We start from the raw sequence: 110196 nt of genomic DNA on the forward strand, positions 1-110196 counted from the left end.
CCAGCTTCATCGGCCGCCTGCGCGACGGCAAGGCCGGTTTTGTCGAACGGCTCACCGCCGACAAGCGCAGCCTTGCGCTCTACACGGCCGAGGAACTCTTCGCATTGGCCGACCGCGGCAACGTGGTGCTGCGCGGCTGGGGCGCAACATGCCTGCTGCGGCCGGTGCCGCACGTGGTGTGCGTGCGCATCACGCGCTCGATGAAGAAGCGTGTCGAATGGCTGATGGCGCACCTCGAAACCGACGATGCAGAGTTTGCAGAAGCCGAGATCCGGCGCAGCGATGACGCGCATGCGGCGCGCATGCATGCGCAGTTCGGCGTGACATGGGGCGACCCGGTGCTCTACGACCTGGTGCTCAACACCGATCGCCTCTCGGTGGACAGCTGCGTGGCACAGATCCGCGCGCTGGTCGAGCGCCCGGAGTTTGCCGAGACGCCGGCCTCGCGCGCGCTCTTGGCCAACATGGCGCTCGCTGCGCGGGTGAAGTCGGCATTGAAGGACAACGACGCCACCGGCGACATCCGCGTGACCGTGGAGGCCGACCAGGGCAAGGTAAAGCTGAGCGGCATCGTGCTCAATGCACAGGAACGCGCGCTCACGCAGGAAGTGGCCTCCAAGGTCGACGGCGTGAGCGACGTCGACAACGCGCTGCGCCTGATGACGGTTCCACGCCGCTTCGCGTCGGCGAAGCAGACCTGAGTTCGGCGCCCGCCTAGATTTTTCCGCGCTTGCGGAGGCGGCTCAGGGTTTCCGCGGAGAGATTGAGGTACGAGGCCAGCTCCTTGCTCGGAATGCGGTCCTCGAGCTCCGGGTGCTTGCGCATGAACCGGTGCACGCGGCCGGGTGCATCGAGCAAATGCAGCGTGATGGTGTGCGCCATGATTTCGCTCATGCCGCGCATCACGCAATATTCGAACAGCTCCTTGGTCTCGGGGTGGCGGTCCAGGAACGCGATCCACTCCTTCAGCGGCAGGCTGGCCACGCGCGCCTTTGTGACGCACACGATGCCATAGGGCGTGGGCGTGCCCAGCCGCAGCGCCGCATAGCTGGTTTCCATGTCGTGCGCATCGGCAAAGCGCAGGATCATTTCCTTGCCCTCGGGGTTGCTCACCACCCGCTTGAGGATGCCGTCGAGGATGAAGTACTGCTCCATCTCGCGCACGCCCTGGTGCAGCAGAAAGTCGCCCTTGTTGCCGTCCACGATGACGAGATGGGTTTCCAGCTCGGCACGCTCACTCTCGCTCAGGTCCTTGAGAAGGATGTTCTGCCGGAGCTGCGCACGAATGATGTTTTTCTCCGGGTGGTTTTCCAACAACGTCATGGGTCCCGTCTTGCTCGAATTCGCAACAACAACATCTGGTTCATCTGGCCGGTGCCGTTTTCCGGAAAGTTGACCGAGGTCAACGCCCGAAAGCATGCCCCCGAATCATAGTCCCGGCTCGGGCCTCGGCCATTCACCCAAGCAAGAAGGAGAGACATGTCTTCAGTAAGAACGGACAAAGAGGCATCCACGACCCTGGACGACGCCCTCAAGCCCAAGAACCGGGCCGCAGACGGCGACGCAGTCGTGGTCGCCCTCAAACACCCCACGGAGGAGGCAACGGCCGCGCACGACGCGACGATCGACGGCTTCCACCTGGTCATCGATGCGCTGAAGCTGAACGACATCGACACCATCTTCGGCCTGCCGGGCATCCCGATCACCGACCTCACGCGCATGGCACAGGCCGAAGGCCTGCGGGTCATCTCGTTCCGCCACGAGCAGCATGCGGGCAACGCGGCTGCGGCCGCCGGCTTCCTGACGCAGAAGCCCGGCATCTGCCTGACCGTGTCGGCACCCGGCTTCCTGAACGGCCTCACCGCGCTGGCCAACGCCACCACCAATTGCTTCCCGATGATTCTCATCAGCGGCTCAAGCGAGCGCGAGATCGTCGACCTGCAGCAGGGCGACTACGAAGAGATGGACCAGCTCGCCATTGCCAAGCCGCTGTGCAAAGCCGCCTTCCGCGTGCTGCATGCCGAGGACATCGGCGTGGGCATCGCCCGCGCAATCCGCTCGGCGCTGTCGGGCCGCCCCGGCGGCGTGTACCTCGACCTGCCGGCCAAGCTGTTCGCTCAGACCATGAACGCCGAAGCCGGTCGCCGCTCGCTCATCAAAGTGATCGACCCGGCACCGCGCCAGATTCCGGCGCCTGACGCCGTGAACCGCGCGCTCGACCTGCTCAAGGGCGCGAAGAAGCCACTCATCCTGCTGGGCAAGGGCGCCGCCTACGCACAGGCCGACGCCGACATCCGCGCATTCATCGAGAAGACCGGCATTCCCTACCTGCCGATGTCGATGGCCAAGGGGCTCTTGCCCGACACGCATGTGCAATCGGCCGCGGCCGCGCGCTCCTACGTGCTGCAGGAAGCCGACGTGGTCATGCTGGTCGGCGCGCGCCTCAACTGGCTGCTGTCGCACGGCAAGGGCAAGACCTGGGGCCAGGAGAAGGGCGCCAAGCAGTTCATCCAGATCGACATCGCACCGACCGAGATCGACAGCAACGTGGCCATTGCGGCGCCGGTGATCGGCGACATTGGCTCCTGCGTGGCGGCACTGCTCGCGGGCGTCGATGCCAAGTGGGCCAAGCCCCCGGCCGAATGGACCGGTGCCATTGCCGAGCGCAAGGACAAGAACCTGTCGAAGATGGCCGTGACGCTGGCCGCGCGGCCCTCGCCGATGAACTTCCACAGCGCGCTGAGCGTGATCCGCGACCAGGTGAAGGCACGGCCCGACGCCATCGTGGTGAACGAAGGCGCCAACACGCTCGACTTCGCGCGCAGCATCGTCGACATGTACGAGCCGCGCAAGCGCCTCGACGTGGGCACCTGGGGAATCATGGGCATCGGCATGGGCTTCGCCGTGGCGGCCGCGGTGGTCACCGACAAGCCGGTGATCGCCATCGAGGGCGACAGCGCCTTCGGCTTCAGCGGCATGGAGGTGGAGACCATCTGCCGCTACAACCTGCCGATCTGCATCGTCGTGTTCAACAACAACGGCGTCTACCGCGGCACCGACGTCAACCCGAGCGGCACGCCCGACGTGGCGCCCACCGTGTTCGTGAAGAACGCGCGCTACGACAAGCTGATGGAAGCGTTCGGTGGCGTGGGCGTCAACGCCACCACCGCGGATGAATTGCAGAAGGCGCTGGCCGAAGCCGTCGCCTCGCGCCGTCCGACCCTGATCAATGCCGTCATCGACGAGACGGCCGGAACGGAAAGCGGCCGGATCACCAGCCTCAATCCGAGCACGGCAAAGAAAAAGCAGCAGCAGTAATCCAAGGCAACCCAGGAGTTAATTCAATGAGCAACAAACCCCTCAACGGCATCAAGATCATCGACTTCACGCACGTGCAAGCCGGCCCGGCCTGTACCCAGATGCTGGCCTGGTTCGGCGCCGACGTGATCAAGGTCGAGCGCCCCGGCGCCGGCGACGTCACTCGCAGCCAGCTGCGCGACATCCCGAACGTCGACGCGCTGTACTTCACCATGCTCAACAGCAACAAGCGCTCGATCACGCTGGACACGAAGAAGCCCGAAGGCAAGGCCGTGCTGGAGAAGATGATTCGCGAATCCGACGTGCTGGTCGAAAACTTCGGCCCTGGCGCGCTGGACCGCATGGGCTTTACCTGGGAACGCATCCAGGAGCTCAACCCCAAGATGATCGTTGCCTCGGTCAAGGGCTTCAGCGACGGCCACCACTATGAAGACCTGAAGGTGTACGAGAACGTAGCGCAGTGCGCCGGCGGCGCCGCCTCCACCACCGGCTGGTGGAAGGGCGAAAACTCCGCCCCGACGATCTCGGCCGCGGCGCTGGGCGACTCGAACACCGGCATGCACCTGGCGATCGGCATCCTGACGGCCATCATCGGCCGCCAGCAAACCGGCAAGGGTCAGAAGGTGGCCTGCTCGATGCAGGACGCCGTGCTCAACCTGTGCCGCGTGAAGATGCGCGACCAGCAGCGCCTGGACAGCGTGGGCTACCTGGAGGAATACCCGCAGTACCCGCACGAGATGGACGCCTTCAAGGACGGCGTGGTGCCGCGCGGCGGCAATGCCGGCGGCGGCGGCCAGCCGGGCTGGATCCTGAAGTGCAAGGGCTGGCAGACCGACCCCAACGCCTACATCTACTTCACCGTGCAGGGCCACGCCTGGGACCCGATCTGCGATGCGCTCGGCAAGCCCGAGTGGAAGACCGATCCGGACTACATGACCCCCAAGGCCCGTCAGCCGCACATCGACCAGATCTTCGCCACCATCGAAGACTTCATCAAGGACAAGACCAAGTTCGAGGCGGTCGACATCTTCCGCAAGCACGACATTCCTTGCGCCCCGGTGCTGTCGATGAAAGAGCTGCTGCATGACGAGTCGCTGCGCAAGAGCGGCTCCATCGTCGAAGTGCCGCACAAGGAGCGCGGCAGTTATTGGACCATCGGCAGCCCGATCAAGTTCTCGGACCTCAAGCCCGAGGTCACTGCCTCGCCGCTCTTGGGCGAGCACACTGAACAGGTGCTGGCCGAACTGGGCTACACCCAGGCACAGATCGACAACCTGAAAGAATCGAAGGCCGTCTAGCGGACCCACCCCAGCTCGCCCGCTTGATCACAGGCGGGCGAGCTGCGAAATGACATGAAGCGCCAGAGGTAAACATGCAAGCGAACGTTGATTTCAAGCAGATCGTCGAAGGCGCCGGCGACGCGATCATGGTGTGCAATGCGGGAGGAGCGATCACGCTCTGGAACCGCGCGGCCGAGCGCATCTTCGGTTTCACCGAGGCGGAGGCCCTGGGCCAGTCGCTTGACATGATCATTCCCCAGCGGCAGCGCCAGCGGCACTGGGACGGTTACAACAAGACCATGGAAACCGGCATCACCAAATACGGTGCCGATCTGCTGCGCGTGCCGGCGCTGCACAAGGACGGGCACACGCTGTCGATTGCCTTCACGGTGTCGATGCTGTTCTCGGAAAATCGTGAAGTCACGGGCATCGTTGCCTTCGTGCGAGACGAAACAGCCCGCTTTGCGGAGGAGCGTAAATTGCGCGCTCGTCTGCAAGAAGCAGAGACCACGATCAAAGGAGACAGCTGATGAGCAAGGCACTAGAGGGCGTTCGCATCCTCGATTTCACCCATGTGCAGTCCGGTCCCACGTGCACCCAGTTGCTGGCATGGTTCGGCGCGGACGTGATCAAGGTGGAGCGCGCCGGTGAGGGCGACGCCACGCGCGGCCAGCTGCGCGACATTCCCGGTGTGGACAGCCTCTACTTCACGATGCTGAACCACAACAAGCGCTCGATCACGCTCGACACCAAGAAGCCCAAGGGCAAGAAGGTGCTCGACACGCTGATCAAGACCTGCGACGTGCTGGTCGAGAACTTCGCGCCCGGGGCACTCGACCGCATGGGCATCACCTGGGCCCACATCCAGGAACTCAACCCGCGCATGATCGTGGCCTCGGTCAAGGGCTTTGGCCCCGGCAAGTACGAGCATTGCAAGGTGTACGAGAACGTGGCCCAGTGCGCGGGCGGCGCGGCCTCGACCACGGGCTTCGAAGACGGCCCTCCGGTCGTCACGGGCGCGCAGATCGGCGACAGCGGAACCGGGCTGCACCTGGCGCTGGGCATCGTGGCGGCGCTCTACCAGCGCAACAACACGGGCCGCGGCCAGCAGGTGCTCGCGCCCATGCAGGACGCGGTGCTGAACCTCTGCCGCGTGAAGATGCGCGACCAGCAGCGACTGGAGCGCACCGGCACCATGCATGAATATCCGCAGTACCCGGACGGCAAGTTCGGCGACGCGGTGCCGCGCGCGGGCAACGCGTCAGGCGGCGGCCAGCCCGGCTCGATCCTCAAGTGCAAGGGCTGGGAGACCGACCCCAACGCCTACATCTACTTCATCACGCAGGGCGCGGTGTGGCCGGCGGTGTGCAAGGTCATCGGCGAAGAAGGCTGGATCACCGACGAGGCCTACGCCACGCCGGCGGCGCGCCTGCTGCACCTGAAGCCGATCTTCGCGCGCATCGAGCAATGGACCATGACCAAGACCAAGTTCGAGGCCATGGACATCCTCAACCAGTACGACATTCCGTGCGGGCCGATTCTTTCGATGAAGGAAATTGCCGCTGACGAGTCGCTGCGCGAGACCGGCACCATCGTCGAGGTGGACCACCCGACACGGGGCAAATACCTGACGGTGGGCAACCCGATCAAGATGTCCGACAGCCCGACCGAGGTCACGCGCTCGCCGCTGCTCGGCGAGCACACCGAAGAAGTGTTGATGCAACTGGGCTACACCGCGAGCGATGTCGAGGCGCTGCGCGCCGAGGGTGTGATCTGAGCCGCGGCGCTGCTTTTTTAACAGCGCAATAAAGACACCGGCGGCCGATGCGCTGGCGATGGAAATTCGTCGCCTCGAATGTATAACTTATCGTGAATGCATTCAATAAAATAGTTTAACTATTATTTATCGATCAACGAACCTACATTTTGATCATGCCGATCCACAAAACATTTGTCGCTCGGCGTTCAATTTCTAGGAGAAATTTCATGATCGATGAATTGCCAATTCAATACTGGAACAGCGAAACCGAGCGCAACGCCTACAACGCTGCCTTCTACGAACTCGGATTCCGCTGGCACTGGGACCGCGAAATCTATTGCCAGCTGCTGCGCGAGAGCCACGACGGCATCGAGCGGGTCAGTCATTACCTGAATACCCACCAGCCGCATCTGCTGCGCGCCTACGACGCCAAATTCCTGGCCGAGGTGATCGAACAAAAGAAGGAAGAGCATCAAAAGCGCGAGTTGAATACGGGCGCCATGAAAAAGCGCTATTTCAACTGGGCCGAAACCCGCGGCGCGGAACTCGGCGCCTGAATTGCCCGCCATGAATATCCACGAATACCAGGGCAAGGACGTACTGCGCAAGTACGGCGTGCCCACGCCGCGTGGATATGCGTGCTTTTCACCCGACGAAGCGGCCGACGCGGCCGCGCGGCTTGGGGGTAGGGCGTGGGTGGTCAAGGCGCAGATCCATGCCGGCGGCCGAGGCAAGGGCGGTGGCGTCCGGCTCGCGTGGTCGGCCGCCGAAGTGCGGCGCCACGCCGACGAGCTGCTGGGCATGACGCTCAGAACGCACCAGACGGGCCCCGAAGGCCGGCTGGTGAAGCGGCTGCTGGTCGAGGAGAGCGTCGAGATTGAAAAGGAGTTCTACCTCGGCATGGCGGTCGACCGCGATTCGCGGCGCGTAGCCTTGATGGCTTCGAGCGAAGGCGGCATGGACATCGAAGACGTTGCGGCCCGCACGCCGGAAAAAATCCGCAAGCTGTTCATCGACCCGGTCACCGGCGTGAAGTCGGCCGAGGCCGATGGCATTGCGCGCGACATCGGCTTTTCGGGCAAGTCGCTGCTGCAGGTGCGCACGCTGGTGCAGAACCTCTACCAAGCCTTCGACGCATGCGACGCGTCACTGGCCGAGATCAACCCGCTGGCGCTGACGCGCGACGGCCGCGTCATCGCGCTGGACGCGAAGTTCAACTTCGATCCGAACGCGCTGTTCCGTCAGCCCGAGATCGCCGCGATGCGTGACTTCGACGAGGAAGACCCGGCGGAAGTCGAGGCCTCGAAGTTCGATCTCTCGTACATCCCGCTCGACGGCGACATCGGCTGCCTGGTGAACGGCGCGGGCCTCGCGATGGCGACGATGGATGCGATCAAGCTCTACGGCGGATCGCCGGCCAACTTTCTCGACGTGGGCGGTGGTGCCACGGCCGAGAAGGTGACCGAAGCCTTCAAGCTGATGCTGCGCAACCCGAATCTGCGCGCCATCCTGGTCAACATCTTTGGCGGCATCATGAAGTGCGACGTGATCGCACGCGGCATCGTCGCGGCGGCGCGCGAGGTCGAGCTGTCGGTTCCGCTGGTGGTGCGCATGAAGGGCACCAACGAGAGCCTGGGAAAGACCATCCTCGGACAGTCGGGGCTTCCGATCATCTCCGCGAGCGACATGGCCGATGCGGCCCAGACGGTCGTGGCTGCGGCTCGGCGGGGGGCTCGATGAAGGCTCGCTCCTTGATTTGTCGGGTCGTGCATTCAGGGCGGCGCACCCGCCGACGGGGTACCTTGCTCCGCGAATGTCCCCCGGGGCTGCGCCCCTCCTCCTTTATTTCGCTGCGCAAGGCACCCCGCCAGCGGGATCGTTGGGCAGGGCGGACGTTTATCAGCCAGCACAACGACAGCGCTTGGTGTGAACAGGGCGCCGGGTGCTCCCCGCAGCGAAATAAAGGAGGAGGGCGAAGCCCGGGGGACATTCGCGGAGGGGAGTACCCGGTGGCCTGTGCACGCGCCCTGAACAAGAGCCCTGGACAAGAGCGCCAAGAACACAAGCAACGCAAGGTGGAGAGCTGAAGATGTCCATCCTCATCAACAAGCACACCCGCGTCATCACCCAGGGCATCACCGGCAAGACCGGCCAGTTCCACACCGCCATGTGCCGCGACTACGGCAACGGCCAGAAGTGTTTCGTCGCCGGCGTGAACCCGAAGAAGGCAGGCAAGTCGTTCGACGGCATTCCAGTGTTCGGCACAGTCAAAGAAGCCAAGGCCGAAACAGGCGCCACCGTCTCGGTCATCTACGTGCCGCCCCCTTTCGCGGCCGCAGCCATCGACGAGGCCGTGGACGCCGGGCTTGAGCTTGTCGTGTGCATCACCGAAGGCATTCCGGTGCGCGACATGATCCGCACCCGCCATCGCATGGAAGGTAGCAAGACCCTGCTGCTCGGCCCCAACTGCCCCGGCCTCATCACGCCCGACGAAATCAAGATCGGGATCATGCCGGGCCACATCCACCAGAAGGGCCGCATCGGCGTGGTGTCGCGCTCGGGCACGCTCACCTACGAGGCCGCGAGCCAGCTTGCCAACTATGGCATCGGGCAATCGACCGTCGTCGGCATCGGCGGCGATCCGGTCGGCGGGCTGCGGCACATCGACGTGCTGAAGATGTTCAACGACGACCCGCGCACCGACGCCGTGATCATGGTCGGCGAAATCGGCGGCAACGACGAAGAGATCTGCGCACGCTGGATCAAGGACCACATGCACAAGCCCGTCGTTGGCTTCATTGCCGGTGCCAGCGCACCGCCAGGCAAGCGCATGGGCCACGCAGGCGCCATCGTCTCGGGCGGCAAGGGAACGGCAAAGGAAAAGTTGGCGGTGATGAGGGAGTGCGGCATTCACGTGACCGACAACCCGGCCGAGATGGGCAAGCTGCTCGCGTCGCTCGTCATCCCCGACTACCTGCCCTTCGACTGAGCCCTGAAAAAACACACTCCAACAGAACCAAGGAAGGCGCGACATGCAGCAGCAACAGCAACAACAGCAGCAATGGGTCCGTTTCGAACACGGCGGCGAGACAGGTTTCGGCACGCTCGTCGGCGATGCCGTGCACGAGCACCGCGGCAACATGTTCGAACGCCCCGAGCCGACCGGCCGCGTGTTCGTGCTGGCCGGCGTGCGACTGCTCACGCCCACCGAGCCCACCAAGGTCATTGCGCTGTGGAACAACTTCCATGCGCTCGGTGAAAAGCTGAAGCTGCCGGTGCCCGCGGAGCCGCTGTACCTGCTGAAGGCACCCAATTCATACCTCGCCCCCGGCGCGGACATTCGCAAGCCCTTGTGCGACGGCAAAGTGGTGTTCGAGGGCGAGCTCGGCATCGTCATTGGCAAGACATGCACCGCCGTGCCCGAGATGGATGCTCTGGCCCATGTGTTCGGCTACACCTGCGCCAACGACGTGACCGTGGCGGACATACTGAACCGCGACGCGTCGTTCACCCAATGGGTGCGGGCCAAGGGCTTCGACACCTTCTGCCCGATGGGCCCGGTGGTGGCCACCGGCCTCGACCCCGCCACTCTCACCGTAACCACGCTTCTCAATGGCGAGGTGCGGCAGAACTATCCGATCAGCGACATGCGCTTTTCGGTCCAGCAACTCGTGAGCCTGATCTCCCTCGACATGACGCTGAACCCCGGCGACGTGATCCTGTGCGGCACTTCCATCGGAGTTGGTTCGATGAAGCCCGGCAGTCTTGTCGAGGTCGAGATCGGCGGCATCGGCAGGCTTGGCAACCGCTTCGGCTGAGCCCTACGCGCGCAAAAAGAATCTACAACCTTGGGGATCGACATGAAGATAGCAATCATTGGAGCGGGCGCCATCGGCGGCCTGGTGGGCGCCAAGCTCGCGCTGGCCGGCGAGGACGTGACGTTCATCGTGCGCGGGAAAAATCTCGACGCCATTGCCACCAACGGCTTCAAGCTCATCGGGGCCGATGGCGTGGAGCAGGTGGCGCGGAACGTCAAGGCCACCGACCGCTATGACCAGGCGGGGCCGCAGGACATCGTCATCCTCGCGATGAAGGCACACCAGGTCGAAGCCGTGGCGAACGACGTTCCCAGGCTGTTCGGACCCGAGACCGTGGTGGTCACGATGCAGAACGGCATCCCATTCTGGTACTTCCACGACCACGGCGGCGCGCTGGCGGGCACGCCGGTGCGCAGCGTCGATCCCACCGGACTGGTGGCCGCGAAGATTCCCGCCGAGCGGGTCATCGGCTGCGTGGTGTACCCCGCATCGGAGCTCACAGCGCCGGGCGTGGTGAAGCACATCGAGGGCGATCGCTTCCCGGTCGGCGAGCTCGACGGCTCATCGAGCGATCGCGTGAACCGCGTCTCGGCGTGCTTCGGCGCGGCCGGCTTCAAGGCACCGGTGCTCGACAACATCCGTGCCGAGATCTGGCTCAAGCTCTGGGGCAACCTGACCTTCAACCCGATCAGCAGCCTCTCGCATTCGACACTGGTCGACATCTGCCAGTACCCTCCCTCGCGCGAGCTGGCCGCCGCGATGATGCGCGAGGCGCAGGCGGTGGCGCACAAGCTGGGCATCGAGTTTCGCGTGACGCTCGACAAGCGCATTGCCGGCGCCGAGAAGGTCGGCAAGCACAAGACCTCGATGCTGCAGGACGTCGAAGCCGGCCGCGCACCGGAGATCGACGCGCTGGTGGGCGCCGTGGTCGAACTGGCTCGGCTCACCGAGACCCCGACACCGCACATCGACACCGTGTACTCGCTCGTCAAGCTGCTGGCGCGTACGATGGAAGAACAGCGCGGCCGGGTTTGCCTTCACGAGATGGCGGACTAAAGCCTTGTTCAGGCTGCGCATCCTGCGCCGTGTGCGCGTTGTGATCGATCGATGAAATGGAACGGATGATGCGACGTACACGCAGCGCGAAGATCGTGGCCACCCTGGGCCCAGCCACCACCGACGAGCCGGCCATTCGTGCCTTGTTCGAGCGCGGTGTGGATGTGTTCCGGCTCAACTTCAGCCACGGCACGCAGCACGACCATGCACGCCGGCTCGATACGATCCGGCGGCTCGAGAAAGAGTTCGGCCGGCCCATCGGCGTGCTGCTCGACCTGCAGGGGCCCAAGCTGCGGCTCGGCACTTTCGAAGGCGGACGCGCGCAGCTCGACGCAGGGTCGAGCTTCCGCCTCGACATGGACAAGGCGAGCGGCAATGCGCGCCGTGCGCCGCTGTTGCATCCGGAGATTTTTGCGGCGCTGCAGGTCGGCACCGAGCTGTTGCTCGACGACGGCAAGCTGCGGCTGCGCGTGGACAGCTACGGCGCCGACTTTGCCGAGACTACCGTGCTGGTCGGTGGCCCGATCTCCGATCGCAAGGGCGTCAACGTGCCAAGCGTGCTGCTGCCGATCTCGCCGCTGACACCGAAGGACCTGGACGACCTGGCCTGCGGCCTGGCCATGGGCGTCGACTGGGTGGCGCTTTCCTTCGTGCAGCGCCCCGAAGACATCGAGGAGGCGCGCGCCATCATCGGCACGCGCGCATGGATCATGGCCAAGCTCGAGAAGCCTGCGGCCATCGACCACTTGGATGCGATCGTCGACCTGTGCGACGGGGTCATGGTGGCCCGCGGCGACCTCGGCGTGGAGCTGCCGCCCGAGCGCGTGCCCGAACTGCAGCGCCTCATCGTGCGCGCCTGCCGCAAGCGCGGCAAGCCGGTGGTGGTGGCCACGCAGATGCTCGAATCGATGATTGCCGCGCCCGTGCCCACGCGCGCCGAGGTGTCCGACGTCGCAACCGCCATCTACGACGGCGTGGACGCGGTGATGCTCTCCGCCGAATCGGCCTCGGGAAAGTATCCGCTCGAAGCGGTGGCCATGATGGACCGCATCATCTCGCGCGTGGAAGCCGATGCGTCATACCGCATCGGCATCGACGCCACGCACGAGGCGTCGCTGTCGACCACCGCCGATGCCGTGTGCGCTTCGATGCGCCAGGTGGCCGCGCTGCTGGCGCCCGCCGCCACCGTCACCTACACCTCGTCGGGCTTCACCAGCCTGCGCGCCGCGCGCGAGCGGCCGGCCGTGCCCATCCTGAGCCTCACGCCCGACGTGGCCACCGCGCGCCGCATGGCGATGGTGTGGGGCGTGCATGCGGTGCTGGTCGATGACGTGCACGACGTGGCCGAGATGATCGAGTGCGCCTGCCGCATTGCGTGCACCGAAGGCTTCGCGAATGTGGGCAACGACGTGGTGGTGGTGGCTGGCCTGCCGTTCGGTCTCTCGGGAACGACGAACCTGCTGCACGTCGCGCGCGTACCCTAGGCGGCATTCGCGCGGGGCGTGGCGCGCAGTACGATGCCCGCTCGATTGCAGCAACTTTTTTCCGAATGAAGCACGCGACCCTGCGCCAGTTGAAAGTGTTTGAAGCGGTGGCGCGCTTGCTGAGCTTCTCGCGCGCGGCGGAAGAGCTGCACCTCACGCAGCCGGCCGTGTCCACGCAGGTGCGCAAGCTCGAAGAGCACGCGGGCAATGCGCTGTTCGAGCAGTTCGGAAAGAAGATCTACCTGACCCCCGCGGGCACCGAGCTGCTGCAGATCAGCCGCGCCATCATCCAGCAATTCGAGGCGGCCGAGAATGCGATGTTGCAGTTCAACGGCGTCTCGGGCGGCAAGCTCAACGTGGGCGTGATCAGCGCGGGCGACTACTTCTTTCCGCGCCTCTTGGTGGAGTTTGCAAGTCGGCACCGCGGCGTGACGCTGAACTTCACGGTGCACAACCGCGAAGGGCTCATGACGCACATCGCGGAGAACCTCACCGACCTGGCAATCATGGTGCGCCCGCCGACCGACCTGGACACCATCAACCAGCCGTTTGCGCCGCATCCCTACGTGATCGTCGCGGCGCCCAACCATCCGCTGGTAGGCGTGCCGAGAATCCCGTTGAAGCGGCTGATGCGCGAGCCCTTCGTGGTGCGCGAGAAGGCCTCGGACACCTGGCATTCGATGGAAGAGGGCTTCGGCGGCGACCTCAGCGGCATCAACATCGCGATGGAGATCCGCAGCACCGAAACCATCAAGCAGGCGGTGATCGCGGGCATGGGCGTGAGCTTCGTGTCGGCGCACACCATCAGCCAGGAAACCCGCGCCGGCAGCCTCCGCGTGCTCGACGTGGAAGGCTTTCCGTTGATGCTCAACTGGTACGTGGTGCACCGCCGCAACAAGCGGCTGCCGCCGGTGGCGCAGGCCTTCAAGGACTTTCTGCTCACCGACGGGCCGGCGCTCATCTCGCAGATCGTGCCCTTCGACTCGGGGGCTTGAAAAATAAAGGAAGGTGCATGGCGCACCTTCCGAGCGGAGGCGGACCCCCTGGACGATCAGCGGGCGCGTGCGCCGGCGGAACGCTTCAGCGCGGCGCGCGCGGCCTTGGCGAAGATCACGATCGGCATGGCTGCGATGAGCCCGCGCAGGGTCTCGTTGCCGGCCAGCGAAGCGGTGTTCTTGAGTGCGTTGGAATTCACTGCGGTGTTGTTCATTGAGCGCTCCGGAAAGTTGAGAAGACTGAGGGTGATTATAGGGTTTACCCCTAATTCAGGCAAACCCCTCTTGCCCTGCGTGCCACTGCGCCAAACAGTCGGCGGGCACGCAGAAATCCGTTCGCATCCGCACGCGATTCGGCGGCCTTCAAAGACACGAATCGACACATGCCACACATGCATTCCCCGCTCGAAAAATCATGGGTCATCGAGAGGCCGAGGTTGGTGGGAACTTGACTGCGGTCAAGAGCTTTTGAAGCGCGAGGTCCGACAGTCGTTCACGCGCGGAAAGCAGGGTGGTTCGGCTGCCGATGCGCATCGATTGCATGGCGTTCAGCGCGGCATTCTTCGCGCTTCGTCTGATGTGCCAATCACTCGACTGACCGGGCCGCGTACCGACATCGTCGGACCTCCAACACACAACATGAAGACAAAGGACAACCCATGACTCGGCCAACGACCTCGATCGCCGGTTCCACACCGGCGATGTACTCCCCGGCGGGAACCCACGGCGCCACGGCAACCCGATCGGAGACCTACCGATGGGGCCAGTTGCTAATCGGCATCGTGTGCATGGCGATGATTGCCAACCTGCAGTACGGCTGGACGCTCTTCGTCAATCCGATCGCCGAGAAACATGGCTGGAGCCGCGCCGCGATCCAGGTGGCCTTCACGATCTTCGTGCTCACCGAAACATGGCTCGTGCCCATCGAGGGTTATCTTGTCGACCGCTTCGGCCCGCGTCCTGTGGTGCTGGTGGGCGGCATTCTTTGTGGCCTGGGCTGGGTGATCAACTCCTTCGCCAACACGCTGCCGCTGCTCTACATTGCGGCGGCCATCGGCGGCATTGGTGCGGGCGCCGTTTACGGCACCTGCGTGGGCAATGCGCTCAAGTGGTTCCCCGATCGGCGCGGCCTTGCGGCGGGCATGACGGCGGCAGGCTTTGGTGCGGGCTCGGCGCTGACCATCATCCCCATCTCCGCGATGATCAAGTCGAGCGGCTACGAGTCGGCGTTTCTCTACTTTGGCATTGGGCAGGGCCTGATCGTCTTCCTGCTGGCCTGGGCGCTCACCCGCGCACCCGACCATGCCAAGAGCTCGAACAGCCGCAACGTGCAGCAGTCGCAGCGCGACTACGCGCCCTCCGAGGTGCTGCGCTCGCCCGTCTTCTGGGTGATGTATGCAATGTTCGTGATGGTGGCCGCGGGCGGGTTGATGGCCACGGCCCAGCTCGCACCGATCGCGCAGGACTTCAAGATCATGGACGTGCCCGTCAACATCATGGGCCTGGTGCTGCCGGCGCTGACTTTTGCACTCGCGATCGACCGCGTGCTCAACGGGCTCACGCGGCCCTTCTTCGGCTGGGTGTCCGACAAGATCGGGCGCGAGCAGACGATGTTCATCGCATTCGCGCTCGAATCGGTGGGCATCCTGATGCTCTATCACTACGGCCACAACCCGATCCTCTTCGTCGTGCTCACGGGCATCGTGTTCTTTGCCTGGGGCGAGATCTACAGCCTCTTTCCATCGACCTGCGCCGACACCTTCGGCTCCAAGTACGCGGCATCGAACGCCGGCATGCTCTACACCGCCAAGGGCACGGCCTCTTTGCTGGTGCCGCTGTCGAGCGTGCTCGCCGCAGCCACGGGCAGCTGGCAGGCCGTGTTCATTGCAGCGAGCGCGGTCAATGCGGCCGCGGCGCTCATGGCGTGGTTCGTCCTGCGCCCGATGCGCCGCAAGCACATCGAGCAGAGCCGGCTTTCCCAGTAGCAGTTAGCTGCCAACGCCGCGCCGACGCTCAGCGCAGGCCGATGCGCGCGGCGCGCGAGCGCAGCAGTTCGGCCTGCTGCGGATCGATGGCTTCGATGTTGTCGGCCGCGACTTGCAGCGCACGCATCTGCTCCACCTCGTTGATGATCTTGTTCGGGCTCAGCAGGGCATCCACAAGCATCAGCGCCTCGTCGAAAAGTGCCTTGAATGCATCGGCAAGACTTTCGGTGGGGCCGGCATGGAATGGCTCACGAAGGGTAGGCATCGATCAACTCCTGTTGCTTTGATGCCTTCATCTTCGGCGCGCGTTCGCTACAAGTAAAACGATATTAATTGCCAGTTGGGTGCAAAAATAATGCACTCAAAAAAGCGGGATGCGGCATGGACATCAACCTCGCCCGAACCTTTCTCGAGATCGTCGACACACGCAGCTTCCAGCGCGCAGCGCAGCGGCTGCACGTGACGCAAACGTCGGTGAGCGCACGGGTGCGAACGCTCGAAGAGCTGCTGGGGCGGCCCCTCTTCGTGCGCAACAAGGCAGGCGCGGTGCTGACCGCGGCGGGCGAGCAGTTCCTGCCGCACGCCACCATGCTGGTCCAGGTGTGGGAGCGTGCTCGGCATCAGGTCGCGGTGCCGAGCGGGAGCCGCGCCGTGCTCGCCATCGGATGCGAGATCAGCCTTTGGGATCCGCTGCTGCTGCAGTGGCTGCTCTGGATGCGCAGCGCGGCGCCGCAGCTGGCCATTCGCACGGAGGTCGGCTTTCCGCATGACCTGCTCGACAAGGTGGCCGCGGGCGTGCTCGACATTGCCATTGCTTACGCACCGCAGCAGCGGCCCGGGCTGCGCGTGGAACTGCTCATCGAGGAGAAGCTCGTCATGGTCACCACCGCAGAGCACCCGCGCGTGCCGCGGCCGGCGGACTACGTGTATGTGGACTGGGGCCCGGAGTTTGCGGTGCAGCATGGCCTCGCGTATCCGGAGCTCTCGAATGCCGCGGTGAGCGCGGGCCTGGGCCCGCTCGGCCGTGAATACCTGCTGGCGGCTGGCGGCACCGGCTACTTTCGGCATGACGTGGTGCGCAGCCATCTGGAGTCGGGCCGGCTGCGCCGCGTGCCCGACACGCCGGAATTTCTCTACCCTGCCTACGCGGTGTATGCGGTGGGGGCGGACAGCGCCATCGTGGACCCTGCGCTCGAGGGCTTGAGGCAGGTCGTCAGGGCCAAGCCCGAAGAAGCGCGAGAAGGGGCGTGAGAAAGGTGAGAAACGTGAGAAACGTGAGAAGAGGCCGTCAGACGGCCAGCATGTGCCTTGCGCGCTCCACGCGTTGCTGGTGCGACTGGAGCAGCGACTCGTAGTAGAGGCACAGCGGCATGGCGATGAACACCATGCCCGCGACGTAGATGATCAGGCTCATCAGCGGAAAGTCGTCGCCTCCCCAATAGGGTATGGACGCCACCGCGGCGCCGGTTGCGATGATTGCAATGACGCACTGCAATGCAGTGCGCAAGAACGTGGTTCGCGAGTAGCCCGGCGGGTCGTACTTCTGACGGTCCAGTGGGGAACACTCGCCCTTGTCTCCATCATCGTGCATCGTCGTTCCTTGTTAGAAGGGCGCTGACGATTCTTATCCCGTGAACTACCGCGGTCAAGGCGGCAGACCCCACCTCAGTCGTACTTCAAGGTGTAGATCAGGTCGAGCCCGCTGGTCTGCCCGGCCTGCCCACGCAGCGTGAGCCGCTGTGTCAGGTCGTAGAAGATGAAGATCGTGCCGAAGGTGCCGCCCACGCTGCGTTCGTAGGTGAGATAAAAATCCTTCGACAGCCGCTTGCCGAGCGTCACTGCCGACTCGCGCAGGTCGCCGCCGTTGCCAGGCCCCTTGAAGCCGAGTTCATCGAGTCCGAAGCGGCTTGCCAGGCTGCCGCCGCTCCCGCCCTTGCTGACATGGCCGATCAACGCAAGAGCCGCCTGCTGCAGCAGTGCCGATTCGCCGCCGCTGGTGGCCGAGGCGCGGCCCAGCACCACCCACGACAGCGTTTCCGCATCGGACAGCGCGGGCTCGGAGTAGAGCTTGACGCGCGGCGACTGCGCGGTACCCGTGATCTGCACGCCGGCGCGTTGCGAGATGTTGGGCCGGATCGCGAGGATGTCGAGCGAGGGATTGTCGAACGGCCCGTTGAAGCGGGCCACGCCAGTCTGCACGTCGAGCTGCTGGCCGTAAGCGCGGTACTGGCCCTTCACGGTCTTGACTTCGCCAGTGATGCGCGGCGGCGCATTGAGCTTGGTGCTTCGGATTTCGACCTCGCCTTCGAGCCGCGTGGTGATGCCGCGCCCCTGCACCGCAAAGTCGTCGCCAAGATTGAAGTCCACCGCGATGTCGGGCGGCTTCGCGGTCTCCGGCCGGGCAGCGCGCGCTTCGTTGCTCGCGGCGTCGCGCTGCGCCTGCTCGGCCGCTTCGCGGTCCTTGGCGGCCGAGCGCACGACAACGTCGGTGCCCAGGCTCGGCGCGGTTTCATCGGGCAGGATGATCACTGCGCGGTCGGTCTTGAGCTTGCCCCGCACGCTGAACTGGCCGCCCTCGAGCCGGGCCTGCAGGTTGCCCGAGAGCGTGATCTGGCGGTCGGTGCGCACCAGCACGCGCAGTGCGCGCAGGTCGGCTTGCAGCGCCATGCGAATGCCGGTGCCTGATGGGCTCGGGGCACCGGCCGCGCTCCAGCCGATGTTGCCGCGTGCGGACAGAGAGCCGCCATCGGTATTGGCCAGGCTGGCCGCTGTGCTTCGGTTGCCGCTCTGGCCCGCGATGCGCGCGGTGCTGCCGGTGCCGCCCTTGAGCGTGAATTCGGTGATCTCGACACTGGTACCCGTGAGTGTGGCGCGCAGGCGGCCGTCGCGCAGATCCAGCCCTTCGACAGGCGCGCGCAGCGCGAGCTTGTCGGCGCCCAGCGTGCCGTTCCAGCGCGGCGTGGCGCGGTTGCCCGATAGTGCGGCATCGGCGTCCAGCGTACCTGCGACGCGCCAGCCGGGCGGCGCCAGCATCGACCACACGCCCAGGTTCGGCAGCGTAGCCTTGATGTTGCCGGCCAGCGGCGCATCGGCTGCCCACTGCCAGCCCTCGCCGCGCTGCTGCATGCGCGTGTTGAGCTGGGCGTCGATCTTGCCCGCGCGTTCGCTGTCCCAGGCCAGCGTGGCGCGCACCGCATCGGCTTGCGCATCGAGCCGCAGTTCGGCCTGGCGCAAACCGGCGGGCGTGCTGGGTGCGGCTGCTCCGCCGGCCGCGCTCGAGTTCATCGTGCGCTCGCTGGCCGTGCCGGTGCCGCGGCTCGTGATGCGCGTGACCAACGCGGCCTCGCCGGCCTGCACGCGGATGTCGCCGCTCTGGCGCGCGAGCCGCGCATGGGCGCGCAGCGTGTCGCCGGCGTCGATGTCCCAGTCGCCGTCGAACATGAGGTCGCCGCTTACGCCCAGTTCATTGAAGGTGGTGCTGGCGCCGAAAGCCTCGGCCCATGCCATGGGAAGGCCTTGCAGCTTGCCTTTGGACTGCATGCGAAACGCCTGGTTGGGCGCCACGCCGCTGCGAGTGAAGCGCAGCGGCTGCCATTCGATGCGAACGGTACCGGGTGCCGGTCCGCGCAGGCTGGCCGTGGCTGCGGAGGCTTCGACATCCAGGCGGCTCGAGGTGCCGCTTCCGCTGGTCTTGATGGCGGCGGTGACTTCGCGGCCGAGCTCCAGGGTCCAGGGGGCGGCGGCGATGCCAAAACGCGCGCTGTCCTGGGCTTGCAGGCGCAGGCTGGCGAGCGCGGCGCGCCAGTGGTTGGGACCCGCAAGGCCACCGCTCGCGCGTGCATCGACCGTGAGCTTCTGCGTGCCGGTTGTGGCTTCGCCCTGCAGCGCGAGCGTCGCCTCAGCCAGGCTGCCGGCGAGGTCCGCACGCAGGTCCTTCAGCTGCACCGTGGTGGCGGCCGCTGTTTCGCCGTTGCCGTTGACGGCAGGCATGTGCAGTTCGAGCTGCGGCACACCGAGCGACCCCTTCAGACTCGGCTCCGCGATGCCGCGCTGCGCCGGAGCGGCAGGGTTCTCGAGCCGGCGCTGGATGGTCTGCCAGCCGCCCTGCCAACTCGCGTCGAGCCGCGCGGAGCCCTTGGCGCTCTTGCCCGCAAACACCTTCGACAGCTCGGGCAGGCCTTCGATCCAGCGCTGCACGGCGTCGGCATCGTCGATGCGTGCCTTGATGTCGCCGCCCCCTTGCGCCGGTGCGATGCGGCCTTCGAGTTGCGCGCTGCCGCCAGGCAGCGACAGGTCGAGCTTGCCGCTCGCGGCCTGCTCGGCCACGCGCACCTGAAGCTTGCCCTCGATGCTGGCGCCTTCGGCCTGCACGCGCAGCGTACGCAGGTCCAGCACCTGGTTCTTCCACTGTCCCTGGGCCAGTACGCGGTCGAGGCCGAAGCCGGGCATCGCCTTGCTGCCGGCGCCACCCGCGGCGCGGAGCGCCACGTCGAAGCCGATCGTGTCTTCGCGCTGCTGTGCCGTGGCCGTGCCGCTGATCGGCGCACCCGAAAGCTCGCTGTGCAGCAGGCCCGCCCGCACACCGCGCACGTTGGCGCGCACTTGCCATGGCGCGGGGACGGGGCTCCAGCGGCCCTCGGCTTCGATGCGGCCGCCGCCCACACCCAGCAAGGCTTGGGGAATGATCCAGTTGGTGCCGTCGAAACCCACGCGTGCCTGGACGTCTTCGAGCGGCAGCGCGCCCTTGTCCCACGGGCCGGGCACCGCGTTGCGGATGCTCGCCGAGGCCTGCCACGCGGTGGGGCCGGTGGCCGAATCGGGCTGCAGTTCAACCGTTCCGGTGAGACGTGTCTTCGGAGCGCCGGGCCAGAGCGTGGCCGCATCGACGTTGCGAAGGTCGGTCTTGGCATCGATGACTGGCTGCGGCAGCCATGGCGCGACATTGGCTTGCAGCTTGGCTTCCATGGGCGCCTCGGCGTTGGGCTCAGAGGGCTTCAGCTCGGCGGCGATCTGCAGCCGCGCATCGGCGCCCGCGAGCTTGCCCTTGATCGCGGCCTCGGCTAGCACGTCGATGCTGCGGCCTTCGGCCAGCGGCGCCTTCACGCGGCCATTCAGCGTGGCGTCGAGCGCCATCGGCGCGGGACCTTGGAGCTTCACGCGCGCGCTGTAGTGGCCTTCGGCAATATCGACGCCCTTGACCTCCAGGTGATGCTCCGCGGCGGTATAGCGGTAGCTGCCCGTGAGCTGATTCGCCTGCAGTGCCGGCGGACCGGACCAGCGCACTTCGTCGATGCGAAACGGCAGGTCGACTTCGATGGGCAGCGCGAGCTGTTCGAGCGGCTCGGTGGGCGTGTCGCTCGGCGGGCCGCGGCGTTCAATGAGAAGCTGTGCCGCATGCACCTCACCCAATTGCAGCTTGCGCTGGAACAGCGGCCCAAGCTGCCAGCCGATGTCTGCGTCATGCACCTCGACGGCCAGCTTCTCGCTTTGCCAGCGCAGCCGGCCGATGCGCCCGCCCGTGCGCAGCGAACCCGTGACATCGCGGCTTTCAAGCGACTGGCCGGCAGGCAGGTAGAGCGCGACCCTGGCCAGCGCGAAGGCCAGCGACTGGTTGGAGCCGAGCCACCACCATGCGCCCGCGCCCACAACGAGCACCAGCGCCAGCAGGCCCCCGACCGTCCAGCCGAACGCACGCAGCGCGCGCCGCGTACGCGAACGCCGTGCGCGCGGCGCGGCTTCTTGGGGCTGGGGTTCGGCGTCTGTCTGCATCGATGGGGCGCGCGTCAGAAGGTGAACCCGAGGCGGAAGTGAAGGCGGAACTTCTTCGTGTCCACGCCATAGGCAAGGTCGGCCTGCACCGGCCCCACCGGACTGCGCCAGCGCGCGCCCACGCCCACGCCGACCTTCGGCTTGAGTTCGCCGGGCTTGTCGGCCACGACGCCGGCGTCGACGAACACCACGCTTTCCCACTCGGTGAGCTTGTCTTTGTAAACGAAGGGCCGCTGCCACTCGGCGCTCACGACGCCGAGGTAGCGGCCCGCCACGATCTGGCCGTCGCTGCGCACGGTGCCGATCTGGCGATAGCTGTAGCCGCGCACGGTGGTGTCGCCGCCGGTCAAGAACATCAGCGTGGAGGGGATCTGCGCGCTGTCCTTGGCGGACACCGCGCCGGCTTCGGCGCGCAGCTGCAGGCGGCTGCGGCGCGCCAGCGTGGCGGCGTCCCGGTCCTCCGCGAAGCCCAGTGGCAGCACGCCGAGCCAGCGTGCATAGGTGCGCGTGAAAGGCAGCTGCTCGCCGGTCAGCGTATAGCCCGCGGCCAGTTCGAGCGCAAGGGCGAAGCCGCGCGTGGGCACGGCGTTGTCGTCGAAGTAGCGGCCAGTCCAGCCCCAGTTGGCGGTCACCGCGGAAGCCGAGGGCGGGGCGTTGGTGCCGCGGTTCTGCGCGTAGTCGTATTGCAGAAAGTAGCTTCGGTCGATGTGTCCGCTGGACTTGCTGCGGCCGCTGCGCAGACGGCCGCTGTCGACCACGTAGCTGCCCGAGGTTTCGCTCTTGAGGCCAGCGCCCGCGAACCAGCGCCAGCCGTGATCGTCGGGAATGGCGTTCCATTCGGTCGACAGCGACTTGACGTCGGTATCGACCGACAACCGCGACACGGCTCTCCAGCCGAGCAGCGGCAGCTGGTTGTGGATGTGGTCGACGGACAGGCGCGGTCCGCTGTCGGTGGTGAAGCCGGCGCCCAGCACGACCTTCTGCATCGGGGCTTCGCGCAGTTGCGCGATCACGGGCGCCGCCAGCGGGTTGCCGCTCTCGGTGTCCAGCGTGAGAAACACCGAGTCATAGTAGCCGCTGCTGGCCAGGCGCTGCTGCGCATCGAGCAGCTTCTGCTGGTCGTAGTCGGTGCCGGTGGGAAGCTGCGCGATGCGGCGCGCGCCGTCGGCGTCGTAACGTTCGGTGCCGCGCAGCACCAACGGACCGAAGCGGTAGGCGGGGCCCGACTGGTAGGTGGCGCTGAGGCGGGCCTCCTGCCGGTCGGCATCGACCTCGGCGCGGCTTACCTCGATGCTGCCGGTGGGAAAGCGCTTGGCCGTGAGGCTGCGCAAGGCCGTGGCCTTGGCGTTGTCCCAGCCCTGCTGCGTGAAGGGCAGGCCGGGCCGCAGCGCCCAGGCGGTGCGGATCGAATCGCGCTGGGCCTCGGCAGTGGGGTCGTCTGCTATGGCGCCGCCGTAGCTGAGCTGAACGTTGCTCACGCGGGTGAGCTCGCCCGGCTCCACGGTGATGACGATCTCGCGCGGGGCCTTGGTGCTGGCCGGGGTTTCGTTGAGCTCCAGCGTCAGCGTGGGCGTGAAATAACCCAGCGTGCCGAGCAGTTCGCGCGCGTTGGATTCCGCCGCCACCATGAGCCGCGAGATCTCAGTGGCGCCCAGGTCGTCGAGCGCGCGGTAGCGCTGGATTTCAAGATGCAGCGCGAGGTATTCGCGCACAGTGTCGGGCCCGCGCACGTCGACGGTGAATGCGTCCCGCCGTGCGCCCCTGTCGCTGTCCTTGCGGGTTTCATCGGCGGTGGTGTCGCCGCTGCGCACCAGGGGCGGGGCGGCTGTGTCCGCGGCGGCTTCTTTTTTCGGCAGCAGGCTGCAGCCTTGCACAAGCAGGACGCCGAAAAAAAGCAAAGCCGGCAACCACGCCGGCCGAAGGACTGGAACCACCCTGAACATGGGCGGATTTTGACAGCAAGGCGCCCGGGCTCCGTAAGCGTCCGGAAACAGAAGCGGGCGCCGCACGCCGCCTTACTTCGAAAGCATTCGCATCGCGTCTTCGAGGCCCCGCAGCGTGAGCGGGTACATGCGGTTCGACATGAGCTGCTGCATCACCGCAATGCTCTGGCGGTATTGCCACACGCCCTGGGGCTCGGGATTGATCCAGGCGAACTTGGGAAAGGCGTGCGTGAGGCGCTGGACCCACTCGGCGCCGGCTTCCTCGTTGTTGTATTCGACGCTGCCGCCAGGCTGCAGGATCTCGTAGGGGCTCATCGTCGCGTCGCCGACGAAGATGAGCTTGTAGTCCTTGTTGTACTTGCGCAGGATGTCCCAGGTCGCGAACTTCTCGGAGAAGCGGCGCTTGTTGTTCTTCCACATGAAGTCGTACACGCAGTTGTGGAAGTAATAGAACTCCAGGTGCTTGAACTCGGTCTTCACGGCGGAGAACAGTTCTTCCACGCGCTGGATGTGCTCGTCCATGGTGCCGCCCACGTCCATCAGCAGCAGCACCTTGACGTTGTTGTGGCGCTCGGGCCGCATCTTGATGTCGAGATAGCCGGCATTGGCCGCGGTCGAGTGGATGGTGTCGTCCAGGTCCAGCTCTTCTTCATGGCCTTCGCGCGCGAACTTGCGCAGCCGCCGCAGCGCCACCTTGATGTTGCGCGTGCCGAGCTCCTGGCTGTCGTCGTAGTCCTTGTAGGCGCGCTGGTCCCACACCTTGACGGCGCTCTTGTTCTTGCCAGCACCGCCGATGCGCACGCCCTGCGGGTTGTAGCCGCCATGGCCGAAGGGCGAGGTGCCGCCGGTGCCGATCCACTTGTTGCCGCCCTCGTGGCGCTCCTTCTGCTCCTCGAAGCGCTTCTTGAGCGTTTCCATGAGCTCGTCCCAGCCCATCTTCTCGATCTTGGCTTTTTCCTCGGCGGTGAACTCCCGCTCCAGCGTCTTGCGCAGCCAGTCGAGCGGCACTTCCTTGGTGAAGTCTGCCAGCATCTCCACGCCCTTGAAGTAGGCGGCAAAGGCGCGGTCGAACTTGTCGTAGTGCTTCTCGTCCTTGACCAGCGCGGTGCGCGAGAGATAGTAGAAGTCGTCGAGGCCAAAGGCGCCGTCGGAGTTGGGGCCCACCACGTCGGCCTGCAGCGCCTCAAGCAGCGTGAGGTATTCCTTGACCGAGACCGGCAGCTTGGCCGAGCGCAGCGTGTAGAAGAAATCGATCAGCATGGTCGGGCTTTCCTTGGGCTTGTCTTCAGCTTCGCGGCTTGTCGAGCAGGTAGAGCAACTGGGCCTTCACCTCGGGCCACTCGCCCGAGCGCAGGCTGTACATGACGGTGTCGCGGATGGTGCCGTCGCGGCGCATGGCATGGCCGCGAATGACGCCGTCTTTTTTCGCGCCCAGCCGTTCGATGGCTTGCTGCGAAGCGAAGTTGAAATTGTCGGTCCGCCAGCCCACCACGTTGCAGCCGAGGGTATCGAAGGCGTGCGTCAGCATGAGCAGCTTGCAGGTGGTGTTGATGTGCGTGCGTTGGCAGCGCTTGGCATACCAGGTGTAGCCGATCTCCACGCGCTTCACGGCCGGCAGCATGTCGTGGAAGCTGGTGCTGCCGAGCACGGTGCCGGTCTCCGCTTCGGTCACTGCAAACGCAAAGCGGTGGCCGGCCTCGCGGCCGTGCAAGGCGGTCTCGATGTAGGCGCGGGTTTCGTGCGGCTCGGGCACCGAGGTGACGCGCAGGTTCCAGAGTTCGCCATCGGCCGCGGCGGCGCGAAGGCCCTCTTCATGGCCGAGCGACAGCGGCACCAGGGCCAGGTCGCGGGCCTTCAGCGTGACAGGTTCGACGAACGCCATCTTCAAGACACCCCTCTGAAATTTTTCAGCGCTGCGGCTTGCCGTACTTGCGGTCGTACCAGGCCCGGGCCAGCTGCACGCCGCCGCCACCGCCCACACCGATCAGCAGGATGCCGAAGATCTCGCGGTTACCGTAGCCGTTGGGCCCGAAGGCATCCAGCCCCAGCTGGAGCCCGATCCAGCGGCCGAGCAGCGCACCGGCCACGAACAGCACGGCCTGCGCCACGCCCAGCTTGAGCAGCTGCCCGACCGGATGCGGCGCTTGTGGCTGGCTCACAAGGAAACCTCCGTGCTTCGCACTGCGGTGCGAGTCCCCTTCGGAGCGGCCGGGCGGGGACTCATCGGTTGTTCCGCTGCATGAAGACGAGCTTCTCGAACAGCGTCACGTCTTGTTCGTTCTTGAGCAGCGCGCCCACCAGCGGCGGCACGGCAACCTTGTCGTCCTTGCTCTGCAGGGCCTCGATTGGAATGTCTTCGGCCACCAGCAGCTTGAGCCAGTCGAGCAGCTCGGAGGTGGAAGGCTTCTTCTTGAGGCCCGGCAGGTTGCGCACGTCGTAGAAGGTCTTCATCGCGGACGTGAGCAGTTCCTGCTTGAGGCCGGGGAAGTGCACCGCCACGATGCTCTTCATCGTCTCGGCGTCCGGGAACTTGATGTAGTGGAAGAAGCAGCGGCGCAGAAAGGCGTCGGGCAGCTCCTTCTCGTTGTTGGAGGTGATGAACACCACCGGCCGGTGCTTGGCGCGGATGAGCTCGCGCGTCTCGTAGCAATAGAACTCCATGCGGTCGATTTCGCGCAGCAGGTCGTTCGGAAACTCGATGTCGGCCTTGTCGATCTCGTCGATGAGCAGCGCCACCGGCTGGTCGGCCGTGAAGGCTTGCCAGAGCACGCCCTTGACGATGTAGTTCTGGATGTCCTTGACGCGCTCTCCGCCGTCCACGTCCTTGAGCTGCGAGTCGCGCAGGCGGCTCACGGCATCGTATTCATACAGGCCTTGTTGCGCCTTGGTGGTCGACTTGATGTGCCACTGCAAAAGCGGCAGGCCGAGCGATTCGGCCACTTCCTCGGCCAGCATGGTCTTGCCCGTGCCGGGTTCGCCCTTGACGAGCAGCGGGCGTTTGAGCGTGATGGCGGCATTGACTGCCAGCATCAGGTCCTGAGTGGCGACGTAGTTGTCTGAGCCCTTGAATTTCATGAGTGGAACGCAAGCAGGTGGAGGAGGCCGGGTGGAGAAAAGAACACACTCGATTCGCTTTGCGCGGCCTTTGGACGGCCGGCGAGGGTTCCCGGAGGACCCTTGCATATAATCGAATGTTGATTCGAAAAACTGTAGCTCCACGAGATTGTGCGCGCAAAATGAACAAGTTGTTGACCACGATGTTTGCCTTCGCTGTCGCTTGCGTGACGGTCTCGGCGCAAGCCCAGCAAGTCACGGGCAATGCCCAGGACGGCGCCAAGAAGGTTGCGATGTGCGTGGGCTGCCACGGCATCATTGGCTACCAAGCCAGCTTTCCGGAGATCCACAAGGTGCCCATGATTGCCGGCCAGAGCGCCAGCTACATCACCTCGGCCCTCAACGCCTACAAGGGCGGTGACCGCAAGCACCCCACCATGCGCGCCATTGCCGACACCCTGAAGGATCAGGACATTGCCGACGTGGCCGCCTATTACAGCCAGCTGGGCATGAAGGAAGGCGATGCGCCACCCGCCGCGCTGGCCAAGCCCATGCCTGAGAACGTGCAGGCCCTGGTGTCGCGCGACAAGGACAACAGCTGCACCAAGTGCCACGGCGCCAACTTCAACACGCCCAACGACGGCACGGTGCCCAAGCTGGCCGGCCAGCATGCCGACTACCTCTTCGTGGCGCTCAAGTCGTACCGCGTCAAGAACAATCCGCACCTGGGCCGTTCCAATGCGGTGATGGCGCAGCAAGTCGAGCCCAAGAAGTTCACCAACGCCGAACTCAAGACGCTCGCCAGCTACATCAGCTCGCTGCCTGGCGAACTCAAGACGGTGCCGGAATCGCGCATCCACCACGGCGCGCAGTAAGAAGCGGGCAGCACTGCTTCTCCAATGAAAAAGCCCGCATCGAGCGGGCTTTTTTGCGTCTGTAACCGAGGTCAGACGTCGAAGAACACCGTTTCGTCCGCGCCCTGCATGCGGATGTCGAAGCGATAGCTCACCGCGCCGCCTTGCTCCACGCGCTCGGCAATCAGCGTGTGGCGGCGCTCGGCCGGCACGCTGGCCAGCACGGTGTCCTTGGCGTTGGCTTCGGCCTCGTCGCCAAAATACACGCGCGTGAAAGCGTGCAGCAAGAGGCCGCGCATCAGCACGATCACGTTGATGTGCGGGGCTTCGCCCGGCGCCTGCGCGCCCGGCTTCACGGTGTGGAAGACGAAGCGGTTCTGCGAATCGGTGCCCGTGCCCGCGCGACCGAAGGCGCGAAAGCCGATCTCGTGGGCCTCGGCCGGGGTTTGCGGATAGCGGCCTTCGCCGTCGGGCTGGCTGATCTCGACCAGCGCATCGCCGATGGGATTGCCGTCGCCATCGATCACGCGGCCCTCGAGCCGGATGCGCTCGCCCGTGGCGTTGTCCAGCGCCACGACCGCGTCGAACGGCTGGTTGAAATCGTAGCCGTACTGAGTGGCGGTGAGGCCGTAGGCGAAGTAGGGGCCTACGGTCTGGGAGGGGGTCTGGCCGTAGTCGGCTTCCTGGGCTGTCATCAATGGCATGGGAAATCCTTTCAGCGGTTCTCGAACGGCGTTTCGTCGGCGCCGCGCAGCACGATGTCGAACTGGTAGCCCAGTGCGTAGCCTTCCTCGGTGATGTCGAGGCTGAAGTCGGCAATCAGACGGTTGCGGTAGCGCTCGGGCGTGCCGGTGATCATCGGGTCGTACTGCATCAGCGGATCGCCGGGGAAATACATCTGCGTGACCAGGCGACTCGCAAAGCTCTGGCCGAACAGCGACAAGTGGATGTGCTGCGGACGCCAGGCGTTCGGGTGGTTGCCCCAAGGGTAGGCGCCGGGCTTGATGGTGAGGAAGCGGTAGCGGCCTTCGCTGTCGGTCAGGCAGCGGCCCGCGCCCAGAAAGTTGGGATCGAGCGGCGCATCGTGCTGGTCGACCTTGTGCACGTAGCGGCCCGCGGCGTTGGCCTGCCAGATCTCGACCAGCGTGTTGGCGACCGGGCGGCGACGCTCGTCCAGCACTTGGCCGGTGAGGATCATGCGTTCGCCCAGCGGCTCGCCGTTCCTGCGTGCGTTGCGCGTCAGGTCGTGGTCGAGCGCGGCGATGCTGTCGTGGCCGTAGACCGGCTGCTGCAGCTCGCCCAGCGAGGCCTTCAGCGGAATCAGGGGTTTTTGCGGCCCGCGCTTCACGGTCGACTTGTAGCCGGGGTAGACGTAAGAGGGGTGAGCCTCCCAGTCGCGCGGCGTGAGGATGGCGGGGGATGCCTTGGTTGGGGTCGACATGCGTTGTCTCCTGCGGTGGGGCGGATCGAGTTTTGGAGACTGAACTTTAGAAGTCCCGTTCGATGATGTAAATTGAAGATTGATCCGTTTTGAATAACCAAGAGTAATTGAACACTCCTGAGAAGCTTCGCCAGGACTTCGTGCGCAACGTGCAGCTGCGGCACCTGCGCTGCCTGGTTGCGGTGGCGCAGGAGCGCCACCTGGCGCGCGCCGCAGAGCGCCTTTCGCTGAGCCAGCCGGCCGTCTCCAAGACGCTCTCGGAGCTCGAAGCCATCGTCGGCGCGCGCCTGGTCGAACGCAGCAAGGCCGGGCGGCGCGGCGTGCAGGGGCTGTTGCCGGCCGGGGAACAGTTGCTGGCTCACGCGCTGCGCGTGCTCGAGGCGCTCGACGCCAGCGCAGAAGCGGTGGCGCCGGCGTCGGGCGAGCGCATCGAGCGGCTGCGCATCGGTGCGCTGCCGAGCGTGGCACCGGCGCTGCTGCCGACGGCGCTTGCGCGTTTCCGCGAGCACTGGCCTTCGGTGCAGGTGGTGGTGAAGAGTGCGGCCAATCCGGTGCTGCTCGACGAGTTGCGCGCCGGAGAGCTCGACATGGTGGTCGGCCGCATCAGCGATCCGCGGTTGATGGGCGGCCTGAGCTTCGAGCTCCTCTACACAGAGCCGCTGGTGTTTGCCGTGCGCGCAGGCCATCCGCTGGTGGCGCAGGCCGCACGGACGGTGTCGGTGCAGGCGGTGCTCGACTATCCGCTGGTGGTGTACGGCGAAGGCACGATCCCGCGCCACAACACCGAAAGCTTCTTGTCGGCGCGCGGGCTGGTGCTGCCGTCCAGTGCGCTGCAGACGCTCGACGTGGCGGTGGCGCGCGGCCTCGTCGCGGTGTCCGATGCGGTCTGGATCACGCCGCTCGGCGCCGCGCGCGGCGAACTGGCGGACGAACGCCTGGTCCGGCTGCGCATCGAAACCACCGGCACGGACGAGCCCGTGGGCCTGCTGTTGCGCAGCGATGCCGAAGCCTCGACCCTGCGCGGCGCCATGGCCGCGCTGCTGCGCGAAGGCGCGAAGCAGCAGGGCGCGCCGCCTTCGCAGCCCAGGAGAAAGCCGCAGGGGTAGGTAGCGATCCGATCCAGCCCTGCGGATGTGCCTCTAGTCTTTTGTTGCTCGTCGCTGCACACACGCCACGTAGCCGTCGCCATCCGGCGGCCGGCCGGCGCGCTGGCTCTCCCACATCATCTGGCCCAGGCAATCCATGGCCTCGTGATGCGCGTCGAGCAGCGAACCGCGGCGGGCCGCCAGCAGCTCAACGGCCTGACGGATTCCGCGCGGCTGATCGATCGAGCATTGCTCGCTGATCGACAGATGCATCGACAGATGGAGAAACGGATTCTCCCGGCCATTCGAGCCGTCGTACACGCGTGCGACCGCTGCATCGGCATCGGCCAGGTCTTCGTTGTATTCGGGGTGCGCATCGATCCATCCCGCGGCAATCGTCTCGAGCGCTTCCATCGGCAAGCCCTGTCGGTGCTTGGCGTACACATCGCAAAAGAAGCGGCGCACGTCTTCCTGGGAGGGGTTGAACATATCTGTATGAAGAAGAGAAATGGAGGTCGATGTTCCGGTAGCGAGACGTTACATCGTTACGTAACGAAGCGGCAAAAGACCGCTCCGGAGGCCTATTTCAACGCCGGCGCGCACGCCTCGTTTTAAATAAATGTCCATATGAATCAATAGCTTGCGTCATTGGCTGGGCCGATATCGAAGAGCGGTAACGAATCGGCACGCTAGTTGCCCCTGTACATGCATCTTTTGTCACAGAGGCTGTCATGAACGCACCACAAGCACCGACCCCATCGACCGAAGGACTTGCCGCCAGTGGCGTCGCTCCTGTGGTCATCGCTCAAGCCACCAGCACACCGCTGGGCGCACCCACCATGCTCGGCTCGCCGGCACCTGCCGCCGCGGCTGGCACGACGGCACCCGCCGGCGTGGGCACATTGTCCAATGCTACGCCGGGCGTGGCGGTGATGCGGGACGGTGTCCGCATTCCGGTCGACGGCATCCAGACATTGTTGGCGGGCGACCGCGTGATCGTTCCCGAAGGCGGACAGGCCAACGTTCTCTTCCCCGGCTCGGCCAGCAACAAGGCGCCGCTGGCCGGCGTCTTCACCGGTGGCACCGATGCCACCATCGGTTCGACCAAGCTGCCCGGCGGCCTTGAACAAGTCAACGTCGACGTTGCCTCGGGCGACCTGCAAGTGACCCCACCGGACAGCGATGCCGAAGCAGCCGCACTCGCCGTCACCAAGAAGGTCGCGGCCGGCAGCGGCCTCGGGCTGGGCGAATTCGCGCTTGGCGCACTGGGTGCCGCCGCGCTTGGCGCAGCCCTGGGCGGCGGCGTGGTCGGCGACTTGGTCGAAGGCGTGCTCGGCGAGGACAGCCTTGTCAGCACCCTGATGAGCGAAGACGGCCTGGTGGGCGGGCTCCTTGCCGACGACGGCGCCGTTGGCAACCTCATCGGCGAAGACAGCGCCGTCGGCGGCCTGCTTGGCAACGTCCTGAGCGACGAAGGCCTCGTCGGTGGCCTGCTGGGCGATGGCGGCGCCCTGGGCGGCCTGCTCGGCGGACCGTTGGGCGAAGACGGCCTGCTGGGCGGCTTGCTCAGCAGCGACAGTCCATTGGGCGGCCTGCTCGCCGGCGACGGCCTGGTCGGTGGCCTGCTTGGCGGAGAAGGCACGGCCGCCGGCCTGCTGGGCAGCGAAGGCCTCACGGGCAGCTTGCTCGGCCAGGACGGCGTGGTGGACAACCTGCTCGGCGCGAATGGCGTGGGGGGCGGCCTGATCGAAGACGGCCCGCTGGGTGGCTTGCTTGGCGGCGAAGACGGCCTGCTCGGTGGTCTGACCGGCGGTGTGCTGGGCGGCGATGGCCTGCTGGGCGGTGTGCTCGGCGACGAAGGCCTCGCCGGCGGCCTGCTCGGTGAAGACGGCTTGCTGGGTAGCGACGGCGCGGTCGGCAGCCTCCTTGCCAGCGACGGCCTCCTCGGCGGCGTTCTCGGTGACGACGGCCTGGTCGACAACCTGCTGGGTGACGGCGGCGTGTTGGGCGGGCTGCTCGGTGGCGAAGGCTTGCTCGGCGGCCTGGTGGGCGAAGACGGCGTGGTCGGTGGCCTGGTCGGCGGCGATCTCCTGGGTGGCGATCTGCTCGGCGGTGACCTGCTGGGCGGTGACTTGTTGGGTGGCGTGCTGGGTGAAGACGGCCTTGTCGGCAACTTGCTCGGTGGCGATCTCTTGGGCGGCGACTTGCTCGGCGGCGACCTGCTGGGTGGCGTGCTCGGCGAGGACGGCGTCGTCGGCAACCTGATCGGCGGCGATCTCCTGGGTGGCGACTTGCTTGGCGGCGACCTGCTTGGCGGCGACCTGCTGGGTGGCGTGCTCGGTGAAGACGGCCTCGTCGGCAACTTGCTGGGTGGCGATCTGCTCGGCGGCGACCTCCTGGGTGGCGACCTTCTCGGCGGCGTGCTCGGCGAGGACGGCGTGGCGGGTGGCCTGCTCGGCGGCGATCTTCTCGGAGACGATGGCCTGGTCGGTAGCCTGCTTGGCAGCGACGGCTTGCTCGGCGGCACCCTGGGCGGCAGCAACTCGGTTGCCAACATCCTGGATCCGGTGCTCGACACCGCAGGCACCGTCGGCGAGGTCCTGGAACCCGTGGTCTCCGCCGTGTCCGAGGTGGCCGAACCGGTGACCGACATCCTGGCGGGCGCAACCCCGACGCTCACTCCGGCGATTGAAACGGTTCACGGCGTGCTCGACACCGTGGCGGAAGCAGCGCCGATCGTGACCGACGTGGTGACCCCGATCACGAGCCTGGTCGATCAAGCCGCAGGGACCGGCAACGTTCTCACGCCCGTGACGAACGTCCTGCACGGCCTGCTGGGCTAAGCAACAAAAAGGGCAGCAGAGGAGAGAAGAACGGCAGCACCAGGGACAGGCCGGCCGCGGATTTGCCGCCAACCGGTGCCGGGGTGAACAAGGTGCGGATCACCGCCAGCTTGGGTTGCACCGCCGTGTTGTTCTGGTCGAGTTGCAATGCCTTGCTGTAGGCCTGGCTGGCCAGCCGCGCGAATCGGCGTGCGATGAAGGCAATAGTGTGCGGGTGATGAATCGCGTCGCCAGACGTCCCGAATCGACGAGGTCTGCGCCTCATTCAGCGCCCTCAGGTTGTTGCGGACACACGTGTCCCATCATCGCCGTGCGCGGGAGATTAGAGATCCCACTCGTAAAAATCGTGGGCAATGCCTCGTCCGCCGAGCCCTTGCTTCTGGAAGATCAGCCCCTCATTCAAGTGCGTGCCCTCTCGCTCGGTCGAAATGCCGAAGCTGAAATAACGGTGGTGATGAAACACGTTACCTAGGAGATGGTCGAAGAGTAGATCGCCCCCTCCCAGAAGGCGCCCCTTCGCCGATGATGCAATGTACTGGGAGTGCGCCACTTGGCCAAAGTCGTAGACGATGGTTCCTGCCACGAGCTCTGTGTCCTTATAGGCGCAGAACAGGCGGATTTGGGCCGGGAAGCGCGAGTGCAAAAGCGTGAGTTCATCGAGTGAATGAACCGGCTTGACGTTGAACTTCTGCAACACCGTGGTGAGCAGGCTATGAAATCGGTCGAGCGACGATTCTTCCTCGATCCGGATTCCATTTGCCAGCGCTTTTCGAACTTCGGCGCGCCGTCTGAACATCCCGGGCCGGCTTCGCATGTCCATCTGGATCACGGAAGAGAGATCGCGACGAATCAGTCGTGCGCCTGAGCGATGCAGCGCATAGAGATCCTCTTCGGCGGGATAGCTGTGAAAAACGTGGGGGACAGCCTTGTAGAGAACGGTGCGCCCGCCCGTGGCCTTGAAATGACCGGAAATGAGTCCGAAGATCTCCAGCACGGATTCCGCTCTTAACTCCGAGCCATATATCAGGCCCGCGTATGTCAAGCCGCTGTGGCTGACGATTTTTTCGCCGACGGCATTGGCTGGAAAAACTGCTATGGACTTGCTGCCTTTGCGCACAATGAGGGAACGTTCGGCAAACCTGTTCGCGTGATAGTCGAGGTAGGCCCTCGAATGCATAAAGTTGCCGTTCTTGGAATTTCGGATGACCGCATCCCATTCCGCTGTTTCGCGCGGACTGAACGGAGAAATCGAAAAGCTGGTCATGCGGACCTATTTCAACTTCGCCTCTACGTAAATCTCAGAAGCAAGGTCCGGAATGTCCTGCCCGAGCTTGAAGAGCCCATCCAGGATGTCACTGCCGATCACACCCGCTATGGCTTCCATCTGAGCGTGCGTGAAGGGCTTGATCAGATGTCCGCCGCTGTTGCGGATGTCGAAATCATTGGCGGAAAGCTCCTGCTGGAGGTCAGCCATGTCATAGACGTGGCGCTGGAACAACTTGCGGTTTTGCGCACTCAACGCTTTCGCGTCTTCGATAAGACCCATGGCCTGCGCAATGCGCCGGTGCAGCGAATTCGCATTCGGTACGTTGACGTGCAGGATGGACGATGGACCCATGATCGACCGGATGGCTTGAAGCATTGCATCGGCGGAAGGAACCTCGTGAAGCAGTCCTGCGCAGATCACCAGGTCCGGCTTTTCTGGAAGTGTTTTCAGGATTTCATCGCGTGCGTTCTCAAAGTAATCCTGAATCACGCGGACGCCGGGCAGCGTCGATTTTCGTGCAATCGCAGCGAACTCGTCCCCAGGCTCGACGATGAGCCAGTGATTCACCTCGTGCCCAGCGTGCGACCAGGCCTCGCACAACAGCTCCGATCCGCAGCCGATCTCGACGACGATCCGCGGTCGAATGTCGGCCAGTCGCTGCATCAGCAGCTTGCGACGGTAATGCACCATGACGCGTTCGAAGCCGTAGTCTGCCATGTAGGCTTGTTGGTATTCGTCGATGCGGTTGTCGATCATTGGATTGGTGGCAAAGCGATAGTGTTCAGAGTGGTCAGAGCGTTGCTTTGCGCACGGCCCTCGAACCGGAGTGCTCGTGGAGCGCTGCGAGCAGCGCGTCGCAGACACGGTCCACTTGCGTTGCTGTCATGTGGGGACCCAACGGCAGACTCAGCAACTCGTTGCTCAATTCATCGGCGACCGGGCACGGCGGCATATGGCGGGCCAATTCGGCATATGCGCCGCTGCGCAGCGGCGGCACCGGATAGTGAATCTGGGTCCCAATGCCGGCATTCTTCAAGCTTGCCGCGATTGCATCCCGGTTCGGTACTCGCACCACGAACAAATGCCAGACGGCTTCCGCGTGAGGCGCGACCCTTGGCAAGACGACGGCGCCCTCCAGTTGGCGAATGTAGCGCTGCGCAAGCACTTGGCGCCGACCATTCCACTCATCGAGAAGCGGCAATTTGCATCGAAGGAATGCTGCCTGCAATTCGTCCAATCGGGAATTGCAGCCAGCAACATCATGCACATATTTCTCGCGCGAGCCGTAGTTCGCGATGCGGCGGATTTCGGCAGCCAGGCTGAGGTCGTCAGTAACTACTGCGCCGCCATCGCCCAATGCGCCCAGATTTTTGCTCGGATAGAAGCTGAATGCGGCCGCGTCTGCCAGCGCACCGACGCGGCGGCCGGCGTATCGGGCTCCGTGCGCCTGCGCGGCATCTTCGATCAGACGCAGGCCATGGTGCCGCGTGACGGCGCCGAGCGCTTCCATCTGTGCCGGCTGACCGTACAGATGCACCGCGATCACGGCCTTGCTTCGAGGCGTGATCGCGCGTTTTATGGCAGCGGGATCGATGTTGTACGTTGATGGCTCCGGTTCCACCGGCACCGGCGTGGCGCCGACTTGTGTCACCGCCAACCAAGTGGCAATGAAGGTATTGGACGGTACGAGCACCTCATCACCGGGGCCGATGCCAAATGCACGCAGGATAAGGACCAGCGCCTCGAGCCCATTGCCGACGCCGACGCATACCTTGGAGTTGCAGTAACCAGCGAATTCCTGTTCGAACGAGGCGACTTCCCCGTCAAGAATGAACTGCGAGGATTGCATCACGCGCTGGAACGCAGCCTCGAGTGCTCCACTCACTTCCTGGTTGGCTGCTGCGAGATCGAGGAACGGAATCTCGGTCATGTTCAATAGCCTGCAGCGCGCAGGAATTCGTCGTATTCGCGGTAATAGTCGGTCTCGTCGTAGGGCAACGAAGCCAACGCCACGCACACCGAGCGGGGTGTGAAGTTGTCGATGTCGCGCCATATCATCCGTGGGACATAGAGCCCCTGATAGGGCTTGTTCAGCGTGACGGTACGCCGCTCGTGTCCGTCGTCAAGATGCACATCAAAGCTCCCGGACACGGCAATCAGCGCCTGCTGCAATTCCTTGTGCGCATGGCCGGCCCTCGATGCGTCGATCTCGAGCTCGTAGAAATAGTAGACGCGCTGAATTTCGAACGGTACGTCCCGACAGCTTTCAATGGGCGTCAGAACGCCTCTCGGATCGCGGATGCGAGAAAACTCCAGGATGCGGCACTGATGCACGCTTGGGCTTGCAAGACCTGCGTTCATGTGGAGCCCGCCCCGTCGGCAAGGCGTGCACGCTCGTCGAGTTCGACGCGAAAGGCGCGTTCGAGCATCTCGATCTCGGCCGTATGAGCTGCCATCTGCTTTTCACGGGCCGCGACGAGCGGCGCGGTCAGGTGATCCGAGAGTGCCAGATCCACATCGTCAAGAAAAGATTGAAAGGGATCGGCCACACTCGGCCTCAATGCCGGTGCGAGGGGCGCTTGCGCGCCTGCGTCGATCGCATTGGCAAGAGCTTTGACGCAGTGGAAGCGTTCGAACTGACTTCGGGCTCGTGCTGATTCCATTGCCAGACGAGCCGCGCCGAGCGCTGCCACATGGTCCAGCAGCTGGTCTGGACGCTCCCAGGCGAAGGCCTCCGAATACAAGTTGTCTATGTTGCCCAGAAACGGAGAGATGTAACTCTGATGTGCGATCACCGGCACACCGGCACCCATGCTTTCGATGATGGCGCGACCGCCTCCTATGGGAAAGGAATCCAGATAGACATCGATCTGCTGCTCGTGCAAGGCGAGCCAGACGCTGGGCACCCACGAAATGTGGACGAAACGATCCAGCGGTACATCGGCTTTGAGCAGCCCCGAGCGAATGCGATCGAGTGTCTGAACAGGCAACGGCCCGATATGCACATGCGTGCCACCGGTACACGCGAGCAGGCGCGGCACCAAGTCTGCGTAGGGATATTTGTAGGGCGTCTCGAACTTGCCGGGCGAGCCCGAACACCCGGTGCGTAACCGGCCCCGCGTCAGGAATTGCAATGCAGGCCTTGTCCCCTTGTCTTCCGCCGTGAGCGGCCAGTAGAGCGGATGTTCGATCCCTGCCTTGGCGCGACAATGGTGCACGCCCATTGGATGCGGATCGACGTGCATTGCATGATCGAGCGTGACACCCAGGCACAGCAGCAGGTCGGCGTGGTGATAGAACACAGTTTTTTGAGCCAATGAGGGCTGCGCGGCTGCGATGGCGACCGAATCGTTGTGATGGTTCATGAGCACCAGCTGTGTCGGCTTGAGCGCGAGAAGGCGACCGAGTGTCCAGTGCAGCTTGTCGATCAGGTGTCCGGACGGCGAAATCTCGGTTCGCACACCGCTTGCAAAGCTCTCCGCAGCGACTTGCGCATCTGCGGTTCCGAACGCGTCGGTCAGAATCACGACCGTGCGCGGCCCGAAGCGGCCTGTCGAAATCAGGTCATTGATGACCGCTGTGTGGCCGCCGGTCCGATAGACCTCCGTGGCCAGGATTACGCAATCTGCAGGCGGTTCGTGGATATCGACGACCGTCTTGCGCAGGTCGGTCAGGGCCTCGCGCCCGATGTCCTGGCAAAAGTCATCCAGCATGCGATCGGCAATCACCTTGCCGAGGCTGCGCCTGTCCAACATGCACGCACGGACAATGCGCGAGATCTCGCCCAACGCCGTCTCGTCGTCGCCGGACGCTCGCATTGCATGAAGCGCCGCTGCAATGTCCTCTACGCTTCGATAGAAAGCGGCCGTGGGTGCTGCGATATTTTTGCTCATGGATCTGTGGCCGGTGAGGGCAGAGGTACTCGTCGACCTTGGTTCAACGCGACAGTCCCGCGACATGCGAGACCGCAGTTCCATAGCCCGCATGGTGCGTGATGATCGGAAGCATTCGTTCGACAGCGTGCAGCATCGACCCATCAATCGGCACGGGTTCCGGGGGAAAGTCATTCTCTCCAAGGTGCAGGTCGAGCAACGGCTGAAGCGCCTTTGGCCGCGCCCAGAACATCGTTCCCGTTGGAAACGAGAAGAAGTGTTTTGGCAGCGTGTCGATCCCCATGCGCGCCGCAAGTTCTTCGGCGAACGGCAGGTTCTTGTCCCACCCGATGCTGTTGGGATCGTCGGCAAATACCAGGCCTAGCGAAGGCTGCTCGACAAAGGCGGAGAGGATGCTCCTGGCGCGAGGTGTTTCGCCGCCAAGCAGGTTGCCCATCAGAAAGTTGATCCAATCGGGAACCAGGTTCACCTCTGTCACATGCGTGCTCTTCTTCGTGTGAAAGTGACCGATGACGTCGTAGTTGCATAGCGTCTCGCCGAACACGGCGAGCATTGGACCGATATCGCGTCCAAGATTCCGAACCACACGGACGTCGCATGCACCGCCCGAAAAGCCGACCAGTCGTGAGCGAGCCGCTTCTGCGGCTTCATCGGAGCAGACGCTCACGAGCAGATCGCAAGAAAGGGCGTTAGCTTGAACGCGCTCGACGATGTCCGAAAGAAGATCGGTGTAGAACGCGTGTATGTGGATGCCTACCTTGAGCGTGGTCGGCAAGATCGGGAAGCCCTCGAAAGAGCCCAGGACAGGCAGGCGCCATGGACCCACTGGTCGACCCGCTGCAACATAGTGTGCGAGCGCATTGGCCTTGCGATCGATGCCTGCCGCTTTCGCGTATCCCAGCGGGTCGAAGCCGGGGAGCGCCTTGCGCCCATAGATCCCGCTTTGGGTTGCGATAACGTACTCGCGAATGGCATCTTCGCGCGACCGCGGCGAGCGGGGCGGCAGATAGAAATCGGTCAGAAAATCGGGACCCCTCTCAAGCGCTTGGATGTCGAGTTTCAATTGCTCGACCGCATCCGTCAGGGTTTCGCCCAAGGACAGCAGACGATCGACATACCGCTGCATCTCGAACTTTTCTGCCGCGAGTTCCTTCATTCGATTCGAGACGCTCTTATAGCTGTCAGGCTGGCGATACAGAGCGAGAATTTGTCGAGCTGCTTCTTGCACGTTCAGCGAAGGCACGATACAAGTGCGGGCAATCTGATCAGCTTCGAAGTTTTCCACGAGCCCCGACCCGTTCTCGAAGCACATCACCGGTAGCCCCGCCGTCATGGCGTCGAGTGCGACATTTGGAAGCGGATCGAGCCGTGAGGATACGAAGAAGACCTGTGCCCGAGCGTAGATGGCCTCCAGCTCGGAAGTGACGCCCAGCAAATGGAAGCGGTCGCCCAGATTCGATGCCTCCACCTGCTGCGCGACGAATGCTGCGTACTCTCGGTGAATGGCGTGCGCGGCGCCGATCCAAACGAAAAGAATATCTGCATTGCTGTCTTGCCGCAGCATTTCGGCTGCAGTCGCGACGAAGAGGTCGACGCCTTTTCGATACTCGATCGTGCCAACGCCAAGAACCACGAACGGGCGGCTTTTGCGTCTGGCAAGCAGTGTCGATAGTGGATCCTTGCCGGGTTTCGGCGCGAGCAGCTTCGACGATGGCGGAATGATCGACTTGCCCTGCGCGATGATGGGAGCCGCCTCAATTGCAGCGCGCGTGCGTTCCGTGGTCGCGTGGTCGCGGATTATGTTGGCCGAGAACACGGTGCTGGCGGCCCAGCCCATCGCATCCACGAGGTCCATCTCCGAACAGTGGAATCGGAAAAATTCGTGAACGAGTAGGATAGAAGGCACATTCTTTTTTGCCAACCCGGGCAGCGTCGAGCGTGAAACAATGCTGTTGACGAGCGCGAGGCGCGGATTGAAAAGGTCGCACACCTCGTTGAGAATTGCCTGCAGACCCAAGTCCGAGCGGTCGCCCGGTTGATAAGGGCCCACGAGCACGTTGCAAACATCTTCGAATGATTCGAGGATGTCCCCGCTGTCGAGCAACAGCACCACGACGTTGTAGCGCTCTCGCAGTTGATTGCAAATGTTCCAAGCCAACACCGGTGCACCAGTGCGAGTCGCCTCATGGCTTACGATGAGAATGCAATCCCGGTCCGGATGCAAGGCCCGCAATCGCTGCAATTTCAACTTCGGCGGTCGACCCGCTCGCCCCTCTGCTTTGCCGTTCGCGCAGTAATGATGGTATGGGTCCATGCTGGATCGCGCTACGTCCGGATAGCGTTGAAGATAGTAGTTGAGATCAAACTCGCTCGGATCCAGCGTGCTCGATTCTTCTTTGAACGTTTCGTCTCCAGCGCTGGCGGGCGGGCTGCCATCGACGACTTGCTCGGCTTTCATGTGTATGAGCGAGGGCGCGGGTATCGGGAAAATGGGCAAGGGTTTGTTGCCTCGAACTTTGGGCAAGCTAGCGGCCAACCGGGAGATCGAACGCCGCACGAAACGCGCCCCAGCAGTCAGTCGCCAGGAATTCGAACTGTGAATGGCTGCCAGAGCTGATTGCAGCTCCGATTCGGATGCCTCGAAAGTGGCAGAGCGACTCTCGAGTGCCGTGAGCTGCGCCTGAAGCCCAGCGACGGCGCCGGCGTGCTCCGCCCGCACATGCTCGATCAGTGCCACACGGTGAAGCTCTGCTTCCTGCAGCTCGGTAACTCGCTGCAGTTGCTTGAGCAACTGGAAGTGCAGTTGGGTTATCTCCGCGACGGAAGCACCCCTCGCGCATTCCAGCGCGCTGGCATGTGCTTTGGCCTGGTGTTCCAACTCCTCGTGGAGCGCTGCGATTGCAGAGTCGCGCTTGAGGAGTTCCTCGGTACAGCGGGCCAATTCCTCGCCGCAGCGGGCCAGTTCAGCAGCGAGCTGCGCACTCGCTTCGCGTTCGTCGGCAAGCGCGAGCGCACTCGCTTCGCGTTCGTCGGCGAGCGCGAGCGCACTCGCTTCGCGTTCGTCGGCAAGCGCGAGCGCACTCGCTTCGCGTTCACCGGCAAGCGCGAGCGCACCCGCTTCGCGTTCGCCGGCAAGTGCGAGCGCATTCGCTTCGCGTTCGCCGGCAAGTGCGAGCGCGAGCGCGTGCGCTTCGCGCTCGCTGATCAGCGCTAGAGCATGCCCATGTGCTTCATGGGCCAGACTCGCATTGCGAGTCGCGAGCCGCTGCAGGGCAGACTCCTGCCCCTCGATGCGGGATTCAAGATTCAAGCGGTGCGCCTCGTGCGCTTCAATAGTGCGCCGGAGGCGATTGGATTCAGTCTCGGCGACCTGAAGCTTGCGTCCTTCGGCACTCAAACGATCGTTGAGTACTTCAACGTCGACCTGAAAAATTTCTACTTCGCTTGTATTCAAGATAAATCCCTCAAGGAACGCAGGTCCATGACACTCGTTTTGTGAAGTTCGCGCCCTGTTTTGACAGATGTAGAAGACCATCCAGAACAGGTGACAAGAGCATTGCAATTGCGGCGACGGCTCAGGAAAGCGCCGGCTCGCGGGCCCGCTCCATCAACTGGCAGAAACGGGCGCAGCCCTCTTCCAGCGAATAGAAAGGGTTCCAGCCGAGTTTTTCGCGCGCACGTTCAATGTCGAGAAACGTCTGGGAGACGTCGAATTTCCGATGGGGCAGATACCGGACTTCGGTTTCCAGGCCCGTCTGGTTGCGAAGAACGCGAAGCACATCGTTGAGGCTGTGGCCGACACCGCTGCCGATGTTGAAGGTGCCTGACTTCTCGCGGTGCCCCGCAAGAAGCAGCGCCCTGGCGACATCGGCGACGTAGATGTAGTCGCGAACGGCCGAACCATCGCCCCAGATCTCGATAGTCTGGCCATTCACCAGCTTGTTGAGAAAAGTCGCGATCACGCCTTGCGTGCCAATGCGCCGCTGGTGCATTCCGTAGGGATTGGAGATCCGCAAGACGTTGGCCTGGAGGCCGTGGAGTTCGGAATGAAGATGTAGATAGTTCTCGACGGCGACCTTGACCACACCATAGGAACTGATCGGTTGCAGCGTGTGCCATTCCGGAACCGGAAGCACGCAAGGATTTCCGTAAACCGTTCCGCCAGAGGACGCATAGACGAGGCGGTTGACGCCCAAGCGCGACATTGCCTTGAGCAGGCGCAAGGTCCCGGCAAGATTGCTGGTGACGTCTCCGATCGGATCGGCGTTCGAACCGCTGGGGACGGTCGTGCTGATGAGGTGATAGACCAAGTCGACGTTGTCCAACGCGGCTTCCAGACCCTGGCCGTCGATGAAGTTTCCCTCGAATTCCTCGACCTTGCCCTTGAACGCGGGCTGGTCCGTAGAGGAGGAGGAAAGCTGACGATCGAAAGTTCGGACGGACGCGCCGTCGCGCAGAAGCACATCGACGAGATTGCGTCCGAGAAAGCCTCGCCCACCCAGCACCAAGACTTTAGTTCCGGTCAAAGAATTCATGGACGGAGCAATCCTCGTCGTGAGAGTGCGCTGGCATGGTCGGCCGCACTCGGTACACCGTTGTAATTACCCAGACCCACCAGCGATAGTGGTAATCCGGGGCAGTCCACTGAGTACCTTTTGGTTATCCGAATGTCAGTTCCATAAGCCGGAGAGTTCCGGGACGACGGCGCTGATTTAAGTCGGAATCATTAAGTTACACAGTGCAACCGATGCTAAGAATCTGGCGCTCCGATGAACATCACTGCTTTCCGTAGTTCTCGATCGATGCGCATCGTCCCGATCCCGGCTTCGGCGGTGTTGAAAAAAATGAATGTGGACAAAGACTTAGGAGAGTCGATTGAAACACTTACTGGATGGAAAGGGCCTTTAGTGCATGCAGCGTCGCGAACGCCACGTAACGACACAGTTACGATCACGTAACAGAAGGCCCTGCTTTGCAGGACCTTGCCCCGAGGACGAGCACGGTCTTCGGCTTGCGCGATCGCGCATGCTCATGTAACGTTATGTAAATATAAGTAAGCAACGCCTTTCCCCTGGAGCCATCTTGAAGATCACCAAACGCCGCCTGATCGAAGGCGGCGCCGCGGCACTTGCCGCGTCGCTTTTTGCACCCGGTTCATGGGCACAGCGCTCCGGCGCCGGAGCCGTCGGCGGCGACGCCGCATGGCCGACCAAGCCTGTTCGCATCCTGGTGGGCTTTCCCGCCGGGGCTTCGCCCGACCTTGCAGCCCGTGCCATTGCGGAGCCGCTGTCGAAGATCCTGCGCCAGCCGGTCACGGTCGAGAACAAGCCGGGCGCCAGCGGCAACGTCGTGGCCGACCTGGTGGCCAAGGCCACCGACGACCACACCATCGGGGCGCTGATCAACGGCAATCTCACCATTGCAAAGCTGCTCAATCCCAAGCTCAGCTTCGATCCGGAGAAAGACTTCGCACCCGTCGGCCTCATCGGTACTGCGCCGCTGGTGCTGGTGGTCTCGGGCAATGCCACGGGCAAGACCGCGGCGGACCTGCTGCTGTGGACGCGCAACCTCAGCAGCAGCGGCAAGTACGGCACGCCGGGCGTAGGCACCGTCGGGCACCTGGGCATGGAGCTCATCAAGAGCCGCGCCGCCATCACGGCCCAGCACAAGCCCTACACGGGCAATCCGCAAGTGATCGCCGGTCTGCTGGCGGGCGAGATCCAGTTGGCGCTGCTTCCGCCCGGCCTGGCCATGCCCCATGTGAAGTCCGGCAAGATCAAGGCCATCGGCGTGACGTCGCCCGAGCGCAGCCCGCTCGTCAATGAACTGCCCACGATCCGCGATGCAGACGTGCGCGGCGCCGACCTGGAGATCTGGACCGCGCTGGCCGCGCCTGCGGGCATGAAGCCCGCTGCCATTGCCAAGCTCAATGCCGCGCTGGCCGAGGCAACGGGCTCGCCCGAAGTGAGCCAGGCGCTGCTGAAGACCGGGTGGCAGGCGCAGCCGGGCACGCCCGATGCGCTGGCCAAGCGCATGCGCGCCGACACCGCGCGGCTGGGCGGCGTGATCATCATGAAGGGCATCCACTCGGACACTTAGACGCCCCCCGAAGCGCCTGCGGCGCCCGGTGTCCATGCCGGAGGCACGGACCCTTCGTGCCCGTCCAAGCCCGCGCGGGCGGGCCTGGAGCCGCGGGCGCTCAGCCCCCACTGGGGGGCGCACCCAGCGGCCCGGCAAAGCCGGTTCCGCGGGTGCGCTGGGATGGGTTGCCCCGCGCTTTGCCGCTACAGCAGTTGTGAGACTTTCTTTGCGGCATCCACCAGCGCCGGCAGCATCGTCTCCTGCATCACCTTGGCGTTGGTGCGGTTGGCCTGCCCGGTAATATTGAGCGCGGCGACCATGCGGCCCTGGCGGTTCACGATGGGCGCGGCCACCGAGATCAGGCCTTCTTCCAGCTCCTGGTTCACCAGGCACCACTGCTGTTTGCGCGCCTGCGCCACCTTGGCCATCAGCGCGTCGACATCGGTCACCGTGTGCTTGGTGAGCGCCGTGCGCTCCGAGGCTTCGAGCCGCGCGCGCACCTCGTCGTCGTCCAGATCGGCCAGCAGCAGGCGGCCAAGCGACGTGCAGTACGCCGGCAGCCGCGAGCCCACGCCCAGGCTGATGCGCATGATCTTCTGCGTCGGCACGCGCATCACATAGACGATGTCGGTCGCGTCCAGCACGGCGGCCGAGCAAGACTCCTGCACCTGCTGCACCAGCGCTTCCATCACCGGCTCGGCGCGGTTCCATATCGGCATCGACGAGAGGTACGCAAAGCCAAGGTCGAGGATGCGCGGCGTGAGCGTGAAGAGCTTGCCGTCGCTCACCACGTAGCCCAACGTCTGCAGCGTGAGCAGGATGCGCCGCGCGCCCGCCCGCGTGAGGCCGCTGGCGGCCGCCACTTCGCTCAGTGTCTGCCGGGGCGCGCTTGCGCTGAATGAGCGGATCACCTGGAGGCCGCGCGCAAACGACTGCACGTAGCTGTCGCCGGGGGCCGGTGTGCCGGGTGGGTGGTCCTTAGGGGTTGCCATGTCGAGCCTTCGTCTTTAGAATTCATTATACGAACAAATGTTCTTTAGACGAACAAATTTGCGATTCGCAGAATGAGCGGGTCGGCCGATTTGTTTGGCGCTTTGGGGGCGCATTGTTCGCACGGTTCGATTCTTTTCATCACTCCCGGAGACAGGCTTCATGATCAACAAGATCGCGCGAACGGTCGCCGATGCCCTTGCGGGCATCGAGGACGGCGCCACGGTTCTCATCGGCGGCTTTGGCACCGCCGGCATTCCCGGCGAACTCATCGACGGTCTCGTCGAGCAGGGCGCCAGGGACCTCACCGTGGTCAACAACAACGCCGGCAACGGCGAAACCGGCCTTGCCGCGCTGCTCAAGGCCGGGCGCGTGCGCAAGATCATCTGCAGCTTTCCGCGCCAGGCCGACAGCCAGGTGTTCGATGGGCTCTACCGCAGCGGCAAGATCGAACTCGAACTCGTGCCCCAGGGCAACCTGGCCGAACGCATTCGCGCAGCGGGTGCCGGCATCGGCGCCTTCTTCTGCCCCACGGGATACGGCACGCAACTCGCGGGCAACCGCGAAACCCGCGAGATCAATGGCGTCCAGTACGTGCTCGAGTACCCCATCCATGGCGACGTGGCGCTCATCAAGGCCGAGCGCGGCGACCGCTGGGGCAACCTGGTCTACCGCAAGGCCGCACGCAACTTCGGTCCGGTGATGGCCATGGCCTCGAAGAAGACCATTGCCACCGTGCACGACATTGCCGAGCTCGGCACCCTCGACCCAGAGACCATCGTGACTCCGGGCATCTTCGTGCACCAGGTGGTGCGAGTCGAACGCGTGGCGACGCAAGCCGGCGGTTTCAAGAAGGCAGCATGACCATGAGCAGCACTACGTACACACGTCGCACCAAGGACCAGCTCGCCGCCCGCGTGGCGCAAGACATCTTCGACGGCGCCGTCGTCAACCTTGGCATCGGCCAGCCCACGCTGGTGGCCAACCACCTGCCGAAGGGCCGCGAGGTCATTCTGCAGAGCGAGAACGGCATCCTCGGCATGGGCCCTGCGCCTGCGGCCGGCGAAGAAGACTACGACCTCATCAACGCCGGCAAGCAGCCTGTCACGCTGCTGCCGGGCGGCTCGTTCTTTCACCATGCCGACAGCTTCGCGATGATGCGCGGCGGGCACCTCGACATCTGCGTGCTCGGCGCCTTCCAGGTATCGGCCACGGGCGACCTCGCCAACTGGCACACGGGCGAGAAAGACGCCATTCCCGCCGTCGGCGGTGCCATGGACCTGGCCATCGGCGCCAAGCAGACGTGGGTGATGATGGACTTGCTCACCAAGCAGGGCGCGAGCAAACTGGTGAAGGAATGCACCTATCCGCTCACCGGCATCGGCTGCGTCAAGCGCGTGTACTCCGACCTCGCCACGCTCGAATGCACGCCCGAAGGCCTGAAGCTCGTCGATGTGGTCGAAGGGCTCAGCCGCGAGGAGCTCGAGAAGCTCGTGGGACTGCCGATCGCCGCATAAAGGCGGACTCCCGAGTTCGATTCACTTCCAACGAGACACACCATGACCAACCAAGCCTTCATCTGCGACGCAGTCCGCACCCCCTTCGGCCGCTACGGCGGATCGCTCAGCAGCGTGCGTGCCGACGACCTCGGCGCCGTGCCGCTGCGCGCACTCATGGAACGCAACAAGAACGTCGACTGGCAAGCCGTGGGCGACGTGCTCTACGGCTGCGCCAACCAGGCCGGCGAAGACAACCGCAACGTCGCGCGCATGTCGGCGCTGCTCGCGGGCCTGCCGCTCGAACTGGGCGGCGCCACCATCAACCGCCTCTGCGGCTCCGGCCTCGATGCGGTGGGCACGGCCGCCCGCGCCATCCGCGCCGGTGAAGCCGGCCTCATGATCGCCGGCGGCGTCGAAAGCATGAGCCGCGCGCCTTTCGTCATGCCCAAGGCCGAGACCGCCTTCAGCCGCAACAACGCCGTGTACGACACCACCATCGGCTGGCGCTTCGTCAACAAGCTCATGAAGGCGCAGTACGGCGTCGACTCCATGCCCGAGACGGCCGAGAACGTGGCCACCGACTACAAGATCGAGCGCGAGGCGCAAGACCTGATGGCGCTCAACTCGCAGCTGCGTGCTGTGGCATCGCAGAAGTCCGGCTTCTTCGATGCCGAGATCGTGCCTGTGAGCGTGCCGCAGAAAAAGGGCGATGCCATCATCGTCAACAAGGACGAGCACCCGCGCGAGACCAGCTTTGAATCGCTCGCCAAGCTCAAGGGCGTGGTGCGCCCCGACGGCACCGTGACGGCCGGCAATGCCAGCGGCGTGAACGACGGCGCCTGCGCACTGCTGCTGGCCGACGAAGCCAGCGCCGCCAAGCATGGCTTGTCGCCGCGCGCCCGCGTGGTTGGCATGGCCACCGCCGGCGTCGCGCCGCGCGTGATGGGCATCGGCCCCGCACCCGCCACGCAAAAGGTGTTGGCCCTCACCGGTCTCACCATCGACCAGATCGACGTGATCGAACTCAACGAAGCCTTTGCGGCCCAAGGCCTTGCCGTGCTGCGCCTGCTGGGCCTCCAGGACAACGACCCGCGCGTCAACATCAACGGCGGCGCCATCGCACTCGGCCATCCGCTCGGCGCCAGCGGTGCGCGCCTGGCCACCACCGCCGTGAACCAGCTGCACAAGGGCGGCGGCCGCTATGCGCTGTGCACCATGTGCATTGGCGTGGGGCAGGGCATTGCGGTGATCCTGGAACGGGTCTGAGAACCGCGCCGGGCGCGGCCTGCTGCCCGGCCTATTGACTCCATCGAGACAGGGCGCACACACCCGCCTCGTGCAACGTAGTGTGTCGATTTCCAGCCTCGACACAGAGGCATACGCGATGTGCGCCGGGGGCTCGATGGGCGGAAAACAATCCGCTCGTCGTCCACCAGCGCTCATTGCGCATCGCACCGAGGAAATCACCATGAAGCTCTCCCGCCTTGCCATTGGTGCGGCCATTGCCGCGTCGGTGGCTGCATTGACTTTTGCCGCACCGCCGATGGGCGGTGACACGCCCGCGGGCGCTGCGCGCGCTGCGCCGGAGTTCCAGGGCATCGACACCTGGCTCAATTCGCCGCCCCTCAAGCTCGAAGCGTTGCGCGGGCAGGTAGTGCTGGTCGACTTCTGGACCTACACGTGCATCAACTGCCTCAACCATCTGCCGCACGTGAAGGAGTGGCACGAGAAGTACAAGGACAAGGGCCTGACCGTGGTGGGTGTGCACACGCCGGAGTTCGCGTTCGAGAAATCGACCAAGAACGTGAAGGACGCGATTCAGCGCCTGCAGATCAAGCATGCGGTGGCGCAAGACAACAGCTACGGAACCTGGAAGGCCTTCAGCAACCAGTACTGGCCCGCGGTGTACCTGATCGACAAACAGGGGCGCATCGTCTATTCGCACTTCGGCGAAGGCAGCTACGGCACCACCGAGAAGAAGATCCAGGCGCTGCTTGCGGAGCCTTCGACGGCAACCGCAACCACCGCCGCGCCGAGCGGGAACCTCAAATGAAGAAGCTCTGGTTCGCGCTGCTGTTCTTTGCCGGGGGTGTGGCGCACGAGGTGCGCAACCCGACCAGCTGCCAGTGCATCGCGTCGATCAGTCCAGCGCCTCGACGGCCGAAGCGAGCACGTAGCCTTCGCTGCGCACGGTCTTGATGTAGCGGGGCTCGCGCGCATCGTCACGCAGGCGCTGGCGCAGCCGACTCACGAGCAGGTCGATCGAGCGCTCGAAGAGCTCGGCTTCACGGCCCTGGGTCAGGCTTAGCAATTGGTCGCGGCTCAGCACCTTTTGCGGGTGGTCCAGAAACACGCGCAGCAGCCGGTACTCGGCCCCGCTCAGCGCCACCATCACCCCGCTGTCGTCGATCAGGTGGCGCGCCACCGTGTCGACCTGCCATTCGCCGAACCCCAGTTTTTGCGCAGGCTCGGTAGCGCCCATGTTCGGGGGCAGCATGCGCGTGCGGCGCATCACGGCACGAATGCGCGCGAGCAGCTCGCGCGCTGAAAACGGCTTGGCCAGGTAATCGTCGGCACCCATCTCCAGGCCCAGGATGCGATCGGCTTCCTCGCTGCGCGCGGTCAGCATGAGGATGGGTGTTGCCTTGTACTTGCCGGTGCGCAGGTCGCGGCAGAGTGTGAGCCCGTCTTCGCCGGGCAGCATCAGGTCCAGGATGATCAGGTCGAACGGGCCCGATTCCTCCAGCGCCGCACGCATGTGCCGGCCGGTAGGCACCGCGACCACGCGCAAGCCGTTCTTCACCAGGTAAGTCGTGAGCAGTTCGCGAATCTCCCGATCGTCGTCAACGATGAGGATGTGGTCAGAAGTCTTGGGCGTCATGGCAGTGGGCAGCAGGGTGTGGCGCGGGGGGCGTCCGCAGCCGGAATGTAGCGCCCCCGGCGCGAGAGGAACGCGGACCGTGAAACGTAGTGTGTGGATTTCTTTCGCAGATACACAGGCATACGCAATCTGGGTTGGCAAGGCAGGCGCGGCTCAACAATCCGTCCGTTCTCCAATCCACCACTCCCCAAGGAATGACCATGTCTCGCATCGAAAAGGTTCTCTACACCGGCAAGACCCACACCTCGTCGGGCGGCCGCGACGGCGAAGCGCGCAGCTCCGATGGCCGGCTCGACATCAAGCTCTCGTCACCCGGCAGCGCGGGCAGCGGCACCAATCCCGAGCAGCTCTTTGCCGCTGGCTGGTCGGCCTGCTTCATCGGCGCCATGGGCAAGGCGGCCGGCAAGATGAAGGTCACGCTGCCGCCCGACCTGGCCGTGGATGCCGAGGTCGATCTTGGTACTGCGGGCACCGAGTATTTCCTGCAGGCGCGCCTGAACGTGAGCCTGCCCGGCCTGGACCGCGAAGTGGCCAAGGCACTGACCGACGCGGCGCACCAGACCTGCCCATACTCCAAGGCCACCCGCGGCAACATCGACGTTGCCATCCACCTGGTGTGAGCCAGCGGTTTTCATAGACAAAAGGTGCCCATGTCCACTCCCGCGAATGCTTCCGCGAACCCCGCCGGTGCTGGCGATGTGGGCCCGGGCGCCCGAGGCTGGCGCCGGCTGCTTCCAGCCTCGCTGTTCTCCCGCGTGACGCTGATCATCGTGGTGGGGCTGGCGGTCGCGCAGCTTCTTACCTTTGCGGCCATCCGCTACGAGCGGAACATGGCGCTTCGCGAGCTGATGATGATCGGCATCGAGCGCGACATCGCAAGCTCGGTCGCCATCCTCGACCGCCTGCCCGCGGCGGAACGCGCCGGCTGGCTCGACCGGCTGGCGCGGCGCAACTACCGCTTCGTGCTGGGCGGCAGCGCAGAGGGCGCGGAGCCCGGCTCGCAGCCTTCGCGGCAATTTGCCGCGGCCATCGTCGATGCGATGCGCCCGTTCGAAATCGTCAAGGTCGGCGAGGTGGCCTGGCCGCCCGAGGGCCTGCAGATCCAGGTGCGCCTGAGCGACGGGTCTTCGGTAGTAGTTCATGCCATGCGCGTGGGCATGCCGGTGTCGGGCTGGGTCATGTGGGTGCTGGTCGTTCAGCTGCTGGTGCTGGCCGTTTGCGCCTGGTATGCGGTTCGGCTGGTCACGCGGCCGCTCGCGCAGCTGTCCGCCGCGGCCGACGACCTGGGGCCCGATCTCAAGGCGCAGAGCCTCGCTGAAGAAGGCCCGACCGAAGTGGCGCATGCGGCGCGCGCCTTCAACGCCATGCAGCAGCGCATTGCGGGCTACATGGCGGAGCGGGTCGAGATTCTCGCCGCCATTTCGCACGACCTCCAGACGCCGATCACGCGCATGCGGCTGCGTACCGACCTGATGGACAACGAGCACGACCGCGAAAAATTCCGGCAGGACCTCGATGCCATGCACTCGCTGGTGCGCGAGGGCGTGACCTATGCGCGCACGCTGCACGGTGCCACCGAGCCGCCGCTGCGCATCGATGCGGATGCGCTGCTGGAAAGCATGGTGGCCGACTACGAAGACGTGGGCCGGCAAGTGCGGCTCGAAGGCAAGGCAGGCGCGCCCATCGTGAGCCGCCCCAACGCGCTGCGCAGGATCTTGATGAATCTGATCGACAACGCGTTGAAGTTCGGCAGCGACGTGCGCTTGCGCGTGAATGCCGAAGGCGGGCGACTGGTGCTGAGCGTGCTCGACAACGGGCCGGGCATTCCGCCCGATGAGCTGGAGGCGGTGCTCAAGCCCTTCTACCGGGTCGAGAGCTCGCGCAACCGCAGCACCGGCGGCACCGGGCTGGGCCTGGCCATTGCGCACCAGTTGGCGATGGCCATGGGCGCCGAACTCACGCTGCACAACCGCGCTGAAGGCGGGCTGGAGGCGCGGCTCGCGCTGTCCACCGCGCCCACTCGCTGAATTCATCCGTCACGAACGACCGACATCATGCTCATCCTTCTCGTTGCCTACTTGGGCGGGGTGCTCACCATCCTGAGCCCCTGCATCCTGCCGGTGCTGCCTTTCGTGTTTGCGCGCGCCGACCGCCCGTTTCGCTCGCACGGCCTGCCCATGTTGCTGGGCATGGCGCTGGCCTTTGCCGCGGTGGCCACGCTGGCCGCGGTGGGTGGCGGCTGGATCGTCACGCTCAACGAGTACGGGCGCTACGCCGCCCTGGCCGTGCTCGCGCTGTTCGGCGTGACGCTGCTGTTTCCGGCTGTCGCCGATCGCATGACCCGGCCGCTGGTGGCGCTGGGGCTGCGCATGTCCGAGCCGCGCGGCAATGCGGGCGAGGGCGCGGGTACCGCTTCAATCTTCTCGCCGCTGTTGCTGGGCGTGGGCACGGGCCTGCTGTGGGCGCCGTGCGCGGGCCCGATCCTCGGCCTGATCCTGACCGGCGCCGCGCTCAATGGCGCAAGCGTGGGGACCTCGCTGCTGCTGTTCGCCTACGCCGCCGGTGCCTGCACCTCGCTTGCGGCCGCGCTGCTCTTCGGCGGACGGTTGTTCGCGGCCATGAAGCGCTCGCTGCATGCCGGCGAATGGATGCGGCGCGCCGCGGGCGCCGCCGTGCTGGTGGGCGTTGGCGCCATCGCGCTGGGGCTGGACACCGGGCTGCTCGCACGCCTGTCGGTGGGCACCACGTCGCAGCTCGAGCAGGCGTTGGTGGAAAAGATCAAGGAAAGCAACAAGCCGCAGCCGCCGCGCGAAGCGCACGCTGAACCGGTCGCGCTGCGCGAAGACACCGACCTGGTGCGGGTGTCGGAACAAGAAGTCCGCCCGGCCGCAGCGCCTGCGCGCGAGCTCAAGGTCGAAGGCAACTTTCCTTCACTTGCCGGCGCCACCGAATGGATCAACAGCACGCCGCTGACGCCAGAATCATTGCGCGGCAAGGTAGTGCTGATCGACTTCTGGACCTATTCGTGCATCAACTGCCTGCGCACGCTGCCCTATGTTCGCGCCTGGGCCGAGAAGTACCGGGATGCCGGCCTCGTGGTCATCGGCGTGCACACGCCGGAGTTCGCGTTCGAAAAGCGTTCGGCCAACGTGCGCAAGGCCGCGAAGGACCTGGGCATCGACTTTCCCGTCGCCATGGACAACGACTACGCGATCTGGCGCGGCTTCGACAACCGCGCCTGGCCCGCGTTCTACTTCATCGATGCAGAGGGCCGCATCCGCCATCACCAGTTCGGCGAGAACCGCTACGACAAGGCCGAACTGGTCATCCAGCAGCTGTTGGCCGAGGCGGGACAGAAGATCCGCGTCGCCGACGGACTGGTGACGCCGCTGGGGCAGGGGACCCAGGCCGCACCCGGTGCCCAGCCTGCGCTGTCCGGTGAGACCTACCTCGGCCACGAGCGTGCGCACGGCTTTGCATCGCCCGGCGGCATCGTGCGGGACCAGGCGAAGGTCTACCAACCAGCGTCTTCATCGCTGCGCATCAACCAATGGGCGATAGCCGGCGACTGGACCGTGGAGGCCGAGCGCGCCGTGCTGAACGGTGTCGGCGGGCGGATTGCCTATCGCTTTCAGGCGCGCGACTTGCATCTGGTGCTTGGGCCCGCAGCCAATGGCAAGCCGGTGCGCTTCAGGGTACTGGTCGATGGAAAGCCGCCGCTTGCGGATCATGGCTCGGATACCGATGCAGAGGGCCATGGGGTGATCGATGCCCAGAAGCTGTATCAGCTGGTGCGCCAGGCGGGCGGCGCGAAGGACCGTCTGTTCGAAATCGAATTTCTCGACGCCGGCGCGCAGGCCTATGCGTTCACCTTTGGGTGAATGAGTTCCACGAAGGGCACGGACCGCGAGGTCAGGCCGCCCAGGCGTTCAGCGACAGTCGTCGCAGCATGTCGGTCTGGCGGGACTCTTCGGCGTCTCGCAGGCTCTTGGCCGCGCGGGCGGCCACGTAGGCCACATACATCGTTTCGATGGCTTTGCCCCACTCCTGCATCTTCTGGGAAACGGCGCTGGCGGTGGACGTCGGCGTGTCTTCGTTCGGACAGGCGGGTACCTCGAAACCAGCTTTGCTGAGGATGGTGGCTTTCTGAAGAATGGTGAGCATGCGACTGGCCTCTGGATCTCTTTGTATGAGCATCAGGTTAGCTTCAGCGCAAAAGCCGTGCCATCAGCCGCATGACGTATGCGCGTGTCAGCAAAAGGCTATCTCCCTGGACGGCTGGCGGCCGCTTTCTAGTCCTTATGCCTTAGGGGGAGGGCGATCCGGCATGCTGCCAGACCAGCGTGGCGGCGGTCAGGTCTTCGAGCGCGCTGCCCACGGCCTTGAACACGGTGCGCTCCTCGCGGTCCGTGCGGCCGCTTCGTTCGCCCCGGCAGAGTGCGGCCAGCGTGCCCTGCACCGCATCGGCGCGCAGCGTGCCGGCCGCGATGGCATCGAGCAGTTCGCCGGCCTTCTGCAGCGCCTCCGGGGTATCGATGAAAGTGCGGGCATCCTCGAAACAGCGTGTATCGGCCTCGCGCATGGCGGGCGTGAAGCTGCCGATCAGGTCCAGGTGCGAGCCCGGAGCGAGCCACTCGCCGCAAACGAGCGGCGAGGTGGCCAGCGTGGCGCAGCTCACGATGTCGGCCTCGCGAACGGCCGCCTCCAGGTTCGGGGTCGCTTGCGCGTTGAATCCTTCGGCGCGCCATTGCGCGGCCAATGCTTCGGCGCCATCTGGCCGGTGGTTCCACACACGCACCTCGTCGATGGGGCGCACGCTGGCATGCGCGGCGGGCAGCAGCCGGGCAATGCGGCCGCTGCCCAGCACCAGCAGGCGACGAGCATCGGTCCGTGCCAGGAACGAGGCGCCCAGCGCCGACGCGGCGGCCGTGCGGCGCGCGGTGAGTTCGTTGCCGTCCATCATGGCGAGCGGCACCCCGGTGTGCGCGTCGTACAGCACATAGGTGGCGTGCAGGCCGGGCAGGCCGCGCGCGCTGTTGCCGGGAAAGACGTTGATGGTCTTGATGCCCAGAAAGCCCGCGTCGCTCCACGCCGGCATGATGAGTACCGTGCCCTTGTCTGCGCCGGCCGTCTCGATGCTGTGCACATGGCGCGGCGGTACGTGCGCCTCGGCCGCGAAGGCGGCGTGCAGCGCGGGCACGAGCCGTGCAAAGGCCAACGGCTCGCGCGTGGCGGTTTCGTCGAAGTGCTTCATGGTTGCCGTGGACGCAGCGAGGCGTCGAAAAATTCGACCAGCGCGCGCTGGTACGTGGTGCCGAAGCGCTCGGTCATTGGCTCCAGATGGCCGGCGCCGGCCACTTCGACGAGGCGTTTGGGCTCGCGCGCGGCGTCCAGCAGGCGCCGCGAATGCGAGTGCGGAATCACCGGATCGTCGGTGCCGTGGATCAGCAGCAGCGGGATGGGCGAAATGGCGCCGATGAACTTCGACGCCGCGTATTCGTCGCTCACCAGCAGGCCGGCACCCGGGAGCTTCTCGTTGGCAATCGACGAATACGAATAGAAGGTCGACTCGATGGCCGCCGCCTTCACGCCGGCCCGGTTGCCCGATCCCACCACCGCGACGGCGTTGGTGCCGCCCAGGCTCTGGCCGAAGACGAAGAGGCGCTCAGGGTCGACATCGGCACGAGAGCGCACATGGTTCAGTGCGGCGCTGGAATCTTCGTAAACGCCCTTGGGCTCCGGCTTGCCTTCGGACTGGCCATAGCCTCGGTAGTCGAACACGAACACATTGAAGTCCTGCGTCGGCAGCCAGGCCACGAAGCGCCAGTGCGACGACATGTTCTGCGCGTTGCCGTGGAAATGCACCACCGTGCCCTTGGCTTCCTTCGGGCTCTGGCGATTCGTCGCCGGAATGAACCAGCCGCTGAGGCGCGTGCCGTCGGTGCTCCGGAACTCCACCGCTTCGTAGCGCAGCCCGAGCGCACCGGGCGTCTCGTAGCGCACGCGGTCGGGGTAATAGAACATCGACTGGACGCAGCCGGTGAGGAACAGGGGCAGAGCGAACAGCGCCGGCTTCCAGTTCATCATCGAGTGCTTTTTCTGAAGAAGAAGCACGGCTGTGTGGGGCGCATTCCAGATCGACCGCTCAGGCCTGTTGCTGGAAAGCGAGGTGATAGCCGTTGCAATCGACAACTCCGAATTCGCTGGAGCCGTATGGCATGTTCTGCAGGGGCCACGCGATGGACACCTTGTCCTTGATGGCCGCGTAGTAGCCGGCCGCATCCGCCACGGTGAAATACAAAGTGCCGGCGCAGATGGGCGGGCTCTTCCAGAGATCCTGCTGCGTGAAGACGAGCTTGCTGCCCTGCTTCTCGACCGTCAGGGTCCTTTCCGCCGATGGGGTGGCCGCGAAGCCGAGGCCATCGGCATAGAAGGTTCGGGTCGCGGCCAGATCGTGGCATCGCAGGAGCAGCGTCAGCGACATGAGTTTTCTCCTAGAGTGCGGCCGAATGCGCAGATGGCCATCCGGGCGGAGGATAGCTCAGTCAGCCTGCGGCGATGCGGCTCCATTCGAGCCCGTGTTTCGCCAGGTACTTGCGCAGCCGGTCCGCATCGTTCACCACGCTGCGCTGCGCGCGGGAGGCCTGGAAGAGCTGCCGCCCAGCGTCCGACAGGCTGCGCGATTCGCGGCACACGTGCACCACCGCTTCGAGCTGCAGCCGGTCGAACAGGTCGAGCGCGGCCGCGCGTTCGTCGCCGAGCAGGGCGTCGAGGTCGACATCGGCATCGCCATTGCCGCGCTTCACGGGGCTTTCGCGGTTCCACAGCCAGCGCAGCCGCGCGATCTCGGCCTCGACCAATGCGACCGGAATGCGGCCGCCGTCCGCGAGCGTGGCCAGCCGCGTCACGCTGGCCGACAGGTCGCGAAAGTTGCCGCACCACAGCGCCTCGCTGCTCTGCGCAAATCGCAGGTAGGCCGCGCGCGCCTCGGCGTTGAAGCGCACCACGCGATGGTTTTCACTCGCGTGGATGGTCAGCAGGTGGTCGATGTTCGGTTCGATGTCTTCGGGCCGCTTTGCGAGGCCGGGCAGGTCGTAGGTCCAGAGATTGATGCGCGCGAACAGGTCTTCGCGAAAACGTCCGCCCGCCACGTCGCTGCGCAGATCGCGGTTGGTGCCGGCAATGAGCTGGAAGTCGCTTTCCACTTCCTTGTCGGCACCGACCGGGAAGAAGCGCTTTTCTTCGATTGCCTTGAGCAGCATCGCTTGTTCGTCAAGCCCGAGTTCGCCGATCTCGTCGAGAAAGAGCGCCCCCTGGTGCGCCGTGCGCAGCAGGCCCGCGCGCTCGCCCGCTGCGCCGGTGAACGCGCCCTTCTTGTGGCCGAACAGCGTGGAGGCCGCGCCGTCGCCGCGCAGCGTGGCGCAGTTCACTTCAACGAAGGATCCGGTCACCTGGTGGCGCGCCTGCTTGAGCTCGAACATGCGCCGTGCCAGAAACGACTTGCCCGCGCCCGTCGGACCCACCAGCAAGATCGGCGCGCGCGAGCGCACCGCCACGCGCTCGATCTCGTCGATGAGCGCATTGAAGCGCGCGTTGCGCGTGGCGATGCCGCTCTTCAGGAAGGCGACCGCATCGCGCTGCTCGGCATCGAAGCGCCGCGCAATGGCGTCATAGCGCGACAGGTCGAGATCGATCAGCGCGATCTCGCCCGGGTGGCCCGCGCGCTGCCGCTTGGGCGGCGAGGTCTGCGCAAGCACGCCCGGAACAACGCGCGATTCGGCCAGCAGGAACATGCAGATCTGTGCCACGTGCGTGCCGGTGGTGATGTGCGCCCAGTACTGCTCGCGCTCGGTGTCGAATGGGTAGGCGCGCGCCCAGTCGTAGAGGCGGGTGTAGACCTCGCCGAAATCCCACGGGTCCTCCAGATCGACGGGAACCAGGTTGACCTGCGTCTCGGGCGACACGGTGGCGATGTCGGCCCTGACCACCTCGGCAAGCGCCTTGTGCTTCAGCGTGTAGAGCAGCTCCATGCGCGCGACGACCATGTCGTCGTGCTGGGCCAGCGAGACGGTGGGGCGCCACTTCTCCCATCGGCCGGTGCCTTGTCCGGCATCGAGTTGCGTGCCGAGGAAGCCGATGACGACGGTGGGTTTCTTCATTGGTCAGATAAAAAACTATCCAAAATTATAAGAACTATGAATAAAAGCTGCACGTCGAGCCCGATGCAGTGCGCCATCTACCAAAAAATCTCCTTTTAAATCAAGGAGTTGAGTGCTCGCTTCGCTTGGTGGCCGGTACTTGGCACACCCGTTGCGATAAGGAATGCATACCCAGATACGAAATCGAAAAAAAAGAGAACCCCGAGGAGAAGTCACCATGGCAAACCTTCAACTTTTCAAGACCCACCGCGGCGTGCAACTGCCTGCGGGCAACGCGCTCAACGAAGCGGGCGGCGTGGCTTACTCGCTTTCGCCCAAGCACCAACTGGCGCAGCTCGCGGCCACCGGTTGCCTGAACAGCACCTTCTACGCACAAGCGCAGGACCAGCTCGATACCGTGCTGTCCCTGGCCCGCGAAGTCGATCCGGTTTTCGTGGCCAAGACGGCCGTGTATGCCCGCCGCGCCGGCCACATGAAGGACATGCCCGCGCTGCTGGCCGCCACGCTGGCTGCGCGCGAGGTGACGCTGCTCGCCAAGGTGTTCCCCCGCGTGGTGGACAACGGCAAGATGCTGCGCAACTTCGTGCAGATGCTGCGTTCTGGCGCCGTCGGCCGCAAGTCGCTCGGTACCCGGCCGAAGAAGCTCGTGCAGCAATGGCTGCTCGAAGCGTCCGAAGCGCAGCTGCTGAACGCATCCGTGGGCAACACGCCGTCGCTGGCCGACGTGGTGAAGATGGTTCACCCCAAGCCCGCCGAAGCCTGGCGCGCCGCGTGGTTCGCATGGCTGATCGATCGTCCGCATGCGCTGGAGGCGCTGCCTCCGGTGACGCAGGATTTCGAACGCTTCAAGCGTGACCGTACTCAACCGGTGCCCGACGTGCCGTTCCAGATGCTGACTGCGCTGGAACTGAACGCCCAGGCCTGGTCGCAGATTGCGCAACGTGGATCGTGGCAGATGGTGCGTCAGAACCTGAACACCTTCGCCCGCCATGGCGTGTTCGAACTGCCGGGCCTCGCGGAAGCGGTGGCTGCCAAGCTGCGCGACCCACAGGCCGTGGCCAAGGCGCGCGTGCTGCCGTACCAGCTGATGGCGGCCTTCACCGCAGCTGGCGCCGAGGTGCCGCACGTGGTGAAGGAAGCGCTGCAGGACGCGATGGAACTCGCGCTGGCCAACGTGCCGGCATTCGAGGGCCGCGTGGTTGTGTGCCCCGACGTGTCGGGCTCGATGAGCTCGCCCGTGACGGGCCACCGTGGTTCGGCGACTTCGGCGGTGCGCTGCATCGACGTGGCCGCACTGGTGGCTGCCGCCGTGCTGCGCCGCAATGCAGATGCGCGTGTGCTGCCCTTCGAGACGAAGGTGGTGTCGCTGAAGCTGAATCCGCGTGATTCGGTGATGACCAACGCGGCCAAGCTGGCGGCGGTGGGTGGTGGCGGAACTTCGTGCAGCGCGCCCCTGGCGCTGCTGAACAAGGAGAAGGCGCAAGCCGATCTGGTGGTGCTGGTGTCGGACAACGAATCGTGGGCCGACCCCGCACGTGGCCGCGGAACCGCGACCATGCAGGAGTGGGCTGTGTTCAAGCAACGCAACCCGAAGGCGCGGATGGTGTGCATCGACATCCAGCCCTATGCGACCACCCAGGCGCAGGAGCAGGCCGATGTGCTGAATATCGGCGGCTTCAGCGACGAAGTGTTCAAACTGCTGGCGGTGTATGCCGCGGGTGGCCTGGGCGCCGACCACTGGGTGGGTGTGATCGAAGAGACTTCGATCTGAGAAACGATCGAGAGGGTGTCGTGGGCTTCGGCCTGCGGTGCCCGATCCGAAATGAATTGAACGTCGTCGTTCGGCGAATGCAGATGCGAGTACATCGAAAAAATGTTCTTCCTCGCATCGATTGTTGGTCGCCGAACGGGGATGAATGAATGAGTTTTTGTGCGAATGCAGGCAGGACTACATCTGGTGCGACCAGGGTTCGACTCCCGGCGCCGGTCTTCGGCGTGGTCTACGTCTTGCCATCCTTGTCGTACTGTTTTTTTGCAGCGAATGCTGGCGGAACTACAGCTTTCAACGCTCGGGGTCGCGGGTTCGAATCCTGCCGGTCGCAAGACCGTAGCTCAGTGGTAGAGCACGACTGTTTCGCCGATTTTTTGTCGCTGCTTTTTGTTTTGAGGTGAATGCAGGCGGGTTTACAGGATAGAGCGCCATGGTCTTGGCCATGGAGGTCCCGGGTTCAACTCCCGGTCTGCTTCGGCAGTTAGCTCAGTTAACAACCTGTCGCTCCTCGTCACCTTTTTTATTCGGCAAGTCGGATATCGAATCCAGCGCTTGAATCAACAGTCGTGAAGAATAGATAGAGAGAGAAAAATGGAACAGAACTACAAACTGCACGAAGTCGCCAACGGCGTCCCCGTCAAGATGTGGACGAACGGCGTGCCCGTGGAAGACGAAGCGCAAAAGCAGCTCGAGAACGCCGCCCGCCTGCCCATCGTGTTCAAGCACATTGCGGCCATGCCCGACGTGCATTACGGCATCGGCGCGACCGTGGGTTCGGTGATCCCGACTTTCAAGGCCATCATCCCGGCCGCGGTGGGGGTGGACATCGGCTGCGGAATGATGGCGTGCAAGACCACGCTCAATGCACGCGACCTGCCCGATAACCTGGGCCCGCTGCGCTCGGCCATCGAAAAAGCCGTGCCGCACGGAAGCAACCCCAAGCGCATGGGTCGCGACAAGGGCTCGTGGGAAACGCCGCCCGATGAGACCGATGCGGCCTGGGCCAAGCTGGTGGACGAATTCGACGCGATCTGCGAGGACTACCCGCGTATCAAGAACACGAACAACCACAAGCACCTGGGAACGCTGGGTACCGGCAACCACTTCATCGAGGTGTGCCTGGACGAAGCGGGCGCCGTGTGGTTCATGCTGCACTCGGGTTCGCGTGGCGTGGGGAATGCCATCGGCACGCACTTCATCGAACTCGCGAAGAAGGACGCCGAGCTGCACCAGCGCAACCTGCCTGATCAGGACCTGGCGTACTTCGAGGAGGGCGCCAAGTACTTCGGCGACTACGTGCGTGCGGTGGGCTGGGCCCAGAAGTTCGCGCGTGCCAACCGCGAAGTGATGATGCAGCGCGTGGTCGTGGCCGCGCGCAAGGTCATCACCAAGCCTTTCGAGGCGCATGTGGAAGCGGTGAACTGCCACCACAACTACGTGAGCCGCGAAACGCATTTCGGCGAAGACGTGCTCGTCACGCGCAAGGGCGCGGTGAGCGCCAAGGCCGGCGAACTCGGGATCATTCCCGGCAGCATGGGTGCCAAGAGCTACATCGTGCGCGGAAAGGGCAACCCTGAGAGCTTCATGAGTTGCAGCCACGGCGCGGGCCGAGTCATGAGCCGCACCAAGGCGAAGAAGCTCTTCACCATTGCCGACCAGATCGCCGCCACCGAAGGGGTGGAATGCCGCAAGGACGCCGACGTGATTGACGAGATTCCGATGGCCTACAAGGACATCGACGCGGTGATGGAGGCGCAGAAGGACCTGGTGGAGGTGGTCTACACGCTCAAGCAGGTGGTGTGCGTGAAGGGGTGATGACTAAGCGGCTGAACGGCTGAGAGAAGAGCCGTCAACCAAGCAATAAAAACAGGTGCTCGCATGGCGAGCCTTTGATCATGAAAAGCAACAAGCAGCGGCGCACCGAAATCAAGGCCCGTCGCATTGAACGCGCCGCCGACCTCAAGGCGAAGCTGCGCACCCAGGACGCCCGGCAGCTGTCGTCCGGCGGGCTCGTGCCGGGCATGGCCATGGCCGACAAGTCGCGGCTTGCGCACTACAACACCACCTTCGGCGAGGTTCCCGATTTTTATCTCGATCAGGCCTACACCTGCCGCGATTGCGGCGCCGAAGAGGTGTGGACGGCCAAGCAGCAGAAGTGGTGGCACGAGGTTGCGCAAGGCTCGGTGTACAGCCAGGCCGTTCGATGCCGTGCGTGCCGGCAGGCCCGCCGCGCGCTGCGCGATGCAGCGCTTCGAAACGAGGGTGCCAACCTGCTGGGCGACGAGGTGGCCCGGCTGCGCGCATTGGCAACGGAGAAGCCGACCGCCGACTCGCTGGCGCAGGTGGAGGCCTCCTTGCGGAGCAAGTGGCGCAGCCTGCGCGTGATCGCAATCGAAGTCATGGGTCGGTGGGGCGGCCCCGAGCAGATCGAACGGCTGCAGGCGTTCGCGGCAGATCGTGGACGCAGCTACGGAAGCTGGGAATACGAAGCGGCCAACGCAGCGGCAAAAGCCCTGGCGCGCCATTCGGAGGCGAATCGAGAATGCTGAGGCTCACTTTCCTGGGGACGTCCTCGGGCACGCCAACGCGCCAGCGCAACGTGTCCGGCCTTGCGGTGCAAACCGTGCTCGGCGCCGACTGGTTCCTCATCGATTGCGGCGAAGGCACGCAGCACCGGCTGCAGCAAACGCCTCTGTCGCTGCACGACATGGCGGCTGTCTGCATCACGCATGTGCATGGCGACCATTGCTACGGCCTCCCGGGCCTGCTCGCGAGCGCGGGCATGGGCAAGCGCATCAAGCCCCTGAAACTGATCGCGCCGCTGCCGGTGTGGGAGTGGTTCGAGGCCACGCGCCGCTTGACGGACTTGCACCTGCCGTACGAGGTCGAGCATGTGGATGTCGAAGCCCAGGCGCTCGTTTACGAAGCACCGGGCCTTCGCATCGATCGCCATGTGCTGCGGCACCGCGTGCCCAGCCATGCCTACCGCGTGCAGGTAGAAACCCGGCGCGTGCGGCTGAAGGCCGACGCCCTGCGTGCGGCCGGCCTGCCGGCGGGACCCGCATGGCGCGCGCTGCAGAACGGCGAGGACGTGCCTTTCAACGCAGGAGTGCTGCGCAGCGCCGATTTTGTGGAGACGCAGATCGACACGGCCAGCGCCGTGCTGGGGGGCGACAACGCCGAGCCCGCGTTGCTGCACGACGCTTGCAAGGGGGCGCAGCTGCTGGTGCACGAGGCCACCTACACGCAAGAAGTACTCGACAAGGTCGGACCTGGGCCCATGCACAGTTCGGCGCGCCTGCTGGCCGAGTTTGCACAATCGGCCCAAGTGCCCAACCTGGTTCTCACGCACCTGAGCCCACGCCACCAGAACGCAGAGGGCATGGCGGCACTGATGGCGGAGACCCAGGCCCACTACCGTGGCAACGCTTTCCTGGCCAACGACCTGGACGTGTTCGAACTCGACAGCACCGGCAAGGTGACTGTGACCCGCGCCTGAAGAAATGAACGATCAGGCGACAAGGCTATTTTCATGACGACTCAAGAATTCCTATGCTCCGCCCATCCCATCGACCCCGCCATGCGCGTGCAGGTCATGGAGAACCTGCGTGACATCGAAGTCCGCTACGACGTGACCGTGCTCTTCGCCTGCGAATCCGGCAGCCGCGGCTGGGGTTTCGCCTCGCCCGACAGCGACTACGACGTGCGCTTCATCTACGTCAACCGCCTGCCGTGGTACCTCACGGTGACGGAGCGCCGCGACGTGATCGAGGTGCCGATCAGCGGCGATCTCGACATCAACGGCTGGGACCTGCGCAAGGCGCTGGGCCTGATGCGCGAGTCGAACCCCACGCTGCTCGAATGGCTGCGCTCGCCCATCGTGTACCGCGAGGATGCGGTCGCGATGCCGCGCTTTCGTGCGCTGTCGGAAGCGGTGTTTTCCAACGCCCGCGGCTGGCATCACTACAGCTCGATGGCGAAGAAGAACTTTCGCGAGCATCTTCAAGCCGATGAGGTGCGCTACAAGAAATACCTCTACGTGCTGCGCCCGCTGCTGGCCGCGCGCTGGATCCGCACACAGCCCGGCGTGCCGCCGATGCGCTTCGCCGACCTGGCGCAGAAGACGCTCGACGCGGTTCGCGATGCCGCGCTGATCGATGAGATCAACGCGCTGCTCGAGGTGAAGATGCGCGCCGGCGAAGCCGCGACCAGCCCGCGGTGGCCCGGCATCCATGCGTTCATCGAGTCCGAGCTGGCGGCCAATGCGGCCGAGCCGGTGACGCCGTTGCCGCAGGCCGAGCAAGCGGGGCTCGATGCGTTCCTTTGCGAGACGGTGCTGCGCTTCGACGCGGCCGTGTCTGCCGCAAACGAAGGAGGCCGCCCATGATCGAACTCGACGGCTCCCAAGGCGAAGGCGGCGGCCAGATCCTGCGCACCAGCCTGGCCCTGTCGGTGGCAACGGGCCAGCCCATCGCCATCGACAACATTCGCGCGGGTCGCGCCAAGCCGGGCTTGATGCGCCAGCACCTCGCGTGCGTCAACGCCGCGGCCGAAATCAGCAGCGCGCAAGTCGAAGGCGCCGAGCTCGGGTCGCAATCGCTGCGCTTCGTGCCCGGGCCGGTGCGCGCGGGCGAGTACCGCTTCACGATTGCCAGTGCGGGCAGCTGCATGCTGGTGCTGCAAACGGTGCTGCCGCCGCTGCTGCTGGCCGGCGCGCCGAGTCAGGTGCACCTGCGCGGTGGCACGCACAACCCGATGGCGCCGCCTTTTCACTTTCTGGAGCGTGCCTTCGCGCCGCTGGTGCGTCGCCTGGGTGCGGATCTGCAACTGACGCTGCGCCGCTGTGGTTTCTACCCCGCCGGTGGCGGCGAAGTGGAAGCGACGATCGTGCCCGCGGTGGATGGGCTGCGGCCTTTCGATCTCGTCGCGCGCGGCGCGCTGCTGTCGGGCCATGCGGAGTGCCTGGCGCCGGGGCTTGCGCGGCACGTGGCAACGCGCGAGCTCGAAACGCTGGGCCAGGCCATGGGATGGTCGGGCGATCAGCTGCGCACAGGAACGGCGCGGCAGAACGAGGGGCCGGGTAATGCGCTGCTCGCCACGCTGGCCTACGAGCACGTGACCGAGGTGTTTACGGCGTTCGGCGAGAAGACGCTGAGCGCCGAGCAGGTGGCGCATGCGCTGGTGAAAGAGCTGCGCGAGTTCCAGAAGAGCCAGGGCGCGGTGGGACCGCATCTTGCCGACCAGCTGGCATTGCTGCTGGGCCTGGCCGCATGGCAAAGCGGCAGCGCGGGCACTTTCACGTGCAGCGAAGTGACGGAGCACACGCGCACCAACTGCGCGGTGATCGAGCGCTTTCTGCCCGTGCGCTACGACATCTCGAGTGTGTCTGGGGTGGCCACCATCTCGGCCAGGCCAGCCTGAGCGACGACGCCGCCCACCTTGCTCACGAGGAAGGTCGCGGCGGTCCAGGCTGGCGGCAGATCACCGCCAGCGGTTCCGAGCGGCCGCGCACGCGCAGCATGTCGACCTCGTCCATCGTGTGGGCAAGGCTGGCCTGCTGCGCCGCAAACAACGAAACCACCAGTCGCGACGAGGCCGCCTTGGCGTGGTCCTGGAGCCGGCTCGCAGTGTTGACTACTTCACCGATGGCGGTGAAGGTGGTGGTGTCCAGATACCCCACTTCGCCCACCGCGGCACGCCCGGCGTGCAGGCCCATGCCAAAGTCCAGCCGCTGGCCGAACTGGGCTTCGAAGCTTTCGCTCCACGCGTCCATGCGTTGGCCGATGAGTTCGGTAGCACGCAGCGCCTGGCGGCATGCGTTGGGCAGGTCGGTCTCGAGGCCGAAGATCGCCATCACGCTGTCGCCGATGAACTGGTTGGGCACACCGCCGGTCTCGCGCACGGCGGCACCCACGGTAGCGAAGTAGCGGTCGAGCACATAGGCCAGGTCGAACGGCCACTGCCGCTCCGACAACCCCGACCAGCGCCGCAGGTCCACAAACAGGATGGCCACGTCGCGCTCGTGCCCGAAGCTGCGGACCGGCGAGGGGCGTCCTCCATTGGCCGGCGGTGCGAACAGCGGCGTCACCTCGATGTCGCCGCGCGGGCGCAGTTGGCAGGCCAGCCGCACGTCGGCCGGCGCTCGCACGCGCTCGAGCGTTCCCTGCTCGTCGCGGCCCGGTGCGCCCGTGTGTTCCGCCGGGCCGAGCACCCGCACGCGGCAAGTCGAGCATCGCGCCCGCCCGCCGCACAGCGACAGGTGAGCGATGCCGTGCGAGCGGCTCGCTTCCAGCACGCTCCAGCCGCGCGGCACATGCACCGTGCGGTCGGGGTAGCGCAGCGCGATGGAAGGTTGGCGAGACCAGCGTGCCAAGCCGTTGCGGCCCCAGCGGGCCGCCAGCAAGGCGAGCAGCGCAAAACCGTAGAACCACTTGATGTAGCCCTCGGCCGCATTGAGCGCCTTGCCCTGTGCAGGCGTCGGCAGCACGGTGGGCGGAACGCCCGTCCACTCGAACTCGCGGCCCATCGAGATGAAGCCCATGGCCGCCGTGAGCGGCAGCACCACCGCAATGGCCAGCAGCAGATGGAAGAAGCGGCGGTAGCCGGGCCGCGCCCGCAGTGCGAAGTGAACCCCCAGGCAGCCGTGGCTCCAGGCCGCGAGCATCAAGGCGAACTGCGCGCTGGCGCCGGGCAGGTTCCACAGCCCCCAGACGACGCGGACATAGGAGCCCTCGATGCCATAGGCAAGATAGGCTCCGCGCATGGCCGTCAAGTGCGTGGCCAGCAGCAGCGGCAGCGCAAATCCCAGCAGCACGCGCACGCCCTCGAGCGGCGGCATGCGCAGTGTGCGGCGCTCCCACAGCGCTGCCACGGCCAATGCCAGATGCACGGCCGCCGCGCCATACAGCAGCAGCGTACCCGGCAGGCTGTGCCAAAACTTCTGCACGCCGCGCAGCACGGTTTCGGCCGCCGAAAACGAGACGATCCCCAACGAATGGTTCAGCAGGTGCACCGTGACATAAGCCATCAGCACCAGCCCGCTCACCCAGCGCAAAGTGCGCCGTGTCGGCGGTCGCGAAAGAAAAGCGAGTCGGGGGAAGGGGCTGTCCATGAATGGGTTCGAAGCGGCACCCGAGCATAATGCGCGCGCCCTTTACCGACCCGCATGGCCTCATCTCCCCCCATTCCTCGATCCAGCCTCGCGCTGCGCCGCATCGCACTGCTCGAAGGCCTGTCCGACGAGCGGCTGGACCTGCTGGCGCAGCATTGCTCGTGGCACAGCGTGGACGCCGGCAAGCCGCTGCTGATGCGCGCCGAGCAGCAGGGCGACGTGTTCCTGCTGGTATCGGGCCGTGTCCGGGTGACCACCTATTCGGCCAATGGGCGGCAGGTCACCTTCAGGGATTCGGAGGCCGGCGAACATTTCGGCGACATTGCCGCCATCGACGGGGGCCCGCGCTCGGCCGACGTGGTCACGCTGGAGGCGAGCGTGCTCGCCAGCCTGGACCGGGCCGCCTTCATGGCCTTGCTGCGCGAGGAGCCCGTGGTGGCCGAGCGCGTGATGCAGCGGCTGGCCTCACTGGTGCGGCAGCTTTCCGAACGCGTGATCGACTTGAGCACGCTCGGCGTACAGAACCGCTTGCATGCCGAGTTGCTGCGCCTCGCGCGTGTGGCCGGCGTGGAGAACAATCAGGCGCGCCTGGAACCGGCGCCCAGACATGCGGACCTTGCGAGCCAGATCAGCACCAACCGCGAGCAAGTAACCCGTGAACTGAACGTGCTGGTGCGCAGCGGCGTGCTTCAAAAGGAGGGCAAGGCCCTGCTGGTGGCCGACGCCGCCCGGCTCGAGTCGATGGTCTCGCAGGTGCGGGGCGACGGCGGCTGAGCCGGATCAGTCAGTTCCAACGGCCGCGCAGACCGCCGAGGCTGAAGCGGCCGGCGCCCAGCAGCACCACGGTGAGCGCGCCGAACAGGTACAGGCCCTGCAGTTCGAGCGCCCAGCCGCCCTGCTTGGTCAGCGCGAAGAGGTCGGCCATGTGCACGAGGCCAAAGGCCGCGAGCATGTTGATGACGACCACGCCGGCGGCGGCGCGGGTCCAGAAGCCGGCGATCATGAGCAGCGGCGCGACGATTTCGCCCACGTACACCAGGTAGGCAAGTCCGCCCGGCAGGCCGGATTTGACGAGCATCGCGCTCACGAAGCCAACGCCGGCCGAGATCTTGAAAATGCCGTGCAGCAGCACGAGCACGCCAACGACCACGCGCAGCAACAGCTTGCCGGAGTCGTCCAGGGTGGCGGGAGAGATGGAGGAGGCCTGTGCAGGTGCGTTAGGCGCACGCGCCGAGGGGGCGGCTACGGCCTGGTTGTTCATGGCAAATCCTTGGAAAGTGGAAGGGCCGCCGCGGGAGTGCGGCGATTGCAGTTCCAGTGTGCGGAGTCGCCGATAGCCCGTATGTGCGTTTACGCACAGTTTTCGAACTGCGGCGTGCCGGACGGGACCGCTGCAGAGCCCACGCCTTCCTGCTACGCTCGAACGGCCCGCCCACCGATCCAGCGGGCTTTTTTCTGCCTGCGCCGCCTCTTTCTCCATGGTCTTTCCTCTTATCACCGATCCGCATTTCTACGCGGTCGCCATTCCCGCCGTGCTGTTGCTCGGGATCAGCAAGAGCGGTTTCGGCGCCGGCTTCGGCTCGCTCGCGGTGCCGCTGATGGCGCTGGCGGTCACGGTGCCGCAGGCGGCGGCCATTCTGATGCCGCTGCTGCTGTTGATGGACCTGCTGGGGATCGCTGCCTTCCGGCGCGACTTCGACCGTGCACTGCTCAAGTTCCTGATTCCGTTCGGGCTGCTCGGCACGGTGATCGGCACGCTGCTGTTCCGCACGCTTTCTGCCCACACCGTGGCGGGCATCGTCGGCGTGTTCACGCTGCTGTTCCTGGCCCAGCGTCTGGTGTTTCCGCCCAAGCCCGACGACCCGTTGCCTTCGCGCGTGGTGGGAGCGGCGCTCACGGCGGTTTCGGGCTTCACCAGCTTCATCGCCCACGCCGGCGGGCCGCCGGTCAACGCCTACGTGATACCGCTGCGCCTCAAGCCGGTGGTGTTCACCGCCACGATGGCGTATTTTTTCTTCGTGGTGAACCTGAGCAAGTGGATTCCCTACGCATGGCTCGGCCTCCTCGACCTGCGCACGTTCGCCACGTCGGCGGTGCTAATGCCGCTGGCACCGCTCGGCGTTTGGGTCGGCATCCGCATTGCCCGGCGCATCAATGCGACGTGGTTCTATCGCTTCGTGTACCTGGGCATGCTGCTCACGGGCCTCAAGCTCGTCTACGACGGCTTCCTGGCCTGAGGCCGGCAAGCTTTAAAACTCTACGATCGACTTGAACTCGCCGAACATCATCCGCTTCGCATCGAAGGGCATGGTCTTCGGGTCCATCGCGGCGATGCGCGGGTCGGCCATGACCTTTGCATTGACCGCGTCGCGGTGCTTGCGCGACTTGTAGACGATCCACGAGAACGCCACCGTTTCGTCCGTCTTCTGCTTCACGGCTTGCGGAAACGAGGTGAGCTTGCCCGGCTTCACGTCATCGCCAATGCACTCCACGTATTCGAGCGCGCCGTATTCCATCCAGATCTTGCCGGCCTTGCGTGCCAGCTTGCGGTAGGCCTCGATGTTGTTCGAGGGAACGGGAACGAGAAAGCCATCGACATAGCGAGCCATAGAAAGTCTCCTTGAAAGAATTGGAAGGAAGAAAAAGAACAGGGGACGCCGCAACGGCGTGCCTTCAGGACGCCGCCGCACGGTTTTCCGTACCGGCGGATGCCGCGGCCCCTTGGTTGCCTGCCGTGCGAAGCAGCACGGCCCCGAGCAGTCCCGCCACGGCTGCGAACACAGCACCGATGAGAAACGCGAGGTTGTAGCCGCCGGTGAGCGCCAGCGGGACCTGTGCGCCGGCTGCCGACATCGCGCTGGTGCGCGCCACGGCCGCACTGGCCAGCACTGCCAGCCCCAAGGCACCCCCCATCATGAAGGCCGTGTTGACCACGCCCGAGGCCAGGCCCGATTCGGTGGGGCTCACCTCGCTCATGGCCGCGAGCAGCAACGGATTCAGCGCCATGCCGGCGCCCAGGCCGAGCAGCAGCATGCCGGGCAGCACGTCGACCGCGAAGCTGCCGTTCACCGGTGCCCGCGCGAACAGCGCGAGCCCGATGGCCGCCAGCCAGAGCCCGACGGCGAGCGGCTTGCGGATGCCGAAGCGCATCACCAGCTTGGCCGACACACCGAGCGAGAACACCGCCATGATCAGGTTGGCGGGCAGGAAGGCGAGGCCGATCTGCATTGGCGTGTAGCCCAGCACAAGCTGCATGTAGAGCGCTGAAATGAAGAACCACGCGAACATGGCTGCAGCCCACAGCACGCCCACCACGTTGGAGACCGAGACGCTGCGCAGGCGGAACAGGCCCAGCGGCATCAGCGGATGCTGGACCTTGGACTCGATGCCGATGAAGAACACCATCAGTGCCACCGCGGCGCCAAGCAGCCCGAGCGTCTGCGTGGACTGCCACCCCGCTTCATTGCCGTTGACGATGGCATACACCGCAAGCATCAGCGACAGCGTGACCGCCACCGCGCCGGCCACGTCGAGCTTCTCGCCATGGGCATGGCCGCGCGCCGACGGCAGCAGCGCGATGCACAGCGCATACACCGCCACACCGATCGGCAGGTTGACCAGAAAGATCCAGTGCCAGCTCAGCGTGCTCGTGAGCAGTCCGCCCAGCAGCACGCCGATGCTGCCGCCGCCTGCGCAGACAAAGCCATAGACACCCATCGCCTTCGCCCGGTCGGCCGGCTCGGTGAAGATGTTCATGATGAGCGAGAGCGCCACCGCCGAGACCACCGCGCCGCCCAGCCCCTGCACTGCCCGCGCCGCCACCAGCAGGGCCTGCGAATTGGCGATGCCGCAGGCCAGCGAGGCGAGCGTGAACAGCACGAGGCCGATCAAAAAGATCTTGCGGTGGCCGTACAGGTCGCCCAGCCGCCCGCCGAGCAGCAGGAAGCCGCCGAAGGTCAGCATGTAGGCATTCACCACCCAGACCAGCGAGGTCTCGGTGAAGCCCAGGTCGGTTCGGATCGAGGGCAGCGCGACGTTCACGATCGTGGTGTCGAGCACGATCATCAGCACCCCAAGGCACAGCACCATCAATGCGAGCCAGCGCTTTCGGTTGTCGAGTGTGTCGGTCATGAAGAGCGATTCCTCCGATGGGAATGAAAACGGGGCGTGGGGCTCAAGCGGCCGGCGCCACCACCAGCAGCCAGCCTACGCCGAAGCGGTCGGCCAGCATGCCGAAGCTGGAACTGAAGAAGGTCGGCATCAGCGGCTGCATCACCTGGCCGCCGTCGGCCAGCGCATCGAACCACTGGCGCGCCTGGGCGTCGGTGGAGGCGGTGAGCGCGAGCATGATGCCCTTGAACTCCGGCTGGCCCGAGCACCGGCCGTCGGACGCCATCAACTCGGTTTCCCCGATGCGCATCACCGCGTGCATCACCTTGTCGGCTCCCGGCGTGCTGCCGCCGCAGCTCGCGTCGGCATCGGACGAGGGCGGCATTTCCGGCGCCTCGCTGTAGCGCATGAGCTGCACGACCTCGGCGCCGAGCGCCTTCTTGTAGAACGCGAGCGCTTCGTCGCAACGGCCTTCGAACGAGAGATAGGACTGGACTTTCATGGCGTTTCCTTTGGACTGAGGATGAAAGGATGCGCAGGGACCTGCGCGCATACGGAATTACTAGTTTGTGTACACCGTCCACAAAGAATAGCAGACATAATGGACACTGTCCACATGGAGATTCATGATGAGCCCCCGCATCGTTCCGCCCGAGCCCAGCGCGCCGGCCGCCCGCAGCACGTACCGCCACGGCGACCTGCGCCGCGCGCTGCTCGATGCGGGCATCGAACTGGCCCGCGACGGCGGCCCCGACGCGGTGGCGCTGCGCGAAGTGACGCGGCGTGCAGGCGTGGTGCCCAACGCGGCGTACCGGCATTTTGCGAGCCGGCGCGAGCTGCTGCTCGCGGTGCGGGCGGCCGCGCTGTCGGCGGCGGCCACGGCCATGGAAAAAGAACTGGCGGTGCTGCCCTGCGATCAGCCCCCTGCCGACTTCGCGCGGGCGCGGGTGCGGGCCATCGGCACCGCCTACCTGCGTTTTGCGCAGGCCGAACCGGGGTTGTTCAAAACGGCTTTTCTCGTGTCGTCGGAAGACGCCCAGGGCGAGGTGGGACCGGGGCGCGCAGGTGCGAGCGGCATGGACCCGTTCCAGTTGCTGAGCAGCGCGATCGACCGGCTGGTCGATGCGGGCGCGCTCAACGCTTCGCGGCGACCGAATGCCGAATACCTGGCCTGGTCGGCCGTGCACGGGCTGGCGCTGCTGATCATCGAGGGGCCGCTGAAGGACATGGACGCGGAAGCCACCCACGCGCTGGGTCAGCGGCTGATCGATATGGTGGAGCGGGGGCTTTAGCCAGGAGGCTCGAGGTTAGAGATAGATCTTCTGCAGCAGCCGAATCAGCGTTTCGCGTTCGCGCGCCGTGAGTCGTGCGCTGGCATCGGCCTCTAGCTGCGCCACAGTCTGCTCGGCCTCGCCGATCAGCTTTTCGCCCGCTTCGGTGAGATGCAGCCCCACCGCTCGGCCGTCATGCGGGTGCGGCCTGCGCTCGATGAGCCCGCGGCTGTCGAGCGTGGCGACCAGACTCACCAGATTGGGCGGCAGGATGTCGAGCGTGTTGCACAGCTGGCGCGAGGTGGCCCCCGGGTTGTGCGCCAGCAGCGACAGCACCGAAAAATCGATCTGCTTGAGGCCGTATGGCGCCATGCGCTCGGAAAACACGCCGCTTACGACCAGCCAGGCGCGGCGCGCGTTGTAGCCAACCAGGGCTTCGAGCACATGCGTATCGAGCCGGTCGGACTTGCCGTTGGCGGCCGCCGCCGGCGCGGCTGTTTTTGCGGAACTTTTCTTGGATGGGCGGGGCATGGCTCCAAGCGTAACCGCGCTGGGCCGCGCCGACGCGTCCGCTAAGTGCCAGCCAGCGGTGTTTTAGCGGCGTCGTGCGACATGGCAACACCTTCGCAGGCGCGCTTGACGATGCCAAGCCGCATTTCGAACTCGGGCAGCACCCAGCGCCGGAAGGCGGCGGCCGGGCCGGCTCTTGCAGCGCGCTCCGCATCCGATGCCTCGGCCGCGTCGATTCGTGCCCAGGCCCAGGCCATCATTGTGAGCATCACCACGCGCAGGTAGTCGTCGGCCACTTCGTAAGGCAGCACGGGGTTGGCGTGCGCTGCCATGGCAATGGTGGTGCCCAGGTAGCGCAGCTGCGCGAGCCGGCGCTGCACGTCGGCGTCGGCCTCGCGCGATGCATCGAGCGTGTCGCGCAGTTCGAGCAGCACGGCCGACATTGCGGCGCCTGCGTCGGGCAGCACCTTGCGCACCAGCAGGTCGATGGCCTGGATCTCGTTGGTGCCTTCGTAGATCATTGTCACGCGCGCGTCGCGAACGATCTGTTCAATGCCCCATTCGCGCACGTAGCCGTGGCCGCCGAACACCTGTAGGCATTCGCTCGCGCCATGGAAAGCCTGGTGCGTGCAGGCCGCTTTCAGCACTGGCGTGACAAGCGAGCACCAGCGCTGTGCGCATTCGCGCGCCTTGGGGTCGGCGTCGTGCGCCGCCACGTCGAGCATCAGCGCGCTGCGGTAGGCGAGCGTGCGCGCGCCTTCGATCCAGGCGCGCTGAGTATCGAGAATGCGTCGGATGGCAGGGTGTTCGGCGATGAGGTCCGCCGCCTCGCCGCTGCGGCTGGTCGGCACGGCGCCGGGCGCCCGCATCTGGCGGCGTTCCATCGCGTAGGCATCGGCCTTCTTCCAGGCGGCGTCGAGCAGGCCGATGCCCTGCAATGCCACGTGCAGGCGCGCCGCGTTCATCATCACGAACATCGCGGCCAGCCCGCGTCCCGGCTCGCCGACCAGCCAGCCGGTGGCTTCGTCGAAGCGCATGACGCAGGTCGGGCTGCCATGCAGGCCCATTTTTTCTTCGATGCGCTCGCAGTGCACCGCATTGCGCGCGCCATCGGGCAGCACTTTGGGCACCAGCACCAGCGACAGGCCCTTGGGCCCCGCGGGCGCATCGGGCAGGCGGCAGAGCACCAGGTGCACGATGTTCGCTGTCAGGTCGTGCTCGCCGCCGGAGATGAAGATCTTGCCGCCGCTCACGCGCAGGCTGCCGTCGGCCTGCGGGACGGCGCGCGTGCGCACCTGGCCCAGGTCGCTGCCGGCGTGGGCTTCTGTGAGGCACATGGTGGCGAGCCATTCGCCTGATGCGAGCTTCGAAAGGTATCGCGCGCGGAGTTCTTCGCTGCCGTGATTCTTGAGGCAGGCATAAGCGCCGTGCAGCAGGCCCGGCGCCATGGTGAACCCGTGGTTGGCTGCGCTCAGCCATTCGTACAGGATGGCTTCGAGCATGGTCGGCAGGCCTTGGCCGCCGTCTTCCGGTGCGGCCGACAGGCCGGGCCAGCCGCCATCGACAAAAGCCCGGTAGGCCTCGCGAAAGCCCGGCGGCGTGATGACTTCACCCTGGCTGAAACGGCAGCCGATCTCGTCCCCGCCGCGATTCGTCGGCGCTACTGCCTCGGCCACGAAGCGCGCCGCTTCATCGAGCACCTGGCCCTGCAACGCCTCGTCGACCTCCGCAAAGGGCGGGAGGGTGCGCAGTTTCGACGGTGCGTCGAGCACCGCGTTCAGGATGAATCGGTGGTCTTCGGGGCGGGGCCGGTAATCCATCGGTGTATCAGGACTCGGCGGTGAAGCCGATCTTCTTGACCAGCGGACCCCAGCGCTCGTACTCGGCCTGGAGCGATTTCTTCATGTCCTCAGGCGAGGAGCCGTGCGCGACCAGCCCGACAGAGAGCAGGCCCTCGGCCACGGTCTTGTCCTTGAGCGCGGCCTGGATCGCCGTGCTCGCCGCCGCGATCACATTGGCAGGCGTCTTGGCTGGGGCGAAGAAGCCGAACCATTCGTCGGCCACGATTTCGGGAAAGCCCTGCTCGGTGAAGGTGGGCACGTCGGGCAGGTAGGCCGGGCGCTGTGCGCCCGAGGTGGCGAGCACTCGCAGCTTGCCGGCCTTGGCGAAGGGCAGGCAATCGCCCACGGGCGTCATGCTGGAGGCGATCTGCCCGCCCACCACGTCGTTGATGGCCGGCAGCGAGCCGCGGTACGGAACGTGGCGCAGGTCGGTGCCGCTGTTCAGGCCCAGCAGCGCGCCCAGGAAGTGCGGCGTGGAGCCCGCGCCGGGCGAGCCGTAGCTGGCCTGGCCGGGGTTGGCCTTGGCCCAGGCGACGTAGTCCTTCAGCGTCTTCACGCTGGCCGGCACCATCGGGCCCACGGCCAGGCCGTGCGTCATCACGGCGCCGATCGAGATCGGCGCGAAGTCCGCGAGGCCGTAGCTCAGCTTGGTATAGATGTGCGGGTAGGTCGACAGAGCCGAGGCCTGCGCGAGGCACAGCACCGAGCCGTCGGCCGGCGAAGTCTTGAGTGTGTCGAGCGCAATGCGCCCGCCCGCGCCCGGCTTGTTCTCGACCACCGCGTTGATCTTCGAGTACGGCGTGTCGCCGAGCTTTTCTGCCACGCGGCGCGCCACACTGTCGCCCGCGCTGCCGGCCGGAAAGCCGTAGTAGATCTTGGCCTGCTGCACGGCCTGAGCGAATGCGCCGAGCGGATACAGGGCGCCGAGTGCGGCTGCGCCGCCGAGTGCCTTCACGAATTGACGTCTGTTGGTCATGGTCTTGTCTCCTGGTTGTTGGTGCTGAAGCTGAATCAGCGCGGCGCCATGCGCAGGGCGCCGTCGAGGCGGATCACCTCGCCGTTCAAGTGCCCGTTGGTCACGATATGGCAGGCCAGTTCGGCAAACTCCGAGGGCTTGCCCAGGCGCGGCGGAAACGGGATCGACGCGGCCAGCGATTGCTGCACGGCTTCGGGCAGTTCCATCAAAAGCGGCGTGGCAAAGAGGCCGGGCGCCACGGTGCACACGCGAATGGCGTGCTGCGCCAGGTCGCGCGCCATCGGCAGTGTCATGCCGACCAGGCCGCCCTTGGAGGCGCTGTAGGCCTGCTGGCCCACCTGGCCGTCGAAGGCCGCGACCGAGGCGGTGAAGAGCATCACACCCTTCTCGCCGTTATCGAGCGCATCGAGCTTCGCACAGCGCGCCGCGAACAAGCGCGCCATGTTGTAGCCGCCGATCAGGTTGATGTTGACCACGCGCACGAAGTCCTCCAGCGGCGCGGGGTTGCCGTCCTTGCCGACGATGCGCTTTGCGCTGCCGACGCCCGCCACGTTCATGAGGATGCGCGCGGGGCCGTGGGCTGCAGCGGCCTTGTCGAGCGCGGCATTGACGCTCTCGGTGTCGGTGATGTCGCAGACGCAAGCGATGCCGCCGATTTCAGCGGCCACCTTGTCGGCGAGCTCCGCATTGCGGTCGAGCACCGCCACCTTGGCGCCCAGGCGCGCGAGTTCGCGCGCGGTAGCTTCGCCGAGGCCCGATGCGCCGCCGGTCACGAGCGCGGCTTGTCCTTCGATCTTCATGGTGTTTGTCTCCTGGATGGGTTCAGCGGGGCTTCAGGGTGAAGGGCAGGGTGTCGGCATGCAGCGCCTCGACGATCTCGGCGCGGTGCTTGAGCACGGAGCGCTGGTTGATGGAGCCCTTGTCGGTCACTTCGCCCTTGTCGATGGAGGGCGGCTCGGCCATCAGGTGCAGCCGCGCGATGCGGTTGGCGCTGCCGGTGCCCATGGCCGCCAGTTCGTTGGCCACCTGCTGGAAGTGCGCCTGTACCGGCGCGCTTTCGAGCACCTGCTGCATCGTTGCACCTTCGCGCAGGCCGGCCAGCTGCCGCACCTTCTGCGTCGGGAAGACCAGCGCGCCGACTTCCTTCAGGTTGATGCCGGTCAGCACGGCGTCCTGCACATAGGGCGCACCGGCCGCGATGATCTTGGCGCGCAGCGGACCCACGCTCACGAAGGTGCCGGTGGCCAGCTTGAAGTCTTCGGCAATGCGGCCGTCGAAGCGCAGGCCGCGGTGGATGTTCTGGTCGTCGATCCACTTCACCGCATCGCCGGTGGAGAAGAAGCCCTCTTCGTCGAAGGCCTCGGCCGTGGCCTCGGGTGCGCGCCAGTAGCCCGGCGTAATGTTGGGGCCGCGGTAGCGCACCTCGGTCTTGCCGTCGACCTCGATCAGCTTGAGCTCGATGCCGGCCGCGGGCAGGCCCACGTCGCCCGACTTGACCTCGGGCCCGGTGACATAGAGCGCGAAGGGGCCGGACTCGGTCATGCCCAGGCCGGTGCCCATGACGATGCGTTCGCCGATCTCGGCCTCCTGCGTCTTGTGCAGGCTGTCCCACACGGGCTGCGACAGCGCGGCGCCGGAGTAGAAGAACATCTTCACCCGCGACAGCAGGTTGCGGCGCAGTACTGCGTCGGTTTCCATGGCGTGCGCAATGGCCTCGAAGCCGGTCGGCACATTGAAGTAGATGGTGGGCGCGATCTCGCGCAGATTGCGCAGGGTCTCGGCCATGCCGCCCGGCGTAGGCTTGCCGTCGTCGATGTAGAGCGTGCCGCCGTTGTCCAGCACGATGCCCACGTTGTGGTTGCCGCCGAAGGTGTGGTTCCAGGGCAGCCAATCGACCAGCACCGGCGGCTCCTCGCCCAGCGCGGGAATCGACTGGCGCAGCTGCTGCTGGTTGGCGCACCACATGCGGTGCGTGTTGATCACTGCCTTGGGCATCTTGGTGGAGCCCGAGGTGAAGAGAAACTTGGTGATGGTGTCCGGGCCGGTGGCGCGCATCGCGGCGTCGATGGCGGGTGTTGCAGGCGTGCCGGCCAACGCATCGAACGGCGTGGTGGCGCGGCCTTCGATCGTGCCTTCGGCGATCACGACTTCGGTGTCCGCAGGCACCGCTGCGGCAATGGCGCGGCCGAAGCGCGCGGCGTCGGCGGCAAACACCAGGCCGGGCGTGAGCGTGTCCAGCACGTGGCGCAGTTTCTCGAAGTCCTGGCTCACCACCGAGTAGGGCGGCGACACCGGGCAGTACGGCACGCCGGCATACAGGCAGCCGAGCGCCATCAGGGCGTGTTCGATACCGTTCTCGCTGAGGATCGCGACCGGGCGCTCCGCATCCAGGCCGCGGTCCAGCAGGGCCTGGCCGATGCTGCGCGCCTTTTGCAGCGCCTCGGCGTAGCTCACGCGCTGCCAGTCGCCGGTGCTGCCGTCGGCCAGCCGTTCGCGGCGGGCGATGAAAGTGCGGTCGGGCGCCGCTTCGGCCCAGTGCGCCAGGCGGTCGGTCATGCGGTCGCGGTAGGGTGCCAGCCGTGTTTCGGCCCGCAGGTACCGCGTGCCCGGCGCGCCGTCGCGCAGCACGGCGCGCGTGACGCCGAACGCCAGCGGACGGTATCGGATCGTGGTCATCCCTTGCTCACCTTCGCGCCGCGGCCTTCGAGGAAGTCACGCACGCGCTCCTTGGCCTCGGGCGCGTTCTGCACGATGCCGGACATCAGCGCCTCGGTGAAGAAGCCGTGGTCGGCCGACTGCTCGGCAATGCGCGGCAGCGCGTGCATCAGTGCGTAGTTGGTCAGCGGCGCGTTGGTGGCGACGCGCTTCGCAAGCTCGAAGGCCTTGTCGAAAGCCGTGCCTTCGTCGACCAGGTACTGCGCGAAGTTGGCGCGCTCGCCATCCTCGGCGTTGTAGACCCGGCCGGTCATCATCATGTCGGTCATGCGGGCCACGCCGATCAGCTTGGGAATGCGCACCGAGCCGCCGCCGCCCACGAAGATGCCGCGCGAGCCTTCGGGCAGCGCGTAGAAGGTGCTGCGGTCGGCCACGCGGATGTGGCAGGCGCTTGCCAACTCGAGGCCGCCGCCGACCACCGCGCCGTGCAGCGCCGCGATCACCGGCACCGGGCCGTGCTGGATCAGGTCGAGGGCGCTGTGCCACAGCCGCGAATGCTGCATGCCCTGGCCCGCGTCGCGCTCTTTCAGCTCGCTCAGGTCGAGGCCGGCGCAGAAATGCGGACCTTCGCCGTCGAGCACCGCGGCGCGCACCGTGGAGGGCAGGGTCTCGAAGGTATTGCGCAGCGCGAGCACCAAGCTGTCCGAAAGCGCGTTGCGCTTGGCGCCGCGCGTCAGGCGGACGATGGCAACTTCGTCGCGGATGTCGATATGGAGATCAGGATTGGTCATGATTGCATTCGTGTGTGAGTTGGATTATGGTTATGATAAATAATCAATTCAAGACGCTTGGGCGCCTCAATTCCTAGGGATTTACCCGTATTGGAGACAACGACATGGACCACCAGAACCTGATTGCGATCGACATCCACACCCACGCCGAAGTGAGCTGCTGGAACCCGTTCGACAACTACGGCGAGGAATACGACCGCGCCGCCGACAAATACTTTGGTTCGAGCGGCCGGCCGACCATTGCCGAGAGCGTGGCCTACTACCGCGAACGCAAGATCGGCTTGGTGATGTTCATGGTCGACGCCGAGTCGAACATGGGCCGCCGCCGCATCCCGAACGAAGAGATTGCCGAGGCCGCGCAGAAGAACAGCGACATGATGATCGCCTTCGCGAGCATCGACCCGCACAAGGGAAAGATGGGCGCCCGCGAGGCGCGCCGGCTCATCGAGGAGCACGGGGTCAAGGGGTTCAAGTTCCACCCTACCGTGCAGGGCTACCACCCCTACGACAAGATGGCTTGGCCCATCTACGACGTGATCGCCGAGTACAAGCTGCCGGCCATCTTCCACACGGGCCACAGCGGCATCGGCTCGGGCATGCGCTGCGGCGGCGGGCTCCGGCTGGAGTACAGCAACCCGATGCACCTGGACGACGTGGCCATCGACTTTCCCGACATGCAGATCGTGATGGCGCACCCCAGCTTCCCCTGGCAGGACGAGGCGCTGAGCGTGGCCACGCACAAGCCCAACGTCTGGATCGACCTGTCGGGCTGGAGCCCCAAGTATTTTCCGAAGCAGCTGGTGCAGTACGCCAACACGCTGCTGAAGGATCGCATCCTGTTCGGCAGCGACTACCCGCTGATCACGCCCGACCGCTGGATGAAGGACTTCGAGACGGCCGGCTTCAAGCCCGAGGTGATGCCGGGGATCCTGAAAGGCAACGCGGTCAGGCTGCTGAAACTGGAGGGTTGAAGGACAAACGAAAAGAAAAGGCCGGCTACGCGTCGGCTTCTTCTTTCTGCTTTTCCTCTTCTTCCCCGATCCGGTCCCAGTCGCGGCCCGAGCGGCGCCGCCGCTCTTCGCGTTCGCGCGCCATCTGTTCCTCGAACTGCTGGCGGCCCGCCTTGTTGGCCGCGATCAGCTTGGCGCGGTCCTTGTAGTGCGGATAGATCTCGTCGCTCAGCTTGATGTTCCGGCGGCGGAACCGGAGCGCGGTTTCGCGCGCTTCGTGCGCGGGCCAGCCCAGCGCTTCGAGCGTCGAGCGGGCGCTGCGCAGCGACGATTCGAACACCTCGCGCTCGACCTCCGTCACCCCGCGGTCGCGCAGCTGGAAGAGGTGGGTCACGTTGCGGGCTCGCGCGATGATGCGCGCCTGCGGAAAGTGCTCCTTCACCAAATCGACGATCTCCAGCGACTGCTCGATGTCGTCCACCGCCACCACGATGGCCTTGGCCGTGCCGGCGCCCGCGGTGCGCAGCAAATCAAGCCGCGTCGCGTCGCCATAGAACACGCGAAAGCCGAACTGCCGCAGGCCTTCGACCGTGTCGGCGTCATGGTCGAGCACCGTGACACGAAGCCCCTGCGACATCAACATGCGGCCGACGATCTGGCCATAGCGGCCGAAGCCGCAGATCAGCACCTTGGCGTCCTGCTGCTCGGATATTTCTTCCAGCTGCGTGCCGTTGTTGCGGCTGTAGCGCGGCAGCACGAACTTGTCGAGCAACACCAGGAGAAGCGGCGACAGCAGCATCGACAGTGCCACCGCGCCGATCAGGAGCGAGGTAATTTCGGGCGGCAGCACATCGGGCCCGGCGGCCTGGAACACCACGAATGCGAACTCACCGCCCTGGGCCAGCAGCAGCGTGAACACCGGGCGCTCCTGGTAGGCGAGGCCCATGGCCTTGGCCAGGGCGTAGATCACCGCCAGCTTGACGGCCATGAAGCCGACCACCAGCAGTGCCATGAGCCAGGGGCTCGCGATCAGCACGCCGAAGTTGATCGACATGCCCACGGCAATGAAGAACAGGCCCAGCAGCAGGCCCTTGAAGGGCTCGATGTCGGTTTCGAGCTCGCGCCGGTATTCGCTTTCCGCCAGCAGCACGCCGGCAAGAAAAGCACCCAGCGCCATCGAGAGGCCTACGAACTGCATCAGCGCGGCGATGGCCACCACCAGCAGCAGCGCGGCGGCGGTGAAGATTTCGGGCGTGTCGCTGCGCGCGATCCAGCGCAGCAGCGGGCGCAGGGCAAGCCGGCCGCCGAGGATGATGCCGGCGATCACGCCGACGATCTTCAGCCCTTCCAGCGTCCGGTCGAGCCCGCTGAGCGACTGTTCGGCCGCCGTGGCGCCCGCCAGCAGCGGCAGCAGCGCGAGGATCGGGATGGCCGCCACGTCCTGGAACAGCAGGATCGAAAAGCCCGCCTGGCCACTGGGCGTACGGAGCAGGTTGCGTTCCCCGAGCACCTGCAGCGCGATGGCCGTGGACGAAAGTGCGAGGCCGAGCGCCGCCACCAGCGCCACGCGCCATTCGGCACCCGCGGCCCAGCCCACGGCAAACAGCACTGCGGCGCAGCAGAGCACCTGCGCCGCGCCCCAGCCGAAGATGGGCCGGCGCAGGTTCCACAGGCGCTTGGGTTCCAATTCGAGGCCCACGAGGAACAGCATCAGCACCACGCCGAACTCGGCAAAGTGCAGCACGTCTTCCACGCTGGAAACGAGGCCGAGACCCCACGGGCCGATGGCGATGCCGGCGACGAGGTAGCCGATGATGGAGCCCAGGCCCATGGCCTTGGAAAGCGGCACCACCAGGACGGCGGCCCCCAGGTAGATCAGGCTGCTGGTCAGCCAGGCGGGTGCGTGTTCCATGCTCAGGCCGTGCCTTTTTCGTTGTTGTTGTTTTCTTCGTTGGCGGCGGACATGGAAGCGAGGCCCCGGGCCGTCGCGGAGTAGAAGGCGGCGGACGCCGCCTTGTCCGCGTCGTCGAGCTCTGCCGGGCGGTCGGTTTCGGGAACCGGGCAGGCCACGCAGACATCGAGTTCCTCGAGCTCCGGCCACTGGGGATAGCTGCCGAGCCGCTGGGCAAAAACCTCGACATGCACCGCCACCTCGGCGTCGCTGGCGCTGCGCGCGCCGTGGAACACCAGCGGCGGGAGAAAGCGCATGCCGCACAGCGCGGCTGTCTGCTCATAAGGCGGTAGGAAGGCGTCGAAGAAGTAGCGGTTGTAGCTTTGAGGGTGGTAGCTCGCCTCGGGGCCACCCGTGGTGGCGACCAGCCAGCAGTCCTTGCCCTGCAACGCAGTGCCTCCGCGGCCGTAGGCCCATCCGTAGCTGAGCACGTCGTCGAACCAGAGCTTTTGCAGCGGCGGTGCCGAATACCACTGGATCGGATGCAGCAGCACCACCAGGCTGGCCTTGGCCAGCCGGGCCTGCTCGGCCTCGACGTCGATCGAGAAGTCGGGGTAGCTGCCGTACAGGTCGTTCACCTCGACGCCCGGCACCGAGCGCGCGGCCGCCAGCAACTGCCGGTTGACACGCGAATCGCGCCAATGCGGATGTGCCGCGAGCACGTAAATGCCGGCCGAGTCGGCGGCGGATGTTGTTGTCGTCATGCCGCGAACATAGCGCAAGATCAGCCCTTGCCAGGGCTGCGCGCACCCGGTGGCGCCCTGCCGGGCTCCAAGTGCGTGTCGCGATGCCGACAGACGCCCCGGCAAGCTTGGCGCTAGAGTGCCCCGCATGACCAAAAAGACATTCCAGACTCTTCAGGATCTTGCCGCCTGCGTCGGCCAGGAAGTTGCCGTGAGCGACTGGATCACCGTCACCCAAGAACAGGTGAACCAGTTCGCCGAAGCCACCGGCGACCACCAGTGGATCCACGTCGACGTCGAGCGCGCCAAGGCCGGCCCCTTCGGCGGCCCGATCGCCCACGGCTTCCTCACGCTGTCGCTGCTGCCGCGCTTCTACGAGTCCGCGTTCGAGGTGGCCGAGTCGCGCATGGGCGTGAACTACGGGCTGAACCGGGTGCGTTTCATGTCGCCCGTGCCGGTGGGCAAGCGCCTCCGCGCGCGCATGAAGCTGCTCACCGCTGAGCCCATTGCGGACGACGGCCTGCAGATGACCTGGGAAGCCACCATCGAGCTCGAAGGCGCGGTCAAGCCGGCCTGCGTGGCTGAGTCGGTGGTGCGCCGCTACCGCTGAAATCCGCGGCAGCCGCGGCGCTGGACCGCAGCCGCTCAGCCGAATCCGTTCTGCCGCCAGGCCTCGAAGACGGTCACCGCCACCGCGTTCGAAAGATTCAGGCTGCGCTGCCCCTCGCGCATCGACAGCCTGAGGCGCTGGGGCTCGGCGAAGGTCTCGCGCACCGCGGGCGGCAGGCCGCTGGTTTCCGACCCGAACACCAGCCAGTCGCCGGGCTGGAAGCGCACGTCGTGCACGGCCCGCGTGCCGCGCGTGGTGAGTGCGAACATGCGCTCGGCGAGCGGTTGTTCGGTGTCGAGCAGGGCCTGCCAGCTGGCATGGCGCTTGACCTCGGCGTATTCGTGATAGTCGAGACCGGCGCGGCGCAGCAGGCGATCGTCCATCGAGAAGCCCAGGGGTTCGACCAGGTGCAGCGCGCAGCCGGTGTTGGCCGCAAGACGGATCACGTTGCCTGTGTTCGGCGGGATTTCGGGGTGGACCAGGACGATATGGAACATGCGCCGATTGTCGCGGCGGCGCGTCCGCTCAATGCGGCGGCCCGGTGCGCGCAAACACCACGGCCGTGATGTGGGCCGCGCCGGCCAGCCGCAGCGCCGCGGCCGCCGAGAACAGCGAGGCGCCCGTGGTCATCACGTCGTCGACCAGCACGATGCGCTGGCCCTGGAGCTGGCTGGCGCGCAGCGGCTCCACCGCAAAGGCGCCGCGCAGGTTGCGAAGGCGCTCGGCGCGCGCAAGGCCGATCTGCGCCGGTGTGTCGCGGGTGCGCAGGAGCAGCGTGGCGTCGGTCTTGGCGGGCGCCAGCCGGCGCGCCAGTTCGGCCGCCTGGTTGAAGCCGCGCTCGCGCAGCCGGGCGGGCGCGAGCGGCATCGGCAGCACGGTGTCGCATTGCTCCAGGGCCGGTTCCACCCAGGGCACGCTGCGCATCAGCGTGGCAAGGGGGCCGGCCCAGCCGGCCTCGCCGCGGAATTTGAACTGGGCGATGCAGTCGGGCCACGGCCACGCATAGCTGCATGCCGCAAGGCAGGCGTCGAGCGGTGGCGGATCGCCCACGCATTCGCCGCACCGGGCAACGCCTTCCGGGACGGGCAGGGCGCAGCTTCCGCAGCGGGCGGCCGGCGGCGCGAAGCGGGCCACGCAGGCGTCGCAAACCCTCCGCGACGGCCAGGCGCGGCACACCTCGCACTGGCTGGGCAGCCGTGCAAGAAGAGAGGTCAAAGGCCGGGCGGCCCAACGGCTGAACATGGGCTCAATATACTCACGGCCCCATGGCCACCGACCCCGCAAGAAGACCGCCGACCATCGATCCCACGGCGGCCGACCGCTGGAGCCGGCTCGCGCCCACCGCCGGCTCGCCCTGGCTGCACGAGGAAATTGGCCGCCGCATGGAAGACCGCCTCCAATGGATCAAGGCGCAGCCCCGCACCTGGGCCGACTGGGCGCCCCTTCGCGGTGGGCTAGAGGCGCACGAGCTCGTGGCCAAACGCTATCGCGAGGCCGGCTGCTTCGTGATCGAGCCCGAAGCGGCGCTGGCCGCCGAGACCGGCGAGGCGCTGGCCGCACCCTGGTGGAGCGCGCGCCGCTGGCAGGGCGGCAAGGCGCGCTTCGATGCGCCGCCCGAAGATGGCGTGGACCTGCTCTGGGCCAACATGTCGCTGCACATGGCCGCCGATCCCGAGGCGCTCATCGCCCGCTGGCACCGGCTGGTGGCAACCGATGGTTTCCTGATGTTCTCGTGCCTCGGCCCCGACACGGTCCGCGAGCTGCGGGCGCTGCACGCCCGCCTGGGCTGGCCGGCGGCGGGCCACGAGTACACAGACATGCACGACTGGGGCGACATGCTCGTGCATGCCGGCTTTGCCGAGCCCGTGATGGACATGGAACGCATCGTGCTTACCTGGGCGACGCCCGAGGCGGCCCTGGCCGAACTGCGCACGCTGGGCCGCAACCTGCATCCGGCGCGCTTTCCGGCGCTGCGCGGCAGGGGGTGGCACCAGGCGCTGAAGCACGCGCTGCCCGAGCTGGCACCGGCCGCAGAGGGCGGCGGGCGCATCGCGCTGACCTTCGAAGTCATCTATGGGCACGCCTTCAAGCCGGCGCCGCGCGTGGCGCTTTCGGCCGAGAGCGCGGTGTCGCTGCGCGAGATGCGCTCGATGCTGCAGCGCGGCCGGCCCGGCGCCTGAGCCGCCGGGCCGCTCCCAAGGCGAAGACCGTAGCGCGCAGCGCGGAGGCTATCGAATGAGCCGCCGGGCCGCTCCCAAGGCGAAGACCGTAGCGCGCAGCGCGGAGGTTATCGAATGAGCCGCCGGGCCGCTCCCAAGGCGAAGACCGTAGCGCGCAGCGCGGAGGTTATCGAATGAACGGCGGGGTGCGCAAGCTGTGCGTCCGGTGGCCGGGCGCCTGTGTCTACCCGCTACAATCCGCCGTTGCGTGAAACTCGCGGGTATTGTTCCGCGAACGAGGGCTGTCCGATCCTGTGGAGACAAAGATTGGCCGGTCGTCGACGCACCGATTTGCTGAACTCGCCCGTGTCGAATTCCGTGTTTCGTTTTGCCACCGTTTCAGGCCAGAGCATCCAATGGTTCTTGAAGCGGAACTGCTCGGTGACGCCGAGCCAGCTGGGCTGGCTCTACGCCTCGCTGTGCGTGGTGTCGCTCGGTATCGGTACGGTGTTCTGGCAACTCGGCGCGCCGCTGGTGCTGCCTTTTGCCTGGCTCGAACTGGCCGCGGTGGGTTTCGTGTTCATGCTGTACGCACGGCACGCGACCGATGGCGAAAAGATCGCGCTGCAGGGCGGACGGCTGGTGGTGGAGCTCGAAAACGGTGGGGACTACGAGCGCACGGAATTTCTGCCGCACCAGGTGCGGATCGAGCCTCAGGCCGGCGATCGCTCGCTGATCGAGGTCTCGGGTCAGGGTCGATCGGTCAGGGTGGGGCGCTATGTACGCCCGGAGTTGCGAGCCGCACTGGCGCGCGAGATTCGCATGGCGTTGCGTGGCGCCTGAGGGCTCACGCGGCGCTGCACGGTTGGGTTTGTTGAAAAAATTGAGAAACGTGAACACGATGAAGAGCATTTGGCGCAACAAGTACAGGCCGGCGAATCTGTTGCTGGCGGCCGGCGCGGCTTTCAGCGGCGCGGCGCACGCAGTCAACGATCTGCCCGGCGGCCCCTCGGTGCGCCAGCTGAACCTCCCGCTTGGTGTTACCAAGATCGCGCAGGAACAGCATTTCCTGCACACAGTGATGATGATCCTGTGCACGGTCATCTTCGTTGCCGTGTTCGCGGTCATGTTCTATTCGATCTGGAAGCACCGCAAGTCGGTCGGCCACAAGGCGGCCAACTTCCATGAGTCGGTGGTGGTCGAAGTCATCTGGACCATCGTGCCCTTCATCATCGTGATTGCGATGGCGCTGCCCGCCACCAAGGTGCTGGTGGCCCAGAAGGACACCACCAATGCCGACCTCACCATCAAGACCACCGGCTACCAGTGGAAGTGGGGCTACGACTACCTGAACGGCGAAGGCGAGGGCCTGGCCTTCATCTCCACGCTCGACAGCTCGCAGCGCGCCATGTCCGACGCCGGCGCCAAGGGCACGATGCCCGACGACTACCTCTTCAAGGTCGACAACCCGCTGGTGGTGCCGGTCCAGAAGAAGGTCCGCATCATCACCACCGCCAACGACGTGATCCACGCGTTTGCCGTGCCGCAGCTCGGCATCAAGCAGGACGCGGTTCCCGGCTTCGTGCGCGACACATGGTTCCGCGCTGAAACCGTGGGCGACTACTACGGCCAGTGCCAGGAGCTCTGCGGCAAGGAGCACGCCTACATGCCCATCCACGTGAAGGTGGTCTCGGCCGCCGATTACACGGCCTGGGTCGACGGCAAGCGCAAGGAAGCCGCAGCCAAGCTCGACGATCCGGGCAAGGTCTGGGCCCTGCCCGACATGATGACGCGCGGCGAGAAGGTCTATGCCGCCAACTGCGCGGCCTGCCACCAGGCCAACGGCAAGGGCGCCGGCCCGATCAAGCCGCTGGATGCCAGCCCCAAGGTGGTCGACGCCGACCACAAGGTTCAGCTGCAGGTGCTGCTCAACGGCCAGAACAATGGCGCAATGCCTTCCTGGAAGCAGCTGAGCGACACCGACCTCGCGGCCGTTGCCACCTATACCAAGAACAGCTGGTCGAACAAGACGGGCCAGCTGGTGCAGCCGGCCGAAGTTCTGGCCTTGCGCGGCAAGTGATCGCGAAGATCCAGCCCCAGCGCCCCGCGACGAAGAAATTGCAAGGAACAACGAAATGAGTGCAGTCCTCGACCCCCACGGTCACGCCCACGACGGCCACGCACACGACGAGCACCACGCAGCGCCCACCGGCTGGCGCCGCTGGGTGTTCGCCACCAACCACAAGGACATCGGCACGCTCTACCTGCTGTTCAGCTTCACGATGCTGATGGTGGGCGGCGTGCTCGCCCTGATGATCCGCGCCGAGCTGTTCCAGCCCGGCCTGCAGCTGGTGAACCCTGAGCTGTTCAACCAGTTCACCACCATGCACGGCCTGATCATGGTGTTTGGCGCCATCATGCCGGCGTTCGTGGGCTTCGCGAACTGGATGATCCCGCTGCAGGTTGGCGCGTCCGACATGGCGTTCGCGCGCATGAACAACTTCAGCTTCTGGCTGCTGATCCCGGCGGCGCTGATGCTCGTGGGTTCGTTCTTCATGCCCGGCGGCGCACCCGCGGCGGGCTGGACGCTCTATGCGCCGCTCACGCTGCAGATGGGCCCCTCGATGGACGCCGGCATTTTCGCGATGCACATCATGGGCGCCTCGTCGATCATGGGTTCGATCAACATCATCGTCACCATCCTGAACATGCGCGCTCCCGGCATGACGCTGATGAAGATGCCGATGTTCTGCTGGACCTGGCTCATCACCGCCTACCTGCTGATCGCCGTGATGCCCGTGCTCGCAGGCGCCATCACCATGACGCTGACCGACCGCCATTTCGGCACCAGCTTCTTCAACCCCGCCGGCGGCGGCGACCCGGTGATGTACCAGCACATCTTCTGGTTCTTCGGCCACCCCGAGGTCTACATCATGATCTTGCCGGCCTTCGGCATCATCAGCCAGATCGTGCCGGCGTTCTCGCGCAAGCGGCTGTTCGGCTACGCCTCCATGGTGTACGCCACCTCGTCGATCGCGATCCTGTCGTTCATCGTCTGGGCGCACCACATGTTCACGACCGGCATGCCGGTCACGGGCCAGCTGTTCTTCATGTACGCGACCATGCTGATCGCGGTGCCGACGGCCGTGAAGATCTTCAACTGGATCGCCACCATGTGGCAGGGCTCGATGACCTTCGAGACCCCGATGCTGTTTGCCGTGGGCTTCATCTTCGTGTTCACGATGGGCGGCTTCACCGGCCTCATCCTGGCCATTGCACCCATCGACATCCAGCTGCAGGACACCTACTACGTGGTGGCCCACTTCCACTACGTGCTGGTGGCCGGCTCGCTCTATGCCATGTTCGCGGGCTATTACTACTGGGCGCCCAAGTGGACTGGCGTGATGTACAACGAAGCACGCGGCAAGCTCCACTTCTGGTGGTCGCTGATCTCGTTCAACGTCACGTTCTTCCCGATGCACTTCCTGGGCCTGGCCGGCATGCCGCGCCGCTATGCCGATTACCCGATGCAGTTTGCCGACTTCAACGCCGTGGCGTCGGTCGGTGCCTTCGCCTTCGGTCTCGCACAGGTGTATTTCTTCTTCTTCATCGTGCTGCCGAACATGCTCGGCAAGGGCGAGAAGGCGCCGCAAAGGCCCTGGGAAGCCGCTGAAGGCCTCGAATGGGAAGTGCCGTCGCCGGCGCCTTTCCACACCTTCGAGAACCCACCCAAGCTCGATCCGACCGCCACCAAGGTGATCGGCTGAATGCATTCCGGCCGCAGGCCCGCATGACGACCATGACCACACCCGAACAACGAAAGAACAACCGACGCATGGGGCTCACGCTGGCCTCCATTGCGGTGCTGTTCTTCCTCGGATTCCTGGTCCGCATGATCTGGTTCAGCGGACGCTGAAGCAGCAGCGAACGGAGCCGCCCGCATGAGCCTCGGTCAACGCATCAAGCGCGCCAATGTCCGCATGGTCGGCAAGCTGGCCGTGGTGACCTGCGGCATGTTTGCGTTTGGCTACGCCCTGGTGCCGCTCTATCGCGCCATCTGCGAAATGACCGGCATCAACATCCTCGCGCTCAGCGAACTCGAGGTGCCGGGTGGCGCGAGCGGCGGCAAGAACGTGCGCTTGCCCGACAACACCCAGGTCGACACCACGCGCACCATCACGGTCGAGTTCGATTCCAACGTGCGTGGCGGCCTCTGGGACTTCAAGCCTGCCGAGCGGACGATGCAGGTGCACCCGGGGCAGCTCAACACCGTGCTGTACGAGTTCCAGAACGTGCAGAACCGCCGCATGGCGGCGCAGGCCATTCCGAGCTATGCGCCGCAGCAGGCCGCGCCGTACTTCAACAAGCTCGAGTGCTTCTGCTTCAACCAGTACACGCTCGATCCGGGCGAGAAGAAGCAGTGGCCGGTCGCGTTCGTGATCGACCCCAAGATCTCCAAGGACGTGAAGACCATCACGCTGTCGTACACGTTCTTCGAGGTGGGCGGCAAGACGCCCGCGGCCCCGGTGGCCGCCGTTTCGAATGCCGCGCATGAGCCCCGTTCGTGACCTCTCCGAACACGCCGCCCAAAGCCACGCTGTGGGAGACGGTGAAGGCCGTCTGCTGGTCGTTCTTCGGCGTGCGCAAGAAAAGCGCCTACCAGGACGACCTGGCCAAGCTGAACCCGCTGCACATCATCGCGGTGGCCTTTGCCGCGGTCATCGTTTTCATCGTCGGCCTGGTGCTGCTGGTGCGCTACGTGGTTGCGCACGGCGCATGAGCCAGGCGGCACTAGACATCCAGACCCCATCGAATCGAGAGAAGAAAGAAAGCCAGGAGCTGATATGAGTTCAACCACCCACGGCACCACGCCCTACTACTTCGTACCGGGACCATCGGCCTACCCGGTCATGGCCGCGACCGGCCTGTTCTTCGTGATTCTGGGCGCGGGCCAATGGATCAACGGCCATCAATGGGGCGCATGGTCCTTGCTGGTCGGGATGGTGGTCTGGCTCGCCACGCTGTTCGTGTGGTTCCGCACCGCCATCGGCGAGAGCGAAAGCGGCCAGTACGGCCACAAGATCGATCTCTCGTTCCGCTGGAGCATGAGCTGGTTCATCTTCTCCGAAGTGATGTTCTTCGGCGCGTTCTTCACCGCTCTGTGGTGGACCCGCACCCATTCGCTGCCGGCCCTCGGCAGTCTCGAGAATGCACTGCTCTGGCCCGACTTCAAGGCCGTCTGGCCCAGCATTGCCGCCGGCGTCACCGGTTCGCCGGCCGACATCGTCGAGCCGTTCCAGACCGTCGGCCCGTTCTGGCTGCCCACGATCAACACCGCGCTCCTGCTGAGCTCGGGCGTCACGCTCACCATTGCCCACCACGCGCTGCGTGCCGGCCATCGTGCGCAGACCATCCGCTTCATGTGGCTCACCGTGCTGCTCGGCGTGCTCTTCCTTGGGGTGCAGGGCTATGAATACCATCACCTGTACACCGAACTGAACCTCAAGCTCAGCTCCGGCGCCTACGGCTCGACCTTCTTCATGCTGACCGGCTTCCACGGCATGCACGTGTTCATCGGCATGCTGATGCTGCTGTTCATCACGCTGCGCCTGCAAAAGGGCCACTTCACGCCGGAGCGCCATTTTGGCTTCGAAGGCGCGGCCTGGTACTGGCACTTCGTGGACGTGGTGTGGCTCGGCCTTTACACGCTGGTTTACTGGCTTTGAGCGAACCCCGCGGCATGCAAACAAAAAGGCGCCGAAAGGCGCCTTTTTCATGGTTCTCGTGGAACGAGCACCACCTACTTGCCGACCGGGAGCCCGGTGGGCTGGATGTAGCCGAGTTTCCAGGCCAGCAGCATGCAGAGGAACAAAAACACGGAGATGCCGATCCGAAAGGTGAGCGCGCGCGCCATGCCGCCGCTTTTGGCGCGACCGTTGCGCCCGTCTTTCAGCATGTAGAAGAGCGCGAAGGCAAGGCTCGCGAAGATGCCCACGAAAGCCAGGGCGACGAAATATTTCATGACTCCGATTATCGGCCGCACGCCTCATCCGCTCCAGTGACGCCAGAGCCTTTTCACCCCGCCCGGGCGAGGCCGAAGCGAGGTCGTTTCCTGCTGGTGACGCTGGCCGCCGTGCTGACCGTGTGCGCCACGGTGTCGCTGGGGCGCTGGCAGCTTTCGCGGGCGGCGCAAAAGGAGGCATTGCAGGCCGAGATCGAAACGCAGAAGCAGAAACCGCCGCTCGCGCAGGCCGATTTCCTGGCGCTCGAAGCGCCGGCCGGCGAGCTGCACCGGCCTGTGCGGCTGCGGGGCCTCTGGCTCACGCCGCAAACGGTCTACCTGGACAACCGGCAGATGCACGGCGTGCCAGGCTTCTATGTACTGACCCCGTTTGCACTCGAAGGCAGCAACCAGACGGTCATGGTGCAGCGCGGCTGGGTGCAGCGCAATTTCAATGACCGCACGCAACTGGGCGCGGTCGACACCCCGCCGGGCATCGTCGAAGTCACGGGCCTGATCGAACCGCCGCCCGGCCATTTGTTCGAACTCGGCAAGCCGGCGCCGGCCGCCGCGGCACCGGAAGCCGCGGGGTCTTCGCCCATCCGGCAGAATCTCGACCTGGAAGCGTTCCGCGCCGAAACCAAGCTGCCGCTGCGAACCGATGTGTCGCTGCAGCAGATCGGCCCCGCTTCCGAGGGGTTGCAGCGCGACTGGCCGGCCCCCGCTCTGGGTCTGGAGAAGCACTACGGCTATGCATTCCAGTGGTTCGGGCTCTCGGCCCTCGTGGTAATCCTCTATGTCTGGTTTCAATTCATTGCCCCCTTCCGCCGCTCGAGGCGCCGCGCACGCGATGCAAGCAGCCTCTGACGAGCCGCTGGGCCTGACGGTGCATTCGATGCCGTCGCCCAACCAGGCGCTCGACGGCGCCGAGGGCCGGCGCACGGTCGTCGGGCGCTGGAAGATGATCGCCGTGATGCTGATGTGCGCGGCGCCGGTCATCGCGTCGTACTTCACCTACTACGTGATCCGACCCGAGGGGCGCAGCGTCTACGGCGAACTCATCGATCCCCAGCGCACGCTACCCGTGCTCGCCAGCACCGACCGTAACGGCGCGCCGGTCGATCTTTCCACGCTCAAGGGCCAGTGGCTGCTGGTTGCGGTGGCCGACGCGGCTTGCGACGCGCTTTGCGAGCAGCAACTCTACCTGCAACGCCAGCTGCGTGAAAGCCTGGGCCGCGAGAAAGACCGCCTTGACCGGGTCTGGCTTGTAAGCGATGCAGCCCCCATTCCGGCGCGGCTGGACCACGGCCTGCACGGCGCCACCGTGCTGCGGGTGCCGGCCGAGCAGCTCGCCAAGTGGCTCACGCCTGTAGCAGGCCATGGGCTGGCTGAGCACCTGTACGTGGTCGATCCCATGGGCAACTGGATGATGCGCTTCCCGGCCCGCATGGACACGCAGGGCGCGAGCCGCGCGAAACGGGACCTCGACCGCCTTCTGCGCGCCTCCGCCTCCTGGGACGAGCCCGGCCGCTGAGACCGCACGATGGACACCGGCTCGCTCTACGACCTCACGCCCATCGCCTGGCTGATGGCGGCCGGCGTGCTGATCGCGCTCGGCCCGTTGGTGTGGGTGTGGCGCCGCAACGCGGGCGCCGGGCCGGCGCGACGGCTGCATGCGCTCACGGTGCTGACGCTGTTCCTCACCTTCGACCTCACGCTGTTCGGCGCTTTCACCCGGCTCACCGATTCCGGCTTGGGCTGCCCCGACTGGCCAGGCTGCTACGGCAACGCGAGCCCGGCTGGGGCGAGTCACGAGATCGCCATGGCGCAGTCGGCCCAGCCGACCGGTCCGGTCACGCACAGCAAGGCCTGGGTCGAAATGGTCCACCGCTACCTGGCCACCGGCGTCGGCGTACTCATCCTCGCGCTTGCGGCCGCCACCTGGATCGTGCGGTGGCGCCAGCGCCGGTTGCCCGCGCCTGCGGAGGGCGAGCACGCCACGCTCAGCGCATGGTGGCCGGCGTTCACGCTGGTCTGGGTTTGCCTGCAAGGCGCATTCGGTGCGCTGACCGTGACCTGGAAGCTGTTTCCCGCCATCGTCACGCTGCACCTCTTGGGCGCCGTGGTGCTGCTGGTGCTGCTGTGCATCCAGTCGGTGCGCTACCGGCAGGCCGCCGCGGACCGCCTGCCCGCGCCCATATCGCCGGCGCTGCGCAACGGGCTGCTTGCCACCTCTGCATTGCTGCTGCTGCAGATCGCGCTGGGAGGCTGGGTCAGCACCAACTATGCCGTGCTGGCCTGCACGCAGTTTCCCACCTGCCAGGGCAGCTGGTGGCCGCCGATGAATTTTGCCCAGGGCTTCCAGATCTGGCGCCACCTGGGCGTGACCGGGGAGGGCGCTCCGCTCGACTTTTCGGCGCTCACCGCCATTCACTATGCACATCGGCTGATGGCCTACGCCGTGTTCGCCGCGCTGGGCGTGCTCGCGTGGCAGCTGCGCCGCATCGAACCGCTGCGGCCGCAGGCGCGCTGGCTCGCGGGGCTGGCCTTGCTTCAGCTCGCCACCGGCCTGGGCAACGTGCTGCTCGGCTGGCCGCTGGCCGCCGCGGTACTGCACACTGGCGGCGCCGCGGCGCTGGCCGTGGTGCTGACCTGGGCGCTGTGCGAGAGCCGCCGCAAGGTCGCCGCCACGGTCGCCCACGACAGAGACAAGGCGCCCGGTGCGCCACATAACAACCAGAGGGAGGCCACCGCGTGAGCACGCCGATTTCCGTGCAGCAGACAAGCACCGCCAACGTGCTGCGCCAGTTCTATGCGCTGACCAAGCCGCGCGTGGTGCAGCTGATCGTTTTTTGCGCCCTCATCGGCATGGTGCTGGCCGTGCCCGGCATGCCTTCGTGGGCCGACGTGCAGCGCGCCGTGTTGGCCTGCATCGGCATCTGGCTGGTGGCGGGCGCGGCGGCGGCGTTCAACTGCCTGGTCGAAAAGGGCATCGACGCCAAGATGAAGCGCACCGCCTGGCGCCCCACGGCCCGCGGTCAGCTCAGCGACTTGCAGGCGCTGGTGTTCTCGGCGCTGCTGTGTGTGGCCGGCTCCGTGCTGCTGTGGTTCCAGGTCAATCCGCTCACCATGTGGCTTACTTTTGCCACCTTCGTCGGCTATGCGGTGATCTACACCGTCATTCTCAAGCCGCTGACGCCGCAGAACATCGTGATTGGCGGCGCCTCGGGCGCGATGCCGCCGGTGCTGGGCTGGGCCGCGATGACGGGCGACGTGGGGCCGGAAGCACTGATCCTGTTCCTCATCATCTTCCTGTGGACGCCGCCGCATTTTTGGGCATTGGCGCTCTACCGCGTCGAGGACTACCGCAAGGCCGGACTGCCGATGCTGCCTGTGACGCACGGCAACGAGTTCACGCGGCTGCAGGTGCTGCTGTACACCTTCATTTTGTTTGCGGCCTGCCTGATGCCTTTCATCTACGGCATGAGCGGCTGGCTCTACCTGGCGGTGGCGGTTGGCGTGAGCATCGGTTTCACGGGCTATGCCTTTGCGCTCTGGCGCAACTACTCCGACGCCCTGGCGCGCAAGACCTTCAAGTTCTCGCTGATTCACCTGAGCGTGCTGTTCGCGGCATTGCTCGTCGACCATTACCTGCGCTGAATCGATCTGCATCCATGAACAAGCGAAAAGCCCTTCAACTGATGGCCGGCAGCGCGGCGTGGGCCGGCGTTGCCGCCACGCTGGGGCTGGCGGCCTGCAGCGAACCCCGTCCCAGCTTCAATGCGGTCGACATCACGGGCGCCGACTACGCCAAGGACTTCTCGCTGAAGGACGCCGACGGCAAGGTCCGCACCCTGGCCGACTTCAAGGGCAAGGTCGTGGTGCTGTTCTTCGGCTACGCGCAATGCCCCGACGTGTGCCCGACCACCATGACCGAAATGGCGCAAGTCAAGCAGCAGCTCGGCAGCGACGGCGACAAGCTGCAGGTGCTGTTCGTCACGGTCGATCCGGCGCGCGACACGCCCGAGGTACTGAAGGCCTACATGGGTGCCTTCGATCCGGGCTTCGTCGCGCTGATTCCCACAGCCGACCAACTCGCCACGATCGCCAAGGACTTCAAGGTCTATTTCAAGAAGGTCGAGGGCAAGACCCCGACCAGCTACTCGATGGACCATTCGGCCGCAAGCTTTGTCTACGACACCCAGGGTCGACTCCGGCTCTACGCCCGCTATGGCGCGGGCGTGGCGCCCATGGTGTCGGACGTGAAGGCGCTGCTCAAGTCCTGAGCAGGCGCAGCCTCTCCCGATGGATGCCGTCGTCGCTTTGGCCTCGGTCGATCATCTGAAGGCGCGCAAAGGCGCTTTCCGCATTGCGCTCATTCCGCCCGAGGTGCTGCGCGCGCTCAACGACGGCTTGCTTGAGACCGTCAACCTCAATGAATTCCTGGCCCTCGAACTGCCGCAGCTCGCGCGCAGCGTGGCGGGTCACATTGGTCTCGATCCGGCGAGCGAGCGGCTGGCCGACACGCTCGCCATGCTGGGTGCGTTCAAACCGATGCAGCGGCACGGCCACATTGCGCGTGCGCTTTACGACCTTGCGGCGCAGCATGCCGAGCGCGATGCCGTCGCCCACCGCCTGGCCACGCACGCGAGCGACGCCGCGCGTTGCTGGGCCGCGCAGTGGGTCACGCTGTCGGGCCTGCCGCTGGCGGCGCAGTTGGAGGCGGTGCGGCGTTTTGCCGCTGATCCGCACTTCGGCGTGCGCGAAATCGCCTGGATGGCGGTGCGCGACGCGGTCGTCGCCTCGCTCGATGAATCGCTGGCGCTGCTGCAGCCATGGACGGCGGATGTCGACCCGAACATCCGCCGCTTTGCCAGCGAACTCACGCGCCCGCGCGGCGTGTGGTGCGCGCAGATCGATGCGCTCAAGGCCGAACCCTGGCGCGCCCTGCCGCTGATCGAGGCCTTGCGCGCCGACCCCAGCCGCTACGTGCAGAACTCGGTGGCGAACTGGCTCAATGACGCGAGCAAGACTCAGCCGGAGTGGGTCGACCGGCTCTGCACGCGCTGGCTCGATGAGTCCGACACGCTGGCCACGCGGTACATCGCCAAACGGGCCCTGCGAACGCTTTCGAAGCAGGCATAAAAAAAGCCCGGCGCGCGGCCGGGCTCTTTGGGAATGAAGAGCGGCAGGGCTCAGGCGTAATCGGCCAGCGCCTTCTTCATCTTCTTCATGGCCGCGACTTCGATCTGGCGAATGCGCTCAGCGCTCACGCCGTACACCGCGGCCAGGTCGTGCAGAGTCATGCCGCCCGAACCGTCGTCGTTGACCTTGAGCCAGCGCTCTTCCACGATGCGGCGGCTGCGGTCGTCCAGCGCTTCGAGCGCGGTGGCGATGCCGTCGCTCGAGAGCCGGTCGCGCTGCTGCGATTCGAGCAGGGCGGTCGGTTCCTGCGTGGCATCGGCCAGGTAGGCGATCGGGCCGAAGGCTTCATCGCCGTCGTCCGACGGGCCCGGATCGAGCAGCACGTCGCCGCCCGACAGGCGGGTTTCCATTTCCAGCACTTCTTCGGGCTTGACGTTCAACCGGGTCGCCATTTGCGACACTTCTTCAGGGCTCAGCGTCTCGCGGTGTGTGCCGTTGTCGGCCGCAGCCGAATCGGCCTTGAAACCCTGCTTCATCGAGCGCAGGTTGAAGAACAGCTTGCGCTGGGCCTTGGTCGTCGCGACCTTGACCATGCGCCAGTTCTTCAGGATGTACTCGTGGATCTCGGCCTTGATCCAGTGCATGGCGTAGCTCACGAGCCGCACGCCCTGGTCCGGGTCGAAACGCTTCACGGCCTTCATGAGGCCGACATTGCCCTCCTGGATCAGGTCGCCGTGCGGCAGCCCGTAGCCCAGGTATTGGCGGGAAATGGAAACCACGAGGCGCAGGTGCGAGAGGATCAGCGCACCAGCCGCTTCGAGATCGTTGTGGTCGCGCAAACGGCGTGCGAAGCCCTGCTCTTCTTCGAGCGTGAGCATCGGCAGGCGGTTGGCGGCCGAAATATAAGCATCCAGGTTGCCCAGCGGCGGCACCATCGACCATGGATTGGCGACGGCGAGCTGGTTGGCAGAGGCTCCAGACAGCATGGTCATCAGGGGAAACTCCTTTGTATTGGGCATATTAGCACTCGATTAGAGGGAGTGCTAAGGCAAGGGTTCCCCCTAAGTTTCTATCGCGCCGATAGGCAAACCTGTCGGCCGGACATTAATCCGACCTGCGGCATTGTCCGACCTGAAGCCCTACCAGCGGATACCCAGGCGCAAAAACAGCCTCGAAAGTACAAAGAGGGGCCCCACCCAGAGATATTGGATGTCTTCGAAGAAGGAAGGTTTCTTGCCCTCGATCTTGTGGCCGATGAACTGGGAGATCCACGCCACGACAAAGATGGCGGCGGAGACCGGCAGTACAAGGGCTCCCATGCCGTGAACCAGCGCCAGTACCAGTGCCGTCCCGACGAGCATGGTGACCAGGAACACGGGGGAGCGCAGGGTGGCGTAGTACACCAGGCTGGCCGCCACGAAGCCGTAGGCCATCCAGGGATGCAGTGCAAACAGCAGGCCGACGATGCTCAGCATGATGGCCGGGATCGCGATGAAGTGGATCAGCTCGTTGGTCGGGTGGCGGTGGCTTTCGCCATAGTGGGCCAGCAGCCGGTCGACCTTGCGGTCGCCAGTTGCCAGCGGGGCGTCAGCGGTGTGCAGCATGTTTCGTCTCCAGGGCGCCGTTCGGTGCGGCAGGGTATCCGGATGGTGCCCCCGCGCGGAGCCGGTGGCAAGTGCTATGAATCCGGGAGCAAGCGGCTGTATCTGAGCGCCCGCGAGGGCCGGCCGCCTCAGCCCAGCAGCGCCTGAGCGAACTCGCGCGCGTTGAAAGTCTCCAGGTCTTCGAGCTTCTCGCCCACGCCGATGAAATAGACCGGAATCGGCCGCTCGCGCGCAATGGCGCACAGCACGCCGCCCTTGGCCGTGCCGTCGAGCTTGGTCACCACCAGGCCGGTGAGGCCCAGCGTCTCGTCGAAGGCCCTGACTTGCGCCAGGGCGTTCTGGCCCGTGTTGCCGTCGATCACCAGCAGCACCTCGTGCGGGGCCGTGGCATCGGCCTTGGTGACCACGCGCTTGATCTTCTTGAGCTCGTCCATCAGGTGCAGCTGCGTGGGCAGCCGGCCGGCGGTGTCGACCAGCACCACGTCCTTGCCGCGCGCCTTGCCGGCCGTCACGGCATCGAAGCTCACGGCGGAGGGGTCGCCGCCCTCCTGGCTCACGATCTCGACCGTGTTGCGGTCGGCCCAGACCAGCAGCTGCTCGCGCGCCGCCGCACGGAAGGTGTCGGCCGCCGCCAGCAGCACCGAGGCGCCCTCGTTGGCCAGGTGCTTGGTGAGCTTGCCGATGGAAGTTGTCTTGCCCGCGCCGTTGACGCCGGCCACCATGATCACCGTCGGCGTGAACTGGCCGATCACCAGCGGCTTCTCGAGCGGCTTGAGCAGGTCGGTGATCGCGTCGGCCAGCAGCCGCTTCACTTGCGCCGCGTCGGTCGCCATCTGGCGCTTGACGCGGCTGCGCAGGTCGTCGAGCAGGAATTCGGTGGCCTTCACGCCGGTGTCGGCCATCAGCAGGGCCGATTCGAGCTCCTCGTACAGCGCGTCGTCGATCTGGGCGTTGACGAACACCGCCTGAATGCCGGTACCGGTCTTGCGCAGGCCGGTCTTGAGCTTGTTGAACCAGCCCTTGCGCTCGGCCGCCATGGCTGCGTCGGTGATGAGCGCGGGCAGGGGTTCGTCGGGTTCGGCGGGTGCAGGTGCTGGCGCTGGCGCGAGGACCGGCGCAACAGGCGCGGCTGCAGGGGCCGGTGGCGGCGCCACCGGAGGCGGTGGGGCCGGCACGGCGGGCGGAGGCGCCGCTTCCTCCACGGGGGGTTTCGAGCCGAACCAGCTCGACGGTGAGAACACCGAGCGCGCGGGTGCGGGCGCAGGCTCGGGGGCCGGTGCCGGCTCGGCGGCCGGGGAGGGCGCCGGCGCGGCCGGTGATTCGGCAGGCGGTTTTTTCTTGAAGAAACTGAACATCAGGAGCTTTTTACAATCCGACCCATTCTATGAAACACCCCTCGCCACGCCGTGCTGCGTCCGGTGCGGTGCTGGCAGTGGCGCTTTCGGCGCTGTGGGCCATGCCTGCGCAGGCCCAGTCCACACCGGCTCCCGCCGCTTCATCATCCGCTGCTGCCGCGGCACCCGCTCCCCAGCAGTTCACCCTGGCCAATGGGATGACGCTGCTGGTGCTGCCCGACCGGCGCGCGCCCACCGCGGTGCAGATGCTGTGGGTTCGCGTGGGCTCGGTCGACGAGGTCGACGGCACCTCGGGCGTGGCCCACGTGCTGGAGCACATGATGTTCAAGGGCACCAAGGACATCAAACCCGGCGAGTTCTCGCGCCGCGTGGCGGCCCTGGGCGGACAGGAAAACGCGTTCACCACGCGCGACTACACCGGCTACTACCAGCAGATTCCGGTCGCCAGCCTCGAGCAGATCATGAAGCTCGAATCGGACCGCTTCGCCAACAACCAGTGGCCCGACGACGAGTTCAAGCGCGAGATCGAGGTGGTCAAGGAAGAACGCCGCCTGCGCACCGAGGACCAGCCGCGCGCATTGCTCGGCGAACAGCAGAACGCGGCCGTCTTCACGGCCTCGCCCTACCATCGCCCCGTGGTCGGCTGGATGAGCGACCTCGACGCCATGACGCCGGAGGATGCCCGTGCGTTCTTCCGCCGTTGGTACGTGCCCGCCAATGCGGCCGTGGTGGTGGTCGGCGACGTCGACGTGGCCAAAGTGCGGGCGCTGGCCGAGAAGTACTACGGCGGCATTCCCGCGCGCGCCGTGCCTGCGCGCAAGCCGCGCACGGAGCCCGCGCAGCGCGGCATCCGCCGCATCGAGTTCAAGGCGCCGGCCGAGCAGGCCTACGTGTCGCTCGCGTTCCGCATTCCGCAGCTGGAGAGCATCGACGCAGCCGACAGCGACGTGTGGGCGCTCGAAGTGCTCTCCGCCGTGCTCGACGGCTATACCGGCGCGCGGCTCGATCGCGCGCTGACCCAGGGCCCTGATCGCGTGGCCGATTCCGCCAGCGCCTATTCGGGCTTGGCTGGCCGCGGGCCGCAGCTGTTCACGCTGGTGGGTGTGCCGGCGAATGGCAAGAGCGCGGAGGCGGTCGAGGCCGCGCTGCGCGCCCAGGTGGCGCGCATTGCCAAGGAAGGCGTAGGCGAAGCCGAACTCGCGCGCGTCAAGACGCAATGGGTGGCGAGCGAAACCTACAAGCGCGATTCAGTGATGGCGCAGGCCCGCGAACTCGGCAGCAACTGGGTGCAGGGGCTGCCGCTGGACACCAGCGCGCGGATCGTCGCGAAGCTGCAGGCCGTGACACCAGCCCAGGTGCAGGCCGTGGCCGGCAAGTACTTTGGAGACGACCAGCTCACCGTGGCGACCTTGCGCCCCCTGCCGCTCGACTCCAAGCCCCGCGGCCGCGGTTTTGCAGCGCCCCAGGGCGAACTGCGCTGAAGGGCCGTATTCCATGATTCCCATGAAAAAAATCCTGAGTCCTGCTTTGTTCGCGGCCCTTGCCGCCGTGGCGGGTTCAAACGCCGCGCAAGCCGCGCTGCCCATCGAGCACTGGACGCTCGCGAGCGGCGCCAAGATCTACCTGGTGTCGACTCAGGCCCTGCCCATCGTTGACGTGCAAATCGATTTCGACGCCGGCAGCCGGCGCGATCCGGCGGCGCAAGCGGGCCTTGCCAGCGCGAGCGCGACCATGGTCGAGAAGGGCGTGCGCGCCGGCAAGAACGGCGAGCCGGCGCTCGACGAGAACGCACTGGGCGAAGCCTGGGCCGATCTGGGCGCCGAGTTCAATGCCAGCGCCGGCACCGATCGCGCGAGCTACTCGCTGCGCACGCTCTCCGAACCGGCGCTGCTGGCCAAGGTGGTGGCGTTGGCTTCGCGCGAGATCGGCGAGCCGGCATTTCCCGATGACATCTGGCCGCGAGAGCGCGAACGCATCAACGCCTCGCTGAAGGAAGCCAACACCAAGCCGGCGACCATCGCGGGCCGTGCCTTTGCACAGGGCGTCTACGGCATTCATCCGTACGGGCAGCAAGTCACCGAAGCCACCCTCGCGCGGATCGACACCGCCGCCATGCGGCAGCGCTACCAGCAGCTCATCGTGCCCTGCCGCGCCAAGCTCAGCATCGTGGGCGCCGTGACCCGCGCCGAGGCCGAGGCCATGGCTACCGCGCTGCTCTCGCGGCTGCCGGGGCCCGAGGCTTGCACGCCGCTGCCCGCCATTGCGCCGGTGACTGCGCTCACGGCGCCCAAGGACGATCGCATTCCGTTCGCGTCGGCCCAGGCCCACGTGCTGATCGGGCAGCCGGGCTACCCCCGCAAGGACCCGGACCACTTCGCGCTCACGCTCGGCAATTACGTGCTGGGCGGTGGCGGCTTCGTCTCGCGGTTGACCAACGAAGTGCGCGAGAAGCGCGGCCTGGCCTACAGCGTCTACAGCGGCTTTTCTCCGGGGCTGGATTCCGGTGCGTTCCGGGTCGGCTTCCAGACGCGGCCCGACCAGGCCGAGGATGCCGTCAAGGTTTCGCGAGACGTGGTCGCGAAGTTCGTGGCAGAAGGGCCAACCGCCGAAGAGCTCAAGGCCGCGAAGGACAACCTGATCGGCGGCTTTCCGCTCTTGCTGGACAGCAACCGCAAGCTCATCGGCAATGTGGCCAACATCGCGTGGTACGACTTGCCGCTCGACTACCTGGACACCTGGACCGCGCGCATGAACGCGGTCACCGCAGCCGAAGTTCGCGCCGCCTTTGCACGCAAGCTTCAGCCCGAACGCATGGTGACGGTGGTGGTGGGCGGAAAACAATAACGGGCGTTCTCAGCGCAGCGCGTGCGCCCCGCTTCCGGCGGCCGTGCGCACCGCGGCCTTGAGCCGCTCGAGCAGTTGCGGCGCCGCGCGCGCCTGCTGCCAGTAGAGTGGCACCTGCAGCGTCGAGCCGGGCACCAGTTCTACCAGCGCGCCCGTTCGCAGAGCGTCGGCCGCCATGCTGGCCGGGAGCATGCCCCAGCCCATGCCGGCTCGCGCCGCGTCGACGAAACCCTGCGCGGAGGGCAGCCAGTGCCGCGGCGTCTCGATGCTGCGATGGCAGATGCGACGCACCCAGCGTGCCTGCAGCCGGTCCTTGCGGTCGAACACCAGGCTGGGTGCGTTGCCCAATGTGCGCGCACCCACGCCCTTGCCGAAGTAGCGTCGCACGAACTCCGGGCTTGCGGCCGCCACGTAGTGCATGGCGCCCAGGGCCTCGCTGTTGCAGCCCGCCACCGGCTGCGCCAGGGCGGTGACGGCCGCCAGCACCGCGCCGTTTCGCAGGCGCTCGGCGGTGTGGTCCTGGTCGTCGACGGTCAGGTCGAGCAGGGCGGATTCTTCCTGCTGCGCAAAGGCCGCAGCGGCCGCCATGAACCAGGTGGCGAGGCTGTCGGCATTGACCGCCACGCGCACAGTGACCCGCTCGCCCGCGCTACCGGTCCCGCCGCCCATGCCAAGCGAGGGCAGGGCGTCGCGCAGCTCGTGCTCCAGCATGCCCACGCGCTCGATGTGCCGGCACAGCTGCTGCCCGGCTTCGGTGGCCACGCAGGGTTGGCCGCGCACCAGCAGCGCTCCGCCCGTGCGCTCTTCGAGCAGCTTGACGCGTTGCGATACGGCCGACGGCGTGACGTTCAGCGCGCGGGCCGCGCGCTCGAAGCTGCCTTCGCGCACCACGGCAGCCAATGCGTTCAGGGCGGCGTAATCGAGCATGGTTCTTCGTGAGATTAGAAAAACTGAATATGGCTTAGAAAGTTTAGTTTGAATTAACTGATTCGCGGCGGCAAGCTTGCGCCATGGCTTACGAACAGATCACCACCGCATTCATCAACGGGTTCTTCATGAGCCTGGTGCTCATCGTCGCCATCGGCGCGCAGAACGCCTATGTGCTGCGCCAAGGCCTGCGCCGCGAGCATGTGAGCGCCGTGGTGCTGTTCTGCGCCGCCAGCGATGCGATTCTGATCACCGCGGGCGTGGCCGGCATGGCGCAGGCGCTGAAGGGGCGGCCGGTATTTGCCACGGCCCTGGCGGGGTTCGGTGCGCTGTTTCTGGGGGCGTACGGATTGCGCGCGCTGTGGCGCTCGTGGCAGGCCGGCGCATTGCAGGCAGCGGTACAGGGCGCACCTCTCTCGCGCGCGACCGTGCTGGCGCAGGCGGCGGGCTTCACCTTGCTGAACCCGCATGTTTATCTCGACACCGTGCTGCTCGTGGGCAGCACGGGCGCCCAGTACGGCGGCTCGCTCAAGGTCTGGTTCGTCGCGGGCTCGGCGCTGGCCAGCGCACTGTGGTTCTCGGCGCTGGGCTTTGGGGCGCGATGGCTGGCACCGGTGTTCGCGCGCCCGCGTGCCTGGCAGATGCTCGATGCGCTGATTGGCGGCACGATGCTGGTGCTGGCCGCGCTGCTGGCGCGGCGCGCCCTGCTCGGCGCTTAGGAGGCCCAGCAGCGGCGTTAAGCTCGCCCCATGCCCCAGAAGAAAGCCGCAGCCGCCCAGCGTTCCACCTCGAAGCCATCGCCGTCCCCCGTGCGTTCGAAAGCGCTGCCGCGCGAAGTGCGCATCATCGGAGGCCAATGGAAGCGCAGTCGTCTTCCGGTGGCCGACAAGCCGGGCCTGCGCCCCACACCCGACCGTGTTCGCGAAACGCTGTTCAACTGGCTCGCGAGCCTGGCCGGGGCGGGCGGCGGCGAGCTGCCGGGCTGGCATTGCGTCGATGCCTTCGCGGGCACCGGAGCGCTCGGGCTCGAGGCGGCTTCGCGCGGCGCCGCAAGCGTGCTGCTCTGCGAGCAGGACGCCGCATTGGTGGCACAGCTCCAGGCCGCCAAGGCCAAGCTCTCGGCCGAGGCCGTTCGCATTGAGCGGGGCAATGGGCTCACTGCGCTTGAACGCACGGCTGCCGGCAGCCTCGATGCCGTGTTTCTGGATCCGCCTTTCGACAACATCGCCCTCTACGAACCTGCTCTGCGTGCGGCGGCGCGGGCCGTGAAAGCCGGAGGCGCCGTTTACCTTGAAGCGCCGCGCCGCTGGGGCGACGAAGAGCTTGCCGCCGTCGGCCTTGTTGATTTTCGTTACTTAAAGGCAGGGGCGGTCCATGCGCACCTGCTGCGGCAGGCTGCAAACGGGACTGCATAATCCGCCGGACAAGCCGCACCGGCTGCATGAGGAAGAAAAACCATGGCCAGCAACGTGATCGCGGTTTATCCCGGCACTTTCGATCCCATCACCCTCGGCCACGAGGACGTGGTGCGGCGTGCAACCCAGCTTTTCTCGAAGGTCATCGTCGCGGTTGCGGCGGGCCATCACAAGAAGGCGCTGTTCTCCCTGCAGGAGCGCATTGAGATGGCGCGCGAGGCCGTGAAGCCGTACAGCGACCAGGTCACAGTCGAGAGCTTTTCGGGCTTGCTGCGCGATTTCGTGGTGGTGCGCGGTGGCAAGGCGATGGTGCGCGGCCTGCGCGCCGTGACCGACTTCGACTACGAGTTCCAGCTCGCGGGCATGAACCGCTCGCTGATGCCCGACGTGGAGACGGTGTTCCTGACGCCCAGCGACAAATACCAGTTCATCTCGAGCACCTTCGTGCGCGAAATTGCCATGCTGGGTGGCGAGGTCCACAAGTTCGTTTCGCCCGATGTGGAGAAGCAGCTAGCAGCCAAGGTGCGCAGCCTCGGTCGTGAATAGCCGACCTCCTTTGCCTCGCTTGCATCCGCTCGGCGACGCGGCGCTGCTGTGCGAGCTGCCGCCGCCGGCCACGCTGGCGCAGCAGCAACGGATCTGGGCGCTGGGCGCGGAGGTCGAGCGGTGGGCCGGTGTGGGCGAGGTGCTGCCGGGCATGAACAATCTCACGCTGACTTTCGACCCGACCGCGATCGGAATCGATGCGCTGATGGAACGCGTGAACGAGGCCTGGCCGCGGTTGTCGGCCAACGCCATCGAAGGCCGCAGGGTGGAGATTCCGGTAGCGTATGGCGGCGAGCATGGCCCCGACCTTGCAGACGTGGCGGCACACACAGGTCTCACGCAGGCCGAAGTGGTGCGGCGCCATTGCGCGGCCGACTACGTGGTCTACCTGCTCGGCTTTTTGCCGGGCTTCGCCTTCATGGGCGGACTGCCGCCCGAGTTGGCCACCCCGCGCCGGTCCGAGCCGCGCACCGCAGTGCCTGCGCGGTCGGTCGGCATCGGCGGCGAGCAGACCGGCATCTATCCGCTGGTGTCGCCGGGCGGCTGGCAGCTGATCGGCCGCACCTCGCTGGAACTCTTCGATCCTTCGGCCGAGCCACCCACCTTGCTGCGCCCGGGCGACCGCGTGCGCTTTGTCGTCGAAAGCGTGCACATCACATGATGCTGGTCCAGAAGCCCGGCATGCTGGCCTCGGTGCAAGATTTGGGGCGGCACGGGCATAGGCAGCTGGGCATCTGTCCCGGCGGCGCGCTCGACGTGCTGGCGCTCACGCTGGCGAACCGGCTGGTCGGCAATGCCGATGGAGCGGCCGGCCTGGAGATCACCATGGGCGGTTGCGAAATCCGCTTCGAAGCCGCCACCCGCATCGCGCTGGTGGGTGACGGCTTCGGCGCCCGGCTCGACGGCGCGCCGCTCTGGCCCTGCTGGAGCGTGCCGGTAGCGGCCGGCCAGACGCTGACGCTCGCGGGTGCCAATGCGGCCGGCGTGAAGAAGGCCGGTTTGCGCAGCTGGCTCGCCGTGGCGGGCGGCATCGACGTGCCGCCGGTGCTCGGCTCGCGCAGCACCGACCTGAAGGCGGGCTTCGGCGGCCATCAGGGCCGCGCGCTGCGCAAGAGCGACCGGCTCGCGCTGGGCGCCACCGCGCTCGACGCCGCCCGGCTGGCGAGACGCCCGTTCGGTCTGCGCGGACCGGACTGGGGCCCTGAGGCAAACGATGGGGCCATCGCCCTTCGCGTGCTGCCGGGCCCCGAATTCGAACAGTTCACCGCAGCCTCGCAGACGCAACTCTGGAGCGAACGTTGGCGCATCACCGCGCAGAGCAACCGCATGGGAAGCCGGCTCGCGGGCACGGAACTCAAGCGCAAGCGCAGTGCCGACATGCTCTCGTCGGGCGTCATTCCCGGCACCATCCAGGTTCCGCCCTCGGGCCAGCCGATCATCTTGATGGGCGACGCGCAGACCACCGGCGGCTATCCGCGCATCGGCGTGGTCATCCGCGCCGACCTGTGGAAGCTCGCGCAGGCACCGCTCGACGGCCGGTTGCGGCTGGTGCAGGTCGACATGGCCGAGGCGCTCGAGGCATGGGCCGAGCAGCAGCGCTATCTGGCGCAGGTGACGCAAGGGCTTGCGGCTGCGGGTTGGACGAGACCGGCATAGACTTGCAATCAGCAGGCGCTCGCCGGCCCGCCTCAGCGCTCGACGAAGGAACAAAGCTTATGCAAATCGACCTCAATGCCGATCTCGGTGAAGGCGCCGGCAGCGACGAAGCGCTGCTCGGCCTCGTAAGCTCGGCCAACATTGCGTGCGGCTGGCATGCGGGCGACGCCAAGACCATGCGGCAATGCGTGCGCTGGGCCATCGAACACGGTGTGGCCATCGGCGCCCATCCGAGCTTTCCCGACCGCGAAAACTTTGGCCGGAGCACCATGCACCTGCCACCCGACGAGATCGTGGCGAACGTGCTCTACCAGGTCGGCGCGCTGGCCGCGATCGCCAAGGCCGAAGGCGGCAAGCTCTCGCACGTGAAGGCGCACGGCCAGCTCTACAACCAGGCCGTGAAGGAGCCCGAACTCGCCGACGCGCTGTGCGAGGCGGTGCGGCGTTTCGATCCCACGCTCAAGTTTTTCGGCTTGGCGGGCAGCGGCATGATCGACGCCGCGCGCCGCGCAGGCCTCACGCCCGTCGAAGAGGTGTTTGCCGACCGCGGCTACATGCCCGACGGCAGCTTGGTGCCGCGCAGCCAGCCCGGTGCGCTCATCGAAGACGAAGAACAGTCGCTCGCCCAGACGCTCTCGCTGGTACGTGACCGCAAGGTCACGGCCATCGACGGCAGCACCGTGCCGGTCAACGCCCAGACGGTATGCCTGCATGGCGACGGCGCCCACGCACTGGAGTTTGCGCGGCGCATCCGCGACCGCCTCCAGCAAGAAGGCATCGCGGTTCGCGCTGTGGCCTGAGCGCGCTGTTCAAGCCGTGGTGCAGCGAACCAATGTCCTGCTGACCGGGTTCGATCCGTTCGACCGAGAAGCCCTCAATCCGTCATGGGAGGCCGTGCGCGCGCTCGACGGCTGGAAGTGCGGTCGCGCCACCGTGCATGTGCGCCAGATGCCTTGCGTTTTCGGCCAGGCGATCGAGACGCTTGCGGGCGTGATGGATGAGTTGCAGCCTGAACTTGTGCTGTGCATTGGCCAGGCCGGCGGCCGCGCTGAGATCACGCCCGAGCGGGTGGCCATCAACGTCGACGACGGGCGGATTGCCGACAACGCGGGCAGGCAGCCCATCGACGCGCCCGTGGTGCCTGGCGCGCCGGCGGCGTATTTCTCGACGCTGCCGATCAAGGCCATGGTGCGCGATCTGCGTGCGGCCGGCGTGCCCGCGTCCGTCTCGAACACCGCAGGCACCTTTGTCTGTAACCACATCTTCTACGGGCTGATGCACCGTATGGCCACGCACCCCGTGCCGGGGCAGCGCGGCGGCTTCATCCACATCCCTTACCTGCCCGAACAGGCGGCGCGTTTTCCGGGGGTGCCGAGCATGTCGCTGGCCACCATGATCGAGGCGCTGCGCATTGCAGTGGCTTGCGCGCTGGCCGTTGAAAAAGACATTGCCGAAACCGGCGGTCAGCTCCACTGACCCAGCCAGGAGAGCAGCGCCGCGTTGACGAATGCGGGCTTCTCCATCGTCAGCATGTGGCCGCATTGCGCCACCCACACCACTTCGGCATGCGGCACCAGCGCCGCGATCTCCCGCGTGCAGTCGGGCGGCGCCAGCCGGTCGGTATCGCCGCAGATCAGCAGCACCGGCGCGCGCAGCGAAGGCAGGTGGGAGCGCGCATCGGGGCGGCGCATCACCGCGCGGTTCTGCCGGATCAGCTGCTGTGCGCCGGCGTCCAGCACGATGTCGAGATAGCGCTGTACCAGCGCCTCGTCGGCCGCTTGCGCGGGATGAAAAGCGAACACCACGTTCGGTTCGATCACCTCGCGCAGATCGCCTTGCTCGAACAGTTCGATCGCGCCTTCGCGCAGTTCGTACATCTCGGGCGCCTCGGGCCGCGGATTGGTGCCCAGCAGCGCGAGTCCGGCGATGCGCTCGGGTGCTTGCCGCGCGGCTTCCATCGCGATCATGCCACCCATCGACGCGCCGCAGAGCACGAGCGGACCGGGGTGTTCGCGCAGCACGGCCGCGGCCATGGCCTCGATGGTGTCGTGCCGCGTGTGGGCATCGCTCACACGGGCTTCGAACGCAGACGGGAGGACGGGAAGCTGCGCTTCCCAGAGGCGCTCGTCGCAGGCGAGGCCAGGCAGCAGGACAAGATTCGGCATGGGGCCATTCTGCGTGATCGGGCGATCTGGCGCAGCGGCATAGGCTGCCCGGCCAGGGGGTTTTGAGGCGTCGGATTGGCGTGCTTTCGCCGTCGCCCTTCCTGCAGGTGGCGGCCATGCAACAGATGCGGCCGTCGAGTGCACCCGCGTCACGCATGCGGTGGAGAATGGGTGTTCCATGCCTACGCCCACATCCGATTTCGCGACCGAACTCATCCTGATCCGCCACGGCGAAACCGCCTGGAACCGCGAACTGCGCTTCCAGGGGCACGCCGACGTGCCGCTCAACGACATGGGCCACGAGCAGGCGCGCCGCCTCGGCCTGCGGTTGGCCAGCGAAACGGCGCAGCACATCATCAGCAGCGACCTCATGCGCGCGCAGCAGACCGCCGCGCCCGCGGCGTTGCAACTGTCGCTGCCGGTGGTCACCTCGGTGGGTTTGCGCGAGCAGCATTTCGGCGTCGTCGAAGGTTTGCGAGCCGACGAGATCCAGGCGCTGCATCCGCGCGCCTGGGAGCAGTGGCTGGAGTTTCGCGAGGACCACGCCATGCCCGAGGGCGAGTCGGCGCGCGAGTTTCATGCGCGCATCGTCGCGGCGCTCGGAACCCTGGCCGCCGCGCATCGCGGACAGCACCTGATCGTGGTCACCCATGGCGGCGTGCTCGACATGGTGTGGCGCACCGCGCGCGGGCTCAGCCTCAGCGGGCCGCGCCAGAGCGACATCCCCAATGCGGGCTTCAACCGCATTCGCATCGCCGATCCCGCGATGCCGGATGCGATCGAGATCGTCGACTGGGCCGACACCCGGCATCTTGCCGACCTGCCGCCGCAGCCGACCTACGACCAGCGGCGGCATCTCGAGAAGAACTGAGCCGCCGAAGCTGAAAAAGCGCGCGCCTCCTCAGGTGCAGCTGCCGGCCTTCGGTGTGCGCAGCAGCGCTTGCCCCGCGCCAATGCCGGTGGGCTTGCCGCCATCCACCGCGAGCCGGCCGTTCACCAGCACCGTGACCACGCCCTCGGACAGCAGCGCAGGCTGCGTGTAGGTGGCCCGGGCGGCATAGCGCGAGGGGTCGAACACGACCACGTCGGCGTAGTAGCCCGGCCGCAGGTGCCCGCGCTGCTTCAGCCCCAGCGTGTCGGCCGTCAGCGATGAACTGCTGTGGATGAATTGCCCGAGCGAGATGGTGTGTTCCTTCACGACGTACTGGTCGTACTTGCGCGCGAAGGTGCCGTAGGCGCGCGGGTGGCCCAGCGAAGAGTCGGACGAGGTCATGACCCATGGCCGCTTCATGAACGCGCGCACGTCGTCGTCGCTCTGGTTGAACGACGCGATCATCAGGTCACCGTCACGCAGCACGGCAATGGCAGCATCCACCGGATCGGCATTCGAGGCCTTGGCCACGTCGGCCAACGTCTTGCCGACGTACTTGGTGCTGCCGGCCGAAAACAGGATCGTCTCGGGGCCGCCGCGCAGGCGCAGGTTCTCGCGCATGCCGGTTCGCAGGCGCTCCTGCACCGACGCATCGTCGAAGCGCTTGAGCATGGCCTCTCGGCCGCCGTCGACGGCCCATGGCGGCACCAGCGCGGCCGAGAAGCGCGTGCTCGATGCCGTCCACGGATAGTGGTCGGCCGTGATGTCGAGCCCGGCGGCACGCTCCTTCTCGATGCGGCGGATGATGTCGCCGCTCTGGCCCT

The 110196-nt window shown here is 65.8% G+C and carries 109 protein-coding genes and 1 pseudogene (2 of these 110 only partly in view); 60 read left to right on the forward strand and 50 right to left on the reverse strand.

Annotated elements, in window-relative coordinates; translation table 11 throughout:
* Positions 1-701, forward strand: the 3' portion of a protein-coding gene (locus tag J2X92_RS08435; RefSeq protein ID WP_307574908.1) for a cytidylate kinase family protein. 136 nt of this gene lie to the left of the window's left edge; the window shows 701 of its 837 coding nt (coding positions 137-837); the start codon falls outside the window, past its left edge; its stop codon occupies positions 699-701.
* Between the two features lie 13 nt (positions 702-714).
* Here J2X92_RS08435 and J2X92_RS08440 read toward each other — a convergent pair whose 3' ends face one another.
* Positions 715-1323, reverse strand: a complete 609-nt coding sequence (locus tag J2X92_RS08440; protein ID WP_015867259.1) for a Crp/Fnr family transcriptional regulator — start codon at positions 1321-1323, stop codon at positions 715-717.
* 156 nt (positions 1324-1479) lie between these two features.
* Here J2X92_RS08440 and oxc point away from each other — a divergent pair, with 156 nt between their 5' ends.
* The 11 genes from oxc to J2X92_RS08495 all read left to right on the forward strand — a co-directional run bounded on the left by oxc (position 1480) and on the right by J2X92_RS08495 (position 13710).
* Positions 1480-3318 (forward strand): oxalyl-CoA decarboxylase, encoded by a 1839-nt coding sequence (gene oxc / locus J2X92_RS08445; RefSeq protein WP_093016810.1) that lies wholly within the window; start codon positions 1480-1482, stop codon positions 3316-3318.
* A gap of 26 nt (positions 3319-3344) precedes the next feature.
* Positions 3345-4616 (forward strand): formyl-CoA transferase, encoded by a 1272-nt coding sequence (gene frc / locus J2X92_RS08450; protein ID WP_028259226.1) that lies wholly within the window; start codon positions 3345-3347, stop codon positions 4614-4616.
* Between the two features lie 74 nt (positions 4617-4690).
* Positions 4691-5128 carry a PAS domain-containing protein gene (locus tag J2X92_RS08455; protein ID WP_307574911.1) on the forward strand — a complete coding sequence of 146 codons (438 nt, stop codon included), beginning with the start codon at positions 4691-4693 and terminating at the stop codon, positions 5126-5128.
* On the forward strand, positions 5128-6375 hold the full coding sequence (frc, locus tag J2X92_RS08460; protein ID WP_307574912.1) for a formyl-CoA transferase: 1248 nt from the start codon (positions 5128-5130) through the stop codon (positions 6373-6375). Before J2X92_RS08455 ends, frc (J2X92_RS08460) begins: the two co-directional genes overlap by 1 nt.
* A 155-nt stretch (positions 6376-6530) precedes the next feature.
* A complete protein-coding gene (locus J2X92_RS08465; RefSeq protein ID WP_307574914.1) occupies positions 6531-6914 on the forward strand; it encodes a hypothetical protein in 384 nt (127 codons plus the stop codon).
* A 10-nt stretch (positions 6915-6924) separates the two neighbouring features.
* Positions 6925-8097 carry an ADP-forming succinate--CoA ligase subunit beta gene (sucC, locus tag J2X92_RS08470; RefSeq protein ID WP_307574915.1) on the forward strand — a complete coding sequence of 391 codons (1173 nt, stop codon included), beginning with the start codon at positions 6925-6927 and terminating at the stop codon, positions 8095-8097.
* Positions 8098-8446: 349 nt separating this feature from the next.
* Positions 8447-9346, forward strand: coding sequence for a succinate--CoA ligase subunit alpha (sucD, locus tag J2X92_RS08475; RefSeq protein WP_307574917.1), 900 nt, complete (start codon positions 8447-8449; stop codon positions 9344-9346).
* 43 nt (positions 9347-9389) lie between these two features.
* A complete protein-coding gene (locus tag J2X92_RS08480; RefSeq protein ID WP_307574918.1) occupies positions 9390-10175 on the forward strand; it encodes a fumarylacetoacetate hydrolase family protein in 786 nt (261 codons plus the stop codon).
* A gap of 42 nt (positions 10176-10217) precedes the next feature.
* Complete coding sequence (locus J2X92_RS08485; protein WP_307574919.1) at positions 10218-11231, forward strand: 2-dehydropantoate 2-reductase; 1014 nt, start codon at positions 10218-10220, stop codon at positions 11229-11231.
* A 68-nt stretch (positions 11232-11299) separates the two neighbouring features.
* Positions 11300-12715 (forward strand): pyruvate kinase, encoded by a 1416-nt coding sequence (gene pyk / locus J2X92_RS08490; protein WP_307574921.1) that lies wholly within the window; start codon positions 11300-11302, stop codon positions 12713-12715.
* A gap of 65 nt (positions 12716-12780) precedes the next feature.
* Positions 12781-13710, forward strand: a complete 930-nt coding sequence (locus J2X92_RS08495) for a LysR family transcriptional regulator (RefSeq protein WP_307574922.1) — start codon at positions 12781-12783, stop codon at positions 13708-13710.
* A 56-nt stretch (positions 13711-13766) separates the two neighbouring features.
* On the opposite strand, the gene J2X92_RS08500 is transcribed toward J2X92_RS08495, so the two are convergent.
* The gene (locus J2X92_RS08500; RefSeq protein WP_307574923.1) at positions 13767-13925 is read right to left on the reverse strand and encodes a hypothetical protein; all 159 of its coding nucleotides are present in this window, start codon (positions 13923-13925) and stop codon (positions 13767-13769) included.
* Between the two features lie 486 nt (positions 13926-14411).
* Between J2X92_RS08500 and oxlT the strand changes: the two genes are divergently transcribed.
* A complete protein-coding gene (gene oxlT / locus J2X92_RS08505; RefSeq protein ID WP_370878354.1) occupies positions 14412-15695 on the forward strand; it encodes an oxalate/formate MFS antiporter in 1284 nt (427 codons plus the stop codon).
* Between the two features lie 28 nt (positions 15696-15723).
* Here the strand turns inward: oxlT and J2X92_RS08510 are convergent, their stop codons facing one another.
* Positions 15724-15960, reverse strand: coding sequence for a hypothetical protein (locus J2X92_RS08510; RefSeq protein WP_307574925.1), 237 nt, complete (start codon positions 15958-15960; stop codon positions 15724-15726).
* A gap of 116 nt (positions 15961-16076) precedes the next feature.
* Here J2X92_RS08510 and J2X92_RS08515 point away from each other — a divergent pair, with 116 nt between their 5' ends.
* Positions 16077-16946, forward strand: a complete 870-nt coding sequence (locus J2X92_RS08515) for a LysR family transcriptional regulator (protein WP_307574926.1) — start codon at positions 16077-16079, stop codon at positions 16944-16946.
* Between the two features lie 37 nt (positions 16947-16983).
* Here J2X92_RS08515 and J2X92_RS08520 read toward each other — a convergent pair whose 3' ends face one another.
* The 7 genes from J2X92_RS08520 to J2X92_RS08550 form a co-directional block, all read right to left on the reverse strand.
* Positions 16984-17286: a hypothetical protein gene (locus J2X92_RS08520; RefSeq protein ID WP_307574927.1), complete on the reverse strand. Its 303-nt coding sequence runs from the start codon at positions 17284-17286 to the stop codon at positions 16984-16986.
* A 74-nt stretch (positions 17287-17360) separates the two neighbouring features.
* On the reverse strand, positions 17361-21464 hold the full coding sequence (locus J2X92_RS08525) for a translocation/assembly module TamB domain-containing protein (RefSeq protein ID WP_307574928.1): 4104 nt from the start codon (positions 21462-21464) through the stop codon (positions 17361-17363).
* A 14-nt stretch (positions 21465-21478) separates the two neighbouring features.
* Positions 21479-23407 (reverse strand): autotransporter assembly complex protein TamA, encoded by a 1929-nt coding sequence (locus J2X92_RS08530; RefSeq protein WP_307574929.1) that lies wholly within the window; start codon positions 23405-23407, stop codon positions 21479-21481.
* 72 nt (positions 23408-23479) lie between these two features.
* Entirely contained in the window at positions 23480-24667 is a 1188-nt protein-coding gene (locus tag J2X92_RS08535) for a vWA domain-containing protein (RefSeq protein ID WP_307574931.1), read from the reverse strand.
* 25 nt (positions 24668-24692) lie between these two features.
* Positions 24693-25289, reverse strand: coding sequence for a GNAT family N-acetyltransferase (locus J2X92_RS08540; RefSeq protein ID WP_307575288.1), 597 nt, complete (start codon positions 25287-25289; stop codon positions 24693-24695).
* A 25-nt stretch (positions 25290-25314) separates the two neighbouring features.
* Positions 25315-25566: a hypothetical protein gene (locus J2X92_RS08545; protein WP_145740149.1), complete on the reverse strand. Its 252-nt coding sequence runs from the start codon at positions 25564-25566 to the stop codon at positions 25315-25317.
* Between the two features lie 61 nt (positions 25567-25627).
* On the reverse strand, positions 25628-26482 hold the full coding sequence (locus J2X92_RS08550) for an AAA family ATPase (protein WP_307574932.1): 855 nt from the start codon (positions 26480-26482) through the stop codon (positions 25628-25630).
* Between the two features lie 161 nt (positions 26483-26643).
* On the opposite strand from J2X92_RS08550, the gene J2X92_RS08555 reads away from it, so the two are divergent.
* Positions 26644-27336, forward strand: coding sequence for a c-type cytochrome (locus J2X92_RS08555; protein ID WP_307574933.1), 693 nt, complete (start codon positions 26644-26646; stop codon positions 27334-27336).
* A 71-nt stretch (positions 27337-27407) separates the two neighbouring features.
* Here the strand turns inward: J2X92_RS08555 and pcaG are convergent, their stop codons facing one another.
* Together pcaG and pcaH are read right to left on the reverse strand one after the other, a co-directional pair.
* Positions 27408-28019 (reverse strand): protocatechuate 3,4-dioxygenase subunit alpha, encoded by a 612-nt coding sequence (gene pcaG, locus J2X92_RS08560; RefSeq protein WP_307574934.1) that lies wholly within the window; start codon positions 28017-28019, stop codon positions 27408-27410.
* An 11-nt stretch (positions 28020-28030) separates the two neighbouring features.
* Entirely contained in the window at positions 28031-28756 is a 726-nt protein-coding gene (gene pcaH, locus J2X92_RS08565; RefSeq protein WP_307574936.1) for a protocatechuate 3,4-dioxygenase subunit beta, read from the reverse strand.
* A 107-nt stretch (positions 28757-28863) separates the two neighbouring features.
* Between pcaH and J2X92_RS08570 the strand changes: the two genes are divergently transcribed.
* On the forward strand, positions 28864-29862 hold the full coding sequence (locus J2X92_RS08570; RefSeq protein WP_307574937.1) for a LysR substrate-binding domain-containing protein: 999 nt from the start codon (positions 28864-28866) through the stop codon (positions 29860-29862).
* A 33-nt stretch (positions 29863-29895) separates the two neighbouring features.
* On the opposite strand, the gene J2X92_RS08575 is transcribed toward J2X92_RS08570, so the two are convergent.
* On the reverse strand, positions 29896-30330 hold the full coding sequence (locus J2X92_RS08575; protein ID WP_093016767.1) for a DUF1841 family protein: 435 nt from the start codon (positions 30328-30330) through the stop codon (positions 29896-29898).
* Positions 30331-30572: 242 nt separating this feature from the next.
* Between J2X92_RS08575 and J2X92_RS08580 the strand changes: the two genes are divergently transcribed.
* Positions 30573-32684, forward strand: coding sequence for a hypothetical protein (locus tag J2X92_RS08580; RefSeq protein ID WP_307574938.1), 2112 nt, complete (start codon positions 30573-30575; stop codon positions 32682-32684).
* Between the two features lie 51 nt (positions 32685-32735).
* Here J2X92_RS08580 and J2X92_RS08585 read toward each other — a convergent pair.
* The 8 genes and pseudogenes from J2X92_RS08585 to J2X92_RS08620 all read right to left on the reverse strand — a co-directional run.
* Positions 32736-32868: pseudogene (locus J2X92_RS08585) on the reverse strand (DUF4440 domain-containing protein); the annotation flags it as partial.
* 138 nt (positions 32869-33006) lie between these two features.
* Positions 33007-33948, reverse strand: a complete 942-nt coding sequence (locus J2X92_RS08590) for a GNAT family N-acetyltransferase (RefSeq protein ID WP_307574939.1) — start codon at positions 33946-33948, stop codon at positions 33007-33009.
* 6 nt (positions 33949-33954) lie between these two features.
* Positions 33955-34707, reverse strand: coding sequence for a class I SAM-dependent methyltransferase (locus J2X92_RS08595; protein ID WP_307574940.1), 753 nt, complete (start codon positions 34705-34707; stop codon positions 33955-33957).
* A gap of 34 nt (positions 34708-34741) precedes the next feature.
* Positions 34742-35881, reverse strand: a complete 1140-nt coding sequence (locus J2X92_RS08600) for a DegT/DnrJ/EryC1/StrS family aminotransferase (protein ID WP_307574941.1) — start codon at positions 35879-35881, stop codon at positions 34742-34744.
* 2 nt (positions 35882-35883) lie between these two features.
* Positions 35884-36312, reverse strand: a complete 429-nt coding sequence (locus J2X92_RS08605; protein WP_307574942.1) for a sugar 3,4-ketoisomerase — start codon at positions 36310-36312, stop codon at positions 35884-35886.
* Entirely contained in the window at positions 36309-37844 is a 1536-nt protein-coding gene (locus J2X92_RS08610) for a hypothetical protein (protein WP_307574943.1), read from the reverse strand. Before J2X92_RS08610 ends, J2X92_RS08605 begins: the two co-directional genes overlap by 4 nt.
* Before the next feature lie 43 nt (positions 37845-37887).
* The gene (locus tag J2X92_RS08615) at positions 37888-41298 is read right to left on the reverse strand and encodes a rhamnan synthesis F family protein (RefSeq protein ID WP_307574944.1); all 3411 of its coding nucleotides are present in this window, start codon (positions 41296-41298) and stop codon (positions 37888-37890) included.
* 121 nt (positions 41299-41419) lie between these two features.
* Positions 41420-42379 (reverse strand): NAD-dependent epimerase/dehydratase family protein, encoded by a 960-nt coding sequence (locus tag J2X92_RS08620; protein WP_307574945.1) that lies wholly within the window; start codon positions 42377-42379, stop codon positions 41420-41422.
* 547 nt (positions 42380-42926) lie between these two features.
* Between J2X92_RS08620 and J2X92_RS08625 the strand changes: the two genes are divergently transcribed.
* On the forward strand, positions 42927-43943 hold the full coding sequence (locus tag J2X92_RS08625; RefSeq protein ID WP_307574946.1) for a Bug family tripartite tricarboxylate transporter substrate binding protein: 1017 nt from the start codon (positions 42927-42929) through the stop codon (positions 43941-43943).
* Positions 43944-44128: 185 nt separating this feature from the next.
* Here J2X92_RS08625 and J2X92_RS08630 read toward each other — a convergent pair whose 3' ends face one another.
* Positions 44129-44917 (reverse strand): IclR family transcriptional regulator domain-containing protein, encoded by a 789-nt coding sequence (locus tag J2X92_RS08630; protein WP_307574948.1) that lies wholly within the window; start codon positions 44915-44917, stop codon positions 44129-44131.
* Between the two features lie 160 nt (positions 44918-45077).
* On the opposite strand from J2X92_RS08630, the gene J2X92_RS08635 reads away from it, so the two are divergent.
* The 4 genes from J2X92_RS08635 to J2X92_RS08650 all read left to right on the forward strand — a co-directional run bounded on the left by J2X92_RS08635 (position 45078) and on the right by J2X92_RS08650 (position 48467).
* Entirely contained in the window at positions 45078-45779 is a 702-nt protein-coding gene (locus J2X92_RS08635; RefSeq protein WP_307574949.1) for a 3-oxoacid CoA-transferase subunit A, read from the forward strand.
* A complete protein-coding gene (locus J2X92_RS08640) occupies positions 45776-46432 on the forward strand; it encodes a 3-oxoacid CoA-transferase subunit B (RefSeq protein WP_307574950.1) in 657 nt (218 codons plus the stop codon). Before J2X92_RS08635 ends, J2X92_RS08640 begins: the two co-directional genes overlap by 4 nt.
* A 42-nt stretch (positions 46433-46474) precedes the next feature.
* On the forward strand, positions 46475-47680 hold the full coding sequence (gene pcaF, locus J2X92_RS08645) for a 3-oxoadipyl-CoA thiolase (protein ID WP_307574951.1): 1206 nt from the start codon (positions 46475-46477) through the stop codon (positions 47678-47680).
* Positions 47681-47882: 202 nt separating this feature from the next.
* Positions 47883-48467, forward strand: coding sequence for a thioredoxin family protein (locus J2X92_RS08650; RefSeq protein ID WP_373424808.1), 585 nt, complete (start codon positions 47883-47885; stop codon positions 48465-48467).
* An 87-nt stretch (positions 48468-48554) separates the two neighbouring features.
* Here J2X92_RS08650 and J2X92_RS08655 read toward each other — a convergent pair whose 3' ends face one another.
* Positions 48555-49295 (reverse strand): response regulator, encoded by a 741-nt coding sequence (locus tag J2X92_RS08655; protein WP_307574952.1) that lies wholly within the window; start codon positions 49293-49295, stop codon positions 48555-48557.
* Between the two features lie 200 nt (positions 49296-49495).
* On the opposite strand from J2X92_RS08655, the gene J2X92_RS08660 reads away from it, so the two are divergent.
* The 3 genes from J2X92_RS08660 to J2X92_RS08670 are packed head-to-tail and all read left to right on the forward strand — an operon-like array spanning position 49496 to position 53176.
* On the forward strand, positions 49496-49915 hold the full coding sequence (locus J2X92_RS08660; RefSeq protein WP_307574954.1) for an organic hydroperoxide resistance protein: 420 nt from the start codon (positions 49496-49498) through the stop codon (positions 49913-49915).
* Between the two features lie 30 nt (positions 49916-49945).
* Entirely contained in the window at positions 49946-51322 is a 1377-nt protein-coding gene (locus tag J2X92_RS08665; protein ID WP_307574956.1) for an ATP-binding protein, read from the forward strand.
* A gap of 27 nt (positions 51323-51349) precedes the next feature.
* Positions 51350-53176, forward strand: a complete 1827-nt coding sequence (locus tag J2X92_RS08670; RefSeq protein WP_307574958.1) for a cytochrome c biogenesis protein DipZ — start codon at positions 51350-51352, stop codon at positions 53174-53176.
* 31 nt (positions 53177-53207) lie between these two features.
* On the opposite strand, the gene J2X92_RS08675 is transcribed toward J2X92_RS08670, so the two are convergent.
* The 5 genes from J2X92_RS08675 to rtcR form a co-directional block, all read right to left on the reverse strand.
* The gene (locus J2X92_RS08675) at positions 53208-53459 is read right to left on the reverse strand and encodes a hypothetical protein (protein ID WP_307574959.1); all 252 of its coding nucleotides are present in this window, start codon (positions 53457-53459) and stop codon (positions 53208-53210) included.
* Positions 53460-53601: 142 nt separating this feature from the next.
* A complete protein-coding gene (locus J2X92_RS08680) occupies positions 53602-54549 on the reverse strand; it encodes an ornithine cyclodeaminase family protein (RefSeq protein WP_307574961.1) in 948 nt (315 codons plus the stop codon).
* Entirely contained in the window at positions 54546-55382 is an 837-nt protein-coding gene (locus J2X92_RS08685) for an alpha/beta hydrolase (protein WP_307574963.1), read from the reverse strand. The genes J2X92_RS08680 and J2X92_RS08685 overlap by 4 nt, the downstream gene beginning before the upstream one ends.
* A 58-nt stretch (positions 55383-55440) precedes the next feature.
* Positions 55441-55779 carry a VOC family protein gene (locus J2X92_RS08690; protein WP_307574964.1) on the reverse strand — a complete coding sequence of 113 codons (339 nt, stop codon included), beginning with the start codon at positions 55777-55779 and terminating at the stop codon, positions 55441-55443.
* A gap of 61 nt (positions 55780-55840) precedes the next feature.
* Complete coding sequence (rtcR, locus tag J2X92_RS08695; protein WP_307574966.1) at positions 55841-57454, reverse strand: RNA repair transcriptional activator RtcR; 1614 nt, start codon at positions 57452-57454, stop codon at positions 55841-55843.
* 217 nt (positions 57455-57671) lie between these two features.
* Between rtcR and J2X92_RS08700 the strand changes: the two genes are divergently transcribed.
* From J2X92_RS08700 to rtcA, 6 genes are all read left to right on the forward strand, one after another.
* Positions 57672-59225, forward strand: coding sequence for a vWA domain-containing protein (locus tag J2X92_RS08700; protein ID WP_307574968.1), 1554 nt, complete (start codon positions 57672-57674; stop codon positions 59223-59225).
* A 591-nt stretch (positions 59226-59816) separates the two neighbouring features.
* Positions 59817-61040, forward strand: a complete 1224-nt coding sequence (locus J2X92_RS08705) for an RtcB family protein (protein WP_307574970.1) — start codon at positions 59817-59819, stop codon at positions 61038-61040.
* An 80-nt stretch (positions 61041-61120) separates the two neighbouring features.
* The gene (locus J2X92_RS08710; RefSeq protein ID WP_307574971.1) at positions 61121-61774 is read left to right on the forward strand and encodes a zinc-ribbon domain containing protein; all 654 of its coding nucleotides are present in this window, start codon (positions 61121-61123) and stop codon (positions 61772-61774) included.
* Positions 61768-62724, forward strand: a complete 957-nt coding sequence (locus J2X92_RS08715) for a ribonuclease Z (RefSeq protein ID WP_307574972.1) — start codon at positions 61768-61770, stop codon at positions 62722-62724. The genes J2X92_RS08710 and J2X92_RS08715 overlap by 7 nt, the downstream gene beginning before the upstream one ends.
* Before the next feature lie 33 nt (positions 62725-62757).
* Positions 62758-63612 (forward strand): nucleotidyltransferase domain-containing protein, encoded by an 855-nt coding sequence (locus J2X92_RS08720; protein ID WP_307574973.1) that lies wholly within the window; start codon positions 62758-62760, stop codon positions 63610-63612.
* Positions 63609-64646: an RNA 3'-terminal phosphate cyclase gene (gene rtcA, locus J2X92_RS08725; RefSeq protein WP_307574975.1), complete on the forward strand. Its 1038-nt coding sequence runs from the start codon at positions 63609-63611 to the stop codon at positions 64644-64646. Before J2X92_RS08720 ends, rtcA begins: the two co-directional genes overlap by 4 nt.
* A 22-nt stretch (positions 64647-64668) precedes the next feature.
* Here rtcA and J2X92_RS08730 read toward each other — a convergent pair whose 3' ends face one another.
* The gene (locus J2X92_RS08730; protein WP_307574976.1) at positions 64669-66336 is read right to left on the reverse strand and encodes an adenylate/guanylate cyclase domain-containing protein; all 1668 of its coding nucleotides are present in this window, start codon (positions 66334-66336) and stop codon (positions 64669-64671) included.
* Between the two features lie 54 nt (positions 66337-66390).
* Between J2X92_RS08730 and J2X92_RS08735 the strand changes: the two genes are divergently transcribed.
* A complete protein-coding gene (locus tag J2X92_RS08735; protein ID WP_307574978.1) occupies positions 66391-67110 on the forward strand; it encodes a Crp/Fnr family transcriptional regulator in 720 nt (239 codons plus the stop codon).
* Between the two features lie 10 nt (positions 67111-67120).
* Here the strand turns inward: J2X92_RS08735 and J2X92_RS08740 are convergent, their stop codons facing one another.
* Positions 67121-67597, reverse strand: a complete 477-nt coding sequence (locus J2X92_RS08740) for a DoxX family protein (protein WP_307574980.1) — start codon at positions 67595-67597, stop codon at positions 67121-67123.
* 217 nt (positions 67598-67814) lie between these two features.
* Here J2X92_RS08740 and J2X92_RS08745 point away from each other — a divergent pair, with 217 nt between their 5' ends.
* Positions 67815-68573, forward strand: a complete 759-nt coding sequence (locus tag J2X92_RS08745) for a sulfite exporter TauE/SafE family protein (protein WP_307574981.1) — start codon at positions 67815-67817, stop codon at positions 68571-68573.
* A gap of 12 nt (positions 68574-68585) precedes the next feature.
* Here the strand turns inward: J2X92_RS08745 and J2X92_RS08750 are convergent, their stop codons facing one another.
* From J2X92_RS08750 to J2X92_RS08760, 3 genes are all read right to left on the reverse strand, one after another.
* Positions 68586-68945, reverse strand: coding sequence for a DUF1428 domain-containing protein (locus tag J2X92_RS08750; RefSeq protein WP_307574983.1), 360 nt, complete (start codon positions 68943-68945; stop codon positions 68586-68588).
* A gap of 64 nt (positions 68946-69009) precedes the next feature.
* Positions 69010-70467 (reverse strand): DHA2 family efflux MFS transporter permease subunit, encoded by a 1458-nt coding sequence (locus J2X92_RS08755; protein ID WP_307574984.1) that lies wholly within the window; start codon positions 70465-70467, stop codon positions 69010-69012.
* A gap of 43 nt (positions 70468-70510) precedes the next feature.
* On the reverse strand, positions 70511-70948 hold the full coding sequence (locus tag J2X92_RS08760; protein ID WP_307574986.1) for a VOC family protein: 438 nt from the start codon (positions 70946-70948) through the stop codon (positions 70511-70513).
* A gap of 127 nt (positions 70949-71075) precedes the next feature.
* Here J2X92_RS08760 and J2X92_RS08765 point away from each other — a divergent pair, with 127 nt between their 5' ends.
* Positions 71076-71738: a TetR/AcrR family transcriptional regulator gene (locus J2X92_RS08765; protein ID WP_307574987.1), complete on the forward strand. Its 663-nt coding sequence runs from the start codon at positions 71076-71078 to the stop codon at positions 71736-71738.
* 15 nt (positions 71739-71753) lie between these two features.
* On the opposite strand, the gene J2X92_RS08770 is transcribed toward J2X92_RS08765, so the two are convergent.
* From J2X92_RS08770 to J2X92_RS08795, 6 genes are read right to left on the reverse strand one after another with little or no spacing between them, the layout of a single operon-like run.
* Entirely contained in the window at positions 71754-72248 is a 495-nt protein-coding gene (locus tag J2X92_RS08770; protein ID WP_307574989.1) for a MarR family winged helix-turn-helix transcriptional regulator, read from the reverse strand.
* A 41-nt stretch (positions 72249-72289) separates the two neighbouring features.
* Positions 72290-74047, reverse strand: coding sequence for an acyl-CoA dehydrogenase family protein (locus J2X92_RS08775; RefSeq protein WP_307574991.1), 1758 nt, complete (start codon positions 74045-74047; stop codon positions 72290-72292).
* Positions 74048-74054: 7 nt separating this feature from the next.
* The gene (locus J2X92_RS08780; RefSeq protein ID WP_307574993.1) at positions 74055-75044 is read right to left on the reverse strand and encodes a Bug family tripartite tricarboxylate transporter substrate binding protein; all 990 of its coding nucleotides are present in this window, start codon (positions 75042-75044) and stop codon (positions 74055-74057) included.
* 35 nt (positions 75045-75079) lie between these two features.
* Entirely contained in the window at positions 75080-75844 is a 765-nt protein-coding gene (locus tag J2X92_RS08785; RefSeq protein ID WP_307574995.1) for an SDR family NAD(P)-dependent oxidoreductase, read from the reverse strand.
* Between the two features lie 22 nt (positions 75845-75866).
* Positions 75867-77720 (reverse strand): feruloyl-CoA synthase, encoded by a 1854-nt coding sequence (locus J2X92_RS08790; protein ID WP_307574996.1) that lies wholly within the window; start codon positions 77718-77720, stop codon positions 75867-75869.
* On the reverse strand, positions 77717-78490 hold the full coding sequence (locus tag J2X92_RS08795) for a crotonase/enoyl-CoA hydratase family protein (protein ID WP_093016655.1): 774 nt from the start codon (positions 78488-78490) through the stop codon (positions 77717-77719). The genes J2X92_RS08790 and J2X92_RS08795 overlap by 4 nt, the downstream gene beginning before the upstream one ends.
* Positions 78491-78594: 104 nt before the next feature.
* Between J2X92_RS08795 and J2X92_RS08800 the strand changes: the two genes are divergently transcribed.
* Positions 78595-79461 carry an amidohydrolase family protein gene (locus J2X92_RS08800; RefSeq protein ID WP_307574998.1) on the forward strand — a complete coding sequence of 289 codons (867 nt, stop codon included), beginning with the start codon at positions 78595-78597 and terminating at the stop codon, positions 79459-79461.
* 25 nt (positions 79462-79486) lie between these two features.
* Here J2X92_RS08800 and kefC read toward each other — a convergent pair whose 3' ends face one another.
* Both kefC and kefF read right to left on the reverse strand, forming a co-directional pair.
* A complete protein-coding gene (kefC, locus tag J2X92_RS08805; RefSeq protein WP_307575000.1) occupies positions 79487-81352 on the reverse strand; it encodes a glutathione-regulated potassium-efflux system protein KefC in 1866 nt (621 codons plus the stop codon).
* A gap of 2 nt (positions 81353-81354) precedes the next feature.
* Entirely contained in the window at positions 81355-82095 is a 741-nt protein-coding gene (kefF, locus tag J2X92_RS08810) for a glutathione-regulated potassium-efflux system oxidoreductase KefF (protein ID WP_307575002.1), read from the reverse strand.
* A 127-nt stretch (positions 82096-82222) separates the two neighbouring features.
* Between kefF and J2X92_RS08815 the strand changes: the two genes are divergently transcribed.
* Positions 82223-82684: a MaoC family dehydratase gene (locus tag J2X92_RS08815; RefSeq protein ID WP_307575003.1), complete on the forward strand. Its 462-nt coding sequence runs from the start codon at positions 82223-82225 to the stop codon at positions 82682-82684.
* A 35-nt stretch (positions 82685-82719) separates the two neighbouring features.
* On the opposite strand, the gene trmL is transcribed toward J2X92_RS08815, so the two are convergent.
* Together trmL and J2X92_RS08825 are read right to left on the reverse strand one after the other, a co-directional pair.
* Entirely contained in the window at positions 82720-83181 is a 462-nt protein-coding gene (gene trmL / locus J2X92_RS08820) for a tRNA (uridine(34)/cytosine(34)/5-carboxymethylaminomethyluridine(34)-2'-O)-methyltransferase TrmL (protein ID WP_307575004.1), read from the reverse strand.
* Positions 83182-83209: 28 nt separating this feature from the next.
* Positions 83210-83926, reverse strand: coding sequence for a ComF family protein (locus J2X92_RS08825; RefSeq protein ID WP_307575006.1), 717 nt, complete (start codon positions 83924-83926; stop codon positions 83210-83212).
* 23 nt (positions 83927-83949) lie between these two features.
* On the opposite strand from J2X92_RS08825, the gene J2X92_RS08830 reads away from it, so the two are divergent.
* The 8 genes from J2X92_RS08830 (at position 83950) to J2X92_RS08865 (ending at position 90569) form a co-directional block, all read left to right on the forward strand.
* Complete coding sequence (locus J2X92_RS08830; RefSeq protein WP_307575008.1) at positions 83950-84864, forward strand: class I SAM-dependent methyltransferase; 915 nt, start codon at positions 83950-83952, stop codon at positions 84862-84864.
* A 345-nt stretch (positions 84865-85209) separates the two neighbouring features.
* A complete protein-coding gene (locus J2X92_RS08835) occupies positions 85210-85686 on the forward strand; it encodes a DUF2244 domain-containing protein (RefSeq protein ID WP_307575009.1) in 477 nt (158 codons plus the stop codon).
* 58 nt (positions 85687-85744) lie between these two features.
* Positions 85745-86923 carry a cytochrome c oxidase subunit II gene (gene coxB, locus J2X92_RS08840; RefSeq protein WP_307575010.1) on the forward strand — a complete coding sequence of 393 codons (1179 nt, stop codon included), beginning with the start codon at positions 85745-85747 and terminating at the stop codon, positions 86921-86923.
* Between the two features lie 55 nt (positions 86924-86978).
* Positions 86979-88610 (forward strand): cytochrome c oxidase subunit I, encoded by a 1632-nt coding sequence (ctaD, locus tag J2X92_RS08845; protein ID WP_307575012.1) that lies wholly within the window; start codon positions 86979-86981, stop codon positions 88608-88610.
* Positions 88611-88642: 32 nt separating this feature from the next.
* Positions 88643-88759: a cytochrome oxidase small assembly protein gene (locus J2X92_RS08850; RefSeq protein ID WP_281151815.1), complete on the forward strand. Its 117-nt coding sequence runs from the start codon at positions 88643-88645 to the stop codon at positions 88757-88759.
* A 25-nt stretch (positions 88760-88784) separates the two neighbouring features.
* Complete coding sequence (locus J2X92_RS08855) at positions 88785-89411, forward strand: cytochrome c oxidase assembly protein (RefSeq protein ID WP_307575014.1); 627 nt, start codon at positions 88785-88787, stop codon at positions 89409-89411.
* On the forward strand, positions 89408-89623 hold the full coding sequence (locus J2X92_RS08860; RefSeq protein ID WP_307575016.1) for a DUF2970 domain-containing protein: 216 nt from the start codon (positions 89408-89410) through the stop codon (positions 89621-89623). The genes J2X92_RS08855 and J2X92_RS08860 overlap by 4 nt, the downstream gene beginning before the upstream one ends.
* A 64-nt stretch (positions 89624-89687) precedes the next feature.
* Positions 89688-90569, forward strand: a complete 882-nt coding sequence (locus J2X92_RS08865) for a cytochrome c oxidase subunit 3 (protein ID WP_307575018.1) — start codon at positions 89688-89690, stop codon at positions 90567-90569.
* 74 nt (positions 90570-90643) lie between these two features.
* Here J2X92_RS08865 and J2X92_RS08870 read toward each other — a convergent pair whose 3' ends face one another.
* Positions 90644-90865 (reverse strand): DUF2909 domain-containing protein, encoded by a 222-nt coding sequence (locus J2X92_RS08870; protein ID WP_215249292.1) that lies wholly within the window; start codon positions 90863-90865, stop codon positions 90644-90646.
* A gap of 36 nt (positions 90866-90901) precedes the next feature.
* Between J2X92_RS08870 and J2X92_RS08875 the strand changes: the two genes are divergently transcribed.
* From J2X92_RS08875 to J2X92_RS08900, 6 genes are read left to right on the forward strand one after another with little or no spacing between them, the layout of a single operon-like run.
* A complete protein-coding gene (locus tag J2X92_RS08875; protein ID WP_307575019.1) occupies positions 90902-91711 on the forward strand; it encodes an SURF1 family protein in 810 nt (269 codons plus the stop codon).
* Positions 91695-92378: a hypothetical protein gene (locus J2X92_RS08880; RefSeq protein ID WP_307575020.1), complete on the forward strand. Its 684-nt coding sequence runs from the start codon at positions 91695-91697 to the stop codon at positions 92376-92378. The genes J2X92_RS08875 and J2X92_RS08880 overlap by 17 nt, the downstream gene beginning before the upstream one ends.
* 9 nt (positions 92379-92387) lie before the next feature.
* Positions 92388-93602, forward strand: coding sequence for a COX15/CtaA family protein (locus J2X92_RS08885; protein ID WP_307575021.1), 1215 nt, complete (start codon positions 92388-92390; stop codon positions 93600-93602).
* Entirely contained in the window at positions 93599-94504 is a 906-nt protein-coding gene (gene cyoE / locus J2X92_RS08890; protein ID WP_307575023.1) for a heme o synthase, read from the forward strand. The genes J2X92_RS08885 and cyoE overlap by 4 nt, the downstream gene beginning before the upstream one ends.
* A gap of 14 nt (positions 94505-94518) precedes the next feature.
* On the forward strand, positions 94519-95130 hold the full coding sequence (locus J2X92_RS08895) for an SCO family protein (RefSeq protein WP_307575025.1): 612 nt from the start codon (positions 94519-94521) through the stop codon (positions 95128-95130).
* Between the two features lie 19 nt (positions 95131-95149).
* Positions 95150-95989 (forward strand): DNA alkylation repair protein, encoded by an 840-nt coding sequence (locus J2X92_RS08900; RefSeq protein ID WP_307575026.1) that lies wholly within the window; start codon positions 95150-95152, stop codon positions 95987-95989.
* A 50-nt stretch (positions 95990-96039) separates the two neighbouring features.
* Here J2X92_RS08900 and rpoH read toward each other — a convergent pair whose 3' ends face one another.
* From rpoH to ftsY, 3 genes are all read right to left on the reverse strand, one after another.
* Positions 96040-96981, reverse strand: coding sequence for an RNA polymerase sigma factor RpoH (gene rpoH, locus J2X92_RS08905; RefSeq protein WP_055802668.1), 942 nt, complete (start codon positions 96979-96981; stop codon positions 96040-96042).
* A gap of 147 nt (positions 96982-97128) precedes the next feature.
* Positions 97129-97593, reverse strand: a complete 465-nt coding sequence (locus J2X92_RS08910; protein ID WP_307575027.1) for an Mpo1 family 2-hydroxy fatty acid dioxygenase — start codon at positions 97591-97593, stop codon at positions 97129-97131.
* Between the two features lie 128 nt (positions 97594-97721).
* Positions 97722-98948 carry a signal recognition particle-docking protein FtsY gene (gene ftsY / locus J2X92_RS08915; RefSeq protein ID WP_307575028.1) on the reverse strand — a complete coding sequence of 409 codons (1227 nt, stop codon included), beginning with the start codon at positions 98946-98948 and terminating at the stop codon, positions 97722-97724.
* 29 nt (positions 98949-98977) lie between these two features.
* Here ftsY and J2X92_RS08920 point away from each other — a divergent pair, with 29 nt between their 5' ends.
* Together J2X92_RS08920 and J2X92_RS08925 are read left to right on the forward strand one after the other, a co-directional pair.
* Positions 98978-100429, forward strand: a complete 1452-nt coding sequence (locus J2X92_RS08920) for a M16 family metallopeptidase (protein WP_307575030.1) — start codon at positions 98978-98980, stop codon at positions 100427-100429.
* A gap of 13 nt (positions 100430-100442) precedes the next feature.
* Entirely contained in the window at positions 100443-101792 is a 1350-nt protein-coding gene (locus J2X92_RS08925; RefSeq protein ID WP_307575032.1) for a M16 family metallopeptidase, read from the forward strand.
* Positions 101793-101801: 9 nt separating this feature from the next.
* On the opposite strand, the gene J2X92_RS08930 is transcribed toward J2X92_RS08925, so the two are convergent.
* Positions 101802-102719: a LysR family transcriptional regulator ArgP gene (locus tag J2X92_RS08930; RefSeq protein WP_307575033.1), complete on the reverse strand. Its 918-nt coding sequence runs from the start codon at positions 102717-102719 to the stop codon at positions 101802-101804.
* Positions 102720-102802: 83 nt separating this feature from the next.
* Between J2X92_RS08930 and J2X92_RS08935 the strand changes: the two genes are divergently transcribed.
* Genes J2X92_RS08935 through pcp form a run of 7 tightly spaced genes read left to right on the forward strand, consistent with a single transcriptional unit; the run spans position 102803 to position 107812 of the window.
* Complete coding sequence (locus J2X92_RS08935) at positions 102803-103438, forward strand: LysE/ArgO family amino acid transporter (protein WP_307575034.1); 636 nt, start codon at positions 102803-102805, stop codon at positions 103436-103438.
* Positions 103439-103468: 30 nt separating this feature from the next.
* Positions 103469-104134, forward strand: a complete 666-nt coding sequence (locus tag J2X92_RS08940) for an RsmD family RNA methyltransferase (RefSeq protein ID WP_307575036.1) — start codon at positions 103469-103471, stop codon at positions 104132-104134.
* 42 nt (positions 104135-104176) lie between these two features.
* The gene (gene coaD / locus J2X92_RS08945) at positions 104177-104680 is read left to right on the forward strand and encodes a pantetheine-phosphate adenylyltransferase (protein ID WP_055802687.1); all 504 of its coding nucleotides are present in this window, start codon (positions 104177-104179) and stop codon (positions 104678-104680) included.
* Positions 104681-104690: 10 nt separating this feature from the next.
* Positions 104691-105341, forward strand: a complete 651-nt coding sequence (gene pxpB / locus J2X92_RS08950) for a 5-oxoprolinase subunit PxpB (RefSeq protein ID WP_307575039.1) — start codon at positions 104691-104693, stop codon at positions 105339-105341.
* Positions 105338-106336 carry a 5-oxoprolinase subunit C family protein gene (locus tag J2X92_RS08955; RefSeq protein ID WP_307575041.1) on the forward strand — a complete coding sequence of 333 codons (999 nt, stop codon included), beginning with the start codon at positions 105338-105340 and terminating at the stop codon, positions 106334-106336. Before pxpB ends, J2X92_RS08955 begins: the two co-directional genes overlap by 4 nt.
* 59 nt (positions 106337-106395) lie before the next feature.
* The gene (gene pxpA / locus J2X92_RS08960) at positions 106396-107136 is read left to right on the forward strand and encodes a 5-oxoprolinase subunit PxpA (RefSeq protein WP_307575043.1); all 741 of its coding nucleotides are present in this window, start codon (positions 106396-106398) and stop codon (positions 107134-107136) included.
* 16 nt (positions 107137-107152) lie between these two features.
* On the forward strand, positions 107153-107812 hold the full coding sequence (gene pcp / locus J2X92_RS08965; RefSeq protein ID WP_307575291.1) for a pyroglutamyl-peptidase I: 660 nt from the start codon (positions 107153-107155) through the stop codon (positions 107810-107812).
* Here pcp and J2X92_RS08970 read toward each other — a convergent pair.
* Positions 107800-108501: an alpha/beta fold hydrolase gene (locus J2X92_RS08970; protein ID WP_307575044.1), complete on the reverse strand. Its 702-nt coding sequence runs from the start codon at positions 108499-108501 to the stop codon at positions 107800-107802. The genes pcp and J2X92_RS08970 overlap by 13 nt on opposite strands.
* 178 nt (positions 108502-108679) lie before the next feature.
* Between J2X92_RS08970 and J2X92_RS08975 the strand changes: the two genes are divergently transcribed.
* Positions 108680-109372, forward strand: coding sequence for a histidine phosphatase family protein (locus J2X92_RS08975; protein WP_307575045.1), 693 nt, complete (start codon positions 108680-108682; stop codon positions 109370-109372).
* 30 nt (positions 109373-109402) lie between these two features.
* On the opposite strand, the gene J2X92_RS08980 is transcribed toward J2X92_RS08975, so the two are convergent.
* Positions 109403-110196, reverse strand: partial view of an N-acyl-D-amino-acid deacylase family protein gene (locus tag J2X92_RS08980; RefSeq protein WP_307575046.1) — the 3' portion only. The gene runs 790 nt beyond the window's last position; only the last 794 of its 1584 coding nucleotides appear in the window; its start codon lies off the right edge, out of view; it ends in the stop codon at positions 109403-109405.

Source organism: Variovorax paradoxus (genome assembly GCF_030811855.1).
In the GTDB taxonomy this organism is placed as follows: domain Bacteria; phylum Pseudomonadota; class Gammaproteobacteria; order Burkholderiales; family Burkholderiaceae_C; genus Variovorax; species Variovorax paradoxus_L.

What these genes read in the sequence shown, in the direction of transcription:
- J2X92_RS08440 (WP_015867259.1), bottom strand. Translation starts at nt 1,323, where the DNA reads ATGACGTTGTTGGAAAACCACCCGGAGAAAAACATCATTCGTGCGCAG.
- oxc (WP_093016810.1), top strand. Translation starts at nt 1,480, where the DNA reads ATGTCTTCAGTAAGAACGGACAAAGAGGCATCCACGACCCTGGACGAC.
- frc (WP_028259226.1), top strand. Translation starts at nt 3,345, where the DNA reads ATGAGCAACAAACCCCTCAACGGCATCAAGATCATCGACTTCACGCAC.
- J2X92_RS08455 (WP_307574911.1), top strand. Translation starts at nt 4,691, where the DNA reads ATGCAAGCGAACGTTGATTTCAAGCAGATCGTCGAAGGCGCCGGCGAC.
- frc (WP_307574912.1), top strand. Translation starts at nt 5,128, where the DNA reads ATGAGCAAGGCACTAGAGGGCGTTCGCATCCTCGATTTCACCCATGTG.
- J2X92_RS08465 (WP_307574914.1), top strand. Translation starts at nt 6,531, where the DNA reads ATGCCGATCCACAAAACATTTGTCGCTCGGCGTTCAATTTCTAGGAGA.
- sucC (WP_307574915.1), top strand. Translation starts at nt 6,925, where the DNA reads ATGAATATCCACGAATACCAGGGCAAGGACGTACTGCGCAAGTACGGC.
- sucD (WP_307574917.1), top strand. Translation starts at nt 8,447, where the DNA reads ATGTCCATCCTCATCAACAAGCACACCCGCGTCATCACCCAGGGCATC.
- J2X92_RS08480 (WP_307574918.1), top strand. Translation starts at nt 9,390, where the DNA reads ATGCAGCAGCAACAGCAACAACAGCAGCAATGGGTCCGTTTCGAACAC.
- J2X92_RS08485 (WP_307574919.1), top strand. Translation starts at nt 10,218, where the DNA reads ATGAAGATAGCAATCATTGGAGCGGGCGCCATCGGCGGCCTGGTGGGC.
- pyk (WP_307574921.1), top strand. Translation starts at nt 11,300, where the DNA reads ATGCGACGTACACGCAGCGCGAAGATCGTGGCCACCCTGGGCCCAGCC.
- J2X92_RS08495 (WP_307574922.1), top strand. Translation starts at nt 12,781, where the DNA reads ATGAAGCACGCGACCCTGCGCCAGTTGAAAGTGTTTGAAGCGGTGGCG.
- J2X92_RS08500 (WP_307574923.1), bottom strand. Translation starts at nt 13,925, where the DNA reads ATGAACAACACCGCAGTGAATTCCAACGCACTCAAGAACACCGCTTCG.
- oxlT (WP_370878354.1), top strand. Translation starts at nt 14,412, where the DNA reads ATGTACTCCCCGGCGGGAACCCACGGCGCCACGGCAACCCGATCGGAG.
- J2X92_RS08510 (WP_307574925.1), bottom strand. Translation starts at nt 15,960, where the DNA reads ATGCCTACCCTTCGTGAGCCATTCCATGCCGGCCCCACCGAAAGTCTT.
- J2X92_RS08515 (WP_307574926.1), top strand. Translation starts at nt 16,077, where the DNA reads ATGGACATCAACCTCGCCCGAACCTTTCTCGAGATCGTCGACACACGC.
- J2X92_RS08520 (WP_307574927.1), bottom strand. Translation starts at nt 17,286, where the DNA reads ATGCACGATGATGGAGACAAGGGCGAGTGTTCCCCACTGGACCGTCAG.
- J2X92_RS08525 (WP_307574928.1), bottom strand. Translation starts at nt 21,464, where the DNA reads ATGCAGACAGACGCCGAACCCCAGCCCCAAGAAGCCGCGCCGCGCGCA.
- J2X92_RS08530 (WP_307574929.1), bottom strand. Translation starts at nt 23,407, where the DNA reads ATGTTCAGGGTGGTTCCAGTCCTTCGGCCGGCGTGGTTGCCGGCTTTG.
- J2X92_RS08535 (WP_307574931.1), bottom strand. Translation starts at nt 24,667, where the DNA reads ATGCTGATCGATTTCTTCTACACGCTGCGCTCGGCCAAGCTGCCGGTC.
- J2X92_RS08540 (WP_307575288.1), bottom strand. Translation starts at nt 25,289, where the DNA reads ATGGCGTTCGTCGAACCTGTCACGCTGAAGGCCCGCGACCTGGCCCTG.
- J2X92_RS08550 (WP_307574932.1), bottom strand. Translation starts at nt 26,482, where the DNA reads ATGAAATTCAAGGGCTCAGACAACTACGTCGCCACTCAGGACCTGATG.
- J2X92_RS08555 (WP_307574933.1), top strand. Translation starts at nt 26,644, where the DNA reads ATGAACAAGTTGTTGACCACGATGTTTGCCTTCGCTGTCGCTTGCGTG.
- pcaG (WP_307574934.1), bottom strand. Translation starts at nt 28,019, where the DNA reads ATGCCATTGATGACAGCCCAGGAAGCCGACTACGGCCAGACCCCCTCC.
- pcaH (WP_307574936.1), bottom strand. Translation starts at nt 28,756, where the DNA reads ATGTCGACCCCAACCAAGGCATCCCCCGCCATCCTCACGCCGCGCGAC.
- J2X92_RS08575 (WP_093016767.1), bottom strand. Translation starts at nt 30,330, where the DNA reads ATGTTCAACCCCTCCCAGGAAGACGTGCGCCGCTTCTTTTGCGATGTG.
- J2X92_RS08580 (WP_307574938.1), top strand. Translation starts at nt 30,573, where the DNA reads ATGAACGCACCACAAGCACCGACCCCATCGACCGAAGGACTTGCCGCC.
- J2X92_RS08590 (WP_307574939.1), bottom strand. Translation starts at nt 33,948, where the DNA reads ATGACCAGCTTTTCGATTTCTCCGTTCAGTCCGCGCGAAACAGCGGAA.
- J2X92_RS08595 (WP_307574940.1), bottom strand. Translation starts at nt 34,707, where the DNA reads ATGATCGACAACCGCATCGACGAATACCAACAAGCCTACATGGCAGAC.
- J2X92_RS08600 (WP_307574941.1), bottom strand. Translation starts at nt 35,881, where the DNA reads ATGACCGAGATTCCGTTCCTCGATCTCGCAGCAGCCAACCAGGAAGTG.
- J2X92_RS08605 (WP_307574942.1), bottom strand. Translation starts at nt 36,312, where the DNA reads ATGAACGCAGGTCTTGCAAGCCCAAGCGTGCATCAGTGCCGCATCCTG.
- J2X92_RS08610 (WP_307574943.1), bottom strand. Translation starts at nt 37,844, where the DNA reads ATGAGCAAAAATATCGCAGCACCCACGGCCGCTTTCTATCGAAGCGTA.
- J2X92_RS08620 (WP_307574945.1), bottom strand. Translation starts at nt 42,379, where the DNA reads ATGAATTCTTTGACCGGAACTAAAGTCTTGGTGCTGGGTGGGCGAGGC.
- J2X92_RS08630 (WP_307574948.1), bottom strand. Translation starts at nt 44,917, where the DNA reads ATGGCAACCCCTAAGGACCACCCACCCGGCACACCGGCCCCCGGCGAC.
- J2X92_RS08635 (WP_307574949.1), top strand. Translation starts at nt 45,078, where the DNA reads ATGATCAACAAGATCGCGCGAACGGTCGCCGATGCCCTTGCGGGCATC.
- J2X92_RS08640 (WP_307574950.1), top strand. Translation starts at nt 45,776, where the DNA reads ATGACCATGAGCAGCACTACGTACACACGTCGCACCAAGGACCAGCTC.
- pcaF (WP_307574951.1), top strand. Translation starts at nt 46,475, where the DNA reads ATGACCAACCAAGCCTTCATCTGCGACGCAGTCCGCACCCCCTTCGGC.
- J2X92_RS08650 (WP_373424808.1), top strand. Translation starts at nt 47,883, where the DNA reads ATGAAGCTCTCCCGCCTTGCCATTGGTGCGGCCATTGCCGCGTCGGTG.
- J2X92_RS08655 (WP_307574952.1), bottom strand. Translation starts at nt 49,295, where the DNA reads ATGACGCCCAAGACTTCTGACCACATCCTCATCGTTGACGACGATCGG.
- J2X92_RS08660 (WP_307574954.1), top strand. Translation starts at nt 49,496, where the DNA reads ATGTCTCGCATCGAAAAGGTTCTCTACACCGGCAAGACCCACACCTCG.
- J2X92_RS08665 (WP_307574956.1), top strand. Translation starts at nt 49,946, where the DNA reads ATGTCCACTCCCGCGAATGCTTCCGCGAACCCCGCCGGTGCTGGCGAT.
- J2X92_RS08670 (WP_307574958.1), top strand. Translation starts at nt 51,350, where the DNA reads ATGCTCATCCTTCTCGTTGCCTACTTGGGCGGGGTGCTCACCATCCTG.
- J2X92_RS08675 (WP_307574959.1), bottom strand. Translation starts at nt 53,459, where the DNA reads ATGCTCACCATTCTTCAGAAAGCCACCATCCTCAGCAAAGCTGGTTTC.
- J2X92_RS08680 (WP_307574961.1), bottom strand. Translation starts at nt 54,549, where the DNA reads ATGAAGCACTTCGACGAAACCGCCACGCGCGAGCCGTTGGCCTTTGCA.
- J2X92_RS08685 (WP_307574963.1), bottom strand. Translation starts at nt 55,382, where the DNA reads ATGATGAACTGGAAGCCGGCGCTGTTCGCTCTGCCCCTGTTCCTCACC.
- J2X92_RS08690 (WP_307574964.1), bottom strand. Translation starts at nt 55,779, where the DNA reads ATGTCGCTGACGCTGCTCCTGCGATGCCACGATCTGGCCGCGACCCGA.
- rtcR (WP_307574966.1), bottom strand. Translation starts at nt 57,454, where the DNA reads ATGAAGAAACCCACCGTCGTCATCGGCTTCCTCGGCACGCAACTCGAT.
- J2X92_RS08700 (WP_307574968.1), top strand. Translation starts at nt 57,672, where the DNA reads ATGGCAAACCTTCAACTTTTCAAGACCCACCGCGGCGTGCAACTGCCT.
- J2X92_RS08705 (WP_307574970.1), top strand. Translation starts at nt 59,817, where the DNA reads ATGGAACAGAACTACAAACTGCACGAAGTCGCCAACGGCGTCCCCGTC.
- J2X92_RS08710 (WP_307574971.1), top strand. Translation starts at nt 61,121, where the DNA reads ATGAAAAGCAACAAGCAGCGGCGCACCGAAATCAAGGCCCGTCGCATT.
- J2X92_RS08715 (WP_307574972.1), top strand. Translation starts at nt 61,768, where the DNA reads ATGCTGAGGCTCACTTTCCTGGGGACGTCCTCGGGCACGCCAACGCGC.
- J2X92_RS08720 (WP_307574973.1), top strand. Translation starts at nt 62,758, where the DNA reads ATGACGACTCAAGAATTCCTATGCTCCGCCCATCCCATCGACCCCGCC.
- rtcA (WP_307574975.1), top strand. Translation starts at nt 63,609, where the DNA reads ATGATCGAACTCGACGGCTCCCAAGGCGAAGGCGGCGGCCAGATCCTG.
- J2X92_RS08730 (WP_307574976.1), bottom strand. Translation starts at nt 66,336, where the DNA reads ATGGACAGCCCCTTCCCCCGACTCGCTTTTCTTTCGCGACCGCCGACA.
- J2X92_RS08735 (WP_307574978.1), top strand. Translation starts at nt 66,391, where the DNA reads ATGGCCTCATCTCCCCCCATTCCTCGATCCAGCCTCGCGCTGCGCCGC.
- J2X92_RS08740 (WP_307574980.1), bottom strand. Translation starts at nt 67,597, where the DNA reads ATGAACAACCAGGCCGTAGCCGCCCCCTCGGCGCGTGCGCCTAACGCA.
- J2X92_RS08745 (WP_307574981.1), top strand. Translation starts at nt 67,815, where the DNA reads ATGGTCTTTCCTCTTATCACCGATCCGCATTTCTACGCGGTCGCCATT.
- J2X92_RS08750 (WP_307574983.1), bottom strand. Translation starts at nt 68,945, where the DNA reads ATGGCTCGCTATGTCGATGGCTTTCTCGTTCCCGTTCCCTCGAACAAC.
- J2X92_RS08755 (WP_307574984.1), bottom strand. Translation starts at nt 70,467, where the DNA reads ATGACCGACACACTCGACAACCGAAAGCGCTGGCTCGCATTGATGGTG.
- J2X92_RS08760 (WP_307574986.1), bottom strand. Translation starts at nt 70,948, where the DNA reads ATGAAAGTCCAGTCCTATCTCTCGTTCGAAGGCCGTTGCGACGAAGCG.
- J2X92_RS08765 (WP_307574987.1), top strand. Translation starts at nt 71,076, where the DNA reads ATGAGCCCCCGCATCGTTCCGCCCGAGCCCAGCGCGCCGGCCGCCCGC.
- J2X92_RS08770 (WP_307574989.1), bottom strand. Translation starts at nt 72,248, where the DNA reads ATGCCCCGCCCATCCAAGAAAAGTTCCGCAAAAACAGCCGCGCCGGCG.
- J2X92_RS08775 (WP_307574991.1), bottom strand. Translation starts at nt 74,047, where the DNA reads ATGGATTACCGGCCCCGCCCCGAAGACCACCGATTCATCCTGAACGCG.
- J2X92_RS08780 (WP_307574993.1), bottom strand. Translation starts at nt 75,044, where the DNA reads ATGACCAACAGACGTCAATTCGTGAAGGCACTCGGCGGCGCAGCCGCA.
- J2X92_RS08785 (WP_307574995.1), bottom strand. Translation starts at nt 75,844, where the DNA reads ATGAAGATCGAAGGACAAGCCGCGCTCGTGACCGGCGGCGCATCGGGC.
- J2X92_RS08790 (WP_307574996.1), bottom strand. Translation starts at nt 77,720, where the DNA reads ATGACCACGATCCGATACCGTCCGCTGGCGTTCGGCGTCACGCGCGCC.
- J2X92_RS08795 (WP_093016655.1), bottom strand. Translation starts at nt 78,490, where the DNA reads ATGACCAATCCTGATCTCCATATCGACATCCGCGACGAAGTTGCCATC.
- J2X92_RS08800 (WP_307574998.1), top strand. Translation starts at nt 78,595, where the DNA reads ATGGACCACCAGAACCTGATTGCGATCGACATCCACACCCACGCCGAA.
- kefC (WP_307575000.1), bottom strand. Translation starts at nt 81,352, where the DNA reads ATGGAACACGCACCCGCCTGGCTGACCAGCAGCCTGATCTACCTGGGG.
- kefF (WP_307575002.1), bottom strand. Translation starts at nt 82,095, where the DNA reads ATGACGACAACAACATCCGCCGCCGACTCGGCCGGCATTTACGTGCTC.
- J2X92_RS08815 (WP_307575003.1), top strand. Translation starts at nt 82,223, where the DNA reads ATGACCAAAAAGACATTCCAGACTCTTCAGGATCTTGCCGCCTGCGTC.
- trmL (WP_307575004.1), bottom strand. Translation starts at nt 83,181, where the DNA reads ATGTTCCATATCGTCCTGGTCCACCCCGAAATCCCGCCGAACACAGGC.
- J2X92_RS08825 (WP_307575006.1), bottom strand. Translation starts at nt 83,926, where the DNA reads ATGTTCAGCCGTTGGGCCGCCCGGCCTTTGACCTCTCTTCTTGCACGG.
- J2X92_RS08830 (WP_307575008.1), top strand. Translation starts at nt 83,950, where the DNA reads ATGGCCACCGACCCCGCAAGAAGACCGCCGACCATCGATCCCACGGCG.
- coxB (WP_307575010.1), top strand. Translation starts at nt 85,745, where the DNA reads ATGAAGAGCATTTGGCGCAACAAGTACAGGCCGGCGAATCTGTTGCTG.
- ctaD (WP_307575012.1), top strand. Translation starts at nt 86,979, where the DNA reads ATGAGTGCAGTCCTCGACCCCCACGGTCACGCCCACGACGGCCACGCA.
- J2X92_RS08850 (WP_281151815.1), top strand. Translation starts at nt 88,643, where the DNA reads ATGACCACACCCGAACAACGAAAGAACAACCGACGCATGGGGCTCACG.
- J2X92_RS08855 (WP_307575014.1), top strand. Translation starts at nt 88,785, where the DNA reads ATGAGCCTCGGTCAACGCATCAAGCGCGCCAATGTCCGCATGGTCGGC.
- J2X92_RS08865 (WP_307575018.1), top strand. Translation starts at nt 89,688, where the DNA reads ATGAGTTCAACCACCCACGGCACCACGCCCTACTACTTCGTACCGGGA.
- J2X92_RS08870 (WP_215249292.1), bottom strand. Translation starts at nt 90,865, where the DNA reads ATGAAATATTTCGTCGCCCTGGCTTTCGTGGGCATCTTCGCGAGCCTT.
- J2X92_RS08880 (WP_307575020.1), top strand. Translation starts at nt 91,695, where the DNA reads ATGCAAGCAGCCTCTGACGAGCCGCTGGGCCTGACGGTGCATTCGATG.
- J2X92_RS08885 (WP_307575021.1), top strand. Translation starts at nt 92,388, where the DNA reads ATGGACACCGGCTCGCTCTACGACCTCACGCCCATCGCCTGGCTGATG.
- J2X92_RS08895 (WP_307575025.1), top strand. Translation starts at nt 94,519, where the DNA reads ATGAACAAGCGAAAAGCCCTTCAACTGATGGCCGGCAGCGCGGCGTGG.
- J2X92_RS08900 (WP_307575026.1), top strand. Translation starts at nt 95,150, where the DNA reads ATGGATGCCGTCGTCGCTTTGGCCTCGGTCGATCATCTGAAGGCGCGC.
- rpoH (WP_055802668.1), bottom strand. Translation starts at nt 96,981, where the DNA reads ATGACCATGCTGTCTGGAGCCTCTGCCAACCAGCTCGCCGTCGCCAAT.
- J2X92_RS08910 (WP_307575027.1), bottom strand. Translation starts at nt 97,593, where the DNA reads ATGCTGCACACCGCTGACGCCCCGCTGGCAACTGGCGACCGCAAGGTC.
- ftsY (WP_307575028.1), bottom strand. Translation starts at nt 98,948, where the DNA reads ATGTTCAGTTTCTTCAAGAAAAAACCGCCTGCCGAATCACCGGCCGCG.
- J2X92_RS08920 (WP_307575030.1), top strand. Translation starts at nt 98,978, where the DNA reads ATGAAACACCCCTCGCCACGCCGTGCTGCGTCCGGTGCGGTGCTGGCA.
- J2X92_RS08925 (WP_307575032.1), top strand. Translation starts at nt 100,443, where the DNA reads ATGATTCCCATGAAAAAAATCCTGAGTCCTGCTTTGTTCGCGGCCCTT.
- J2X92_RS08930 (WP_307575033.1), bottom strand. Translation starts at nt 102,719, where the DNA reads ATGCTCGATTACGCCGCCCTGAACGCATTGGCTGCCGTGGTGCGCGAA.
- J2X92_RS08935 (WP_307575034.1), top strand. Translation starts at nt 102,803, where the DNA reads ATGGCTTACGAACAGATCACCACCGCATTCATCAACGGGTTCTTCATG.
- J2X92_RS08940 (WP_307575036.1), top strand. Translation starts at nt 103,469, where the DNA reads ATGCCCCAGAAGAAAGCCGCAGCCGCCCAGCGTTCCACCTCGAAGCCA.
- coaD (WP_055802687.1), top strand. Translation starts at nt 104,177, where the DNA reads ATGGCCAGCAACGTGATCGCGGTTTATCCCGGCACTTTCGATCCCATC.
- J2X92_RS08955 (WP_307575041.1), top strand. Translation starts at nt 105,338, where the DNA reads ATGATGCTGGTCCAGAAGCCCGGCATGCTGGCCTCGGTGCAAGATTTG.
- pxpA (WP_307575043.1), top strand. Translation starts at nt 106,396, where the DNA reads ATGCAAATCGACCTCAATGCCGATCTCGGTGAAGGCGCCGGCAGCGAC.
- J2X92_RS08970 (WP_307575044.1), bottom strand. Translation starts at nt 108,501, where the DNA reads ATGCCGAATCTTGTCCTGCTGCCTGGCCTCGCCTGCGACGAGCGCCTC.
- J2X92_RS08975 (WP_307575045.1), top strand. Translation starts at nt 108,680, where the DNA reads ATGCCTACGCCCACATCCGATTTCGCGACCGAACTCATCCTGATCCGC.